General features: G+C 73.2%; 102 protein-coding genes and 2 riboswitches (2 of these 104 only partly in view). Of the genes, 43 read left to right on the top strand and 59 right to left on the bottom strand.

Annotation, left to right across the window (positions count from 1 at the left end; all coding sequences use genetic code 11):
• A protein-coding gene (locus tag IF651_RS05290) for a hypothetical protein (RefSeq protein ID WP_191828056.1) crosses the window boundary here: on the top strand, nucleotides 1-679 show its 3' portion. Its footprint begins 209 nt before the window's first position; only the last 679 of its 888 coding nucleotides appear in the window; its start codon lies beyond the left edge, outside the window; the stop codon is at nucleotides 677-679.
• 92 nt (nucleotides 680-771) lie between these two features.
• Here the strand turns inward: IF651_RS05290 and IF651_RS05285 are convergent, their stop codons facing one another.
• From IF651_RS05285 to IF651_RS05270, 4 genes are all read right to left on the bottom strand, one after another.
• Nucleotides 772-1,935, bottom strand: coding sequence for a hypothetical protein (locus IF651_RS05285; RefSeq protein WP_191828055.1), 1,164 nt, complete (start codon nucleotides 1,933-1,935; stop codon nucleotides 772-774).
• 75 nt (nucleotides 1,936-2,010) lie between these two features.
• Entirely contained in the window at nucleotides 2,011-2,454 is a 444-nt protein-coding gene (locus IF651_RS05280) for a DoxX family protein (RefSeq protein WP_191828054.1), read from the bottom strand.
• 53 nt (nucleotides 2,455-2,507) lie between these two features.
• The gene (locus IF651_RS05275) at nucleotides 2,508-3,161 is read right to left on the bottom strand and encodes a response regulator (protein ID WP_191828053.1); all 654 of its coding nucleotides are present in this window, start codon (nucleotides 3,159-3,161) and stop codon (nucleotides 2,508-2,510) included.
• Nucleotides 3,158-4,525: a histidine kinase gene (locus IF651_RS05270; RefSeq protein WP_191828052.1), complete on the bottom strand. Its 1,368-nt coding sequence runs from the start codon at nucleotides 4,523-4,525 to the stop codon at nucleotides 3,158-3,160. Before IF651_RS05270 ends, IF651_RS05275 begins: the two co-directional genes overlap by 4 nt.
• 119 nt (nucleotides 4,526-4,644) lie before the next feature.
• Between IF651_RS05270 and IF651_RS05265 the strand changes: the two genes are divergently transcribed.
• Entirely contained in the window at nucleotides 4,645-5,370 is a 726-nt protein-coding gene (locus IF651_RS05265) for a ZIP family metal transporter (protein ID WP_191828051.1), read from the top strand.
• A 94-nt stretch (nucleotides 5,371-5,464) separates the two neighbouring features.
• On the opposite strand, the gene IF651_RS05260 is transcribed toward IF651_RS05265, so the two are convergent.
• The 3 genes from IF651_RS05260 to IF651_RS05250 all read right to left on the bottom strand — a co-directional run bounded on the left by IF651_RS05260 (nucleotide 5,465) and on the right by IF651_RS05250 (nucleotide 9,318).
• Nucleotides 5,465-6,109: a lysophospholipid acyltransferase family protein gene (locus IF651_RS05260; protein ID WP_191828050.1), complete on the bottom strand. Its 645-nt coding sequence runs from the start codon at nucleotides 6,107-6,109 to the stop codon at nucleotides 5,465-5,467.
• A gap of 145 nt (nucleotides 6,110-6,254) precedes the next feature.
• The gene (locus IF651_RS05255) at nucleotides 6,255-7,748 is read right to left on the bottom strand and encodes a nucleobase:cation symporter-2 family protein (RefSeq protein ID WP_191828049.1); all 1,494 of its coding nucleotides are present in this window, start codon (nucleotides 7,746-7,748) and stop codon (nucleotides 6,255-6,257) included.
• Between the two features lie 211 nt (nucleotides 7,749-7,959).
• Entirely contained in the window at nucleotides 7,960-9,318 is a 1,359-nt protein-coding gene (locus tag IF651_RS05250; RefSeq protein WP_191828048.1) for an 8-oxoguanine deaminase, read from the bottom strand.
• Nucleotides 9,319-9,550: 232 nt separating this feature from the next.
• On the opposite strand from IF651_RS05250, the gene IF651_RS05245 reads away from it, so the two are divergent.
• Nucleotides 9,551-10,795, top strand: coding sequence for a cation:proton antiporter (locus tag IF651_RS05245; protein WP_191828047.1), 1,245 nt, complete (start codon nucleotides 9,551-9,553; stop codon nucleotides 10,793-10,795).
• 110 nt (nucleotides 10,796-10,905) lie between these two features.
• Here IF651_RS05245 and IF651_RS05240 read toward each other — a convergent pair whose 3' ends face one another.
• From IF651_RS05240 to IF651_RS05230, 3 genes are all read right to left on the bottom strand, one after another.
• Nucleotides 10,906-12,186: a PIN domain-containing protein gene (locus IF651_RS05240; RefSeq protein ID WP_191828046.1), complete on the bottom strand. Its 1,281-nt coding sequence runs from the start codon at nucleotides 12,184-12,186 to the stop codon at nucleotides 10,906-10,908.
• 9 nt (nucleotides 12,187-12,195) lie between these two features.
• Nucleotides 12,196-13,257 (bottom strand): AI-2E family transporter, encoded by a 1,062-nt coding sequence (locus tag IF651_RS05235; protein ID WP_191828045.1) that lies wholly within the window; start codon nucleotides 13,255-13,257, stop codon nucleotides 12,196-12,198.
• Nucleotides 13,258-13,363: 106 nt separating this feature from the next.
• A complete protein-coding gene (locus IF651_RS05230) occupies nucleotides 13,364-14,182 on the bottom strand; it encodes an S-methyl-5'-thioadenosine phosphorylase (RefSeq protein ID WP_338403784.1) in 819 nt (272 codons plus the stop codon).
• 197 nt (nucleotides 14,183-14,379) lie between these two features.
• Here IF651_RS05230 and IF651_RS05225 point away from each other — a divergent pair, with 197 nt between their 5' ends.
• From IF651_RS05225 to IF651_RS05200, 6 genes are all read left to right on the top strand, one after another.
• Complete coding sequence (locus tag IF651_RS05225; RefSeq protein ID WP_338403783.1) at nucleotides 14,380-15,270, top strand: alpha/beta fold hydrolase; 891 nt, start codon at nucleotides 14,380-14,382, stop codon at nucleotides 15,268-15,270.
• A gap of 46 nt (nucleotides 15,271-15,316) precedes the next feature.
• A complete protein-coding gene (locus IF651_RS05220) occupies nucleotides 15,317-15,868 on the top strand; it encodes a histidine kinase (RefSeq protein ID WP_191828042.1) in 552 nt (183 codons plus the stop codon).
• 94 nt (nucleotides 15,869-15,962) lie between these two features.
• A complete protein-coding gene (locus tag IF651_RS05215; protein ID WP_191828041.1) occupies nucleotides 15,963-16,805 on the top strand; it encodes a DUF4097 family beta strand repeat-containing protein in 843 nt (280 codons plus the stop codon).
• A gap of 27 nt (nucleotides 16,806-16,832) precedes the next feature.
• On the top strand, nucleotides 16,833-17,639 hold the full coding sequence (locus IF651_RS05210) for an ABC transporter ATP-binding protein (RefSeq protein ID WP_191828040.1): 807 nt from the start codon (nucleotides 16,833-16,835) through the stop codon (nucleotides 17,637-17,639).
• Complete coding sequence (locus IF651_RS05205) at nucleotides 17,636-18,478, top strand: ABC transporter permease (RefSeq protein WP_191828039.1); 843 nt, start codon at nucleotides 17,636-17,638, stop codon at nucleotides 18,476-18,478. Before IF651_RS05210 ends, IF651_RS05205 begins: the two co-directional genes overlap by 4 nt.
• Nucleotides 18,479-18,578: 100 nt before the next feature.
• Nucleotides 18,579-19,619, top strand: a complete 1,041-nt coding sequence (locus tag IF651_RS05200) for an NAD-dependent epimerase/dehydratase family protein (protein ID WP_191828038.1) — start codon at nucleotides 18,579-18,581, stop codon at nucleotides 19,617-19,619.
• A 72-nt stretch (nucleotides 19,620-19,691) separates the two neighbouring features.
• On the opposite strand, the gene IF651_RS05195 is transcribed toward IF651_RS05200, so the two are convergent.
• From IF651_RS05195 to IF651_RS05185, 3 genes are all read right to left on the bottom strand, one after another.
• Nucleotides 19,692-20,429 carry a VOC family protein gene (locus tag IF651_RS05195; protein ID WP_191828037.1) on the bottom strand — a complete coding sequence of 246 codons (738 nt, stop codon included), beginning with the start codon at nucleotides 20,427-20,429 and terminating at the stop codon, nucleotides 19,692-19,694.
• 90 nt (nucleotides 20,430-20,519) lie between these two features.
• Nucleotides 20,520-21,710 carry a sensor histidine kinase gene (locus IF651_RS05190; protein ID WP_191828036.1) on the bottom strand — a complete coding sequence of 397 codons (1,191 nt, stop codon included), beginning with the start codon at nucleotides 21,708-21,710 and terminating at the stop codon, nucleotides 20,520-20,522.
• Nucleotides 21,707-22,447: a response regulator transcription factor gene (locus IF651_RS05185; protein ID WP_191828035.1), complete on the bottom strand. Its 741-nt coding sequence runs from the start codon at nucleotides 22,445-22,447 to the stop codon at nucleotides 21,707-21,709. The genes IF651_RS05190 and IF651_RS05185 overlap by 4 nt, the downstream gene beginning before the upstream one ends.
• A 133-nt stretch (nucleotides 22,448-22,580) precedes the next feature.
• On the opposite strand from IF651_RS05185, the gene IF651_RS05180 reads away from it, so the two are divergent.
• From IF651_RS05180 to IF651_RS05170, 3 genes are read left to right on the top strand one after another with little or no spacing between them, the layout of a single operon-like run.
• Nucleotides 22,581-23,228, top strand: coding sequence for a glycosyltransferase (locus tag IF651_RS05180; RefSeq protein ID WP_191828034.1), 648 nt, complete (start codon nucleotides 22,581-22,583; stop codon nucleotides 23,226-23,228).
• Nucleotides 23,225-23,902 carry a TIGR04282 family arsenosugar biosynthesis glycosyltransferase gene (locus IF651_RS05175; protein WP_191828033.1) on the top strand — a complete coding sequence of 226 codons (678 nt, stop codon included), beginning with the start codon at nucleotides 23,225-23,227 and terminating at the stop codon, nucleotides 23,900-23,902. The genes IF651_RS05180 and IF651_RS05175 overlap by 4 nt, the downstream gene beginning before the upstream one ends.
• Nucleotides 23,899-24,564 carry a class I SAM-dependent methyltransferase gene (locus IF651_RS05170; protein WP_191828032.1) on the top strand — a complete coding sequence of 222 codons (666 nt, stop codon included), beginning with the start codon at nucleotides 23,899-23,901 and terminating at the stop codon, nucleotides 24,562-24,564. The genes IF651_RS05175 and IF651_RS05170 overlap by 4 nt, the downstream gene beginning before the upstream one ends.
• Before the next feature lie 26 nt (nucleotides 24,565-24,590).
• On the opposite strand, the gene IF651_RS17965 is transcribed toward IF651_RS05170, so the two are convergent.
• The 3 genes from IF651_RS17965 to IF651_RS18165 form a co-directional block, all read right to left on the bottom strand.
• Complete coding sequence (locus tag IF651_RS17965; RefSeq protein WP_277818480.1) at nucleotides 24,591-24,719, bottom strand: hypothetical protein; 129 nt, start codon at nucleotides 24,717-24,719, stop codon at nucleotides 24,591-24,593.
• Nucleotides 24,720-24,870: 151 nt separating this feature from the next.
• Entirely contained in the window at nucleotides 24,871-25,356 is a 486-nt protein-coding gene (locus IF651_RS05160; protein ID WP_191828031.1) for a hypothetical protein, read from the bottom strand.
• Entirely contained in the window at nucleotides 25,353-26,627 is a 1,275-nt protein-coding gene (locus IF651_RS18165) for a molybdopterin-dependent oxidoreductase (protein WP_338403782.1), read from the bottom strand. The genes IF651_RS05160 and IF651_RS18165 overlap by 4 nt, the downstream gene beginning before the upstream one ends.
• Nucleotides 26,628-26,734: 107 nt before the next feature.
• Here IF651_RS18165 and IF651_RS05150 point away from each other — a divergent pair, with 107 nt between their 5' ends.
• Together IF651_RS05150 and IF651_RS05145 are read left to right on the top strand one after the other, a co-directional pair.
• Nucleotides 26,735-28,033 (top strand): MFS transporter, encoded by a 1,299-nt coding sequence (locus IF651_RS05150; RefSeq protein ID WP_191828030.1) that lies wholly within the window; start codon nucleotides 26,735-26,737, stop codon nucleotides 28,031-28,033.
• 112 nt (nucleotides 28,034-28,145) lie between these two features.
• Nucleotides 28,146-28,718: a TetR family transcriptional regulator gene (locus IF651_RS05145; RefSeq protein ID WP_191828029.1), complete on the top strand. Its 573-nt coding sequence runs from the start codon at nucleotides 28,146-28,148 to the stop codon at nucleotides 28,716-28,718.
• Between the two features lie 79 nt (nucleotides 28,719-28,797).
• On the opposite strand, the gene IF651_RS05140 is transcribed toward IF651_RS05145, so the two are convergent.
• The 3 genes from IF651_RS05140 to IF651_RS05130 all read right to left on the bottom strand — a co-directional run bounded on the left by IF651_RS05140 (nucleotide 28,798) and on the right by IF651_RS05130 (nucleotide 33,709).
• Nucleotides 28,798-30,141, bottom strand: a complete 1,344-nt coding sequence (locus IF651_RS05140) for a hypothetical protein (RefSeq protein ID WP_191828028.1) — start codon at nucleotides 30,139-30,141, stop codon at nucleotides 28,798-28,800.
• A 97-nt stretch (nucleotides 30,142-30,238) separates the two neighbouring features.
• Entirely contained in the window at nucleotides 30,239-30,898 is a 660-nt protein-coding gene (locus IF651_RS05135) for a hypothetical protein (protein WP_191828027.1), read from the bottom strand.
• A 45-nt stretch (nucleotides 30,899-30,943) separates the two neighbouring features.
• Nucleotides 30,944-33,709: a prealbumin-like fold domain-containing protein gene (locus IF651_RS05130; protein ID WP_191828026.1), complete on the bottom strand. Its 2,766-nt coding sequence runs from the start codon at nucleotides 33,707-33,709 to the stop codon at nucleotides 30,944-30,946.
• Between the two features lie 123 nt (nucleotides 33,710-33,832).
• On the opposite strand from IF651_RS05130, the gene IF651_RS18160 reads away from it, so the two are divergent.
• The 3 genes from IF651_RS18160 to metE all read left to right on the top strand — a co-directional run bounded on the left by IF651_RS18160 (nucleotide 33,833) and on the right by metE (nucleotide 38,252).
• Nucleotides 33,833-34,456, top strand: coding sequence for a hypothetical protein (locus IF651_RS18160; protein ID WP_191828025.1), 624 nt, complete (start codon nucleotides 33,833-33,835; stop codon nucleotides 34,454-34,456).
• Between the two features lie 111 nt (nucleotides 34,457-34,567).
• Nucleotides 34,568-34,670: riboswitch (SAM riboswitch) on the top strand.
• An 85-nt stretch (nucleotides 34,671-34,755) separates the two neighbouring features.
• Nucleotides 34,756-35,769 carry a methylenetetrahydrofolate reductase gene (locus IF651_RS05120; protein ID WP_338403781.1) on the top strand — a complete coding sequence of 338 codons (1,014 nt, stop codon included), beginning with the start codon at nucleotides 34,756-34,758 and terminating at the stop codon, nucleotides 35,767-35,769.
• A gap of 20 nt (nucleotides 35,770-35,789) precedes the next feature.
• Entirely contained in the window at nucleotides 35,790-38,252 is a 2,463-nt protein-coding gene (gene metE / locus IF651_RS05115; protein WP_191828024.1) for a 5-methyltetrahydropteroyltriglutamate--homocysteine S-methyltransferase, read from the top strand.
• Between the two features lie 96 nt (nucleotides 38,253-38,348).
• On the opposite strand, the gene IF651_RS05110 is transcribed toward metE, so the two are convergent.
• On the bottom strand, nucleotides 38,349-38,594 hold the full coding sequence (locus IF651_RS05110; protein ID WP_194719918.1) for a hypothetical protein: 246 nt from the start codon (nucleotides 38,592-38,594) through the stop codon (nucleotides 38,349-38,351).
• Nucleotides 38,595-38,712: 118 nt separating this feature from the next.
• Between IF651_RS05110 and IF651_RS05105 the strand changes: the two genes are divergently transcribed.
• Nucleotides 38,713-39,108, top strand: a complete 396-nt coding sequence (locus IF651_RS05105; RefSeq protein ID WP_191828023.1) for a VOC family protein — start codon at nucleotides 38,713-38,715, stop codon at nucleotides 39,106-39,108.
• A gap of 433 nt (nucleotides 39,109-39,541) precedes the next feature.
• Nucleotides 39,542-40,048 carry an FBP domain-containing protein gene (locus tag IF651_RS05100; RefSeq protein WP_191828022.1) on the top strand — a complete coding sequence of 169 codons (507 nt, stop codon included), beginning with the start codon at nucleotides 39,542-39,544 and terminating at the stop codon, nucleotides 40,046-40,048.
• 27 nt (nucleotides 40,049-40,075) lie between these two features.
• On the opposite strand, the gene IF651_RS05095 is transcribed toward IF651_RS05100, so the two are convergent.
• Together IF651_RS05095 and IF651_RS05090 are read right to left on the bottom strand one after the other, a co-directional pair.
• Nucleotides 40,076-42,247, bottom strand: a complete 2,172-nt coding sequence (locus IF651_RS05095) for an MMPL family transporter (RefSeq protein WP_191828021.1) — start codon at nucleotides 42,245-42,247, stop codon at nucleotides 40,076-40,078.
• 155 nt (nucleotides 42,248-42,402) lie between these two features.
• Nucleotides 42,403-45,726 (bottom strand): 3-keto-alpha-glucoside-1,2-lyase-like domain-containing protein, encoded by a 3,324-nt coding sequence (locus tag IF651_RS05090; protein WP_191828020.1) that lies wholly within the window; start codon nucleotides 45,724-45,726, stop codon nucleotides 42,403-42,405.
• Between the two features lie 201 nt (nucleotides 45,727-45,927).
• Between IF651_RS05090 and IF651_RS05085 the strand changes: the two genes are divergently transcribed.
• Nucleotides 45,928-46,869 carry a PhzF family phenazine biosynthesis protein gene (locus IF651_RS05085; RefSeq protein WP_191828019.1) on the top strand — a complete coding sequence of 314 codons (942 nt, stop codon included), beginning with the start codon at nucleotides 45,928-45,930 and terminating at the stop codon, nucleotides 46,867-46,869.
• A gap of 36 nt (nucleotides 46,870-46,905) precedes the next feature.
• Here IF651_RS05085 and IF651_RS05080 read toward each other — a convergent pair whose 3' ends face one another.
• Entirely contained in the window at nucleotides 46,906-47,904 is a 999-nt protein-coding gene (locus tag IF651_RS05080) for a hypothetical protein (protein WP_191828018.1), read from the bottom strand.
• Nucleotides 47,905-47,999: 95 nt separating this feature from the next.
• Complete coding sequence (locus IF651_RS05075) at nucleotides 48,000-48,842, bottom strand: SDR family NAD(P)-dependent oxidoreductase (RefSeq protein WP_191828017.1); 843 nt, start codon at nucleotides 48,840-48,842, stop codon at nucleotides 48,000-48,002.
• Nucleotides 48,843-48,907: 65 nt separating this feature from the next.
• Here IF651_RS05075 and IF651_RS05070 point away from each other — a divergent pair, with 65 nt between their 5' ends.
• Nucleotides 48,908-49,390, top strand: a complete 483-nt coding sequence (locus IF651_RS05070; protein ID WP_191828016.1) for a glutathione peroxidase — start codon at nucleotides 48,908-48,910, stop codon at nucleotides 49,388-49,390.
• Nucleotides 49,391-49,431: 41 nt separating this feature from the next.
• On the opposite strand, the gene IF651_RS05065 is transcribed toward IF651_RS05070, so the two are convergent.
• Nucleotides 49,432-50,082, bottom strand: a complete 651-nt coding sequence (locus IF651_RS05065) for a nucleoside/nucleotide kinase family protein (RefSeq protein ID WP_191828015.1) — start codon at nucleotides 50,080-50,082, stop codon at nucleotides 49,432-49,434.
• 117 nt (nucleotides 50,083-50,199) lie between these two features.
• Between IF651_RS05065 and IF651_RS05060 the strand changes: the two genes are divergently transcribed.
• The 3 genes from IF651_RS05060 to IF651_RS05050 all read left to right on the top strand — a co-directional run bounded on the left by IF651_RS05060 (nucleotide 50,200) and on the right by IF651_RS05050 (nucleotide 54,011).
• A complete protein-coding gene (locus IF651_RS05060) occupies nucleotides 50,200-51,717 on the top strand; it encodes a catalase (protein ID WP_191828014.1) in 1,518 nt (505 codons plus the stop codon).
• A 126-nt stretch (nucleotides 51,718-51,843) separates the two neighbouring features.
• The gene (locus tag IF651_RS05055; RefSeq protein WP_191828013.1) at nucleotides 51,844-52,725 is read left to right on the top strand and encodes an alpha/beta fold hydrolase; all 882 of its coding nucleotides are present in this window, start codon (nucleotides 51,844-51,846) and stop codon (nucleotides 52,723-52,725) included.
• The gene (locus tag IF651_RS05050) at nucleotides 52,722-54,011 is read left to right on the top strand and encodes an MFS transporter (protein ID WP_338403780.1); all 1,290 of its coding nucleotides are present in this window, start codon (nucleotides 52,722-52,724) and stop codon (nucleotides 54,009-54,011) included. Before IF651_RS05055 ends, IF651_RS05050 begins: the two co-directional genes overlap by 4 nt.
• Nucleotides 54,012-54,063: 52 nt before the next feature.
• Here IF651_RS05050 and IF651_RS05045 read toward each other — a convergent pair whose 3' ends face one another.
• The 3 genes from IF651_RS05045 to IF651_RS05035 form a co-directional block, all read right to left on the bottom strand.
• A complete protein-coding gene (locus IF651_RS05045) occupies nucleotides 54,064-57,492 on the bottom strand; it encodes a CARDB domain-containing protein (protein ID WP_191828012.1) in 3,429 nt (1,142 codons plus the stop codon).
• 279 nt (nucleotides 57,493-57,771) lie between these two features.
• Nucleotides 57,772-58,842, bottom strand: coding sequence for an FUSC family protein (locus tag IF651_RS05040; protein WP_191828011.1), 1,071 nt, complete (start codon nucleotides 58,840-58,842; stop codon nucleotides 57,772-57,774).
• A gap of 68 nt (nucleotides 58,843-58,910) precedes the next feature.
• A complete protein-coding gene (locus IF651_RS05035) occupies nucleotides 58,911-60,131 on the bottom strand; it encodes an SLC13 family permease (RefSeq protein WP_338403779.1) in 1,221 nt (406 codons plus the stop codon).
• Nucleotides 60,132-60,279: 148 nt separating this feature from the next.
• On the opposite strand from IF651_RS05035, the gene IF651_RS05030 reads away from it, so the two are divergent.
• The gene (locus IF651_RS05030; RefSeq protein WP_191828010.1) at nucleotides 60,280-61,485 is read left to right on the top strand and encodes a zinc-dependent alcohol dehydrogenase; all 1,206 of its coding nucleotides are present in this window, start codon (nucleotides 60,280-60,282) and stop codon (nucleotides 61,483-61,485) included.
• The gene (locus tag IF651_RS05025; protein WP_191828009.1) at nucleotides 61,482-61,988 is read left to right on the top strand and encodes a hypothetical protein; all 507 of its coding nucleotides are present in this window, start codon (nucleotides 61,482-61,484) and stop codon (nucleotides 61,986-61,988) included. Before IF651_RS05030 ends, IF651_RS05025 begins: the two co-directional genes overlap by 4 nt.
• Here IF651_RS05025 and IF651_RS05020 read toward each other — a convergent pair.
• Nucleotides 61,985-62,776 carry an SDR family NAD(P)-dependent oxidoreductase gene (locus IF651_RS05020; protein ID WP_191828008.1) on the bottom strand — a complete coding sequence of 264 codons (792 nt, stop codon included), beginning with the start codon at nucleotides 62,774-62,776 and terminating at the stop codon, nucleotides 61,985-61,987. The two genes, IF651_RS05025 and IF651_RS05020, sit on opposite strands and share 4 nt — an antisense overlap.
• A 112-nt stretch (nucleotides 62,777-62,888) precedes the next feature.
• Here IF651_RS05020 and IF651_RS05015 point away from each other — a divergent pair, with 112 nt between their 5' ends.
• Nucleotides 62,889-63,494: a MarR family winged helix-turn-helix transcriptional regulator gene (locus IF651_RS05015; RefSeq protein WP_191828007.1), complete on the top strand. Its 606-nt coding sequence runs from the start codon at nucleotides 62,889-62,891 to the stop codon at nucleotides 63,492-63,494.
• Here the strand turns inward: IF651_RS05015 and IF651_RS05010 are convergent.
• Genes IF651_RS05010 through IF651_RS05000 form a run of 3 tightly spaced genes read right to left on the bottom strand, consistent with a single transcriptional unit; the run spans nucleotide 63,406 to nucleotide 66,667 of the window.
• On the bottom strand, nucleotides 63,406-64,146 hold the full coding sequence (locus IF651_RS05010) for a glycosyltransferase family 2 protein (RefSeq protein ID WP_191828006.1): 741 nt from the start codon (nucleotides 64,144-64,146) through the stop codon (nucleotides 63,406-63,408). The genes IF651_RS05015 and IF651_RS05010 overlap by 89 nt on opposite strands.
• The gene (locus IF651_RS18155; RefSeq protein ID WP_338403778.1) at nucleotides 64,143-65,585 is read right to left on the bottom strand and encodes a PIG-L family deacetylase; all 1,443 of its coding nucleotides are present in this window, start codon (nucleotides 65,583-65,585) and stop codon (nucleotides 64,143-64,145) included. Before IF651_RS18155 ends, IF651_RS05010 begins: the two co-directional genes overlap by 4 nt.
• Entirely contained in the window at nucleotides 65,582-66,667 is a 1,086-nt protein-coding gene (locus IF651_RS05000) for an acyl-CoA/acyl-ACP dehydrogenase (protein ID WP_191828004.1), read from the bottom strand. Before IF651_RS05000 ends, IF651_RS18155 begins: the two co-directional genes overlap by 4 nt.
• Before the next feature lie 149 nt (nucleotides 66,668-66,816).
• Between IF651_RS05000 and IF651_RS04995 the strand changes: the two genes are divergently transcribed.
• On the top strand, nucleotides 66,817-68,412 hold the full coding sequence (locus IF651_RS04995; protein ID WP_191828003.1) for an ATP-dependent DNA ligase: 1,596 nt from the start codon (nucleotides 66,817-66,819) through the stop codon (nucleotides 68,410-68,412).
• Between the two features lie 42 nt (nucleotides 68,413-68,454).
• Here the strand turns inward: IF651_RS04995 and IF651_RS04990 are convergent, their stop codons facing one another.
• Both IF651_RS04990 and IF651_RS04985 read right to left on the bottom strand, forming a co-directional pair.
• Entirely contained in the window at nucleotides 68,455-68,862 is a 408-nt protein-coding gene (locus IF651_RS04990; RefSeq protein ID WP_191828002.1) for an ATP-binding protein, read from the bottom strand.
• Between the two features lie 112 nt (nucleotides 68,863-68,974).
• Nucleotides 68,975-70,162: a winged helix DNA-binding domain-containing protein gene (locus IF651_RS04985; RefSeq protein WP_338403777.1), complete on the bottom strand. Its 1,188-nt coding sequence runs from the start codon at nucleotides 70,160-70,162 to the stop codon at nucleotides 68,975-68,977.
• A gap of 112 nt (nucleotides 70,163-70,274) precedes the next feature.
• Between IF651_RS04985 and IF651_RS04980 the strand changes: the two genes are divergently transcribed.
• Nucleotides 70,275-70,448 carry a hypothetical protein gene (locus IF651_RS04980; RefSeq protein WP_191828001.1) on the top strand — a complete coding sequence of 58 codons (174 nt, stop codon included), beginning with the start codon at nucleotides 70,275-70,277 and terminating at the stop codon, nucleotides 70,446-70,448.
• Nucleotides 70,449-70,510: 62 nt separating this feature from the next.
• Here IF651_RS04980 and IF651_RS04975 read toward each other — a convergent pair whose 3' ends face one another.
• The gene (locus IF651_RS04975) at nucleotides 70,511-71,143 is read right to left on the bottom strand and encodes a VOC family protein (protein WP_191828000.1); all 633 of its coding nucleotides are present in this window, start codon (nucleotides 71,141-71,143) and stop codon (nucleotides 70,511-70,513) included.
• Between the two features lie 117 nt (nucleotides 71,144-71,260).
• On the bottom strand, nucleotides 71,261-72,586 hold the full coding sequence (locus IF651_RS04970; RefSeq protein WP_338403776.1) for an APC family permease: 1,326 nt from the start codon (nucleotides 72,584-72,586) through the stop codon (nucleotides 71,261-71,263).
• 98 nt (nucleotides 72,587-72,684) lie between these two features.
• On the opposite strand from IF651_RS04970, the gene IF651_RS04965 reads away from it, so the two are divergent.
• Together IF651_RS04965 and gap are read left to right on the top strand one after the other, a co-directional pair.
• The gene (locus IF651_RS04965; protein WP_191827998.1) at nucleotides 72,685-73,641 is read left to right on the top strand and encodes a DJ-1/PfpI family protein; all 957 of its coding nucleotides are present in this window, start codon (nucleotides 72,685-72,687) and stop codon (nucleotides 73,639-73,641) included.
• Between the two features lie 171 nt (nucleotides 73,642-73,812).
• Nucleotides 73,813-74,811 carry a type I glyceraldehyde-3-phosphate dehydrogenase gene (gap, locus tag IF651_RS04960; RefSeq protein WP_191827997.1) on the top strand — a complete coding sequence of 333 codons (999 nt, stop codon included), beginning with the start codon at nucleotides 73,813-73,815 and terminating at the stop codon, nucleotides 74,809-74,811.
• Between the two features lie 21 nt (nucleotides 74,812-74,832).
• On the opposite strand, the gene IF651_RS04955 is transcribed toward gap, so the two are convergent.
• Both IF651_RS04955 and IF651_RS04950 read right to left on the bottom strand, forming a co-directional pair.
• Nucleotides 74,833-75,162, bottom strand: a complete 330-nt coding sequence (locus IF651_RS04955) for an ArsR/SmtB family transcription factor (protein ID WP_191827996.1) — start codon at nucleotides 75,160-75,162, stop codon at nucleotides 74,833-74,835.
• An 8-nt stretch (nucleotides 75,163-75,170) separates the two neighbouring features.
• On the bottom strand, nucleotides 75,171-75,644 hold the full coding sequence (locus tag IF651_RS04950; RefSeq protein WP_191827995.1) for an SRPBCC domain-containing protein: 474 nt from the start codon (nucleotides 75,642-75,644) through the stop codon (nucleotides 75,171-75,173).
• Between the two features lie 176 nt (nucleotides 75,645-75,820).
• On the opposite strand from IF651_RS04950, the gene IF651_RS04945 reads away from it, so the two are divergent.
• Together IF651_RS04945 and IF651_RS04940 are read left to right on the top strand one after the other, a co-directional pair.
• Nucleotides 75,821-76,528, top strand: coding sequence for a nucleotidyl transferase AbiEii/AbiGii toxin family protein (locus IF651_RS04945; protein ID WP_191827994.1), 708 nt, complete (start codon nucleotides 75,821-75,823; stop codon nucleotides 76,526-76,528).
• Nucleotide 76,529: 1 nt separating this feature from the next.
• A complete protein-coding gene (locus tag IF651_RS04940) occupies nucleotides 76,530-77,003 on the top strand; it encodes a helix-turn-helix domain-containing protein (protein WP_191827993.1) in 474 nt (157 codons plus the stop codon).
• Between the two features lie 33 nt (nucleotides 77,004-77,036).
• Here the strand turns inward: IF651_RS04940 and IF651_RS04935 are convergent, their stop codons facing one another.
• The 3 genes from IF651_RS04935 to IF651_RS04925 are packed head-to-tail and all read right to left on the bottom strand — an operon-like array spanning nucleotide 77,037 to nucleotide 78,426.
• Nucleotides 77,037-77,411: a fluoride efflux transporter FluC gene (locus IF651_RS04935; protein WP_338403775.1), complete on the bottom strand. Its 375-nt coding sequence runs from the start codon at nucleotides 77,409-77,411 to the stop codon at nucleotides 77,037-77,039.
• The gene (locus IF651_RS04930) at nucleotides 77,408-77,875 is read right to left on the bottom strand and encodes a CrcB family protein (protein ID WP_191827992.1); all 468 of its coding nucleotides are present in this window, start codon (nucleotides 77,873-77,875) and stop codon (nucleotides 77,408-77,410) included. Before IF651_RS04930 ends, IF651_RS04935 begins: the two co-directional genes overlap by 4 nt.
• The gene (locus IF651_RS04925; RefSeq protein WP_191827991.1) at nucleotides 77,863-78,426 is read right to left on the bottom strand and encodes a universal stress protein; all 564 of its coding nucleotides are present in this window, start codon (nucleotides 78,424-78,426) and stop codon (nucleotides 77,863-77,865) included. Before IF651_RS04925 ends, IF651_RS04930 begins: the two co-directional genes overlap by 13 nt.
• A gap of 43 nt (nucleotides 78,427-78,469) precedes the next feature.
• Nucleotides 78,470-78,549: riboswitch (Fluoride riboswitch) on the bottom strand.
• Between the two features lie 78 nt (nucleotides 78,550-78,627).
• On the opposite strand from IF651_RS04925, the gene IF651_RS04920 reads away from it, so the two are divergent.
• The 4 genes from IF651_RS04920 (at nucleotide 78,628) to IF651_RS04905 (ending at nucleotide 81,910) form a co-directional block, all read left to right on the top strand.
• The gene (locus tag IF651_RS04920; RefSeq protein WP_191827990.1) at nucleotides 78,628-79,563 is read left to right on the top strand and encodes a hypothetical protein; all 936 of its coding nucleotides are present in this window, start codon (nucleotides 78,628-78,630) and stop codon (nucleotides 79,561-79,563) included.
• Nucleotides 79,560-79,946: a GntR family transcriptional regulator gene (locus IF651_RS04915; RefSeq protein WP_191827989.1), complete on the top strand. Its 387-nt coding sequence runs from the start codon at nucleotides 79,560-79,562 to the stop codon at nucleotides 79,944-79,946. Before IF651_RS04920 ends, IF651_RS04915 begins: the two co-directional genes overlap by 4 nt.
• Before the next feature lie 176 nt (nucleotides 79,947-80,122).
• Nucleotides 80,123-81,079 carry a DUF1254 domain-containing protein gene (locus tag IF651_RS04910; protein ID WP_191827988.1) on the top strand — a complete coding sequence of 319 codons (957 nt, stop codon included), beginning with the start codon at nucleotides 80,123-80,125 and terminating at the stop codon, nucleotides 81,077-81,079.
• Between the two features lie 171 nt (nucleotides 81,080-81,250).
• On the top strand, nucleotides 81,251-81,910 hold the full coding sequence (locus IF651_RS04905) for a fasciclin domain-containing protein (RefSeq protein WP_191827987.1): 660 nt from the start codon (nucleotides 81,251-81,253) through the stop codon (nucleotides 81,908-81,910).
• Between the two features lie 96 nt (nucleotides 81,911-82,006).
• Here the strand turns inward: IF651_RS04905 and IF651_RS04900 are convergent, their stop codons facing one another.
• The 5 genes from IF651_RS04900 to IF651_RS04880 form a co-directional block, all read right to left on the bottom strand.
• Nucleotides 82,007-83,494 (bottom strand): MFS transporter, encoded by a 1,488-nt coding sequence (locus tag IF651_RS04900; RefSeq protein ID WP_191827986.1) that lies wholly within the window; start codon nucleotides 83,492-83,494, stop codon nucleotides 82,007-82,009.
• The gene (locus IF651_RS04895; protein WP_191827985.1) at nucleotides 83,491-84,060 is read right to left on the bottom strand and encodes a helix-turn-helix transcriptional regulator; all 570 of its coding nucleotides are present in this window, start codon (nucleotides 84,058-84,060) and stop codon (nucleotides 83,491-83,493) included. The genes IF651_RS04900 and IF651_RS04895 overlap by 4 nt, the downstream gene beginning before the upstream one ends.
• Nucleotides 84,061-84,188: 128 nt before the next feature.
• Nucleotides 84,189-84,524, bottom strand: a complete 336-nt coding sequence (locus IF651_RS04890; RefSeq protein ID WP_191827984.1) for an SdpI family protein — start codon at nucleotides 84,522-84,524, stop codon at nucleotides 84,189-84,191.
• On the bottom strand, nucleotides 84,524-84,772 hold the full coding sequence (locus tag IF651_RS04885) for a helix-turn-helix domain-containing protein (RefSeq protein ID WP_191827983.1): 249 nt from the start codon (nucleotides 84,770-84,772) through the stop codon (nucleotides 84,524-84,526). The genes IF651_RS04890 and IF651_RS04885 overlap by 1 nt, the downstream gene beginning before the upstream one ends.
• Nucleotides 84,765-85,193 carry a hypothetical protein gene (locus IF651_RS04880; protein WP_191827982.1) on the bottom strand — a complete coding sequence of 143 codons (429 nt, stop codon included), beginning with the start codon at nucleotides 85,191-85,193 and terminating at the stop codon, nucleotides 84,765-84,767. The genes IF651_RS04885 and IF651_RS04880 overlap by 8 nt, the downstream gene beginning before the upstream one ends.
• 361 nt (nucleotides 85,194-85,554) lie before the next feature.
• Between IF651_RS04880 and IF651_RS04875 the strand changes: the two genes are divergently transcribed.
• The gene (locus IF651_RS04875; RefSeq protein ID WP_191827981.1) at nucleotides 85,555-87,129 is read left to right on the top strand and encodes a CotH kinase family protein; all 1,575 of its coding nucleotides are present in this window, start codon (nucleotides 85,555-85,557) and stop codon (nucleotides 87,127-87,129) included.
• 61 nt (nucleotides 87,130-87,190) lie between these two features.
• On the opposite strand, the gene IF651_RS04870 is transcribed toward IF651_RS04875, so the two are convergent.
• From IF651_RS04870 to IF651_RS04825, 10 genes are all read right to left on the bottom strand, one after another.
• Complete coding sequence (locus tag IF651_RS04870) at nucleotides 87,191-89,977, bottom strand: discoidin domain-containing protein (protein WP_191827980.1); 2,787 nt, start codon at nucleotides 89,975-89,977, stop codon at nucleotides 87,191-87,193.
• A gap of 81 nt (nucleotides 89,978-90,058) precedes the next feature.
• Entirely contained in the window at nucleotides 90,059-93,505 is a 3,447-nt protein-coding gene (locus tag IF651_RS04865) for a hypothetical protein (protein WP_191827979.1), read from the bottom strand.
• Between the two features lie 61 nt (nucleotides 93,506-93,566).
• Nucleotides 93,567-96,878 (bottom strand): hypothetical protein, encoded by a 3,312-nt coding sequence (locus tag IF651_RS04860; protein WP_191827978.1) that lies wholly within the window; start codon nucleotides 96,876-96,878, stop codon nucleotides 93,567-93,569.
• Between the two features lie 235 nt (nucleotides 96,879-97,113).
• Nucleotides 97,114-101,208 (bottom strand): galactose-binding domain-containing protein, encoded by a 4,095-nt coding sequence (locus IF651_RS04855; protein WP_191827977.1) that lies wholly within the window; start codon nucleotides 101,206-101,208, stop codon nucleotides 97,114-97,116.
• A gap of 94 nt (nucleotides 101,209-101,302) precedes the next feature.
• Nucleotides 101,303-102,475: a mannose-6-phosphate isomerase, class I gene (gene manA, locus IF651_RS04850; protein ID WP_191827976.1), complete on the bottom strand. Its 1,173-nt coding sequence runs from the start codon at nucleotides 102,473-102,475 to the stop codon at nucleotides 101,303-101,305.
• Nucleotide 102,476: 1 nt separating this feature from the next.
• Nucleotides 102,477-103,988, bottom strand: a complete 1,512-nt coding sequence (locus IF651_RS04845) for a phosphomannomutase/phosphoglucomutase (RefSeq protein ID WP_191827975.1) — start codon at nucleotides 103,986-103,988, stop codon at nucleotides 102,477-102,479.
• Complete coding sequence (locus IF651_RS04840; protein WP_191827974.1) at nucleotides 103,981-105,069, bottom strand: glycoside hydrolase family 130 protein; 1,089 nt, start codon at nucleotides 105,067-105,069, stop codon at nucleotides 103,981-103,983. Before IF651_RS04840 ends, IF651_RS04845 begins: the two co-directional genes overlap by 8 nt.
• 34 nt (nucleotides 105,070-105,103) lie before the next feature.
• Nucleotides 105,104-106,018, bottom strand: coding sequence for an ABC transporter permease subunit (locus tag IF651_RS04835; RefSeq protein WP_191827973.1), 915 nt, complete (start codon nucleotides 106,016-106,018; stop codon nucleotides 105,104-105,106).
• A gap of 1 nt (nucleotide 106,019) precedes the next feature.
• The gene (locus IF651_RS04830) at nucleotides 106,020-107,003 is read right to left on the bottom strand and encodes a carbohydrate ABC transporter permease (RefSeq protein ID WP_191827972.1); all 984 of its coding nucleotides are present in this window, start codon (nucleotides 107,001-107,003) and stop codon (nucleotides 106,020-106,022) included.
• Between the two features lie 23 nt (nucleotides 107,004-107,026).
• Nucleotides 107,027-108,322, bottom strand: a complete 1,296-nt coding sequence (locus IF651_RS04825; RefSeq protein WP_191827971.1) for an ABC transporter substrate-binding protein — start codon at nucleotides 108,320-108,322, stop codon at nucleotides 107,027-107,029.
• A 317-nt stretch (nucleotides 108,323-108,639) separates the two neighbouring features.
• Here IF651_RS04825 and IF651_RS04820 point away from each other — a divergent pair, with 317 nt between their 5' ends.
• Nucleotides 108,640-109,686, top strand: a complete 1,047-nt coding sequence (locus tag IF651_RS04820) for a substrate-binding domain-containing protein (RefSeq protein ID WP_206715150.1) — start codon at nucleotides 108,640-108,642, stop codon at nucleotides 109,684-109,686.
• A gap of 27 nt (nucleotides 109,687-109,713) precedes the next feature.
• Here the strand turns inward: IF651_RS04820 and IF651_RS17570 are convergent, their stop codons facing one another.
• A complete protein-coding gene (locus IF651_RS17570; RefSeq protein ID WP_191827970.1) occupies nucleotides 109,714-110,025 on the bottom strand; it encodes a sulfurtransferase TusA family protein in 312 nt (103 codons plus the stop codon).
• 124 nt (nucleotides 110,026-110,149) lie between these two features.
• Complete coding sequence (locus IF651_RS04810) at nucleotides 110,150-110,491, bottom strand: hypothetical protein (protein WP_191827969.1); 342 nt, start codon at nucleotides 110,489-110,491, stop codon at nucleotides 110,150-110,152.
• A 360-nt stretch (nucleotides 110,492-110,851) separates the two neighbouring features.
• On the opposite strand from IF651_RS04810, the gene IF651_RS04805 reads away from it, so the two are divergent.
• From IF651_RS04805 to IF651_RS04795, 3 genes are all read left to right on the top strand, one after another.
• Nucleotides 110,852-111,157, top strand: coding sequence for a hypothetical protein (locus IF651_RS04805; RefSeq protein ID WP_191827968.1), 306 nt, complete (start codon nucleotides 110,852-110,854; stop codon nucleotides 111,155-111,157).
• A gap of 78 nt (nucleotides 111,158-111,235) precedes the next feature.
• Nucleotides 111,236-111,592 (top strand): extracellular solute-binding protein, encoded by a 357-nt coding sequence (locus IF651_RS04800; protein ID WP_191827967.1) that lies wholly within the window; start codon nucleotides 111,236-111,238, stop codon nucleotides 111,590-111,592.
• Nucleotides 111,589-112,338 carry a glycerophosphodiester phosphodiesterase family protein gene (locus tag IF651_RS04795; protein WP_191827966.1) on the top strand — a complete coding sequence of 250 codons (750 nt, stop codon included), beginning with the start codon at nucleotides 111,589-111,591 and terminating at the stop codon, nucleotides 112,336-112,338. The genes IF651_RS04800 and IF651_RS04795 overlap by 4 nt, the downstream gene beginning before the upstream one ends.
• Here IF651_RS04795 and IF651_RS04790 read toward each other — a convergent pair.
• A complete protein-coding gene (locus IF651_RS04790) occupies nucleotides 112,319-112,927 on the bottom strand; it encodes a dihydrofolate reductase family protein (RefSeq protein ID WP_191827965.1) in 609 nt (202 codons plus the stop codon). The genes IF651_RS04795 and IF651_RS04790 overlap by 20 nt on opposite strands.
• 194 nt (nucleotides 112,928-113,121) lie before the next feature.
• Here IF651_RS04790 and IF651_RS04785 point away from each other — a divergent pair, with 194 nt between their 5' ends.
• A protein-coding gene (locus IF651_RS04785) for a PKD domain-containing protein (protein WP_191827964.1) crosses the window boundary here: on the top strand, nucleotides 113,122-113,449 show its 5' portion. Its footprint extends 5,759 nt past the window's final position; the window shows 328 of its 6,087 coding nt (coding positions 1-328); the start codon lies at nucleotides 113,122-113,124; its stop codon lies beyond the right edge, outside the window.

The following is a 113,449-nucleotide window of genomic DNA, read 5'->3' as shown; positions in this document are numbered from 1 at the left end:
GGAGACCGCGTCTCCCTCCGGCGAGCCCACGGACGAGGAGACGACGTCCGAGCCTGCTGCCGAGGGCTGCGCGGCGACCGGCGACGGCGTGCCCGACGGCGCGGGGTCGCACGAGATCGTCGACGTGGACGGCGACGGCCAGGCGGACACGGCGTGGATCACACCGGGCGCGGACCGCGCGTTCGGCATCACGACGGCGTCGGGCGCGACGTTCTCCACCCCGATCGACTCCGCGAGCCCGCAGGTCGCGAGCGCCGTCGTGAACGTCGTCGCGGCCGGGGACGGGACGGCGCCCGTCGCGCTGGTCGACACGGGACGCGAGGTGCTGCTGCTCTCAGCGGCCGGCTGCGCGCTGACTCCGACCCAGAACGAGCAGGGCGACCCCTACACGTTCGACAAGGGCTTCACGGGCTTCGGCACCGGGGTGGGCTGCACGGAGGTGTCGGGCGAGCTGCGCCTGGCCGGGCTGAACGCGGTACCCGGCGACGACGGCGACACGTTCACCGTGTCGCGGACCTTCGTCGACCTGGACACGGACGCGCAGACCGCGACCAACGGGGACGAGGAGACCGTCGCCGAGGGTGCCGCCGCGGACGACGCGGTCGTCACGACCGCCCAGGAGACGAGCTGCGGCGACCTGACCGCAGGCAAGGACGGCCCACAGGAGCCGCAGTCGTAACCCCCCCCCCGCCGTCGAACACGACCTGAGGGTCGCTACCCGACCGATAGCGACCCTCAGGTCGTGGTCGGCGACGGGATCAGACGACGGGTTCAGGCGTCGGGGCGTGTCGTGCATGGTTCGCGGCGGCGTAGCCAGTAGGCGTAGGTGGCCGCGGCCAGGGTCAGCGACCAGAGGGGCCACAGCAGCGTCGGGCCGACGGCGCCCCACTGGTCGGCGGTGAGCTCGATGGGGCTGTCGCCGCTGAGGCCGACCAGGATCATGGACAGCCCGGCCGGCAGGACGGCGATCGCGACCACCGTCGCGGGCACGACGGCCAGCTTCACGGGGACGCGGCGCCCGGCGAGCCCGACGATCCACCGCGGGAAGACCTCACCCCAGCGCTGGAACAGCCCGAGCGTGAGGACGGCGCCGACGACGGCGAAGGTGCCGAGTCCGAGCGCGGCCACCAGACCGTCGCTCCCCGCCAGCTCCTCGACGTTCTCCGGCGAGAAGCCGAGCGGGATGCCCAGCGCCCACGCGATGCGGGTGACGGCGTAGAAGGCCGGGATCGCGGCGGCCACGAGCGCGGCGGCACGCCCCCACCGGGCGGCCGCGACCGGCGTCGTCCAGGTCGGGTCGGCCCCGGCGAGCCGACGCCCGCACGACTCGCACGCCCCGACGCCGCGCCGCGCGAACCGGACCGCCGACGCCGCGAGCAGACCGGCCCCGCCGAGGCTCGCGAGCTGCAGCACGACGGCCGGGTTCACGAAGTCGACGAACGCCGCCCGCATGACCGGGTCGAACGGCGCCATGATCAGCGTGACCGGCAGGTAGCCGAGCCGGGCGAGGATCGCGGCGTCGGCGAGGGCGGAGGCGCCGACCGCGACCACGGCGACGGCCGCGACGGTCGCGGTGCGCACCGCCCTCGGGACCGGCCGTGCACGCCCGCCGCGCCAGGTCCACACCGCCAGGGCCGCCCCGACGAGCGCGAGGACGGCGATCCATGGGGAGAGGGCGCTCGCAGGAACGACGGTGAGGGCGCCGAAGCCGGAGTCGCTCGCGTCACCGACGGGCAGCACGCCGCCGGACAGGGTGACGACGAGCGCGATCGCGGCGCCGGCTCCCCACCACAGCGCGGCGACCGGTCCGATCCATCGACCGCGGGGGCGTCGGGCGTGCTGGTGCCCGGCCGTGCTCCCGACGGTCACCACCCGGGCTGCGGGGGGAGGAACGGACGGAGGAGCGGACGGGGGTGCGGGGTGTCGTGTGCTCATACCTCGACGCTCGTCCTGCAGGACGCCGCACGGATCACCCGCCCCGGTGACGCTCCTCCCCCGGGCGGGTGAACGTCAGTCGCGCGTGAGGGACTCGCGCACGGCCCGGAACGCGCCCGTCGACCACAGCGCCAGCGCCACGAGCACGGGCTGGAAGAACAGCCGCCCGAACCGCTTCGCGTCCGTGTCGAGGCCGAACCCGTCGGTGCCCTCCAACCACTGCCCGACGTTGCCGGGGAAGATGACGACGAAGAATGCGGCGGCGACCAGACCCACGGCCACCTTCCACCGCGAGAGCACGACGAGGGAGCTGCCGAGCGCGATCTCGACCGCCCCGGACGCCAGGACCGTCACGTCCTCGTCGATCGGGAACCAGCCCGGCACCTGCGCCTGGAACTCCTCCCGCGCGACGGTGAGGTGGCTGATCCCTGCACCGACGAGCGCGAGGCCCAGCGCGACGCGCGTGATCGTGGCGGGGACGGACGTGCGGGTGGGACGCGTGAGCACGGAGAAGTCCATCCGTCGATCCTCGCACCGGTCGGCGATGCGCGAACGTCGGGGCCGACCACGAGTCAGCCGGTGCGGACGAATCCCGACTCGTAGGCGTGGACCACGGCCTGCGTGCGGTCCCGCACCCCCAGCTTGGCGAGCACGTTGCCCACGTGCGTGCGGACTGTCTCGACGCCCAGGTACAACCGGCCGGCGATCTCCGCGTTCGACAGACCGGTCGCCATGAGCCGCAGCACCTCGCCCTCGCGCTCGGTGAGCCGCGCGGCGCGCAGCTCGTCCCCCGCGGGCGGGCGCGCGGTCGCGAGGCGGCGCACCGCGTCGGGGAAGAGCAGCGACTCGCCACGTGCGACGACGCGGACCGCCTGCACGAACTCCTCGGGGCGAGCGCGCTTGAGGAGGAACCCGTGCGCTCCGGCGCGCAGGGCGTCGAGCACGTGGTCGTCGTTCTCGAACGTCGTGACGACCAGGACGCGCGGCGCGGGGTCGCGCGCGAGGAGCGCCGAGGTCGCCGCGATCCCGTCGACGCGCGGCATGCGCACGTCCATGAGCACGACGTCGGGCCGCGCGGCCTCGACGAGGCCCGGGACCTCGACGCCGTCGCCGGCCTCGCCGACCACGTCGAGGTCCGGCTCGGCCTCCAGGATCGCGCGCAGTCCCGTCCGGACCAAGGGCTCGTCGTCGACGAGCACGATACGGATCCGCTCGGTGCGGGTCATCGGCCGGCACCTCCCCCACCGGTCCCGCTGGCCGCTCCGAGGGGGAACGTCGCGCGCACGACCCAGGTACCGGCGTCGGGCTCCGATCCCGGCCCGGCGACCTCGACAGGCACGACGGGCCCGGCGGAGAAGTCACCGCGCAGCAGGCGCACCCGCTCGGCCATGCCGGCGATCCCTCTCCCACCTCCCACCGGGCGAGCAGCCTCCGACCCGACGGGGTTGCGGATCTCGACCCGCAGCGCTCCCCGCGGGTCGACCGCCGTCCCCACCTCGACGTCCACCGGGGCGCCGGGGGCGTGGCGCAGCGCGTTCGTCAGCGCCTCCTGGACGACGCGGTAGGCCTCGAGCGACGTCGCCCGGGGCAGGTCCTGGCCCGCGCCGGGACCCGTGCGCCGCACCACGGCCCCGGCGAGGCGAGCGTCGTCGAGCAGCGCGTCCACGTCGGCGAGGGTGCGGGCGGGACGACGGTCCGGGCCGGCCGAACCCGTCCGCAGCAGCCCGAGGACGTGGTCGAGGTCCGCCATCGCGGTGCGCCCGGTCTCCTCGATCGCGGTGAGCGCGCGCCGGGCCGCGTCCGGGTCGGTCGCAAGGAGGCGCGACGCCGCGGCCGCCTGGAGCGTGGTGACCGTCAGGGCGTGCCCGACGGAGTCGTGCAGGTCGCGTGCGAGCCGGCCCTGCTCCGCCGCCCGGTCGGCGGCGGCCTCGAGCTCGGCGATCCGCTCGGACTGGTCGGGCCCGAGCAGCGGCCACGCCGCCTGGCGCAGCAGCGCCCGAGCCCCCGCCGCGACGTACGGGAGGACGAGCAGCAGCGCGACGGCGACGAGCGCCAGGGCCCACACCCCGGCCCAGGCGGGCACGAGGTCCCACGGTCGCCAGTCCGTGAGCAGGATCGGCTCCAGGCCCAGCGCCGACAGCGCGAGCTGTATCGCCACGGGCACCGCGAGCAGCACGACGAGCAGCACCAGTGCGCCGAGCACCAGGTGCAGGCCGTACCAGGCCGCGGACCGCCAGCGGGTCGCAGAGCTCGGTGGCGTCGCTCCGTCGGGAGTCGGGAGGTCGAGGTCGAGGAACGTGCGGACCGCGGCGATCTCGAGCGCGCGGACCGGGGCGAGGAACGGGGGCGTGCACGCGATCGCCGCGGACACCCCGGCGAGCACCGCGGTCGCCACCCGCGGGGTCTGCGGCGAGGCGAACATCTGCGCGAACCCCGCGACGAGGACGAGGTACGCGCCCGCGACGACTCCCCCGATCACGAGGAAGACGCCCGCCCGCACGGTCGACGCGCTGCGCAGCGGCTCGATGACGCGGCGCGTGCGCGGACCGATCACGGGCCGGTCGTCGACGGGTCCCTCCCTGCGCGCCACGCCCCCATCCTGCCCATCCGGGGCGGCGAGCGCCTCCCCCGCCAGGGGGAGGGACGGCGTCGGGCACCGGGTCGTGGCCCCGGCGCGCACGCCACGCGAGACCCTGGTCAACTGGGGCCATGGCCGGGTTCTGGTGGGGGCTCCTCGCGAGCTCGTCGTTGCTGCTCGGGGCGGCGGTCGTGCTGTGGCGCCCGCCGGGGAAGCGCGCGATCGGGCTGATCATGGCGTTCGGCGCAGGCGTGCTGATCAGTGCGGTCGCGTACGACCTCGTGGAGGACGCGTCGCGCAGCGCGAGCGGCTGGGTCCTGCTCGCGGGGCTCGCGGGCGGCGCGCTGACGTTCTTCGTCGGGGACCTGCTGATCGACCGGATGGGCGGCAACGGGCGCAAACGGTCGACGGGCGAGCAGTCGAACGGGTCCGGCGGCGCGATCGCGCTCGGGACGGTGCTCGACGGGATCCCCGAGTCGGTCGTGCTCGGCTCGACGCTCGTCGGCGGGAACGGCGTGAGCGTCGCGATGCTCGCCGCGGTGTTCCTGTCGAACCTGCCGGAGGCGATGTCCGCGACGTCGGGCCTGGTGAAGTCCGGGACGTCGCGCGGCCGGCTCTGGCTCCTGTGGGGCGGCACGACGGCGGTCTCCGCCGTCGCGGCGGGCGTGGGCTACCTCGCGCTGGGCTCGGCGTCGGGTGCAACGGTCGCGGTGGTGCAGGCGTTCGCCGCGGGGGCGCTGCTCACGATGCTTGTCGACACGATGATCCCGGAGGCGACGGAGTTCGGCGGCCCGGTGACCGGTCTGGTGACGGTCCTGGGCTTCGCGACGGCGTTCGGCCTGAGCGCGCTGAACTGACGACCACGACGTCACCCGCCGTCGAACACGATCCGAAGGTCGTCACCGACGCCAGAACGACCCTCATGTCGTGTTCGACCGGGGCTTGGGGCGGTTAGGCCGCGAGGTCTTGGCCGCTGAGGCGGTGGATGGACTCCATGACCTCGTTCGTGAGCTCGCGGCGCGCCTGGGCTGGCTTGGCGCCCGACGTGATCTGGCGCGTCGGCTGGATGGCGACGCCGAAGTGCACCTGGACGCGGTGGATGCGCGGCATCCGCGCGCCCACCGGCTGCACCTTGTCCGTGCCGCGGACCGCGACGGGGACGACGGGCGCGTGCCCGGCGAGCGCGAGCCACGCGACCCCGGTGTGCCCCTTGTGGAGCCTCCCGTCGCGCGAGCGCGTGCCCTCCGGGTAGATGCCGAACACCCCGCCCTGATTGAGCACCGCGAGCGCGTCCTCGAGCGAGCGCTGGCCGGCGCGTGGGTCGTCGCGCTGCACGGGGATGTGCCCCATCTTGGTGAAGAACCAGCGGGACAGGCCCCCCTTGATCCCGCGGCCGGTGAAGTACTCGGACTTCGCCAGGAACGTGACGTGGCGCGGAGCGACGATCGGGATGAGGAGGGAGTCGATGAACGACAGGTGGTTGCTCGCCAGGATCACCGGTCCGCTGCGCGGCACGTTGTTCCGGCCGGTCACCTGCGGCCGCAGCAGCGCGTACGCCAGCAGCGACAGGATGAGCTTCAGCACCCGGTAGGTCATCGGCTCATTGTGCACCGTCTGTGTTGCACGGGTGCGCAACCTGATCGAGGCGCGACGGAGCCCCGCCCCCGGCGAGGGTCGCTCGCCAGGGCGCGGGGCGTCGTCGGGCACGGCGCTGGGCCGCGCGGTCCGCCCGGCGCGGGCCCTACGGGGCCGCCGGGTCCGTCGGCGGGGTCGCCTCGGTCGACGAGGGCGGACGGCGCCGGTTGGACTTGTTGAGGACGCCGTCGTCCTCGAGGTCCTCGAGGTCGTCGTCCTCGACCGCACTGGTCCCCCGGTCGGTGCCGGCGGCGAACACCGACGGATTCTTCGGCGTGCCGACCTTGATGTGGTTGAACAGGATGTTCAGCAGGATGGCCATGAGCGCGGCCGAGCTGATGCCGGAGTGGAAGATGACGCCGAACCACTCGGGGAACTGGTCGTAGAAGTCGGGCTTGGCGATGGGGATCATGCCGAACGAGATCGACGCCGCGACGATGATGAGGTTCATCGAGTTCGAGTAGTCGACCTTCGCGAGCGTCCGGATCCCGGATGCGGCGACCGAGCCGAAGAGCACCACGCCGGCGCCACCGAGGACGGGCGTGGGGACGGCGGCGACGACGCGCCCGAGCACCGGCAGCAGGCCCAGGACGACGAGGATCGCTCCGCCGGCCGAGACGACGAACCGGGACTTGATGCCGGTGATCGCGACGAGGCCGACGTTCTGCGCGAACGCGGACTGCGTGAACGACCCGAAGAACGGCGAGACCACGGAGGACGCCATGTCGGCGCGCAGGCCGTCGGCGATGCGCTTGCGGTCCACCTTGGTGTCGACGATCTCGCCGACGGCGATGATGTCGGCGGTGGTCTCGGTGAGCGTGACCAGGATGACGATGAGCATGGAGATGATCGCGGCGACCTGGAACGTCGGGGCACCGAAGCCGAGGAAGTCCGGGAACGCGGCGATCGGACCCTCGCCGACGCCCGCGAAGTCGGCCTGGCCGGTCAGGAGAGCGACCAGCGTGCCGATGACGATGGCGAGCAGGATCGACAGGCGTGAGACCGTGCCGGACCCGACCTTCGACAGCAGGATCACGATGAGGAACGTCAGTCCGGCGAGGCCGATGTTGCTGACCGAGCCGTAGCCCGGTGCCTCGGCGTTGCCGCCCATCGCCCAGTTCGCGGCGACGGGCATCAGCGTCAGGCCGATCGTGGTGATGACGACGCCGGTGACCACGGGCGGGAAGAACCGGATGATCTGCGCGAAGAACGGGGTGATCAGCAGCCCCACCGCGGAGGCGACGATGACGGCGCCGAAGACGCTCTGGATGCCGCCGCCACCACCGACGATCGCGATCATCGTCGACACGCCCGCGAACGACACACCCTGCACCAGGGGCAGCTGCGAGCCGAAGAACGGGATGCCGAGGGTCTGCAGGATCGTCGCGAGCCCGCCCATGAACAGCGACGCGGCGACCAGCGTGCCGATCTCGGCGGGGGTGAGCCCTGCGGCCGAGCCCACGATGAGGGGCGGGGCGATGATGCCCCCGTACATCGTCAGGACGTGCTGGAACCCGTACCCGAACGTGGGGCCGATCCGGAGACGTTCGTCCTCCGGTCGGCCCGGCACGGGACCGGCCGTGGCAACTGGTTCGTTCATAGCGGACCTCCTCGTCGCTGTTTTCCGCTGAGCGGAAGAACACTTCCACTATTCGAACTCTCAGTGTGACGTGTGTCAAGTCCCTGGGCGAAACTCGCTCCCCGCCAGCAGGAACGCGAACCGCCCGGAGCGAGCTGTCAGCACCTGGTGAGCCCCGAGAGTCACCCGGTGCTGACAGACGTGGGGGGCGAGGGGTCGTCTGCGAGGAGGGTCAGCCCGCGACGAGGCGGTGGGCTGCCGTCGAGTGCTCCGCGATCAGGGCGTGCAGGTCCAGGTCCGGGATCGCGCCGTCGACCACGCGCCACTGCCCGCCCACCATGACGCGGTCCGCGCGGTCCGCACCGCACAGCAGCAGCGCTGCGACCGGGTCGTGCGTCCCGGAGAACCGCAGCTCGTCGAGCCGCCACAGCGCGAGGTCCGCCTGCTTGCCGACGGCGAGCACTCCGACGTCGTCGCGCCCCAGGACGCGCGCGGAGCCGCGCGTGCCCCACCCGAGCGCACGCGTGACCGGGATGTCCGCGCCGTACTTGAGCCGCTGCAGGTAGAGGGCCTGTCGGGCCTCCAGGATCATCGTGGACGCGTCGTTCGACGCCGACCCGTCCACCCCCAGCCCGACGGGCGCGCCCGCGTCCTCGAGCTCCACGGCCCGGGCGATCCCGGACGCGAGGCGCATGTTCGACGTCGGGCAGTGCGCCACGCCGGTCCCCGCGGCCCCGAGGCGGCGGATCTCCTCGTCGTCGAAGTGGATGCCGTGGCCCAGCCACGCGCGGTCCGTGAGCCAGCCGACGGACTCGAGGTAGTCGACGGTGCGCATCCCGAAGCGCTCGCGGCAGAAGTCCTCCTCGTCGATCGTCTCGGCGAGGTGGGTGTGCAGGCGCACGTCGAGCTCCTCGGCGAGCGCCGCGCTCTCGCGCATCGCGTCGGTCGTCACCGAGAACGGCGAGCACGGCGCGAACGCGATCTGCACCTGCGCCCCGGGTCCGCGCTCGTGGAACGTGTCCACGAGCCGGCGCGAGTCCTCGAGGATCACGTCGAGACTCTGCACGACGGACTGGGGCGGCAGGCCGCCGTCGTCCTGGCCGAGCGTCATGGACCCGCGCGTGAGCGTCGCGCGCATCCCGAGCCGGCGCACGGCCTCGACCTGGATGTCGATCGCGTCGTCGAGCCCGGCGGGGAAGACGTAGTGGTGGTCGGCGGCCGTGGTGCACCCCGAGAGCAGGAGCTCGGCGAGCGCCACCGTCGTCGCGAGCTCGTGGTCCCGCGGGGTCAGGCGCGCCCACACCGGGTACAGGTTCTGCAGCCACGGGAACAGCGGGGCGTCCGCGACGGGCCCCCAGGCGCGCGTGAGGGTCTGGTAGAAGTGGTGGTGGGTGTTGATCAGCCCGGGCGTGAGCACGTGCTGCGACGCGTCGAACGACTCGTCGGTCGGCGCCGCGGGCGAACCGCCCGCGCCGACGAGCTCGACGACCACGCCGTCCTCGACGACGACGCCGCCGCGGGCGTCGGGTGCGTCCGGCGAGTCGTCCGCGGTGAAGACGCCGAGCGGGTTGCGGATCCAGGTCCGGGTCATGAGTGCCTCCTGGTAGACGGCGGCACCCCCCGGCGTCGTCGCGCCGGCTCAGTGGTCCTGTCTGCCGATCCAGGGGCCGACGGCGGCGTGCCGCGGCTCCGACGACGGTATTCACCCGCCCGGCCCCGCGTCAACAGGACCGGGCCGCCGGGTCCTTCGCCCCGCGAGGTGGGATGCTTGTGCTCGCTCTCAGCAGGACGTGCCCCACAGGGCCCCGACCCAGGAAGCATCGATGAACCCCTACGCGGCTCTGGTGCCCGTCTTCGTCGTCGCGCTCGTCGCACCGCTCCTCGCGAGGCTCATGCCCGTGAACGCCCGCGTGCCGCAGGTCGTGCTGCTGCTCCTGGGCGGCGTCCTGATCGGTCCGCAGCTCATGGAGCTGTCGGACCCCGCCTCGGTCACCCTGCTGTCCGACCTCGGCATGGGCTTCCTGTTCCTCCTGGCGGGCTACGAGCTCGAGCCGAACCTCCTGCGCCAGAAGGTCGGGCGGCGCGCGGGCGGGGCGTGGGTGACGTCGTTCGCCCTGGCCGGGGCGGCCCTGCTGCTGCTCCCCGGCCACCAGCCGTCCGAGCTGCTGGCCGCCGGCGCGATCGCGCTGACGACGACCGCTCTCGGCGTGGTCCTGCCCATCCTCAAGGACGACGGCGTGCTCGACTCGCGGCTCGGCCGGTCCGTCCTCGTGCTGGGCGCGATCGGCGAGCTGGGACCGATCGTCGCGATGGCTGTCCTGCTCGGGACGCGGAACTCGGGGACGGCGACGGTCCTGCTGGGGGTCTTCGCCGTGCTCACGCTGGCGATCGCCGCCATCCCCGAGCGCTTCACGAGCCTGCGGGGCCGCTTCCTCATGTCGCTGTCCGAGCACGGCACCGGGCAGAGCACGCTGCGACTGACCGTCCTCCTGCTGGTCGGGCTGCTCGCTCTCGCGCAGTCCCTCGGCTTCGACGCGGTGCTGGGCGCGTTCGTCGGCGGGATGGTGCTGCGCCGCTGGGCGCCGGGCGACGTCGTCGCGCTCGAGAAGAAGCTCGACGCCGTCGCGTGGGGAGTGTTCATCCCGGTGTTCTTCGTCAGCTCGGGCATGGGGCTGGACGTCGACTCGATCGTCTCCAACCCTGTGCTGCCGCTCGCGTTCCTGGTCGCGATGCTCGTGGTCCGCGGCGGCCCCGTGCTGCTGTGGTTCCGGCGCGAGCTGCCCGGCGGCGAGCGCGTCCAGGCAGCGCTCTACTCCACGACGACCCTCCCCCTGCTCGTCGCGCTCACCGAGATCGCCGTCGACGACGGTTCCATGCCGACCGACATCGGCGCGGCCCTCGTCGGGGCTGGCGTGCTGTCCGTGATCGTCCTGCCGATGATCGCGAGCCGGCTCCGTCGGCGCGGAGACGACGGAGCGGCCGGTCGCGACGGCCGGGGCGGGGAGTCGCGACGCCCGGACGACGAGCGTCGCGACCTCCCGAACGACGGGATCGTCGACACGGTCTGAGCCGCGTCGGTCACGGCCGGGCCAGGACGACCATCACCGGTCCGCTGCGAGGCGGCGGCCCCGGACGACGAACCTCTTGCCCGCCGTGGACCGGCTGACCGCCCCCGGTGTCAGGCCGCGGTGACGAGGTAGTCGTCGGCGTCGTCGTCCCACGCGAGGTCGACCGCGCCGGAGGCCTGGGCGGCCTTGCAGAACTGGAGGAACCCGCGGTAGCCGAGCGCCTTCTCGCTGAAGTCGGGCCGGTTCTTGCGGATCGCGTTCTTCAGGCCCGAGAGCGGCGCGGACCCGCCCTCGTCCTGGACCACGGTGCGCAGGAGCGCGAACGCGGACGTGGTGTCACCCTGAGCGGGCAGCGACACCTCGGGGTCCCCGGTCGAGGGGCCCTGGGCCAGCTCGACGAAGCCGCGGTCCGCGAGGAAGCGGACGAACTCGCCGAACGTCCGGAACCCGTAGTCGGCCTCGCTGAAGGTCGGGTCCTTGCGCAGCAGCGTCCGCTTGAGCACGGACGCGGTGACTGCACCGCCGGTGGACTTCGCGAGGTCGGCCAGGGTCTGGGCGACCCGGACCTCCATCGGCAGGTCGTCGGCCGACGGCGCGTCGTCGCTCTCGTCGTGACTGCCGTCCTGCTCGGGCGACGCGCCCGCGGGCACGGTCGTCGGCACCGCTCCGCCGATGACCGCCTCGGCGGCCTCGTCGGCGACGGGCGACGACTCCTCGCTCGGCACGCCCTCGCCGGCGCCGACGAGCGCCGACGCGGCGGCGCGCGCCGAGTCCTCGCGCGACCCCGACGACTTGGCTGCCCTCGCCGGCCTCTCGCTCGCGCTGCCCGCGGACGAGCCACCGCGTCGTCGGCCCTTCGACTGGGGGATGCTCACACCGGGGCGGACGGACCGGGGCGCCGGCTCGTCGGGGATGTCGACGCCCTCGAGGCGGTCGTAGAAGAGGAACTCGTCGCACGCGGGCGGCAGCAGGCGGGACGTCGACTTCTCGACCCCGACCCCGATGACGCGCTTGTTGAGCTCGCGCAGCTTGTGCACCAGCGGGGAGAAGTCGGAGTCGCCCGTACACATGACGAAGGTCGAAATGTACTCGCGCTCGAACGACATCTCGATCGCGTCGACGACCATCTTGATGTCGGCCGCGTTCTTGCGCGAGGCGCCCATGCGCTGCGGCATCTCGATGAGCTCGACCTGGTGGCGCGTCAGGGAGCGGCGGTCCTCGTCGAAGTACGACCAGTCCGCGTACGCGCGGCGGACGACGACCCGGCCCCGCGCTGCGAGCGCGTCGGCGATCGGCCCGAAGTCGAACGCCATCCCGCCCAGGTGCTCACGCGCACCGAGCGCGAGGTTCTCGTAGTCGATGAAGACGGCAAGGCGTTCTTCCAGTTCCATGCCCCGAGCCTAGGCCCCGTCGTCGTCTTGCGCGTTCGCCGCGTCCTGCTCGGACCCGGGCGCGCTGTGGGCGGCGGCGTCACGGACCATCACCGTCACCGGTGCGGACAGCATGGCCCCGAGCAGCCCGGCGAGCGCGGCGCCGACGATGGTCGACGCGAGGTTCACGATGGGATGCAGCCGCAGGCGGTCGCTCGAGAGCTTGGTGAGCACGAGGGTCTGCACCACGCTCTGGACGAGCAGGATGACCGCCAGGAGCCAGAGCGCCGCACCGGGCCCCTCCGCGCCGAGCGCGATGAGCACCGCGAACGCGCCGGAGAAGATCGCGCCGATGTACGGGACGTAGGACGTGACGAACGTGACGAGCGCGATCGAGGCGGCGAGCGGCACGTCGAGCAGGACCGCCGCCGCACCGATGACGACGGCCGTGAGCGCGCTCGAGAGGGTCAGCGCGCCGAAGTACCGGCCGAGCGTCGTCGCGGCCTCGTCGAGGACGACCGCCCCCGCCGTCCGGCCGATGCGCGTGTACCGCGCCGTCGCGGTCTCGATCGCCGTCCAGTCCGCGAGGACGTAGTACAGGAAGAAGACGGCGATGCCCGTCCCCACGAGGAACGCGGCCAGGCTCGAGAACACGCTGCCGAACAGCCCGGCGATCCCGCCGATCGCTCTCGACGTGCCGTCCGCGAGCGCGTCGGGAGAGACGTGGATCGCGGACAGGTCGACGTCGACGCGCGCGTCGACCTCCGCGAGACCGGTCGAGACGCGCTCGGCGATCTCCTCCGACTGGTCGAGCACGCCGACGACCGTGAGCCACACGGCAGCCACCAGGATCGCGCCGAGGCCGACGAGCACCGCGAACGCCCCGACACCGCGCGGGACGCCGGCCCGCTGCATCCGGTCGACGATCGGGTGGAGCAGCACCCCGAGGACGGCGGCGAGCACGAGCGGGACGACGAGGCCGGAGAGGGCGGCGAACGCCGCGTACGCGATGCAGGACAGCACGACGATCCCGACGACCGCCCAGGCTCGCGCTCCCGCGCGGACGATCCGGTCGGCGTCGGGCACGGGCACGGGAGCTCCTCAACGGTCGGTTCGCCTCGATCATCGCGTCTCCGGCGCACGAGCGCCTGCCGACACCCGTCCGTGCATCTCGTGAGACAGAACCCCCGGTTCTGTCTCACGGGCCGGCGACGGACGCCGGCAGGTCCAGGCCGTCCAGGACGTGGCGGCAGGGGCAGTCGTCGTCGGCGGGCAGGGCCGCGACGACGTCGTGCAGCACCGCCGTCAGCGCGACGACGTTGCGCGCGAACGCCTCGAGCACGGCCGCGTGCGTCACCGACGACTCGACGTCGACCCCTGCGTCGGCGTCCGTGACGAGCGCGAGCGACGTGTAGCAGAGGGCGAGCTCGCGCGCGATCGCCGCCTCGGGCATCCCCGTCATCCCGACGACGCTCCCGCCCTCCGCCGCGTTGCGCCGCGACTCGGCGCGGCTGGAGAACCGCGGCCCCTGGATGACGACCATCGTGCCGCCGTCGACGGCGGGCAGCGTCCCCGCCCGCGCGGCACGGACCGCGACGGGGCGCCCTCGTGGGCAGTACGGGTCGGCGAACGGCACGTGCACGACCGGCCCCTCGCCGTCGTACACCGTGTGCTCGCGGCCCCACGTGCGGTCCACCACCTGGTCCGGCACGACGACGGTCCCCGCCGTCAGCTCCGGCCTCAGCCCGCCCACGGCCGACGCCGCGACGACCTGCCGCACCCCCAGGGACCGCAGCGCCCACAGGTTCGCGCGGTAGTTGACGCGATGCGGCGGGAATCGGTGGTCGGCTCCGTGGCGGGGCAGGAACACCACCGGCCGACCGGCGAAGGTGCCGCGGCTGGGCGGGTCGGACGGGTCGCCGAACGGCGTCGCCACCGCCACGGGCTCCGGGGCGTCGAGGAGTCGGTACAGGCCGGATCCGCCGAGGATCCCCACGGGCTCAGTCGTGTCGGTCACGACCGTCACGCTAGCCGTTCCGGGCCCGACGTCGCCCGGCCGGGATGCGTGGCGGCCGGACCGTCAGGCGACCGTCAGCCGCCGGCGGTCGGGTGCACGTGCCGCGATGAGTTCCCGCGGCGGGGATCGTCAACGGTGTCGAAGGCTGTCCCGAACCCGGGCGGCCTGCTGCCCACGACGGACGGAGCCTCATGGACGTGACGACGACGGTCGAGGTCGGCGGGGTGACGCTCGGGGTCGAGCACTTCGGCGACGACACAGCACCGCTCGTGCTGCTCGCAGGCGGGACGACCATGCTCTCCTGGCCCGACGCGCTGTGCGCCGCGCTCGCCGGCGGCGGTCGCCACGTCGTGCGGTACGACCTGCGCGACGCCGGCGCCTCCACCACCCTCGATCCCGCCGCTCCGCAGTACACGCTGCGAGACCTTGCCGCCGATGCAGCGGCGCTCGCCCGCGCGCTCGACGACCGGCCGGCGCACCTGGCCGGGATCGGCGTCGGCGGGATGGTCGCCCAGGTCGCGGCCCTCGACCACCCGGCAGCGTTCTCCGCCCTGACTCTCGTCGGGACGCGACCCGTCGCTCCGGGGCCGGCCGACGACGACCTGCCCGATCATGACGCCGCGACCATGCGTCGGCTGTTCTCCCGCTCGAAGCCCGACTGGTCCGACCGCGCCGCGGTGGCGGAGTTCGCCGCCGCAGGAGCGGAGATCCTCGGCAACGACCCTGCCGCCGCGCAGGAGCGTGCCGGGCGCACGTGGGACCGCACCCCCGGCACGGGGCCCGCGGTGCAGATGGCCAACCAGCTGGGCACGATCTTCGCCGCGCTCGACTGCACGCCGCGCTGGCGCGAGCGGCTCACCGACCTCGCGGTCCCCACGCTGGTGGTGCACGGCGCCCGCGACCCGTTCTTCCCGGTCGGCAACGGCCGAGCCCTCGCACGCGAGATCCCCGGTGCGACGCTGCTCGTGCTCGAGGCCGCGACGGCGATCCCCGACGCAGCCGCCGGCGAGGTCGCGGTCGCGATGCTCGGGCTCGGCGAGCCCCGGGCAGGTCTGCTCCCCGCGCGTGCGTGCCGAAACACGAGGTGACACCAACCCTCTTGCCATGACGTCATAGTGGTGTCATAGTGGCGTCATGGAGATCACCCGATACGTCGACGAGCTGCACCGGCAGCTCGCCACCGCTGCCGCCGCGGGCGGCGACGAGGCACGCGACCTCGCCGGCCGCCTGACCGCACCCCTGGACGCCGCCGCGCGGCTCGTCCTCCTCGACGCCCTCTCGGACGCGGCCGGGGAGATCTCGGCCGAGCTCGCGCCCGGCTCCGTGGACGTCCGCCTGCGCGGCGGGTCGCCGGAGTTCGTCGTCACCGCACCCGCGGTGCCCGCCGACCAAGGGGACCTGCCCGCGCCGAGAGCAGGCTCCGTGCCGTCCCCGGAAACCGCGCCGTCGCAGGTCGCGGACGCGGACGCCGACGCGGTCTCGGCGGCCACGACCCGCACCACCCTGCGCCTGCCCGACCACCTCAAGTCGCAGGTCGAGGTGGCCGCCGCCCGCGACGGCGTCTCCGTCAACACCTGGCTCGTGCGCAGCGTCTCCGCCGCGCTCGAGCAGGCCACCGGTCGGCCCGCGGCACAGGACCGGCCCGCACAGCGCTCAGGGAACCGCATCACCGGCTGGGTGCGCTGACCAGCCCTCCGCCCTCCGCCGGCACCGCCGGCTGACACCACCGCGACTCACAGCGACACCACCCGATCGAACCCGCCATCGAGGGAGCCTTGCCATGCCCACCTTCCCCACCACCCACCCCGTCCCGGTCGTCGTCGAGGTGCCGTTCGCGAACGTGCACGTCGTCGCCGGGGAGCGCGAGGACGTCGTGGTCACCGTCCTGCCCACCGACCCCACGAAGTCCGGCAGCGTCCGGGCCGCCCAGGACGTCCGCGTCGAGCGCGACGGCGACGCCGTCACGATCACCTACCCGGGCTCCTGGAAGCAGTTCGTCCTCCCGTTCGCCGCCGGCACCGCGAACGTCACCGTCGAGCTGCCCGCGGGCTCGGACGTCCGGGGCAAGGCCGGCGCGCTCCTCGCCGAGGGCGCGCTCGGCGTCGTCGACATGACGCTGTCCGCGGGCGACGCCCGGCTCGACGACGTGGACCGGCTCACCCTCAAGGTCTCGGCCGGCTCCGCGGTCGTCGGCCGGGCGCTCGGGACCACGGACATCAAGGTCGGCGCGGGCAGCGTGCGGGTCGGCGAGATCGCCGGCGACGGCACGATCCGGGCGAGCAACGGCACCACCACCGTCGGCTCGGTCACCGGTTCCCTCGAGGTCGTCGGGGCGCACGGGGACATCGCGCTCGGTCGGGTCCGCGGTGCCGTCGTCGCCCGCTCCGCCCACGCGGGGATCCAGGTGAACGACCTCGAGTCCGGCAGCGTGTCGCTCACCACGTCGTTCGGGAGCATCGAGATCGGCGTGCCCGAGGGGGTCGCCGCCCATCTGGACGTCGCGTCGGAGCACGGCTCCGTCCGCAACCGCCTGACCCCCACGGCGGGCCCCGTCGAGGACGAGGCCACCGCCGAGGTGCGTGCCACCACCGGCTACGGCGACATCGTCGTCCGTCGCCCCTGAGACCCACCACACCCAGGAGAAGAGACCATGGACGAGAACCTCGCCATCGACGTCCGGGGGCTGCGCAAGTCCTACCGCTCGAAGGCCGGCACCCAGCTCGTGCTCGACGGGATCGACCTCGCCGTCCCCGCGGGCACCGTGACCGCACTGCTCGGCCCCAACGGGGCCGGCAAGACCACCGCCGTCGGCGTGCTGTCGACCCTGCTGCGGGCGGACGCCGGCACCGTCCGCGTCGCCGGCCACGACATCGCCCGCGAGCCCGGTGCCGTCCGTGCCTCGATCGGCGTCACGGGTCAGATCACCGCCGTCGACGACCTGCTCACCGGCCTCGAGAACATGCACCTCATGGCCGACCTGCACCACCTCGGCCGGGCCCGCGGCCGACGCCGCTGCGCCGAGCTGCTGGAACGCTTCGGCCTCACCGAGGCCGCCGGCAGGACCGTGGCGACGTACTCGGGCGGCATGCGGCGCAAGCTCGACCTCGCGATGACGCTCGTCGGCGCCCCGTCCGTCGTCTTCCTCGACGAGCCCACGACGGGGCTCGACCCCCGCAGCCGTCGCACCCTGTGGGACGAGGTCCGGTCGCTCGTGACCGCGGGCACCACGATCCTGCTCACCACCCAGTACCTCGAGGAGGCCGACCAGCTCGCCGACTCGGTCGCCGTGCTGAACGACGGCCGCATCGTGGCCGAGGGCACCCCGGCCGAGCTCAAGGCGGTGCACGACACCGGCTCGCTCGACGACGTGTTCCTGGCCCTGACCGAGCCGTCCACCGAGCTCGAGCCCACCGACCCCGCGCCCTCGTCCGTGAACGACAAGGAGAACGTCCGATGACCACCGTCGCCACCGCCCCCGTCGCTCCGCCGACCGCGCGTCCACGCCCGGTCGCCGACGTCCTGATCATGCTGCGGCGCAGCCTGCTGCGCGCCGTGCGCTACCCGGGCCTGACCGTGTTCCTCGTCGCCGGGCCGCTGGTCATGCTCGTGCTGTTCGTCTACGTCTTCGGCGGAGCCTTCGGCGCCGGTGTCGCCCCCGGCGTCACAACCGGCGCGGAGGGACGCGCCGCCTACCTCGACTACATCACGCCGACGCTGCTCGTGATCACCATGGTCGGCGGCGCGACGTCGGTCGCGACCAGCGCCGCGATGGACGCCACGACCGGGATCATGGCCCGGTTCAAGACCATGGCGATCGCGCCAGGCTCCGTGCTGTCCGGGCAGGTGCTCGGGTTCGTGGTGCAGGCGCTCGCCGCCCTCGTCCTCGTGCTCGGTGCCGCGGTCGCGATGGGCTACCGGCCCGACGCCGACGCGCTCGACTGGCTCGCCCTCGTCGGCCTGTTCGTCCTGCTCGGGCTCGCTCTCAACTGGCTGTGCGTCGCGATGGGCCTGAGCTCGCGCAGCGTCGAGACGGCGAGCAACGCACCCATGCTGCTGCTCCTGCTGCCGTTCCTCGGCAGCGGCTTCGTCCCCGTCGAGACCATGCCCGGCGCGGTGCGCTGGTTCGCCGAGCACCAGCCCTTCACCCCGATCATCGAGACGACCCGGGGCCTGCTCGCCGGCGGCGCCGGCCTCGAGGGCAGCGTCGCGGCACAGGCGGTCGCCTGGTGCGTGGCGATCGGGGTCGCGGGCTACGTCTGGTCCCGCAGGCTCTACCGCCGCGAGCGCCGCGCCTGACGCACCTGACGGGCGGGTCCGGTGTCGTGGTCCCGGCCGTCAGGCGACCGTCAGCCGGTGCGAGGCTGCACGGTCCGGCGCGGGCGGGGATGCTGGCACGATGCGCATCCTCGTCACGGGCGGGGCGGGCTTCATCGGGTCCGCCGCCGTCCGCACCCTCGCCGCCGCCGGCCACGACGTCCGCGTCCTCGACTCGCTGCGGGCGGACGTCCACGGGGACCGGCCGCCACCCACGCTGCCGGACGGCGTCCCGGTCGTCCGCGGCGACGTGCGGGACCCGGACGTGGTCGGCGAGGCGCTGGACGGGCGGGACGTCGTCGTGCACCTGGCCGCGAAGGTCGGTCTCGGCGTCGGGATCGACGACGTGGACGACTACGTGTCGTCGAACGACCTGGGGACCGCGGTCCTGCTGCGGGCAGCGGCCACGCAGGAGGCGGTCCCCCACGTCGTGTTCGCGAGCTCGATGGTCGTCTACGGCGAGGGCGCCTACTCCTGCGCGGAGCACGGGACCCAGCCGGCGCCGCCGCGGGACGAGGCCGACCTCGCGGCCGGCGTGTTCGACCCGCGCTGCCCGGTGTGCGGCAGCGTCCTGACGCCCGGCCTGGTCGCCGAGGACGCGCCGTTCGACCCGCGCAACGTCTACGCCGCGACGAAGGTGCACGGCGAGCACGTCCTCGCCGCGTGGACCCGCGCGACGGGGGCGACCGCGACCGCGCTGCGGTTCCACAACGTCTACGGCCCGGGCATGCCGCGCGACACCCCGTACGCGGGAGTCGTCTCGATCTTCCGCTCCGAGGCCGAGCACGGCCGCGCGCCGCGCGTGTTCGAGGACGGCGGCCAGCGCCGCGACCTCGTGCACGTGGACGACGTCGCGCGCGCCGTCCTCGCCGCCGCCGAGCAGCCGCAGGGCCCCGGCCGGGTCGAGCCCTTCAACGTCGGCTCCGGCGAGGTGACGACGATCGGGGACGTCGCGCGCCGCGTCGCCGCGCTCCTCGACGCCCCGGAGCCGGTGGTCACGGGCGAGTGGCGCGGAGGCGACGTCCGCCACGTCACGGCGTCGAGCGCCAGGGCCGCAAGCGTCCTGAGCTGGCACGCCCACATCCGGGCGCCCGAAGGCCTGGCAAACCTGGTCACGCGCTAACCCCCCGTCGAGCACGACCTGGGGGTCGCGAAGAGCGTCAGAACGACCTTCAGGTCGTGTTCGGCGGGGGGGTCAGGGTCTGTGGAGGACGCAGAAGTCGTTGTTCTCCGGGTCGGCGAGGCAGATCCAGGGCACGTCGCCCTGGCCGACGTCGGTGTCCGTGGCCCCCATGGCCCGCAGGCGCGCGACCTCCGCCGCCTGGTCGTCGCCCGGGTAGGGCAGCAGGTCGATGTGCATGCGGCTCTGCGCCGTCGTCGGGCCGGGCGTGCGGACGAGCTCCAGGTACGGCCCGACGCCCTCGGCCGACCGCAGCCTCGCGAGGTCGTCGGAGATCTCGTGCACGGTCCAGCCCGCGGCCTCGCCCCAGAACCGGGCCATGGCCCGCGGGTCCGCGCACTGGACGACGACCGCGGCGATCGGACCGGTGTCCTGGTAGACCGCCCGGGGCTCGAGCACGCAGAACACGTTGCCCTCCGGATCCGCCAGGACCTGCCACGGCACGTCGCCCTGACCCACGTCGGCGCGCGTCGCGCCGAGCTCGACCAGCCGCGCGACCAGCTCCGCCTGGTGGGCCGCAGAGGTCGTCGCGAGATCGAGGTGCGTGCGGTACCGCACGGTCTCGGGGTCCGGGACGACGACGAGGTCGACGCACACGGCCGCGGGGTCCGGCCAGTCGAGGCCGGCGGGCACGAGGTTCACCACGCCGGGTCCTTCGCTGGACATGTCCCAGCCGAGCGCGGCGGCCCAGAACCGGCCGAGCGTCGCCTCGTCGCCGGCCTTGATGTTCACCTGGACGAGCTGGAGTGCCATGGAACCCGACGCTATGCCTCGGGCGCACCCCGTCGCCAGTGCGTGCCGGACCGGTCCTCGTTCGTGCTGCGCGCCTCCCGGGCGGACGCGTCACGCACGACCCGTCGCCGGCAGGCGCACCTCGACGCGGCACCCGTCGTCGGAGGACGCGACGTCGAGGCTCCCGCCGTGCTGGTCCACCACACGGTCGACGAACGCGAGCCCGAGCCCGGCGGACCCCGCCGGCCCGTCCGCGACCTGGTAACCGGCCGTCGCCAGGTGCGGCAGCGCGTCGGCCGGGATGCCCCCGCACGTGTCGTGCACGACGACGCGCGCCGCCCCGTCCACGATCCTCGCCTCCACGGTCACGACGCCGGCGGGCCCGCCGTGCCCCGAGACAGCTCCACGGGCGCCCCGCGCCTCGTGCCCGCTCGCCCGCACGGCGTTCGCGACCAGGTTGTCCAGGACCCGCTCGATCTCCCCGGGATCCCCGGGCACGCGGACGTCCGCGCCCACCTCGACCCGCAGCTCGACGCCCACCGAGCCCGCGAGCGGGCGGGCGTGCGCGGCGACGCGCTCGAGCACCACGGCGACGTCGACCTCCTGGGCGGCGGGACGTGCCCGGGGCCGGTCGTCCCGGGCCAGCTCGGCGAGGTCCTCGATCATGTGAGCCATGCGCTCGGTCGCGGCCACGATGCCGTCGAGCGCCGGGCGCGGGTCGGCGAACACGCCGTCCTGCAGACCCTCGGCGGCGGCGCGGACACCGGCGAGCGGCGAGCGCAGGTCGTGGCTGACGAACGCGACGACCTCGCGCCGCGCCGCCTGCGCGGCGCGCTCGCTCTCGCGGGCCGCGTCCAGGCGTCGCTGCGTCTGCTCGAGCTCGGCGACGACGTAGGCGAGCTCCGCGGTCGCCGGCGCCGCGCTCGGGGTGGACGCCGGCGACCCGTCACCCGACGTCGCTGCCGCCCCGCCGGCGTCGTCCCCGAGCCGGCGGGCGAGCTCGCGGACCTGCCGCGCGTCGTCGGCCACGGTCCGCCCGAGGACGAGCGCGATCACGACCGCGAGCACCGAGGACGCGATCAGGACGAGCCGCACCACCCCGGCGTCGTGCTCGGACAGGAACATCGCGGACACGTTCACCGTCAGCGCGACCACGACGGCGGCGAACGGGACGAGCGCGGCCAGGACGAGCGCGAGCACGAGCGACACCCGCCCGGCCCGACGCACCGCCCACGCTCCGAGGAACCCCACCACCACCGCGCACGCGGCGGTGACCAGCAGCATGAACCCGACGTCGGTCATCGCGCCGCCACCTCCATCAGGGTGTACCCGGCACCGCGGACGTTGACGATCAGCACGGGGTCGGCCGGGTCGTCCTCGAGCTTCGCGCGCAGCCGGCGCACGTGCACCATGACGGTCGAGTCGTCGCCGAAGCTCCAGCCCCACACGCGCCGCAGCAGCTCGGCGCGGCCGAACGAACGGCCCGGGTACCGCGCGAGGAAGTCGAGCAGCGCGAACTCGCGCGGCGTCAGCGCCACGGTCTGACCGCGGTAGGTCGCGGTACGCTCGCCGCCGTCCACGACGAGGTCGCCCACGACGACGCGCGTCGGCGCGTTCTCCACCAGTCCTGGCCCGCGGCGCAGCAGCGCCTCGACGCGCAGCACGAGCTCGCGCGCGTCGAACGGCTTGACCACGTAGTCGTCGGCGCCGACCTCGAGACCGCCGATCCGGTCGTCGACCGACCCGAGGCCGGACAGCAGCAGCACCGGCGTCCCGTCCCCGTCGGCCCGACGCCGCGCGAGCAGGTCCAGCCCGGAGCGCCCCGGCAGCCGCACGTCGAGCACGACGGCGTCCGGCTCCCAGGTGCGCCACAGCCGCTCGCCCTCGGTCGCGTCCGTCGCGGCGCGTGCGGCGTGCCCGGCGGCCGTGACGTGCGCGGAGACGCTGGTGGCCGTCAGCGTGTCGTCGTCGACGACGAGGACGCGCGACGTCACGCCCGGCGCGGGCGCACGGCGCTCGTCGGCCTCGGCAGTGGTCATCTCTGCACAGTAGCGCCGCGGCGGCACCGCGCCCTGCCGGAACGGCGCGGTCCCGGTCCGCCGCGGCCGACCGTCAGGCGATCGTCAGCCCTCATCAGGGGCGCGACACGGGGACCGCCCGTACCGTCGGAGAGTGACCGTCGACGTCGTGCTCCCGTGCCTCGACGAGGCCCCGGGCCTCGCGTGGCTGCTGCCGCGCCTGCCCGCAGGCGTCCGCGCGGTCGTCGTGGACAACGGCTCCACCGACGACTCCGTCGAGGTCGCCCGAGACCACGGCGCCCTGGTCGTCCAGGCTCCCGTCCGGGGCTTCGGGTCCGCGTGCCACGCCGGCCTGGAGGCCGCCACGGCGGACGTCGTCGCCTTCTGCGACGCCGACGCGAGCCTCGACCCCGCGGACCTGCCGCGCGTCGTCGGGCCGGTCGTGGCCGGGGAGGCCGACCTGGTCCTGGGCCGTCGGCTGCCCGACGCCGGCGCCTGGCCCTGGCACCTGCGGCTCGCCAACCGCGAGCTGGCGCGCCGGGCCCGACGCCGCACCGGCCTCGGCGTGCACGACCTCGGACCCATGCGGGCCGCGCGCCGCGAGGCCCTGCTCGGGCTCCGTCTCACCGACCGCCGCTCCGGCTACCCGCTCGAGATGCTCGTCGCCGCCGCGGACGCCGGGTGGCGCGTGCGCGAGGTCGACGTGCCCTACCGGCACCGGCTGGGGCGCTCCAAGGTCACCGGGACGCCGCTCGGCGCGTGGCGCGCCGTGCGCGACATGTCGAAGGTGCTCGCGGCATGACCGGGGCTCCTGCCCGGCCCGCGCGGCCGGTCGAGCCGCCGCGCACCGTCGTCGTGCTCGCCAAGGCGCCCGCGCCCGGGCGGTCCAAGACGCGCCTGACCAGCCTCCTCACGCCGGAGCAGGCGGCCGACGTCGCGGCCGCGGCGCTCGGCGACACGCTCGACGCCGTCGCGGCGCTGCCCGGGGACCACGTGCTCGTGCTGGACGGCGAGCCCGGCTCGTGGGTGCCGCCCGGCTTCGTGGTGTACCCGCAGGTCGCCGGCGGGCTCGACCGGCGGCTCGCGGGAGCGTTCGACGACACGTTCGCGGCCCACCCCGGACCGGTGCTGCTCGTCGGGATGGACACGCCGCAGCTCGCGCCGCAGCTCGCCGCCGTCGACCTGGACGGTCACGACGCGGTGCTCGGGATGGCGGAGGACGGCGGGTTCTGGGCGGTCGGGCTGCGCGCGCCCGACCCGGACCTGTTCGTCGGGGTGCCGATGTCCGAGCCGACGACCGGCGCCGCGCAGCTCGACCGGCTGCGCTCGTGCGGGCTGTCCGTGGGGTTGCTGCCGACGCTGCGCGACGTCGACGAACCGGACGACGCGCGAGCCGTCGCCGCCGCGGCGCCCGGGACACGGTTCGCGCGGAGGTGGCGCGAGGTCACGGAGCGCTCGGAGGTGGCGGCGCGATGACGGAGGCCATCTCCCGGACGCCGCGCCGGGTCCACCCGGTCGTGCTCTTCGACGCCGCCCTCGGCGGCGAGTCCGTCGTCGCGCTGGGCGAGACCGGCGCCCGCCCGCTCGACGTCCGCACCTGGGCCGCGCCGGCCACGCCGTCGGACGAGGTGCTGCTCGCGCGGTGCGAGGCCCCGGTGCTCGACGTCGGCTGCGGCCCCGGCCGGCTGGCCGCAGAGCTGTCGCGGCGCGGCGTCCCGTGCCTCGGCATCGACGTCTCCCGCGCGGCCGTGCGCCAGGCGCGCGACCGCGGGGCCGTCGCCCTGCGGCGCGCGGTCGAGGCGGCGCTGCCCGGCGAGGGCCGCTGGGGCACGGTCCTCCTCGCGGACGGCAACATCGGGATCGGCGGCGACCCGGTCGCGCTCCTGACCCGCTGCCGCGAGCTCGTGCGGCCCCACGGCGCCGTGCTCGTCGAGACCGACCCGGACCCCGACGCGCACGACGTCACGCCCGTCGTGCTGCGTGCGGCCGACGGCCGCCTGAGCCGACCGATGCCCTGGGCGCGGCTGGGCGCGCACGCGCTGCGCGTCGTCGCCGCCGAGGCCGGGCTCGACGCGACCGAGGAGTGGGCCGCGAGCGGGCGGACCGTCGTCGTGCTCAGGCGTGCGGCGCGAGGCTGAGAGGCACCAGCCCTGCCGACGGCACCTCAGAGCGCGTCGATGAGGTCACGCACGAGCTGTGAGGGAGTGGTGTGCCGCTCCCGCGCGACCTCGTCCAGCTTCGCGCGGCGCGCGCCGTCGAGCCTCAACGTGAACGGGCGGGCCTTCGCCCCCACACTGACGGGCCTCCGCTGCCGGCCTGCATCGGCACCCCACGGGAGTTCACCGTCACCGGATGTATCAAACGCGCCATGACTCATACGTTCGACGAGGGTCTGGTCCGGCAGGACGCGGCCATGCCGCTCCCTTCCGGCGCAGACCTCGCCTTCAGCGCCGAGGACCTGCTGACCGCCTGGCGCGACTGACCGACGTCGCGCGGTCCGCGTCGGGGTCTCCCCCGCGGGGCCTCGCGCCCGCGAGGAACGCCCCGACGACGGCGCCGATCACCACCGCGATCGCCGCAGCAGCGATCGCGGCGAGCGGGTCCTGCGGGACGACGGACGGGTTGCGACGATCCGCCGCGCCCGCGACCAGGGCGATCGCGAGCACCCCCAGCGTTCCCGCGGCCAGCAGGCCACCCCGCAGCGGGCCCCGCCACACGGGCGGGACGCGGGGCAGCACCCACGCGCCGACGGCGACCGCGAGAGGGGCGAGCACGGCGTCGTGCACGACGACTCCTCCCGCCAGCCACACCAGCGCGGACGGCCACTGGCTGCTCGGGACCGTCGACCACGCGGTCCACAGGCCGAACCCGATCAGGGCCGCACCGCCGACGAGGAGCACGCGGCGCGACCAGCGCACGCCGGCGCTCACGCGGCACCCCCCGGGCGCAGCACCGTCATCCTCGCGACCCACTTGGTCTGGAGCACGCCCGGGCGGTTCGGCGCGACGAGACGCGCCGGGTAGCCGTGGTCGAGGTCGAGGTCCTCGCCCGCGAGACGCAGCGCGAGCAGCGTGTCCTCCGCCGCGACGTACGCGCCGGGCAGCAGCGAGCTCGCGTACGAGCCACCCTGCTGGAGGCTGTCGACCTGCACGTCGTCGTCGGCCGTCCCGCCGACGAGGGCGACGAGGTCGCGCACCCGCACGCCGTCCCACGTCGCGGTGGCGCTCCAGCCCTCGACGCACGCGATGGGGACGACCGCGGTGACGGCGTCCATCGCGAGCAGGTCGTCGCGCGAGAGCTCGCGCGTCCCGCCGGGCCCGGTGAGGACGAGCCGCCACGCGGGGTCGGTCGCGGTGTCGGCGACCCCGGCCGAGCGGGCGGTCTTGTTGACGGGCAGGCCCTGCGGCCCGACGCGCGGGTCACGGGGCGCGAGGACCGCGAACGGGGCGAGCGGACGCACGGTCTGGCCGACGGTGAGCGCGACGACGCCGAGCGTCGTCACCGCCACCGCGGCGAGGAACCCGCGCCGCGACGTCGCCGCCTGCGCCGGGTCTTCCTCCTGACCCTGGTCGGCCGCGACACCGGCGGGCGGGACGACGGCGGGTGGGACGACGGAAGGTGGCCGGGGGCCGCCGCCGGACTCCTCCGCGCGCAGTTCGGCGACCGACGACCGCAGCGCGGGGACGATGACCGGGAGCTTCACCCCGACGTGGACCACGACCGACCCGACGACCACCCACGCCGCCGCGTAGTGCACCCACAGGAAGCTGAACTTCCACGGGTACACCTGGAACACGTTGAGCACGCCGGTGACGATCTGGAACGTCGTCGCGGCGACGAGCACGGCCACCGACCCGCGCTCGAGGGCGTGGAGCGGACCGCGCAGCGCGGGCCGCTCGAACAGCCGCGGGTAGGCCGCGTAGAGCTTCGCGAGCAGGAGCGGCACGCAGGCGAACCCGACGGTGACATGAACACCCTGGCTCAGCCGGTACCCCCACGACGGCGACGGCCCGAACGGCAGCCAGGGCACGGGGTTCTGGCTCAGGTGCGAGAGCAGGCCGGTGACGAACAGGACGACGATCGCGCCACCGAGCAGCGCCCCGACCCGCGCGACGACCCGTGGGTCGTGCACCGGGGAGCGGAAGTCCTCAGCGCGCGGCACGCCCGGCAGGCGGCGCGGTGGCGTGCGGGCGGCGGTCACCCCTCGAGCCTAGGTTCGCGCCCGCGCCGCGCGCCTGACGTGTGCCTGACGACCTCGCGACGGAGGACCGTTCTCGCAGCGGGCGGTCGTTGTGTACGATCGTACGCATGATCCTCCCGACCGCGGCGCGTCCCGCGCTCGTCGACCGCCGCGCGCGTGCCGCGGTCGCGCTGCTGTTCCTCACCAACGGGGCGTTGTTCGCCAACCTCATCCCGCGCTACCCGGAGATCAAGGCCGCGCTCGACCTGAGCAACGCGACGTACGGCCTCGCGGTCGCCGCGTTCCCCGCGGGCGCGATCACCGCGGGCCTGGCCGCCGCTCCCCTGCTGCGCCGGTTCGGGTCCGGGCCCGTGGCGGTCGCCGGGACGATCCTCACGAGCGCGAGCTTCCTCCTCGCCGGCCTGTCGCCCTCCCTCGGGCTCCTGGTCGGCGCGCTGTTCCTCGCCGGCGCGATGGACTCGTTCACCGACGTCGCGCAGAACGCCCACGGCCTGCGCGTCCAGCGCCGCTACGGCCGTTCGATCATCAACTCGTTCCACGCCGTGTGGTCCATCGGCATGGTCACGGGCGGTCTGCTCGCGACCGCGGCCATCGCGCTCGACCTCCCGCTCGGCGTCCACCTGGCGATCAGCGGCGTCGTCTTCTCCGGCGTCGCGCTGTTCGCCGGGCGCTGGTGCCTGCGCGGCCCGGACGCCGTGCCCGACGACGTCGCCCCCGCCGGTCCGGAGGGCGTCACCACGGCTGGTGGTCGCGACGCCACCGTCCGCCCTGCCCGACCCTCCGCGCCTCGCGTCTCGGGCCGGACCGTCGCCACGCTCGTCGCGCTCGTGGTCATCGCGATCGGCGGCACGCTCGTCGAGGACGCGGGCAACACGTGGGCGGCGGTGTACCTGTCGGGCGAGTCGCTCGGGGCGTCCGCCGAGCTCGCCGCGTTCGGGTTCGTCGCGTTCATGCTGGCCCAGTTCGCCGGACGCCTGGTCGGGGACCGCATGGTCGACGCGCTGGGGCAGCGCACCGTCGCACGGATCGGCGGCCTGCTGATCGCGGGCGGCATGGGGCTGGCGCTCGCGTTCCCCTCCGTTCCGGGCACGATCGCCGGGTTCGCCGTCGCCGGCTTCGGCACCGCGACCCTCGTACCCGCCGCGATGCAGCAGGCCGACGAGCTGCCCGGTCTGCGCCCCGGCACCGGGCTGACGCTCGTCTCGTGGCTCATGCGGCTCGGGTTCCTCGCGTCGCCGCCCGTCGTCGGGCTGGTCGCGGACGCGACGAGCCTGCGCGTGGGCCTGCTCGTGCTCCCGCTCGCCGGGATCCTCGTCCTCGCCCTGTCCGGCGTGCTCGCGCCGCGTCGTGCGCCCGTCGCTCCGGCCCCGTCGGACACCCCGCAGCCCGAGGAGGCCCGCGCGTGACCACCGACCACGTTGCCGGCGAGCCCTACCGCGCCGCCGTGACGCGCGACCTGCCGATGGACGTCGTGGCGGTCGACAACCCGGCCCGGGCCGTCCGCGAGAACGTCTGACCGTGCCCCGCCGCCACGATCCCGAACGCCGCGACCGCATCATCGACGCCTGCGTCGAGGTGATCGCGGAGCATGGTGTCGCGGGCACGTCGCACCGCCGCGTCGCGGCCGCGGCGGACGTCCCGCTCGGGTCCATGACCTACCACTTCACCGGCATGGACGAGCTGCTGCTGGCAGCGTTCGAACGCTTCGCCGTCGGCGCGTCGGCGAAGTTCTCGCGCCGGGTGGACCCGGCGACCACCCCGGAGGAGGCGGTGCAGGCCGTCGCGCGACTCATCACGCACGACGTCTTCGAGAACCAGCGCGACCTCGTCCTCACCCACGAGCTGTACACGATCGCCGCGCGCGAGCCCGCCTTCCGCGCCGTGACCCACCCGTGGATGCGCCGCAGCCGCCGCACCCTGGAACGCCACTTCGACCCGACCACGGCGCGCCTGCTCGACGCGTTCATCGAGGGCATGACCATCCACCGAGCCCTCGACACGGAGCCCCACGACGACGCCGACGTCCTCACGGCGCTCCGCCGCCTCACCCACGCCCCCACCCCACCCACCCCCCCGCCGAGCACGATCTGAGGGTCGTTATCCCACCGATAGCGACCCTCAGATCGTGCTCGACGGGGGGTGGTGTTGTTCTCGGCGCGGGCCGGGAGGGTCACCACGGGGAGCGGACGACCACTCCTATGACCAGGGTGGCCAGGCCCTGCGCTGCTATCCACCACCGCCACCCAGCCACTCGTCGCGGGGCGTCGACGAGCGCCGCGGCCGCGGGCGCGACCCAGCAGGCCAGCGGCAGCCAGATCCGCTCGACCTCGCCACGCTCGAACCCGCTCAGCGCACCGAGCAGCGCGGACGCGACCGCCACGAGCACGAGCGCGCGCGAGGTCCGGTCCAGCCGCGCGACCCGCGTCAGTCCGCCCGTCCCGGCCGGGCCGACGAGCACTCCCAGCAGGACGACGTCGGCCACCAGGAAGTAGAGGTACGGCCGCCCCGTGCCCGACCCGTCGCCCCACTCGCCGTGCGTGGCCGCCAGCCCGTCCCACAGCCAGAACCCCGCCGCGCCCCAGGCCAGCACCGTGAGCACGACGACGGCCCCCGCCACGAGCGTCGGCGTCCACCGCCGCGTCGCCCAGGGCACCACGAGCGCCAGCACGCCCATGTGCAGCAGTCCGTAGGACAGGAACGGGCACGCGCCGAGCAGCACCCCCGCGCCCACCGCCGCGACCCACCGCACCCACGCTCGCGACGTCGTCGACGCCACCGCGAGCGCCGCCACCCCCCACGCGAGGACCCCGGCGAAGAACGCGTCGGCGGTGGTCGCGACCCACAGGGCCGCGGGCGCGAGGACGACGGCGGGCAGGGCGCGCCGCGCCGTCGTCTCCCCCGCGTCGCCGCCGAGCCGGCGCAGCGTCACGGCGACGGCCACGACGGCGCTCGTCCCCGCGACGATCATCAGGGCCGCGGCCCAGCCCGCGCCGCCCAGGCCCACCCGGTCCATCCCGGCGAGGAGGACGACGAACCCCGGCGGGTGGCCGCGCACGTGGATGGGGTAGTCCCCCACCTGCGCCGTGAACGCGGCGACGAAACCGGCGGGGTCGGCCGCGGCGTCGGGCACGACGGGCAGGTACTCGTGCCGGCTGCGCACCGGGTCGGTCAGCCCGGCCCAGGACGTCGCGGCGCCGAGCGCGACCGTGAACGCGAGCGCCGTCCCGCCGGCGGCGGCGAGCAGCGCGCCCCAGCGCAGCGTGGTGGCCAGGCGCGGGCCGAACGCCGCGACGACCGCGACGACCCCCGCCGCGACCACGGTGCCCATCCCGACGCGGAGGTCCCAGTGCCCGACGAACGGCTCCGCGCCGGTCAGGAGAACGACGCCGTCGCGGCCCCGGATCTCCTGCGCCCACGAGACCAGGAGCAGCACGCCGGCCCCGACGAGGACGACCGCCCCGACCGGCAGCAACCAGTCGGGCGCGCGCCGGGCGGCGGTCGGGTGGCGTGGCACGGGAGCTCCTCGGGTCGGGCGCTCCCGACGCTACCGGTGCGCCCCGTGCACCGCGGCGCGGACGACCTGACGTCGTGCTGACGGTTGCCGGAGACCGTCAGATGATCTTGGGGAAGCTCAGCAGGAACCCGACGCCGACGACCATGAGCACGGCGGCGCCGCCGACCATCGCCCAGGAGATCCGCTCGGTCCGGAACCGGTTGGCGAACGCCCCGAAGAACAGCACGAGCGCGAACAGCACGGTCAGGATCGTGTAGTTGTCCCCGCGCTGGTTGTTGGCGAGCGCCCGCACGAAGTACGCGTCGGCGCGCTCGTCGGCCTCGGCCGACTCGACCTGCCCCGGGGGGACGTACGACTCGAGCGCGAACGGGCTGGGCGCGGCGTCGGGGTTCTTCAGCGGTTCCGACGCGTACCACTCGTCGAACGCGACCGCGAAGTGCGGCGTGAACCGCTCCTCGGCGAAGTCCGCGAGCAGGTCGTTGTCGTCGGCCACACCCTCCAGGTAGAGGCCGAACACCTGCAGGTCGATCGCGCGCGCAGCCTGCGCGTTCGTCGCCTCGGTGGACGCCACGATGCGCTGCGTCGAGGCGCGCGAGAAGGCGATGGACATCTCGCCGCCCCACTTGCTGGCCTCGAACCCGCTCCACGCCGTCAGGATGGCGGTCAGGCCGAGCAGGATGACGGTGATCGTCTCCCGGAGGGTGCGCCCCTCCTCCTCCGGTTCCTTCCCGGCCTGCCCTGCCTCGTCGTCGGTCACGGCAGGACAGTAGCCCTCGCCGACCCGCGGTGCGCGCGGAACGCGTCAGCCGCGCCGTCGGCGCGTCGCGAGCAGGATCGCGCCTGCCGCCACGGCGAGCGCCGCGAGCGCGAGGAGCACCCCGACGTCGGCCCCCGTGGCGGCCATGTCGCCGGGCTCGTCGCCGCTGCCCGACGTCGGTGCGGCCGTCGGCCCGTCCGGCGCCGGGTCCGTCGTCGGCCCGTCGGTCGGGTCCGTCGTGGGCGTGGGCGTCGGGGTGGGCGTGGGCGTCGGTGTGGGCGGGTCGAGCACGGTGTTGGAGATCGTGCAGCTCACGTCCGCGCCGTCGTCGACCTGGACGGTCTGGGCGTCCACGAGATCGCCGCCGTCGCACACCCACTCGCCCTGCTCGTAGTCCCAGTCGCTGCCGGACTCGGACAGCTCGTAGGTCCCTTCCGCGACCGGGACGGCCGTCACGTCGGTGCTGCCGTCGAAGCCCGAGACCGGCGTCGGCCCCGCGGCGGTGAGCTCCCAGTCGTCGACGGGGGCGACGTCGTCCACGACCTGCTTGTGCAGGGTCAGGCTGCCCGCGAGCCAGTGGTTGGTCACCGTGCACGTCACGTCGTCGCCGGTCTCGACGACGACGCTCGACACCGCGCCGCCCGCGCCGGACTGGACCACGCGCGCGTCGTCGCACGACCACCTCATCGCGGTCCAGCCGTCCGGACCGCCGCTCTCCCCCAGCGCGTACCGCCCGGGGGCGACGGCGACGTGCGAGACGGCCCGGCTACCGGTCGCCCCGGCGAGCGAGACGCCCTGCCCCTGAGCCGTCAGCGTCCAGTCGGTCGGCTCGGCGTCACCCGTGAACCCGCGGTCGTCGAGCTCCTTGACCAGGGTGAGGTGCGGGAGGTCCGCACGGTTCGTCAGGACGCACGTCGCCTCGTCCCCCGCCCCGAGAGAGAGGGTCCTGCCGTCGAGCGTCCCCGCGTCGCAGCTCCACCCCTCGGAGACGAACCCGTCGTACCCGCCGGTCTCCGCGAGCTCGTAGGTGCCCGGCGCCACCTGGGCGGCGGTGACGTCGTCGCTGCCGGCCGCGCCCTCGACGACGACGTCGCCGCCGGCGTCGGTGGCCGACAGCGTCCACCCGGCCGGGTCCGCGGAGCTCCCGACGACGACCTTGACGAGCGTGAGCGACGCGTCGACGTACGTGTTGGTGACCGTGCAGCGGACGTCCTCGTCGGGGCCGACCAGGACGGTCGCGCCCGCCTGCAGCAGGCCTCCCTCGCAGGACCACCCGGCGCTCTCGTACCCGGCGGGCCCGTCGGACTCGGCCAGGACGTGCAGCCCGTCGCCGACGTCGACCTGCGTCACCTCCACGCTGCCGGACGGGCCGGAGATCGTGCCCTCGCTCCCGTCCGGCTGCGGTCCGGTCGCGGACAGGGTCCAGTCCGCGGGAGCGGCGGGGCCGCCGTCGACCTCCTTGACGAGCGTCAGCAGGGACGGGAGCGCGGTGTTCGTGATCGTGCACGAGACGTCCGCGCCCTCGGGAACGGCCACCACGTCGTCGCTCACCGTCGCTCCGGCGCACTCCCACGCGCCCGCCTCGAAGCCGCGCCAGCCGGCCTCGCTCAGCGTGTAGGCGCCGGCGGGGACGAAGGCGCCGGTGACCTCGTCGGATCCCGACGGGCCGCTCACCACGGTGTCCGCCCCGGTCGCCGTGAGCGTCCAGTCGTCCGGCTCGGCGAACCGTTCGCCGACGAGCTCCTTCGTCAGGGTCAGCGTGGCGCCCGCCCACGTGTTGGTCGCGGTGCACACGACGTCCTCGCTCTCCGCGACGACGATCTCCCCGGCCGACCCGTCACCCGCGGCCGCGCCGGTGCAGGACCACGCGGCGTCGTACCCGGGCGGGCCGTCCTCCGTGAGGGCGTACGCGCCGGGCTCGACCTCGACCGCGGTGACGGAGCCGGCGCCGGTGACGCCCGTCAGCGACTGCGGGCCCGACGCCGTGAGCGTCCAGTCCCCGGCGGACGACGGCCCGCCGACGACCTCCTTGACGAGCGTGAGCGTGGGCACGGTCGGCGTCACCGGGGCCACGTTCGTCACCGTGCACGTCACGGTGCTGGCGAGGTCGAGCGCCACGACCCCGTCCACGACGTCGGCACCGTCGCACACCCATCCCTCGTCACGGTAGCCGTCGGGTCCGCCCTCCTCGGACAGCGTGTACTGCCCGATGCGGACCTCCTGGTTCGTCACGGCGTCGGACCCGGACGCGCCGGCGACCGACGACGGCCCCTGCGCCCGCAAGGTCCAGTCCTCGGGCGAGGCCGTGCCGCCCCGGACGTCCTTGACGAGCGTCAGCGTCGGATAGATCGCCTCGTTGTCCACCGTGCAGGTGACCGTGCCGCCCGCCGGGACAACGACCTGCGGCGTCGGGTCCATGATGTCCTCGCCGCCACAGTTCCAGTCCTGGAACCGGTAGCCGCCGACGCCGCCCGTCTCCCAGATCCGGTAGGTCCCGGCCGGGACCGTCATCGACTGGACGCCGTTGAGGCCGTCGCCCTCGATCACGTCACCCGTCGCGACGTTCCGCGCGTGCATCGTCCACAGCTCGCGCCGACCCTCCGAGGAGCCCGTGTCGAGGTTCTCGATGCGCTTGAAGAGCGACAGCGTCCCCGTGTCGACCTGGGCCGACGCCGTCCGCGCTCCCGCGAGACCCAGCACGGTGAGCAGGAGGAGCACGAGCACGGCGGCGCCCGCGCGCGGCGCGGACGAGCGCCGGGGAGCGTGGGACCAGGACTGCAACGGACGGACCTCCACCGGTGGGACGTCCACGACAGTATCGCCCGGCTCGTGGCGGCGCCCGGCGACGAGCGGGGCGTCCCCGCCCGCCGGTTCGCGTCTCGTCGGATCGCGCGACGTGCCATGGATCACCCGCGGTGTGCGAGCATTCCCGGCGTGATCGAGCTCCGGATGACCGAGGACGCCCAGCGCCGAGTCGTCCGCGCCAACATGACGACCGTGGCGACCCTCGTACCCGTGCTGCTGGCCGCTCAGGTCCCGCTGCTGCTCTCGGGGAGGAACGTCGTGCTCACGCTCGCGTTCGTCGCACTCACCCTCGTCCTCGTCGCGGCGTCCTACCCCTGGGTGCGGCACGTGGTCCGCAACGCGCGCGTCGTGCTCGGCGACGGGACGTACACCGTGCGCTGGATGCGCACGCGGCGCTTCACGGTCGCCGACGTGGAGCGCGTCGTGACGATCGACCAGATGTCCCTCGGCGGGATCGCCCTGACGACCTACCATCTCGTCGCGGTGGGGCGGACAGGGCGGCGCCTGGTCCACCTCGTGGGGCAGGCCTGGGACCGGGACCAGCTCACGACGATCGCGCTCGACCTCGCGCACCGTGGCGTGCCGCTGACCCCCGTCCACGTGCCGATCACGCCCGTCCAGCTCCGCGCGTACGACCCCCGCCTCGTGCCCTGGTGGCAGGCCCACCGCGTGGCGTTCGCGCTCCTCGTCGGAGCCGGCACGCTCGTGCTCGGGCTGATCGCCGTCGTGGTGACCGTGATCGTCCTCCTGTAGGTCCGTCCCGGGGCGCGACGGAGGGGTGGCGACGTGGTGCGGCCGCACGTCACATCGTCTCACCAGACGGTCGCTCTCGACCGCGTGACGGATGGCCTCTACGATCGACGGGAACCATCCAGAGCGGTCGAGAGTCCTGGCTCGACGACACCGCAGCAACCCGCCGACGGAAGCCTCCCGAGGACAAAGGTGCTAACGCCAGGGACGATGGAGTGACGCATGGTCGCAGAGGCATTCTTCACACGCGCACACCGGGGCGGGTCAGCTCGGCTGTCCCCGCGCCCGGCCGAGGTCGCGCCGTGAGCGTGGCGGACGCCGTCGGGCAGCAACGGCCCACGGTGTCCTTCGAGGTCATGCCCCCGCGCCGGCCGCAGGCCGCACCGAAGTTCTGGGAGACGGCACGGCAGCTCGTCGCGGTCCAGCCGGACTTCCTGTCCGTCACGTACGGCGCGGCGGGCAACGACCGTGAGACGGCGCTGACCGTCATCGGCAGGCTCCTGCAGGGCACGCCCGTGCACGCGATCGCGCACCTCACGTGCGTGGGCGCGTCGCGGGAGGTCGTGGAGGACGTCGTCGCCGACTTCCTCGACGCCGGGGTCCGCAGCTTCCTCGCGCTCCGGGGGGACCCGCCCAAGGACGATCCCGACTGGTCCCCCGCGGAGGACGGCGTGGGGTCGAGCATCGAGCTCGTCGCGCTGCTCCGCGAGGTCGAGGCGGCGCGCTGCGCGGCCAACCCCTCGCTCGCGCTGCGCGGGGCCGCTCGCCCGTTGACCATCGCGGTCGCGACGTTCCCCGACGGCAACCGCGATGCCGGCACGACCCGCACCCAGGAGGTGCACCGCCTCCTGGAGAAGCAGCGGGCGGGCGCCGACTTCGCGATCACCCAGCTGTTCTACGAGGCGTCGTCGTACGTCGACTTCGTCGCCGAGGCCCGGGCCGCGGGCGTCACGATCCCGATCCTCGCGGGCCTCATCCCCATGACCGACCCGGCGCGCCTCCTGCGCGTCGAGACGCTCACCGGCGTCCCGGCACCCCGCGCGCTCGTCGAGGCGCTCGAGGCCGAGCCCGACCCGGAGCGCCGCCACGCGCTCGGCACCCGGCACGGCGTCGCGCTCGCGCAGCAGGTCCTCGACGCCGGGGCGCCGGGACTGCACATCTACACGTTCAACAAGTACGAAGCCGCGATCGACCTGCTCGAGGGTGTTCACCTCGGCGGTGGGGACTCCGTCCCCGACCTGGCCAGCGGGCCGTGGGTCAGCAGCACCTCCCTGCCCACGACGACCGGGGCCGCCACCGGCGGCGTCCCGGCCTGATCAGACACCAGAGGTCACTCATGTCCGCCACGTCCCTACCCTCCCCTGCCCACCTCCCGGTGCCCTTCCCCGCCGGCACCGTCCTCGGCTACCCGCGCATCGGGCGCCGCCGCGAGCTCAAGAAGGCCGTCGAGTCCTTCTGGGCCGGGCGGTCCACGGCCGACGAGCTGGACACCACGGCGCGCGAGCTGCGGCTCGCGACGCTCCGCCGCCTCGTCTCGCTCGGCCTCGACGCGGACGACGCGTCCGTGCCCGGCTCGTTCTCGTTCTACGACCAGGTGCTCGACGTCGCGACGTCCCTCGGCGCGGTCCCGTCCCGGTTCGCGTCGCTGACGGGAGCCGACGGCCGTCTCGACCTCGCGGGCTACTTCACCGTCGCGCGCGGAGCCGGCGGCCAGGACTCGCGGGCACCGCTCGAGATGACGAAGTGGTTCGACACGAACTACCACTACCTCGTCCCCGAGATCGGCCCCGACACCCCGGTCCGGCTCGTCGACGACCGCGTCGTGCGCGAGTTCGTCGAGGCGAAGGAGGCGGGCGTCGTGACCCGGCCCGTCGTCGTCGGGCCCGTGACGTTCCTGGCGCTGTCCAAGGCCGCGGACGACGCCCCCGCGGGCTACTCGCCGCTCGACCGCCTGGACGACGTGGTCGCCGCCTACGCCGACCTGCTGCGCGCGCTCGCCGCCGCGGGCGCACCGTGGGTCCAGCTCGACGAGCCGGTGCTGGTCACCGACTCGGTCGACGTGCCGTTCGCCGAGCTCGCCGCCGCCGTGACGAGCGCGTACCGCACGCTCGCGACCGACCTGTCCGTGGGTGCGACGGACCCCGCCGCCGCGCGCCCCGCCGTGCTCGTCGCCGCGCCGTTCGGCGGGCTGCAGGCCGCGCCGCTCGACGACGGCGCCGCGCGCGACGGGCTCGCGCTCCTCGCGGGCACCGACGTCGACGCGATCGCCGTCGACCTCGTCAAGGGTGCGGTGCCCACGGGCTCGGCCCCCGACGGGACGGTGCCCGGCCTGGCGACCAAGACGCTCGTCGCCGGTGTGGTCGACGGCCACAACGTGTGGCGTGCGGACCTCGTCGCGAAGCTCGGCACGGTCGAGACCGTCCGTGCCCTCGGCGCCGGCGCGCTGGCGGTCGGGACGTCGACGTCGCTGCTCCACGTGCCGCACGACGTCGAGGACGAGGTGTTCGGCGGCGCCGAGACGCCCGGTACCGTCCTCGACCCGCGGCTGCGCGAGTGGCTCGCGTTCGCCGACCAGAAGGTCGGCGAGGTCGCGACGCTCGCCCGCGCGCTCACGGCGGGTCGGGACACGGTCGCGGACGCCCTGGCGGTGTCGAGCGCTGCCGTCGCGTCGCGCGCGACCGCGGCCGGCGTCGTCGAGCCGACGGTGCGCGAGCGTGCCGCCGCCCTGACCGACGCGGACTTCGCCCGCGGCTCCTCCGCCGAGCGTGCCGCCGCCCAGCAGGCGCGACTGAACCTGCCGCCCCTGCCCACGACGACGATCGGCTCGTTCCCCCAGACCCCCGAGATCCGCCGCGCCCGCGCGCAGTGGACCAGGGGCACGCTGCCCGACGCGGACTACACCACGGCGATGCGCGGGGAGATCGCGCGCGTCGTCGCGCTCCAGGAGGAGATCGGCCTCGACGTGCTGGTGCACGGCGAGCCGGAGCGCAACGACATGGTGCAGTACTTCGCGGAGCACCTCGACGGGTTCGCCGTCACCGCGAACGGGTGGGTGCAGTCGTACGGGTCGCGCTGCGTGCGCCCGCCGATCCTGTGGGGCGACGTCACGCGGCCGGAGCCGATGACCGTCGAGTGGTCCGCCTACACGGCGTCGCTCACCGAGAAGCCCGTCAAGGGCATGCTCACGGGCCCGGTGACGATCCTCGCGTGGTCGTTCGTGCGCGACGACCAGCCGCTCGGCGACACGGCGAACCAGGTCGGTCTCGCGCTGCGCGACGAGATCGCGGACCTCGAGGCGGCCGGGATCGCGATCGTGCAGGTCGACGAGCCGGCGCTGCGCGAGCTGCTGCCGCTGCGCCGTGCCGACCAGCCGGCGTACCTCGACTGGTCGGTCGGGTCGTTCCGCCTCGCGACCTCCGGGGTCGAGGCCGCGACGCAGATCCACACGCACCTGTGCTACTCGGAGTTCGGCGAGGTCATCGGCGCGATCGACGGCCTCGACGCCGACGTGACGTCGGTCGAGGCGGCGCGCTCCCGCATGGAGATCGTGCCGGAGCTGGCGGACGCCGGCTACGCGCGCGGCATCGGACCGGGCGTGTACGACATCCACAGCCCGCGTGTGCCGTCGACCGAGGAGGTCACCGAGCTGCTCGAGCTCGCGGTGAAGGCGATCGACCCCGCGCTCGTGTGGGTCAACCCGGACTGCGGTCTCAAGACGCGTGGGTACGACGAGACGACGCCGTCGCTCGAGCACCTGGTGGCGGCGGCACGGACGGTGCGCGCGACCCTCGCGAGCTAGGACGACAGAGCAGCGCGGGGTGGTCCGGGGTCCGCACCCCGAGCCACCCCGCGCTCCGCGTCTTCGGGCCGCGTTGCCGCGGCTCCGCCGTGACGGTCAGCGCTCGGTCTTGCCCGTGACCGACATGGGGATCGCGAACGCGAGCGTCGCGGCCGCGAGCCCGCCGCAGAACAGCCACACCCCGGCGTCGACACCGGACAGCCCCGCACCCATGAGCACCAGACCGCCGACGAACAGCACGAACGAGACGACGAACCGTGCGAACGCGCCCGCGTGGCCGGGGATGTCGCGCCCCTCGGTCCCGGTCGCGAGACCGGGGGACTGGTCGGTGCTCGTGCTCATGTCAGGCTCCTTCGACGTCTGGACGGTCCAGGCTAGTACAGGCTAGTCCCCGCAACGCTCCAGGGCGTCCGCGTCCCGGCCGGTGGGCGGGGCGTGCGCCGTCGCTAGGCTCGTCGCCATGACGACGACGATCGGACGCACCGTCCTCATGGTGCGCGACCTCGACACGAGCGCGGCGTTCTGGACCCAGGGCCTCGGGTTCCGCACGCTGTTCAGCGGCGAGAGCGACGGGTTCCCCCTCCTGCACGTGGGGCCGGGAGAGGTGACCGACCCGGGTCTGTGGCTCGTCCCGCTCCCCGACGGCGCGGCGTCCGCCCGGCGCCCCGGCTTCCCGTCGCTCGTGCTGTACGTGGACGACCTCGACGCGACGCTCGCGCGGCTCGCCGGCGTGGGCGTGGATCCGGTCGCCGGGCCGGACACCGACCCGGACGACGGGGACCGGTTCGCCCACGTCCTGGACCCGGACGGCCACCGCGTCGTCCTCGTGCGCCTGGCGGCTCGGCAGGAACGGTGAGGGTCCGTCGCAGGTCCGGCGCACGACGTTGACCGAGGCGCTCGTCAGGGCGCATGATCGACGGTGCGCGGCAGTCGGTCCGGCCCGTGCGACGAGGACGACGAGGAGCGAGCGGATGCAGGGCGTCATCGCAGGGTGCGAGGTGGCCGTGGCGGCCTGCTCGGGCGACCTCCCGGCCCGCACCGCTTCACGCTGACCGCGCGGGACCTCGCGTCCCCGGCCGGTCGACCCTGAGGTGCGGGCATCTCGACGCCCTCGCCGCCGCACCGTCGTGCTGGACCGTCCCGGACGGTCCACGACGGCACCTCGCCACCCCGCTCCTCGTCCCGGGAGCGCGTCACCACGCCCGTCTCGTCGGGCGGGCTCGAACGCGCCGGGACCCTGAGCCCCGTGGCGTGCCGGCGGCAGCCCGACCGAACCGGAAGCCTGAACCATGAATCCCCTGACCGAGAAGCAGATCCGCGCGTCCTTCGTGAACGCCTCCAAGCGCGAGGCCGCCCAGGCCGCTCTCCCCGACCTCGACTCCCTCGACTGGGACCGTCTCGACTACCTCGGGTGGCGTGACCGCAAGGCGCCGCTGCTCGCGTACGCGGTCGTCGAGGTCGACGGCGAGCCCCGCGGCGTCCTGCTGCGATCGACCGACGCGAAGACCGGTGGGATGCGCCGCCGGGCCGTGTGCGCGTGGTGCGAGGACCTCGTCGTGACCGAGGACGTCTCGCTCTACGTCGCGCGACGGGCCGGCGCGTCCGGCCGTCGTGGCGACACCGTCGGCACGCTCGTGTGCACGCACTTCCGGTGCTCCGCGAACGTCCGCCGGACCCCGACGCGCACCGAGATGGGCGACGACCCGACCATGCGCGACGTCATCGTCGAGATGCGGGTCGACGGCCTGCGGGAACGCTCCGCGAAGTTCGTCGCCGAGGTGCTCCGCGAGGGCTGATCACACGCCGAGGTAGGGCTCCGGGTCCTACCTCGGCGGGACGAGCTCCGGCTCGACGGCCACGGGGTGCTCGCGGTCCCGCGCTCGGTCCCGCGTGGTCCCGGGCCACCAGTTCCAGCGGCCGAGCAGGGTCATCGTCGACGGCAGGAGCAGGCCCCGCACGACGGTCACGTCGAGGAGGACCGCGACGGCCAGGCCGATGCCCACCTCCTTCATCGCGACGAGCTCGCCCGCCGCGAACCCGAGGAAGACGATACCGATCGCCACGGCCGCCAGCGTGACGACGGGGCCGGAGGAGGTGATCCCGCGCAGGACGGCGCGGTCGTTCGCGACGCGCGCGTCCTCGGCCCGGTCGCGACGCCGCCACTCCTCGGCCATGCGCGAGAGCAGGAACACCTCGTAGTCCATCGACAGCCCGAACACGAGCATGCCCAGGAGCAGTGGCGTCGTGACGTCGAGCGCCCCCCACGGCTCGAACCCGAGCAGGCCCGCACCCGCCCCGTGCTGGAAGACGACGACCAGCACGCCGAGCGTGGCGGCGAGCGTCAGCAGGTTGAGCACGAGCGCCTTGACCGGTACGACGACGGACCCGGTCAGCAGGAACAGCAGCACGAAGGTGGCGAGCACGACGGCGCCGAGCGCGAGCGGAGCACGCTCCACCATGTGCTCCTGGGTGTCGACCAGCTCGGCCGCCGGCCCGCCGACGAGGACGGACAGACCGCGGGTGTCGACGGAGCGCACGTCGCGGACGAGCTGCTGCGCGTCGGCGCCGGTGGCGTCGCCGGGCGGCGTCAGGTCGACGGCCGTCACCTCGGGCGGCAGGTCGACGTCCTGCATCGCGTCCGTGACGCCCGGCAGCGCGGCGACCTCGTCGAGGTAGTCCTGCACGGCCTGGTCCTGCACCGGCGCGTCGACGAGCACGGTCACCGGTTCCACCCCGAGATCCGAGAACCGCGACGTCGCGGCCTCGCTCGCGAGCCGCGCCTCCGACGTCGCGGGCAGCGACCGCACCTCGGAGTCCCCGAGCGTCAACGACCCGAGGGGGACGGCGAGCGCGACGAGCAGCGCGCACGCTCCGAGCGTGACGAGCACCGCTCGCCGTTGCGCGACGCGCGCGAGCCGGCCGAGCAGGCCCGTCCCGGGGCGCCGGGTCCAGCGCCGCACCCAGGTGCGCGCGCCGGGCGCGGGCACATGACGGTGCCCGACGGCGACGAGCGCGGGGACGAGGGTCAGCCCGGCGATCGTCGCGACGAGCACGACGACGACGCCGCCGACCGCCATGCCGGACAGCAGCGGGTCGCCGAGCAGGAAGAGCCCGCCGAGCGAGATCCCGACCGCGAGCCCGGAGGTGAGCACGGCGCGGCCCGCGCCGTCGACCGTGCGACCCATGACGGTCTCGATCGACTCGTCGGGGGTCCGTTCCCGCTCCTCCCGGAACCGCGCGAGCACGAGGAGGCTGTAGTCCACGGCGAGCCCGAGCCCGAGGATCGTCACGACGTTCACGGCGAACTCGTTCACCGGTACCGCGGAGGTGAGGCCGCTCAGGAGGAGGAGTGCCGCCGCGATGGTGGCGAGCGCGGACAGCACCGGGAGCGCACCCGCACGGAGGCCGCCGAGCACGACGACGAGCAGCACGAGCAGCACGACGAGCGCCACGCTCTCGCCCCTGGCGGCGTCGGTCACGGCCTGGTCGACGAACGCCTCCTGGGCGAGGAGCGCGCCCCCGACGAGAACCTCGGGGGTGTCGATCGTGTGCAGGGCGTCGGAGACCTCCTGGGCGACGGCGAGCGCCGCGTCGTCGTCCAGCTCCTGGTCGAGCTCGACGGCCACGAACGAGCCCTGCCCGTCGTCAGCGATGAGTCCGCCGGCGGTGTACGCGTCGGTGACCTCGACGACTCCCGGGATCTCGCGGATCTCGGCCATGACGCCGCTGGCCTGGTCGATGAGCGACGCGGAGAAGTAGTCCCGGCCGCCGAGGACCGCGATGACGACCTCGCCCTCGGGGGAGAGCTCGTCCAGGCGCTCGGCGGCGAGCGCGGACGCGGTGCCGGCGGGTGCGCCGTCGACGTCCTGGGTCCGGTCGAAGACCGCCCCGCCGAGGACGACCCCGAGCGCGACGAGCAGCGCCCACGCCACGAGGACGACGACGCGACGTCGGGCGGTGAGACGGCCGAGGCGGTCGAGCGCACGGGCGAGCATCGAAGGTCCTCCACGGCGAGATCCGGCGCCCCCCGAGTGTTCGGGGGACGCCGGAAGGATACGTCCCGGCCGGAGCGCCGTCGGACCACGCTCCGGCCGGGCCGCCCCGGGGACGGCCGCACGCGGCGGCCGCCCCCGAGGCGTGATGTGCTGCGTCAGCCGCAGGACACCGCGTCGTACGCGACGTCGGCCTCGAAGGTCCGCTCGTCACCCGACGCCGACACCTGGGCGCTGCCGGCCTCCAGCGACGCCGCGCGAACCGCGAACGACTGGTAGGCCGACTTGCCCGGCTGGACGTCCGCCACGGTCTTCTCGCCGAACGGCGTGGAGAGCGTGATGTCGGCGGGCACGGTGTCGTCGTTCGTCGCGCGGACCGCGACGTACGCCTTGCCTGCCAGGCAGCGGGCCTGGACCGTGGTGCTCACGGCCAGCTCCGCCGGCTCGTCGGTGAGGGCCTTGGCGCGGATGTTGCGGTACGAGACCGCCTCGCCGCCGCCGTGGTTCTGGATCCCCACGAAGCTGTTCACCAGACGTGCCGGGTCGGTGCTCGTGAAGTCGTTGACGAGCGTGTCGTTGAGGTAGATGCGGATGCGGTCTCCCTCGACACGGATGTCGTACGCGTTCCACTGCCCGACGGGGTTGAGCGCCTCGTCCACGGCGTCGAGGTCGGCGCCCTGGAAGGTGTAGACCGCACCGGTCGTGCGGTCGTCGGCGTCCGTGGCGTCGACCTGGATCTCGTAGCCCTCGTTGACCGCGACCCACGGGTCGTTCCCCGGGTCCGGGAACCCGACGAACACGCCGCCGTTGTCGTCCTTCACGAGCTTCCAGTCGAGCTTGAGGCTGTAGCTGTCGCCGAGCTCCTCCTGGTACCAGAGCAGGCCCATGCCGCCCTCACCGCGGATCGAGCAGTCGTCCTGGCGACCGAAGCCACCCGGACCGGCCATGCGCCACCCGTCGTCGAGGCTCGCGAGCGTGCCGTCGAACAGGCCGGTGTAGCCCTCCTCGACGTCGGCCGGCGTGCAGATGTCCGGGTTCTCGCCGATGGAGAGGACGTCCATGTTGATGTTGCCCTGGTCGCCTTCCTCGTAGGCGATCGTGATGGTGTTCACGCCGGCCTGGAGCTCGAGGTCACGGGTGGCGGTGCCCCAGTTCTTCCAGTCACCGGTCGTCGGGAACTCCCACTGGCCGAGGTCCTCGTCGTTCACGTGGAGCGACACGTTCTTGGCACGCAGCTCGTTGTACGGGTGGATGCCGTTGGCGTACCGCACGTTGACGGGGTAGGTCCCCGCCTCGTCGACCGTGACCGAGAACGTGCGGCCGGAGCCGACGTTCTGCATCCCGGCGGCGAAGCCGGAACCGGAGTAGTTGCTGTGGTCGCTGCCGAGGTTGGAGCCTCCGAGCGGCCGAGCCTCCTCCGCCTCGTACCAGCCGCGGTCGGCGGGTGCGACGTAGCCCGGGACCGAGTTCGCCGTGTACCACGCCTCGGTGCTGATCAGCTCGGCGCCGTCGGCGGACGCGAACGGCCGCGGGGAGCGCAGGTGCACGACGTAGCCCGGCTTGACGCCGTCGACCTGCAGCGTGACGGTCGTGCGGTCGTCCGACAGCTGGGCGTCGGAGACGAAGAGCGGCTGCTCGTCGACCTTGGGGCCGCCGTACTGCTGCGTCGGGACGTAGGTCCACTGCTTGAGCTGGTAGGCGTCGGCCAGGTTCGCCGCCACCTCGTCGGAGACGGGGTCCGTGTACTCGATCTCGAAGCCGCCCTCGACGATCCGCATCTCCTTCATGTCGAAGGAGTCCTCGTTCACCGGGACCATCTTCTGCAGCCCGTAGCGCAGCTTGCCGGACTCGCCCCAGTTGCCGCCCTCGCCGGTGCCGCCGACGTACAGCGAGCCGTCCGGGCCGTAGAGGATGCGGTTGCTGCCGACCTCGATGCCCGCCGAGTGACGGAAGGCCGCGCCCTGGTACTCGCCGTCGACCTTCTCGAGGAACCCGCGCTGGATCCCGCCGTAGGTGACGTCGCCGAAGAGCATCTGCCCGGCGAACTCGCCGTCCTCGACGAGGATCGGGTTGCCCGGGGAGTTGGCGATCTCGTTGTGCGGGAGCCACAGCGCCGGCTGGCTCACGGGGTTGTCGTCGAACATCCCCGCCGGGTTCGTGTAGTGGTTGAAGAACTTGTCCTGCTCGATGTGCACGAGCTTGTTCGCGGGGAGCCAGGCGCCCTGGTTGTCCGTGCCGAACAGGTCGCCGTCGGGGCCGAAGCCGATACCGTTCGGCGTGCGCAGGCCACCCGCGACGTACGTGACCTCGCCGGTCTCGCGGTCGATCTTGATCGACGTGCCGCGGTTCTCGCCGGGCTGCGGGCTGGTCGTCGCGCCACCGTTGTCGATCGCGACGGACAGGTTCACGTAGAAGTAGTCCTCGTCGTGGACGAGGCCGAACGCGAACTCGTGGAAGTTGCCGCCGTCGGGCCACTCCGCGATCTTCGTGTGGACGTCGTAGAAGCCGTCGCCGTCGGGGTCGGTGAGCTGCGTGAGCTGGTACCGCTCCGAGACGAAGATCGAGTCCTCGATGACCTCGATGCCCATGGGGTTGAGGAGCTCGTCCGCGACCTTGGTCGCGGTGACGTCCTCGGGGCCGGTGGCGTCGACGACACCGTCGAGGAAGAAGACCTCACCGGACGTCGGGTCGGGCTGCCATCCACCGGAGCTGACCTCGCCCGTGGTCACGACGGCGAGCTGCTCGTCCGGGGTGAACGCCAGGCCGGACACCTTGGGCTCGAAGCCCTCGGGACGCAGGTCGACGAGCTCGTAGTTCGGGTTCACCGTGTCGAGACGGAGGCCGTCGCCGGCGGTGTCGGTCGCGCCCTCGCAGTACTTGTAGCCGGGCGCGGTCACGCGCACGACGCCCGCCTCGGTGCTCAGCACGGACTCGGGGACCACCTCGAACGCCGAGCTCCCCGGCGCCTTCCACTCGAGCGTCAGCCGCTCCGAGTACGCGCCCTCGTAGTAGTCGATGCGCAGCGGGTGCACGCCGGCGGTGAGCGTCGCGCTCCCCTCGACCGACGTCGAGTCGTTGGGACCGTCGTTCTCGATGACGAGCTGCTCGTCGATGTAGACCAGCGCGCCGTCGTCGTTGGTCACACGGAACGTGTACTGACCCTCGGTCTCGACATGGAGGTTCGCGGTGACCTGGGAGATGAAGGTGTCCGACGCACCGAAGTCGTCGGGTGAGTTCCAGTCGATCGTCGGCATGAGCTTGTCGACGTTCGGGGTCTGCCCGGACCTCAGGGTGCAGACGGCACCCGGGTCCTGGGCGAGCTGGAACGTCCGCAGCGTGACGCCGGGCTCCTGCTCGGGGAGGTCGGCCGCCGTCGCGGGGACGACCCACGCGGCAGCGAGCAACGCACCTCCGGTCAGGGCCGCGACACCGCGGCGGGTTCGTGACCGGCGCGCGGTCGGGGGGGTCGTGCGAACGAGCATCGTCGCTCCTCTTGCTGGATGGGCCATCCAGTCCACGAGATACGACGCGGGCTCGTCATCGGACCACCCGCAACAGTCCCCGTCGACTGACAACGCTGGCAGCGTACAGGCCCCTTCGGCTCGTTGTCGACATCTTTTGATCACGATTCGGCATAAGTTGAATGCTCGGCGACTGATCGGGCCGCTCTCTACGCTGTCCCCATGACCAGGGACACCCGAGCGCGACACGGCCTGCCCGGAGCGCAGGAGGAGTCGCGACCCTTCGCGCAGGTGGACGTCTTCACGACCACCCCCACCTGCGGCAACGCGGTCGCCGTCGTCCTGGCGGCCGAAGGCCTCGACGACGCGCAGATGGCCGCGTTCGCCCGCTGGACGAACCTCTCCGAGACCACCTTCGTCCTGCCCCCGACACGGCAGGGCGCTGCCGACGGCGCCGACTACCGCCTCCGAATTTTCACCCCCACCGGTGAGCTGCCGTTCGCCGGGCACCCGACCCTCGGCTCGTGCCACGCCTGGCTCGAGTCCGGCGGTCGACCCGCGGCTCACGACGTCGTCGTGCAGGAGTGCGGCGTCGGGCCCGTGACGGTCCGCCGCGACGCCGACGGCGGCCCACGCCTCGCGTTCGCGGCGCCGGCGCTGCGGAGCGACGAGCCGCTGGACGACGGCGAGCTCGCCGCGATCGTCTCCGCGCTGCGCGTCCCGGGCAGCGCCGTCCTCGACCACCGGTTCCTCGACAACGGACCGGGCTGGCGCGTCCTGCTGCTCGACTCGGCCGAGCGGGTCGCCGGGCTCGCGCCCGACTTCGCGACGCTGCGCGCCACGCACCCCGACCTGTCCGTCGGGGTCGCCGGGCTCTACCCCGCCGGCACAGGTCCCGACGGTACCGGTCCCGACGGCGCGGCCGTCGAGGTGCGCGGGTTCGCCCTCGGGATGGGCATCCCGGAGGACCCCGTCACGGGCAGCCTGCAGGCCGTCGTCGGGCAGTGGCTCACCGCCGACGGGCGCCTGCCCGGTCGGTACCTGGCCGCCCAGGGTGCTGCGCTGGGCCGCGCCGGCCGGGTGCACGTCGAGCGCGACGGCACCGGGACGGTCTGGGTCGGCGGTGACAGCGTGACCGTCGTCGCGGGCAGCGTCGTGCTCTGACCGTCAGGGCTCCGACGCCCTCGCACGGGCGGACCGCTAGAACAGCTTGGCCACCTCGTGGTCGGTCACGACCAGCGCGGCGGCACGCACGAGGTCGGAGAACTCCGGCGACTTCGTCGCGACGAGGTCGGCCGGGCGGATCAGGACGACGACCTCGCCCGTGCTGATGAGGTTGCCCCCCGCGTACCCCTTGTCGAGACCCGCGTAGGCGTCCTCGTAGCCGGGGGGCGCAGGCGCCCGGAGCTCCTCGTCGGCGGCACCGGACGTGTCTGCGAGCGGGCCGTCGGACGCGACGTCAGCCTCGAAGGCGGCGGCGATCTCGTCGGCCTCGTCCTCGGAGCCCACGTCCACGACGACCAGGTCGATCGCGTTCGCCTGCCCCTCGCCGGAGACGATGCGCACCTCGAAGCCCTGCTCGCACGCGTCACCGACGCCCTCGGTCAGCGCGGGGATCGCGGGCATGTCGGCGCAGTCGAAGTCGTGCCGCGCCGTCAGGCTCAGGTCGTAGTCGTTGACCACCCAGTCGTTGTCGCCGTAGTAGTCCCACGACATCGGCGCGAGGTCCGGGCCCTTCTCGGCGTCCATCTCGTCGCTCGCGCGGTACGTGTCGTCCAGCGGCGCGTTGACGGTGTCCGAGCCGAGCGTGGGCTCGTCCTCCGGGCCCGCCTCACCCTCCGCCGGGTCCTCGCTCGGCTCCGTGGACTCGACCGGCGCGGGTGCCGCGACCACGGGGTCCGGGTACGACGGCGGACCCCAGATCGAGTACGTGAGCACGAGTCCCAGCGCGGCGAAGACCAGAGACCCTCCGGCCACGGCCCCGACGACGAGGCCGTCCCGGTTGCGCGGGCGGCCCGTGCCGCCCGGCGTGCCCTCCGTCGGCACCGGCGCGCCGTAGCTCGGCTGCCCGGTGCCGTACGTCGGCTGCTGCGTGTACTGGCCCTGCGGACCCTGCGGCCCCCCGTACGGGGCCGGGACGTACGTGTCGTCGACGGGTGGGGGCGGCGGAGCCTGCGAGGGGTCGTACGGGGCGGTCATGGGCTCTCGGTCGTCCTCTTCGTGCGTGGCGGGGCCTCCATGGTGCCAGGCTCCGCGCCGCGACCCGGACGTGCCTCGGATGGTGGACCACCCGATCAGCGTGGCGCCATGCGCACGGCGCCGTCGAGACGGATCACCTCGCCGTTGAGCATCGGGTTCTCGACGATCGCGCGCACGAGCCGCGCGTACTCGTCCGGGCGACCGAGGCGGCTCGGGTGCGGCACCTGGGCGGCGAGGGACTCCTGTGCCGCCGCGGGCAGGGACGCCATCATCGGGGTACGGAAGATCCCCGGCGCGATGGTCATGACGCGGATGCGGTGCTGGGCGAGGTCGCGCGCGAGCGGCAGCGTCAGTGCGGCGACACCGCCCTTCGACGCCGCGTACGCCGCCTGGCCGACCTGCCCGTCGTACGCCGCGACCGACGCGGTCTGGACCACGACGCCCCGCTCCTCCCCCGGCCCGTCCGGCGCGTCCGGCGCGTCCGGCGCGCCGGGGCCGGCGGAGTCGGCGGAGTCGTCGGCGTCGTCGGCGTCGGGCAGCGGGTCGAGCGCGAGCATGCGTTCGACGGCGCGGCTCACGACGTCGAACGTCCCGACGAGGTTGACGTCGACGACGCGCCGGAACGCGTCGAGCGGGTGCACACCGCGCTTGCCGACCACCCGTTGCGCGAGCACGATCCCGGCGCAGCTCACCACGACCCGCGCCCCACCCAGGTCGTCGGCGACGTCGAGGGCGCGAGCGACGTCGTCGGGCACCGTGACGTCCGTGGGGACGAACCGCGCCGAGTCCCCCAGCGCGTCCGCGACCGCTGCGCCGTCGGAGGACGCCAGGTCGGCGACCACGACGCGCGCACCGGCCGCGACGAGGTCCTGCGCCGTCGCACGGCCCAGCCCGGACGCCCCACCCGTCACCAGCGCCACCGTGCCGTCGATCCGCATGCTCGCACCGTAACCCCCCGCCGCCGCCGAGAAGTGAGGTCAGGAGGGCGTGGCAGGATGCGCAGATGGGTCTCTACGACATCCCGTTCCAGGCGATGGACGGTTCCACGCACACGCTCGGGGAGCACCGCGACGACGTCGTGATGGTCGTCAACGTCGCGTCCCGGTGCGGCCTCGCACCCCAGTACGCGACGCTCGAGTCGATGCAGAAGCTGTACGGCGAGCGCGGGTTCCAGGTCGTCGGGTTCCCGAGCAACCAGTTCCTGCAGGAGCTGGGCAGCAACGAGGCGGTCCAGGAGTTCTGCTCCACGACCTACGGCGTGACGTTCCCCGTCGTGGACCGTGTGCGCGTCAACGGCCGGCACGCCCACCCGCTGTACACCGAGCTGAAGAAGACGCCCGACGCGGACGGCAAGGCCGGTCGTGTCACGTGGAACTTCGAGAAGTTCCTCGTGCTGCCCGGTGGCGAGGTGCACCGGTTCCGGCCCCGCACGCTGCCCGACGACCCGGCCGTCGTCGAGCTCGTGGAGCAGCACCTGCCCCGCTGAGCCGCCGCCCGCCCCGGGGCCGCGTCCGTGTCAGCAGCCCGTCAGCGCACCACCATCGCGGGGCGGCGGGCGTCGTCGACCCGCACGACGACGTCCGCCACCTCCTGCGGGCGCGTCTCCTGCTCGTAGCGCGCGTACGCGGCGAGGGACCACGCGTCGTCGGGCGCGGTGCGGCGCTCGAGCGTCGCGGGCCGGACGGCGAGGTGCACGGCCAGGTCGGTCGCGAGCCCTCGGCCCAGGGCGAGCGACCCGGCGAGCACGACGACCAGACCCGGCTCCGCCTCGACGTAGCCGGCGCGGGTGGCGCGGTCGGTGACGGGGTCGCGCAGGCTCGGCAGGTAGCGCCCGGACCCGCCCGGCCCGACGGCGTCGAGCACCTCACGGTTCAGGCCCGAGACGTCGATCCGGTCGTCGAGGAGGGCGTCCGGGTCCTCGCGCCCACGCTCCAGCCGGAGCGACGCAGGGCGCCAGAAGTCCGCGACGCGGATTCGCGCGGCCGGCCGTCCGGCCGCGCGCAGGGGTGCGACCAGCGCGTCCGCGAGCGCCTCGGGGTGCGTCGTCGGGTGGCCGTCGACGAGCACGCGGACGACGCCGCGGGCAGGGTCCCGGGCGGACCGGGAGGCGCGCGATCCGAGCACGAGGTCGACGACCCGTTCGACGAGGACGGCCTCGGTCACCGGTTCCGCACGCACCCGCCCAGCCTCCCACGGCCGCCCTGCTGCTCGACCGCGCTCCCGTCTCGCGAGCTCCCGGGCACGCTCCTACGTTGGACGGGTCCGCACGTCTCTTCGAGCGAGGGGTCACCACCCATGAGCAGCGACCCACGGTCCACCTCCACCAACGGCGCTCCTGCCGCCAGCGACGAGCACTCCCTCACCGTCTCCCCGAGCGGCCCGATCGTGCTGCACGACCATCACCTGATCGAGCAGATGGCCGGGTTCAACCGGGAGAAGGTGCCGGAACGCCAGCCGCACGCGAAGGGCGGCGGCGCGTTCGGCCGCTTCGAGGTCACCCACGACGTCAGCGCCTACACCCGGGCCGACATGTTCCAGCCGGGCCGCACGACCGAGATGCTCGCCCGGTTCTCCACGGTCGCCGGTGAGCTCGGCAGCCCCGACACGTGGCGCGACCCGCGCGGCTTCGCCCTGCGCTTCTACACCGACGAGGGCAACTACGACATGGTCGGCAACAACACCCCCGTCTTCTTCGTCCGGGACCCGATGAAGTTCCAGGCCTTCATCCGGTCCCAGAAGCGCCGTGCCGACAACAACCTGCGCGACCACGACATGCAGTGGGACTTCTGGACCCTCTCCCCCGAGTCCGCCCACCAGGTGACCTGGCTGATGGGTGACCGCGGCATCCCGCGCTCGTGGCGGCACATGAACGGCTACTCCAGCCACGCCTACCAGTGGGTCAACGCGTCGGGCGAACGGTTCTGGGTGAAGTACCACTTCCACACCGACCAGGGCATCGAGTTCTTCACGCAGGACGAGGGTGACCAGATGACCTCGATGGACACGGACTACCACGTCCGCGATCTGTGGGAGCACATCGCGGCGGGCGACCCTCCCAGCTGGACGCTCTACATGCAGGTGATGCCGTACGAGGACGCGAAGACCTACCGGTTCAACGCGTTCGACCTCACGAAGGTGTGGCCGCACGGCGACTACCCGCTGATCGAGGTCGGCCGCATGACGCTCGACCGCAACCCGAGCAACTACTTCACCCAGATCGAGGAGGCGGCGTTCTCCCCGAGCAACCTCGTCCCGGGGATCGGCGTCAGCCCGGACAAGATGCTGCTCGGGCGCATGTTCTCCTACGCCGACGCCCACCGCGCACGGCTCGGCGTCAACTACACCGAGGTGCCGGTCAACCGCCCGCACGTCCCGGTCCGGTCCTATCTCAAGGACGGCGCGGGTCGGCACGAGAACCCGGGCGACCCGGTCTACGCGCCGAACTCGTACGGCGGTCCGTACGCCGACGGCGGCGCGCTCGACGCCGAGCGTGGCTGGGAGTCCGACGGCGAGATGGTGCGCGCCGCGTACGTGCCGCACGAGCAGGACGACGACTTCGTGCAGGCCGGGACGCTGGTGCGCGACGTGATGGACGACGCGGCGCGGGCGCGGCTGGTGGAGAACATCGTCGGCCACCTGCTCAACGGGGTCAGCCGGCCGGTGCTCGAGCGTGCGTTCGCGTACTGGCGCTCGGTGGACGACGCGCTGGGTCGGGCCGTCGAGGAGGGTGTGCACGCGAAGGCGGACGAGCTCGATCCGAAGGCGGCGCACCAGGCGAACGAGGCGCGCTCCACCGCTCAGCGCAAGGCGTGAGCCGCCGGGTGCGCGGCCGGCGCGGACCCAGGGTCCGGCGGTCGCCACCCGGTCCACGCTCGGACTGCGGCACGATGAGTGCGGCCGGTCCGTCCGGTCCACCCTGCCACCGGACGAGGAGAGGCCATGACCGACGTGACCGAGCGCGACGTGACGACCGCGGACGGGCGCGTGCTGCACGCGTACGACCGGCCCCCGCAGGGCCGGTCGCCGGGGACCGAGGCGGTGACCGTCGTCTGGCACCACGGGACGCCGAACATCGGCCTGCCGCCCGCCCCGCTGTTCGACGTCGCGGACAGGCTCGGGATCCGGTGGGTCGCCTACGACCGGCCGGGGTACGGCGGGTCGACGCCCCACCCGGACCGCTCCGTCGGGTCCGCCGCGGACGACGTCGCCGCGGTCCTCGACGCGCTGGCCGTCGATCAGGTCGCGGTCATGGGGCACTCCGGCGGCGGGCCGCACGCGCTCGCGTGCGCGGCGCTGCTGGGCGAGCGGGTGACGGGCGCGATCGTCGGCGGGTGCCTCGCGCCGTACGTCACGGCCACCGCCGAGGGCTTCGACTGGTTCGCCGGCATGGCGCCGTCGGGCGTGACGTCCCTGCGCGCGGCCGTGGCAGGTCGCGCGGAGAAGGAGGCGCTCGCGGCGTCGGACTGGCAGGACGACATGGAGTTCACCCCCGGCGACCTGGACGCCCTGCACGGGGAGTGGTCGTGGTTCGACGCGGTCGTCGGGCCCGCGGTCGCGGCCGGTCCCGCCCCGGCGACGGACGACGACCTCGCCTACGTCCGCCCGTGGGGGTTCGCCGTGCCCGACGTCGGTGTCCCCACCCTGGTCCTGCACGGCGGCCGCGACACCGTGGTGCCGGCGACGCACGGGCGCTGGGTCGCCGCGCACGTACCGGGCGCCGAGCTGTGGCTCGACCCGCAGGGCGGGCACATCTCCGTGCTGCGCGAGGCGCCGCGGGCGTTGGACCGGCTCGTCGAGCTGCTCGACCGGCACGCCGCGTGACGGCCGACCGGGCGGACCCGGCGGATGCGGGGGGCGCGGTCGGCGCGGGCCGTGCTGCCGATGCACGGGCCGCCACGATCCGCGGGGCCGCGGGTGGGATCGGGGCGCTCGTCGTCGCGACGTTCGTCGCCATCACCACCGAGATGGTGCCCGTCGGGCTCCTCCCGCTGATCAGCGACGACCTCGGTGTCACCGAGTCCGTCGCGGGCCTGCTCGTCACCGCCTACGCGTTCATGGTGGCGGTGCTCGCCGTGCCGCTGACGCTCGGGACGCGTCGGCTGCCGCGCAAGGGGCTGCTCCTGACCACGCTCGTGATCTACACGGCGAGCAACGTGCTCGTCGCGTTCGCGCCGACGTTCGCGGTCGTCGCGGCGGCGCGGTCCCTGGGCGGGGTGGCGCACGCGGTGTTCTTCTCGGTGAGCATCGGGTACGCGTCGCGCCTGGTGCGCCCCTACCTGACCGGACGGGCGCTCGCGCTGGTCACCGCGGGCGGGACCGCGGGGTTCGTGCTGGGCGTGCCGTTGTCGACGGCGCTCGGGACCGCCACCGACTGGCGCACGGCGTTCCTCGTGCTCGCGGGTGTGTGCGCCCTCGCGACGGCGATGATCGCGGTCGTGCTCCCACCGGTCCCCGGGGGCGGGGCGCCGCCCGCGGACGCCGCCCGGTCGACCCGGCGCACGGCGCTCGCCCTCGCGGTCACCGTGAACGGGCTGACGTTCCTGGGTCAGTACACGGTGTACACGTACGTGTCGGTGCTGCTGCTCGCGGCCGGGCTGGGGGCGTCGACGCTCGGACCGGTGCTGCTCGTGCTCGGCGCGCTCGGGCTCGTCGGGACGGCGTACGCAGCCGCCCGGCTGGACTCGCACCAGCGCCGCACCGCCGTCGTCGCGCTCGCGACGATCGGCGCCGGCATGCTCGTCGTCGGGCTGACGTTCCCCGGCATCGTCGGGGTGCTGGTCGCCGCGGCCGTGTGGAGCACCGGGTTCGGCGCGGCGCCCTCGGTCCTGCAGACCTCGGCGATCCGCACCCACGGCGCCTCGCCGGACATGACCGGCGCGCTCGTCAACACCACGGCGAACATCGGCATCGGGGGCGGTGCCGCGCTGGGCGGGGCGGTCCTCGCCGGGGTAGGGCTCGGCGTCGTGCCGTTCGTCGGGGCGGCGCTCGTCGCCGGCGCGCTGGGCGTGGTCCTCCTCGCGCGCCGCACGTTCCCGAACCCGAACCCGACAACAAGCCCGGAATCGCTCAGCGACGACGGAGGCGCTCCGCCCGCGAGAACGACCTGAGGGTCGCCAACGGGTGGTTGGCGACCCTCAGGTCGTGCTCGGCGGGTGGGTGCTACTCGGACGAGAACGTGAACTGGGAGCCTGGCTCCTTTTCTACGTCGCCCTCGGCCGAGTTCGTGATCGTCACGTTCGTCAGGATCGCGTTGCCGCGGGCGCCGCCCATCGCGAGGATGCCGGAGCCGTTGTTGGACTTCTCGATCCGGACGTTCGTGATCTTGACGTCGGGCATGTTGCCGCCGCCGTTCTTGAACTGGATGCCGTCGTAGGTCGAGTCGACGATGTCCGTGTCGCGGATGGTGACGCCGACGATGTCGTGCGTCTGCGGGAAGATCGTGATCGCGCCGAACTCCTGGTCCTCGTTCCAGAACGCCCCGCCGGTCCGGTACAGACCGTTGTTGGCGATGAGCGTCGTCCCCGAGAACGGCAGGGGGTCGTGGTCGGTCGCCAGCATGATGCCGGGGTAGTTCATGGTGTCGGAGATCAGGTTGTTCTCGATCGAGTTGTCGTAGCCGCCGTAGATCGCGATGCCGTTGGCACGCCACGGGAGCTGGACCGTGTTGTTGCGGAACGCGTTGCTGTGCCCGATGTCGACGTTCCGGTCCTTGACGTACGGGTTCGCCCAGACGGCGAGCGCGTCGTCGCCCGTGTTGCGGAACGACGAGTTGAAGACGAGCGAGTTGCGGGTCCCGTTGCTGAAGTTGATGCCGTCCGCGTAGGTGTTGCGGATGCGCATGCCGGAGAACTCGACGCCGTCACCGGGCCCCCAGAGCTCGGGGATGTTGGTGTAGTCGCGCCCGACCCACACGCCGACGTTCGCGTGCTCGATCCACACGTTGGTGATCTTCGTGTCCTTGCCGAAACGCCCGTTGAGCCCGACGCCGCCCTCCTGCTGGCCGTTGTCACCGCGGATCCGGCCGGAGCCGAAGATCGCGATGTCGGAGATCTGGACGTTGTCGTCGATGTCGAACCCGAAGTTGCCCTCGTGCGGGTGGTTGATCATGCCCGGGGCGTCCTGGGGCTGGATGAGGCTGTAGAGCTGCGAGTGCCACATGCCCGCGCCGCGGATCGTGACATGGCTGATGCCCACCTGGTTGTGCATGCCGCGGTTCAGCGGGTCGTCGGTGAGGATCTTCTTCTCCTGGCGCCACTGCCCCGCCGGGATCCACACGCAGTCGATGTCGCCCTCCTGGTTCGCGGTCACCGCGGCCTGGATGGCGGCGGTGTCCTCGAGCCCGTCGTTCGGCACCGCGCCGTACTCGGTGATCGACGTGCAGCCGGCCGGCTTCGACGTGGGCGGCGCGACCTGCTCGAGCTCGACCAGGTCGATGACGTAGTACGCGGCGTCGTCACCGGCGTCGCGCTGGAGCGTGAAGACGGTGCCCGCGGGGAACGACCTCGGCAGGAGCGCGTGCGACTCGTCGAACACGCGACGCGCGTCGCCGCTCGGCGTGTTGCTCAGCGCCTCGGGCCCGTCGACGTTCCCGTACAGCCACGAGTGCTTCGAGGAGAGCGTGAGCTTCTGCACGAACTGGCCGTCCGCGTAGAGGCTGATCGTCTTCTCCTGGCCGCCGCCGCCGGGGGCGTCGGGGATCGCGTTGCGCACGACGATCGAGTTGGTCGCCACGGTCGAGGTGAGCTCGACGTGCTGGCCGGTCGAGTCGAGGCGCACGGACTTGCGGCCCGACGACTCGGTGCCGAAGTTCGTGTGCCCGAACGTCCGCACCGCGTCCGTCTGGAGCAGCGTGCCGGTGTACCGGCCGTCCTCCGCCTCATACGTCGTGTACGGCGAGGCCGCGCCGCGCCCGACGACGATCGACTGCGTCGTGGTGTTGTTGCCCTCGTTCGTCTCGGCGACGACGCCGGTCGCGTCCGCCATCGCCGTGACCGTGGCCCCGCCGTTGGTCGCGGTCCACGTCCCGCTCGGCGTGACGGTGACGGTCGCACCGGCCGCCACGGCCGGCGTCGTGCCGTTCAGCGTGGTGGAGCCCACGACGACGCGCGTGACCGACCCTGCCGGCACCGCCTCGGAGCCGCGGTTCTTCACCTGCACCGAGAACGAGACCTTCGCACCGACGGCCGGGTTGCCGGGCGTCGGTGCGACGCCGAGGACCTGGAGGTCGGGGCCGGCGGCCTCGCTCACGACGAGCTTCGTCGCGCTGACGTGCGCGTTGTCGGACTCGTCCTGCTCGACGACGGTGTTCGCCGGGTCGACGACGGCGCCGACCGTGTACTCGCCGGCTCCGCGCGTCCCCGCCGCGACCTGGACCTGGGCGCTCGCGCCAGGCTGGATCGCCGGCACCGCTGCCGAGCCGACCTTCGTCCCACCGAGCGTCGCGTCCAGCGTCGTGGCGGACGACGCCCGGTCGCCCGTGTTCCGCACCGTGGCCGTGAGGGTCACGGGGGTCTTCTCCGTGGGCGCAGCCGGGCTCGCGGTCACGGCACCGACCGTGAGGTTCGGGTTGGGCGCGGGCGCGCCGTAGACCTCGAGCTCGGCGACCTGGCCGTTGCCCGCGCCGGTGTTGCCCGTGAACCGCAGGCGGACGTCGGTGACGCTGCCCGTGACGTCGACGCTGCGCGTGTTGCCGCTCGACGGCGCGAACGCGTAGGCCGCGGACGCCTTGAGCTCCTGCCACGCGCCCGTGCCCGACCGTCCCCACACGGAGAACGTCTGGGTGCGCGCACCCCACGCGGCGTCGGGGTTGACGCGCACGGTGACGCGGCTGAGCTGGGTCTGCGAGGCGAGCAACACGTCGAGCGTCGACGGGTACTGCCCGCCCGCGCCCTCCCAGTACGTGCCGGTCTGCCCGTCCACCGCGTTCGCGGCGGCGTACGTCCACTCGGTCGACGACGCGACGGCGGGCCGGTTCTTCGCGTAGTTGGTGCCGGTGGGGTCGGTCGGGTCGGTCGGGTCGGTGGGGTCGGTGGGGTCGTCGCCCGGGGTCCCCCACACCTCGAGCTCGGACACCTGCCCGTTGGCGGCGCCCGAGTTGGCCGTGAAGACGACGCGCACGTCGGAGGCCTCGGCGGTCACGGGGATCTCGACCACGTTGCCCGTCGACGGGTTGAACGTGTACGTCGCCGACGCCTTGAGCGTGCTGAACGTGCTCGCGCCGTCGATCCGGCCGAGCACCGAGAAGGTCTGGGTCCGGGTCGACCAGACGGCAGGCGGCGGCAGCTTGACCACGACCTTGGTCAGGTCGGCGTCGCCGTCGAGGTCGACGGTCAGGTCGGACGGGTACTGCCCGCCCGCGCCCTCCCAGTACGAGCTCGCGTCGCCGTCGTTCGCGTTGCCCGCCACGTAGGTCTGGGTGACGGACGACGCCGCGATCGGCCGGTGCAGCGCGAGGTTGGCCGGTGCCGCCGCCGCGGCGACGACCGCGGTGGGGGCGGGTGCGGCGTGGGCGGTGGCCACCGCGCCGAGGGGTACGACGAGCGCGAGCGTGGCCCCGGCCACGGTCGCGTGCTTCCACGGGGTTCTCATGAACGTCCTCGTTCTCCCGCCGGACGGCGGGGTCGTCCACCCGCGGGCGTCGATGCCCGACGACGGGCCGCGGCCGTGCTGGTGGCGCGGAACGTCTCAGGTGGGTCGGGTAGGTGCGAGAGTTGCAGCAGAGGCACTGCTTTGTGCTGCGAGACTGTCAACTTCTTGCGCTACAACAGTGCAGACGTTACGAGAGGGATCTCCCGGGCGTCAAGGGGTGGACGGGATCGACGCGCTCGACGTCGTGCATCGCAGCACGCCGAGCAGGTCCCGGGGGGCTCAGCTCGCGGCGAGGGTCGCCGCTCCGCGGCGGAGCGCGAGCACGAGCGCGCCCGCGACGAAGTAGTCCTCGTCCCCGTTCCGGCGAGCGTCCCGCAGCTCACGGCGCAGGTCCCCGACGGACCGGTCCAGGTCCGCGAGCGCGTCGCCGTCGGCAGGCTCGATGTCGACGGTGCTCAGCGCCGCACCGTAGCTCTCCAGCGCCCGGGCAGCAGCGGGACGCAGACGGGGTCCGAGCGCGAGGCCGTCGCGGCCGTCCCCCTCCCACTCGACGAGGAGCCGGACGAGGATGCCGACGACGTCGGCGGACGTCTCCAGCTCGCCGGCGCGGCGCACCTGCGACGTCGCCCAGTCGCGGTGCCGTCGCAGCCTGAGGTTCCCGCGAGCCGCCTCCCGCATCCGCGCGACGGACTCCCGCGCCTGCCCGAGCGTGGGCTCGAGCGCACGACGCCGCTCGTCCCACTCGTCCTGCGAGGCCGGCCGCTCCCCGGACAGCCCGACCGCGAGCGCCCCGACCTGGTCGACGAGCGTGTCCCGCAGCCGGTCGAGCGCGTCCTCGGACGGGGTGAGCGGCAGCGGCGGCGCGAGGAGGTTGATGCCGACACCGATGAGCGCCCCGAGCACGATGAGTCCTGCGTAGGCCCCGACGAAGCCGAACTTGTCGGTGTTCCCGATGATGAGCACGAACAGCGCCGAGGTGACCGCCCACGTCCCCATGTCGCCGAGCCGGCTCCAGCCGGCGCACAGCAGCGCGAGGCCGACGGCGAGCGCGACGGACAGCGCGCTCGGCGCCAGCAGGAGGTCGACCCCTCGGGCGATCACCGCCCCGACGAGGAGCGCTGCGAGCGCCTGGAACGACTCCCGCACCGAGCGGGCGAGCGTGCTGGTCGTCGCGACGACCGCGCCGAGCGGGGCGTAGTACGGGTAGTCGGAGAACGGCTCGGGCGCGAGCACGCCGGCGAACCAGGCGAGGGCCGCGGCGACCGCGCCCTTGACGGCGAGGGACCACCTCGGGTGCCGCACCCACTGCGACTGCGTCGCCCCGATCACCCGCCGTGCGCGTGCCCGCACCGGTCCTCCTCGCCGTCCCACCGTCCGATCGTCGGCCCGAGACGCGATCCTCGCACCGTCCCGCGCTATCAGCGCAGCATGATCATCGCGACCCCCGCCGCGACGACGAGCGGCGCGAGCAGCAGACCCTGTCGCAGGACCGGCCACACGGGCGGCGCTCCGCTGCCGAACGTGTGCCGGCGGTACTGCTGCCACCACAGCACGGTCGCGAGCGACGCCCACGGTGTGACGAGCGGTCCGGCGTTCACGGCGACGAGCAGGGTCGCGAGCCGGTCGACGTCCTCCCCCGCCGTCGGGGCGAGCGCGAGGTACGCGGGCAGGTTGTTCACCGCGTTGGCGGCGAGGACTCCCGTGGCGGCGAGCTGAGCCAGGTCTCCGCCGCCCGTCCCGTCCCCGGCGACCGCGTCGAGGATGCCGCCCAGGCCGTGCGCGTGCCACGTCTCCACGACGACGAACAGCGCCGCGACGACGAGCGCGGAGCGCCACGGGACCATCTCGCGCACCGGCACCAGGAGCGGCACCTTGCGCCACCACGTGGCGAGACCGAGCACGAGGACCCCGGCGAGCGCGGCGAGGGCGACGGGCAGCTCCGCCGCGAACGCGATCGCGAGCAGCGCCACCACGACTCCCGTCACGACGAGCAGCACGCGGTCGGGCGGCGTCGGGCCGTGTGCCGTGGGCTCGAAGCGACCGACGAACGACCGCCCGTGCAGGACCAGCAGCACGACGACCGTCACGACGAGCACCGCGAGCGCCGGCAGCCACATGACGCCGACGTACCCGGTGCCGAACCGCGACGCGGCGAGCAGGTTCGTGAGGTTGGAGACGGGCAGCAGCAGCGAGGCCGTGTTCGCGAGCGCGAGGACCGTCAGGGCGAGCGGCAGCGGACGTGACTCCGTCCGCCGCGCGAGGGCGAGCACCACGGGCGTGACGAGGACGGCGGTCGAGTCGAGCGACAGGACCACCGTGCTCGCCGTCGCCATGACCACCACGAGCGCCCACAGCACCAGCCGCCGGCCCCGGGCCGCGCTCGCGGCCCGCCCCGCCACGACGTCGAACAGCCCGGCGCCCGCGCACAGCTCCGCCACGACCGTGATCGCGAGGAGGAACACGAGGACCGGGCCGGTGCGGGAGACGAGGTCCCGCGCGTCGCCCGCCGGGAGGAGGCCGGTCGCGGGCAGCGCCACGACGACGAGCGCCGCGACCGCCCAGAGGGGGAACCGGCGTCGACGGCGCGACCCCGCGGCTCCCACGTCCCGGCCCGCGGCGTCCGGACCAGGAGACGTCACGCCGGAAGGTTACGGCACGGGCAGTCCACCCGCCCCGGCAGGGCCGGGACCGCACCCGGGGTGTGAGCGCTGGGGGCTGATGCTTCACTGACGACGTCGGTGCAGAGACTCGCCGGCGTGCGAGGCACCGGCGACGAGGAGTGGAGCAATGCGAGCACTGACCTGGCAGGGACGCGAGGACGTGAGCGTCGAGGACGTCCCCGACCCCCGGATCGAGGAACCGACCGACGCCGTCGTGCGCGTGACGTCGACGGCGATCTGCGGCTCCGACCTGCACCTGTACGGGGTGCTGGGCATGTTCATCGACGCCGGCGACGTCCTGGGCCACGAGGCCATGGGCGTCGTCGAGGAGGTCGGGTCGGCGACGGGCGACCTGAGGGTCGGTGACCGCGTCGTCGTGCCGTTCAACATCTCGTGCGGGCGGTGCTGGACGTGCACGCGCGGACTGCAGTCGCAGTGCGAGACCACGCAGGTGCACGCGCAGGACAAGGGCGCCGCGCTCTTCGGGTACACCAAGCTCTACGGCCAGGTGCCGGGCGGCCAGGCCCAGTACCTGCGCGTGCCGCAGGCCCAGTACGGACCGCTGGTCGTGCCCGACGACGGCACCCCCGACGAGCGGTACCTCTACCTCTCCGACGTGCTCCCCACCGCGTGGCAGGCCGTCGAGTACGCGCACGTGCCCGAGGGCGGGAGCGTCGTCGTGCTCGGGCTCGGCCCGGTCGGGCAGATGGCCGCCCGGGTCGCCCGCCACCGCGGGGCAGGGCTCGTCGTCGGCGTCGACCCCGTGACCGAGCGTCGCGCGATGGCGCAGCGGCACGGCGTGCAGACCGTCGACCCGGCGACGGTCGACGACCTCGCATCCGCCCTGCGCGACCTGACCGACGGCCGTGGCCCGGACTCCGTGATCGACGCCGTCGGGATGGAGGCGCACGGGTCGCCCGTCGCGGAGGCGACGCAGAAGGTCGTGGGCATGCTGCCCGACGCCGTCGCCGCGCCGCTCACCGAGAAGGCCGGCGCGGACCGCCTCGCCGCCCTGTACACGGCGTTCGACGTCGTGCGGCGCGGCGGCACGGTGTCGATCTCCGGCGTCTACGGCGGCGCGAAGGACCCGCTGCCGATGATGCAGCTCTTCGACAAGCAGCTGACGCTGCGCATGGGGCAGGCCAACGTGCGGCGCTGGACCGACGACCTCCTGCCGCTCGTCCAGGACGCCGCCGACCCGCTGGGCGCGCTCGACCTGCGCACGCACCGCGTCCCGCTCGAGGAGGCGCCCGAGGCCTACCGCACCTTCCAGCGCAAGGAGGACGGCTGCATCAAGGTCGTGCTCGACCCGTGGTCCGGGGCGGCGCGATGACCGCGACGCGGCAGACCGACCGCAAGCTCCTCGCGACCTACCTCGACGACCACGTCGCAGGCGCGACGGTCGGCCTGAGCCGGGTCCGGCGCATGGCGCGGGCGTACGAGGGAACGCCGGTCGGCGACGTCGTCGGCCCGATGGTCGACCAGCTGGACACGGAGCGCGAGTTCCTGATCACCACGACGAAGGACCTGGGGTTCCACGTGAGCCGGTACAAGGTGGTGCTCGCGGCGGTCGCCGAACGGGTCGGGCGGCTCACGCCGAACGGTCGGGTCGTCCGGCAGTCGCCCTTGTCGGCGCTCCTCGAGGTCGAGCTCGTGCGCGGGGCGGTGACGGGCAAGCTGAGCGGCTGGCGCACGCTCCAGCAGCTGCCCGGGGACGCCGTCGTCGACCGCGCCCGCGCCGCGGAGCTCGAGGAGCAGGCGCGGCGGCAGGTGGACGACCTCACGGCGCTGCTCGAGCGCCTGCGCCCGGCCGCGCTCACGCGTCCTCGTGACTAGACCGTCGCCGTCAGCACACCTCCGTCCGCGCGGACCGCAGCCCCGTTGGTCGCGGCCGAGAGCGGGCTGGCCAGGTAGAGCGCGAGGTTCGCGATCTCGGACGGTTCGATGAACCGTTGGAGCAGAGTGGTCCGGTTGGCGCCGATGACGGCGGCCTTCATCTCGTTGGTCGTCACGTCCTGAGCCTGGGCGATCTGCGCGACGGTCTCCGCGACGCCGTCGGAGTACGTGGGTCCGCCGAGGATCGTGTTCACGGTGACGTCGGTGCCGCGCGTCAGCTTGGCGAGGCCGTTGCCGAGAGCGAGCATCGCGGCCTTCGTCAGCCCGTAGTGGACCATGTCGGCCGGGATGTTCACGCCCGACTCGCTGCTGACGAAGATGATCCGGCCCCACCCCCTGGCGAGCATCCCGCCGAGCACGTGGCGCGAGAGCCGCACGCCGCTCATGACGTTGACGTCCAGGTAGCGCTGCCACTCGCTGTCGGAGATCTCCTCGAAGCGGGCGAGGCCGAAGAGGCCGACGTTGTTCACGAGGATGTCGAGGTCGGGCAGGGACCCCAGGAGCTCCTCGACCTGGGCGGGATCGGAGAAGTCGGCGACGAGCCCGGTGACGCTCGCGCCGGGGACCTCGGCCCGGAGCCGGAGGAGTGCCTGCTGGACGCCGGCGTCGCTCCGCCCGTTGATGACGACGGTCGCACCCTCGTCGACCAGTGCGCGCGCGATGGCGAAGCCGATGCCTCGTGTGGAGCCGCTGACGAAGGCGGTCTTGTCGTTCAAGCGCAGATCCATGCTTCCCTCTCGTCCCGGACGTGTCGTGACGACCGGTGGATGACTTGCCTGAGCAAGTGACCGTAAGGCCGGATGACTTTCCCCGTCAAGTCAATCGGGATAGCCTGCTGTCATGTCACGCCTCAGCGACGACGACCTGGAGACCTGGTCGGCCCTGGCCACGGTCCTCGAGTGGCTCCCGGCCGCTCTCGACGCCCAGCTGCTGCGCGACGCCGGACTGACGCACTTCGAGTACGGCGTGATGTTCGCGCTCGCCGACGCCCAGGACCGCACGCTGCGGATGAGCACCCTGGCCGGCTACTCGAACAGCTCCCTGTCCCGCCTCTCGCGCGCGGTGGCGCGCCTCGAGGCGCGGGGATGGGTCCGGCGCGCACCGGACCCGACCGACGGGCGCTACACCCTCGCCACGCTGACCGAGGCCGGCGAGCGGAAGATCGACGAGGCCGCCCCGGGCCACGAGGACACCGTCAACCGGCTCGTCCTCGACGCGTTGAGCCGAGCCCAGGTCCGACAGCTTCGCGAGATCAGCCGGCGCATCACGACGGCGATACGAGCCGACGACGGGTGGAGACCGTCGTCTCCCACGTCGGCACCTCCATCAGCGGAACCCCGGGATCCACGGTCCGGCGTCAGGCGGAGCGGTCGAGCGGTACGAGGTCCTCGCGCAGGTGCCGGGCATACCCGCCCGGTGTCCGGCCCTGCAGACGGCCCGACGTGAGCACCTCGGCGCGCGCGTCGGCGACGACCCGCGCCCCGTGCCGCCGCGCGGCGTGCACGAGGCCGACGTCCTCGTGCTCGACCACGGCCGCGAAGCCTCCCGCCGCCTCGTAGGTGGCGAGGCGGACACCGAGGTTGGCGCCGTGCACGTGCCCGTTCGCACTGCCTGGGACGTGACGTTCGCGCCAGGCCGCGGCGCGGTCGGGCGAGAGCTCGTCGAGCCGTGGCCGGACGGTGCCGACGACGACGTCCGCACCCGCGTCGGCCAGGTCGAGCTGTCGGGTGAGCCAGTGGTCGGGCACGACCGAGTCGGCGTCGGTGCACGCGAGCCAGGTACGGTCCGCGCCGGTCCCCGCACCACCGAGCAGGTCGACCGCGGCCTCGACGCCGGCGCGTCGCGCGGGACCGACGCCGGCACGGTCGGTGACGAGACCCGCCATGCCCGCGGCCGCGACCACGTCGGCGCTCCCGTCGGTGCAGCCGTCGAGCACGACGAGCGCGACGACGGCAGCCCCCGGTCGCGCGGCCTGCAACGCACCGACGGCGCGCTGCACGGAGTCGAGGCACGCAGGAAGCAGCTGCTCCTCGTCGTGCGCGGGAACCACGACGAGGATCGCGTCGACCGGCGGGACGACGGCGCGCCCGCGCCTCATACCAGCCCCGCCTCGCGCGCGACCGAGCGTGCCGGGCGGCGGGCCAGGACGTCGAGGACGAAGTCTTCCTCCTCGTGGTGCACGACGACCTCGAGCTCGGGCCGCGCGACCACGCGACCCTGGGCCTCGTCGCCACCGAGCGGGTACTCGGGGACCTCGTGGCGCCAGTGGCACGCGACGAGGACCCCGTCGTCCGTGAGGGACCCGACCGCCCGGTCGAGCGCGCGGTCCAGGTCCTCGCGCCCGTAGTAGTACAGGACCTCGGAGAGCACGACGAGGTCGAACCTGCCTTCCGGCCACTGGTCCGGCGTGTCGAGCCGCAGCAGCTTGACGCCGGACCCCACCCTTCTCCGGGCGATCTCGAGGGGAGCGTCGGCGATGTCCACACCGACGACCCGGTCGGCGCGCGTCTCGATCGCCACCGTGAGGACGCCTGTGGAGCACCCGATCTCGAGCGCGGCACGGAAGCGGGGCCTGGGCAGCGTGGCGAGGAGCACCTCGCGCTTGCGTTCCTCGTACCAGCGCGACTCGAAGCCCCAGGGGTCTGCGCGCCCCGTGTAGAAGCGGTCGAAGAAGTCCCGCCCCAGGGAGCGGTCGGCGTCGGCGCGACCGTCGTGGGTCTCGTCGACCTCCTCGGTCCCACCGGTCTCGACGAGCACCTCCACCGGTCGCGCCGCGTGGCGCAGCATCTCGGGCCCGACGACGGCCTCGTCCCCGGGGCGCGGGGAGAGCGGCCCGACCTGCGACGCGTACGCGGCCACCGCCGTCGCCTTCGCCGCGGCCTCGCCGGCGGTCAGGCGCAGGGCGCGCAGCGCCTCCCACGGCACGTCGGGTCCGGTGGGGTCGCCCCAGTGCCAGAGCCACACCGGGTACTCGACGAGCCGAGCGCCGCGCGACGCCGCGACCTCGGCGACGACCTCCCCGGCGATGCGGTGGTCGCGGTGCCCGTCGCCGCGCCACGGCGCGCACAGCATGGTGCGACCCGCGCCCCGGCCGGTCGGGGCGGCAGGGGGGCCGCCGGCACCCCCCGTGGGACGGGACATGTCGACGGCGGCCCCGACGGCGACCCGCAGCGCCTCCCGGTGCTCGCGCAGCCCGCCGTCGGGCAGCCCGAGCAGGAACACGCGCGAGCCCTCGGCCAGCGCGTCGACGGCCTCGAGGAGCTCGCGCCGCCGCGTCACGCGCAGCTCGTCGCACGACGTCGCCGACCCGGGGTGGGAGCCCTCGCCGTCGGTCGCGACGACGAGCGTGACGGGCACGCCCCGCGCCGCGAGCCGGTGGACGAGGCCGCCCGCACCGAGGGACTCGTCGTCGGGGTGCGCGGCGACCACGACGAGCGCGGCCACGTCGTCGAGGTCGAGGTCCCGCGGCCGGTCGAGGACGCCGGCCCGCACCCAGGCGTCCTCGGACGTCCCCGGATCCCGGTGGTCGAAGCTCACCACGGCCGCTCCCCCGCCGCGAGCAGGTCCCGCCCGAGCGCGGCCTGGTCCCGCTCGGCGTGGTGCTGACGCACGTACAGACCGAGGTCGGCCACCCGGCGGGCGAACTCCTCGTCGGTGCTCAGCGGACCCGGCCCGAGCGCGTGGGCGCACCGGCGCTGCACCTCCTCGACGGCGTCGGCCACCACCGACCTGGCGCGCCGCGCGACGAGCGCGGCGACCGCGCCGTCACGACCGGCGTCGACCGCGTCGGCCGCCTCCGCGAGCACGGCCCGGGCCGCGCAGAGGGCGGCGTCGACCGTCCCGAGGTGCGCCAGCGCGAGCTGGTCCGGTTCGCGCCGACCCAGCGCGTCCCAGAGCGTGCGCGCGAGCCCGACGGCGCCGCCCCACCAGCACGCGGCGACACCGATCCCGCCCCACGCGAAGCCGGGGCGCTCGAGATACCAGCCCGCCGCTCCCACGGGCACGGCCGGGGCGGCGTCGAACCGGACGGACGCGCTGACGACCTGCGCGAGGCCTCGGGCCACCCACGGCCCCTCGGCCGGGACCACCGACGACGGGCGCAGGTCCACGGCGAAGAGGCGCCGTCCGGCGTCGGTCCACGCCGTGACGAGGGCATGGCTGAGGTCCGCGGCGAGCGAGCACCAGGGCTTGGTGCCCGTCAGCGACCAGTCCCCGTCCGTCGAGATCGCCTCGAGACGGGCGCCGGGCCCCTCGGCGGCGAAGACTCCCCACGTCGCAGCCTCCCCGGCGTCGACGACGTCCAGCCCGACCGGCCCGGGCGCCTGGGCGAGGATCGCGAGCGCGTCGAGGTGCGGCTCGAGCGTGCGTGCGACACCCACGTCGACGGCGGCCACCGCCGCGAGCGCGGACCACAGGTCGGCGGTGTGCCCGGAACCGGGGAGCGGGAGGCGCGGGGCGACGTCGGCGACCCACGCGATCGTCGCCGGGACGTCCGTGCCGAGCCGGCGCGCGGCGTCCAGGTCGTCGACGGTGAACGGTCCGCCCGGGGTGGCACCGCCCGGGGCCGCCAAGGACGCCCCGACGGCAGGAGACTGATGGGCGTGCGGGAGCGCGGGCATACGTTCCTCCGGGGGCGCCGGTCGAGCGGCCCACCTCCGGACCGAGACCCAGCGTCGGCGCGGACGCGTGGGCCCGCAACCGCTGCGCGGCGTCGGCCCCATGGCCGCCTCCGCGAGCGCGCCCGCGGTGGTCGGCGTCAGGATGGAGCATGCTGCTCGCCGAGGTCGCCGCCACGTCCGACGCCGTCGCCGCCACCCGCTCGCGGCTCGCCAAGCGCGCGGCGATCGCCGACCTGCTCCGCCGCGCCGCTCGTGCGGTCGGCGAGGACGTCGAGATCGCCGTCGCGTACCTCGCCGGAGAGCTGCGACAGCGCCGCACGGGGCTCGGGTGGCGCTCGCTGCGCGAGCTGCCGCCTCCGGCGGCGGAGCCGTCGCTCACGCTCGTCGCGGTCGACGCGGCGTTCGCGCGCATGGCCGACCTCTCGGGTCCCGGCTCGGGGACGGCGCGCCAGGAAGCTGCCACCACGCTGTTCGGTGCGGCGACCGCGCCCGAGCAGAAGCTCCTGGCGGGCCTCGTCTCGGGCGAGCTGCGGCAGGGCGCTCTGGACTCGGTCGTGGTCGACGCCGTCGCGGAGGCCGCGGGGGTACCCGCGGAGGCGGTGCGTCGCGCCGTGATGCTGCGGGGCGCGACGGGTCCGGTGGCGAGTGCCGCGCTCGCGGCGGACCGTCGCGACGAGGCGCTCGCCTCGCTCGCGGGCTTCACGCTCGAGGTCGGCCGCCCCGTGCGGCCGATGCTCGCCGCCTCGGCACCGGACGTCGCCGGGGCCTTCGAGAAGCTCCGCTCGCCGGGCGGTGACGGCGGACGCGCGGACGAGGTCGCGGTCGACGTCAAGCTCGACGGCATCAGGATCCAGGTGCACCGGGCCGAGGACGAGGTGCACGTCTTCACGCGCTCGCTCGACGACATCACCCCGCGCGTGCCCGGGATCGTCGCCGCGGTGCGTGCCCTGCCGGCCCGGATGCTCGTGCTCGACGGGGAGGCGCTCGTCGTCGGCGCGGACGGCGTCCCGCGGCCCTTCCAGGAGACGGCGGCACGCTCTGCGACGCGCGAGACCGAGCGCGCCGCCACGGGCGACGAGCAGCTCGCGCTCACCCCGTTCTTCTTCGACGTCCTGCACGTCGACGGCCGCGACCTGCTCGACGAGCCGTTGCGGGAGCGCCTCGCCGTGCTCGACGACCTGCTCGACGCCGCGGGCTCGGGCTCGGTCCTGGCCGTGCCACGTCTGGTGACCGAGGACACGGCGCAGGCGACGACCTTCTTCGAGGACGCCGTCGAGCAGGGGCAGGAAGGCGTCGTCGTGAAGTCGCTGGACGCGCCGTACGCGGCCGGGCGGCGCGGTGCCGGCTGGGTCAAGGTCAAGCCGCGCCACACGCTGGACCTCGTCGTGCTCGCCGTCGAGCACGGGTCGGGCCGGCGCAGCGGGTGGCTGTCGAACATCTGGCTCGGCGCGCGGGACCCGGACGGCGGGTTCGTCATGCTCGGCAAGACGTTCAAGGGGATGACGGACGAGACGCTCGAGTGGCAGACGCGGAGATTCCGCGAGCTGGAGACCTCGAGCGACGGGTACGTCGTGCACGTGCGCCCCGAGCAGGTGGTCGAGATCGCGTTCGACGGGCTGCAGCGCTCCACCCGGTACCCCGGCGGTCTCGCGCTGCGGTTCGCGCGCGTCGTGCGCTACCGCGACGACAAGTCCGCGGTCGAGGCGGACACCATCGCCACCGTGCGCGCCCTCGCGCAGCGGTGAGGGGGACGCTCCGGCGATGCCGTCACCGCGCGACGGCGTCGGTCACGTCGCGAAGGTGGCCCACACCGTCTTGACGTCGCCGTCCGTGTACCACCCGACGTCCAGGGACAGCTTGCGAGCGAGCCGGAGCCCCATCCCACCGGCCCCCGGCGCCCGCTCTCCGGCGATCAGCGGGACGGCGTCGGGCTCGCGGTCCGAGACCTCCAGGAGCCAGTAGCCCTCGTCCTTCGCGAGCCGTGCCCGGGTCGGCGGGCGCCCGTGCCGCAACGCGTTGGTCGCGAGCTCCGACGCGATCAGGACGAGCTTGTCCGGCGTCTCGCTGAGCCGGCCGTCGGGAGAGCTCTCGCCGCCCAGCACCGCACCGAGCTCCTCGCGCAGGCTCGACAGATGGTCGACCGACGACAGCTCCCACACCTTGACCGTCTCGCTCGACGCAGACGGCCGGGACATGGGAAGGCTGGGTTCAGTGATCGCGGTGTCCACGGTGGTCCTCAGGTGTCGGGTGTCGTCCGGGGCCCTCCCACCTTGGACCTCTTCTGCCGATCGCGCACGTCGCCGCTCGTCACGGCAGCGTCGACCCCTGGCGCGGCAGGCCGAGCATCCGCACCGAGCCGGGCGGGAGCTTCGCCCACCAGTGCCCGTACCGGGAGAACACCTCGGGGTCCCGGTCCGCGAGGAACCCCACGAGCGACCGCGCCTCGGCCTCGAGGGCGGGCCACGCGTCGTCGGGCACGGGGCGGTAGGTCGTGACCTCGATGCCCGCGCCGGCCGGTCGCCACACCCCGACGACGTACCCGTCGACGAGGACGCTCGGCAGGACGTCGCCGTTGGAGCGCGTGACCAGCGGTCGGACGTCCGGCGGGAGGACGCGGGAGCGGTCCGCGTAGGCGAGCAGCGTCTCGTCCCACATGCCCAGGAGCCGGGGCGGCGCCGGGACGTCCTCGTCGGGCCGTGGCGCGCCCGGGACGTCGAGCAGCTCGGCCCCGTCCGGTCCGGGGAAGCGGTCGAGCGCATCGCCGAGGGCCGCGACCGCGGCGCGGGCCCGGGCGCGCGGGACCAGCATGAACTGGGCGACGTCCGCGACCGACGCCGGTCCGAACCCCTCCAGATACCGCACGACGAGCGCGGGGAGGGCGGCGTCGAACGCCGGGTCGTCGCGCGGGAGCGCAGGGGTCCCGGCCGCGCGGTAGGTGGTCCGGGTCCCGAACGACCACGGGCCGCCCGTGGGGACGTGGTGCAGCGGCGCGAACGTGCGCAGCGCCCACCACGCGCCCCGCGGGATCTCCGGCACCCGCGCGTCGACCCACTGCTCCAGCTCGGCAGCCGTGCGCGGGGTCCCGGCGAACGCGAGGAGCTCGGGCACGAGCGCGTGCGCCTCGTCGATCGAGATGCCGCTGACCGCGAAGCGCGGGTCGTGCAGGCGCGAGCCCCGCAACGACGGCTGCATCGCCGTGTGCACGGTCTCGTAGTCGCCGGCGTGCACGAGGTGCAGGGCGATGCGCAGCAGCGACCCCTTCACGACGGTGCGGTCCGCGAGCGACGCGTCGAGGTCGGCCGGGTCGAAGCCCCCCACCCGGTTCCACAGCGCGACGTACGGCGACCGCGCGTGCTGGGCCTGCAGCGCGACGACGCGCCGTACGGCCTCGGGCACGGTGACGTCCTCGCGCGCGAGCAGGAGCTGGCGCGCGAGCGTCGCGCGGTTGAGCGCGCGGGCGGAGGGCGCTGACGGCACGGACCGTGCGGACGTCACGGGACGACTCTGCCGCGTCCGGGCCGCCCGCGCACGCTCTTGCCGGACCGTCGCCGCCGGAGGACGCTGGACCGGGCACAGCACGCCGGGACCTCACCGCGGAGAAGGCACCATGACGACCGGGCGAGAGCTGCTCGCCCGCCCGGGCGCTGCCGCGGCCGAGATGGGCACCGGCCGGGACATGGGGCCCGGCTGGCTCCCCGTGCGCCGGGACGCGATCGCCGACGACGCGCAGCTCGCGTCCTGGATCGCCGTCGCCCTGTCCGGGAGCGGCGGACCCGGGTGACCGTCGGACGCTTGCCCGACGTGACGCCAGGCCTGCGCGGCGCGCCCGTCGCGTCGGTCGGGTCAGCGCGGCGAGGCCCTCCACTCGAACCCGTCGGGGTCGACGAGGCTGCCGACGACGTCGCCGTGGACGACCAGCCGGTGCGAGCCGGAGCCGTCCGGGTCCACGCCCGCGTCCTTCGCGGCCGCGCGGCGCGTGTAGAGCGCGAGCCGGAGGGCCGAGCCGGGGGTGTCGAGCTCGACGTACCTGCTCCCGAAGCTCTTGCCCACCGCGAGACCGTGGTCGGCGTAGAACTGCTTGGACGCCCGGACGTCCTGCACGCCGAGCAGCAGCACGACGTCGTCGACCTCGCGCGTGGCGGGGCCGCTGTCCTTCTTCGCCGACGACGCGACCTTCCAGATCGCGCCGTCCGGCGCGCGGACGACGCCGCCGTACCCCCAGAAGCTCTTCGCGACCGGCTTGAGCACGGTCGCGCCGGCGTCGAGCGCCGTGCCGACCAGGCTGTCGACGGTGCTCGGCTGCGCGACCACGAGCGACAGCGTGAAACCGCGGAAGCCCGACGTCGGCGCATCCGCCTCCCGGACGCGGACGGTGTCGCCGAGCCCGAAGGCTTCGGCGTAGAAGGCCTCCGCGGAGGCGGCGTCGGCCACCTCGAGGGTGACGTGGTCGATGGCGGTGCGGTGCGTGGTGTCCATGCGAGGAACAGTAGGAGCGACCAGGCGGCGCGTGCTTCTCGATTCCTGACCGGTCACCGGGAGCGCCGACACGGCGGAGGAACTCAGCAGGAATGACGGACCGAGCTCGTCCTGGCGTCAGTCGCCGTCCTCGCCGGTGCGAGCACCGGCCCGGCGGCCGACGAGGCGTGTGACCAGGTAGAGCACGACTCCGACGAGCACCAGCGCCCCCGCTCGGAGCCAGGTCTGCTGGGCCTGCTGGGTCAGCAGCAGGACGCAGCTCGCCGCCCCGAGCACCGGGACGACGGTCGCGACGCGGAAGTGGCCCTCGTCGACGGTGTCCCGCCGCAGGACCAGGACCGCGATGTTCGTGCTGAGGAAGACGAAGAGGAGCAGGAGGACGACCGTCTCGGCGAGCGCACCGAGGTCACCCGTGAAGACCAGGGCCATCGCGACGACGGTCGTCGCGATGATGGCGACCCACGGGGTCCTGCGGCCGGGCAGCACGCGCGCCAGGCCGGCGGGGAGCAACCCCTGCCGGGCCATGCCGTACGTGAGGCGGCTCGCCATGATCATCGTCAGGAGGGCTCCGTTGGCCACCGCGACGAGGGCCACCACGGCGAAGACCTCCTCCGGCACGACGTCGGCCACCCTGACCACCTCGAGGAGCGGGCCGGTCGAGCCGGCGAGCTGTTCCGGGGTCGTCACGGCGACGGCAGCGACGCCCACCGCGACGTAGACGATCCCGGCAGTGGTCAGAGCCCCGAACAGCGCGCGCGGATACACACGGCGGACGTCCTTGACCTCCTCGGCCAGGTTGGCGGAGGTCTCGAAGCCGACGAACGAGTAGTACGCGATGAGCGAGGCGGAGAGGACGGCGACCGCGGGCGCGGTGCCCTCGGTGAGCTCGAGCGCTCTCCCGGGCTCGGCCTCCCCGCGCGTGAAGACCATGATCGCGAGCACGACGATCAGCACGAGGCCAGACAGCTCGATCGCGGTCATCGCCACGTTGGCCCGCAAGGACTCCTGGATGCCCCGGGCGTTGAGCGCGGCGACGAGCAGCAGGAAGGTCAGCGCCACCGGGATGACCGGGAGGTCGACGAACGACCCGAAGTAGTCACCGGCGAAGGCGAGCGACAGCCCGGCGGCGCTCGTCACCCCTGCGGCGAGCATGCAGAAGCCCACGAGGAAGGACACGACGGGCACCTTGAAGGCACGCTCCGCGAACACCGCGGCGCCGCCGGCGGCCGGGTACTTCGTGACGAGCTCCGCGTACGAGCCCGCGGTGAGCAACGAGAGCCCGAGGGCGACGAGCAGCGGGAGCCAGACCGCGCCTCCCACCTTCCCGGCCATCTCCCCGACGAGAGCGTAGACACCCGCCCCCAGCACGTCGCCGAGGATGAAGACGTAGAGCAGGCGGCCACCGACCGAGCGGGAGAGGGGCGTCGTCGTCTCGGTCGTCACCACGGCACGCTCGCACTGCTCCGGCCCGCTCGCGACCCCGAGCGACCGCGGAGTCGGCGAGCCCGAGCAGCGACGTGGCCGGCGCCTAGGATCCTGGTGTGACCGGGGCGAGCAGGACGAACCACCAGATCGCCGTGCTCGTGCTCGAGGGGGCCAAGCCGCTCGACGTCGGGATCCCCGCGCAGGTGTTCTCCCGCCGGCCGAGCATGCCGTACGAGGTGCGGGTCTGCGGTGCCGCGCCCGGGCTCGTGACGGGCGGCGACGGCCTGTCGTACCACGTGGCCGAGGGGCTGGACGCGCTCGAGCGCGCGGACACCGTGTTCGTCCCGGGGTACCGGAACCCGGCGGACGCCGACCCGCCCGCCGTCGTCGTCGACGCGCTCCGGGACGCCCACGCGCGCGGGGCCCGGCTCGCGGCCATCTCGACCGGGGCCTTCGCGCTCGCGGCGACAGGCCTGCTCGACGGCCGGCGCGCGACGACCCACTGGCACTACACCCGGGCGCTGCGCGAGAAGCACCCGCTCGTGCGGGTGGACGAGAACGTGCTGTTCGTCGACGAGGGCGGCGTGCTGACGTCGGCGGGCGCGGCGTCGGGCATCGACCTCTGCCTGCACCTGGTGCGGCGCGACCACGGCGTCGGGCTCTCGAACCACGTGGCCCGGCGGCTGGTCGCCGCGCCGTACCGCAGCGGCGGTCAGGCGCAGTACGTGCCGCGCAGCGTCCCGGAACCGCTCGGCGACCTGTTCGCCGAGACGCGAGCGTGGGCGCTGGAGCACCTGGCCGAGCGACTGACCCTGGAGGTGCTCGCCGGCAACGCCCGCGTCTCCCCACGGACGTTCTCGCGGCGGTTCGTCGAGGAGACCGGGTACACGCCGATGCAGTGGGTGCTCCGGGCGCGGGTCGACCTCGCGCGCGAGCTGCTGGAGCGCAGCGACCTGGGCGTGGAGCACATCGCCCACCGGGTGGGGCTCGGCACCGCGGCGAACCTCCGCCTGCACTTCCACCGGATCCTCGGGACGTCCCCCACGGAGTATCGGCACACCTTCTCGGCCTGACTGTGGTGGGTCGCCCGACCGCCCTCATCGCACGAGCGAGAGCAGGGCGGGGCGAGATCCTTGCGACCGGTGGCGTCATGTCTGGCGACTTCCTTGCGCAGAGTGGCTCTCGAGCCACTGTCGACCGGTCGTGCCGCCGTCGAGCATGGATGACGACGAAAGGAACCCTCCATGACACGCATCGCCATCAACGGATTCGGCCGCATCGGCCGCAACACCCTGCGCGCCCTGCTCGAGCGCGACAGCGACCTCGACGTCGTCGCGATCAACGACCTCACCGCCCCCGATGCTCTCGCCCACCTGCTGCGCTACGACAGCGCGCTCGGCCGCCTCGGCCGGCCCGTCGAGGTCGACGGAAGCGACCTCGTGGTCGACGGGCGACGCATCACGGTCCTGGGCGAGCGCGAGCCCGCCGGCCTGCCGTGGGCGGACCTCGGCGTCGACATCGTGCTCGAGTCCACCGGCCGGTTCACCTCGGCCGACGCCGCCCGTGGCCATCTCGACGCCGGCGCCCGACGCGTGCTGGTCAGCGCGCCGTCCGCGGGCGCCGACGTCACGCTCGCCTACGGCGTGAACACGGACGCCTACGACCCGGCGCGGCACGTGATCGTCTCCGACGCGTCGTGCACCACCAACGCGCTCGCCCCGCTCGCGGCCGTGCTCGACGACCTCGCGGGCATCGAGCACGGCTTCATGACGACCGTGCACGCGTACACCCAGGAGCAGAACTTGCAGGACGGCCCGCACCGGGACCTGCGCCGGGCCCGGGCAGCCGCCGTCAACATCGCCCCGACCACGACCGGCGCCGCGAAGGCCATCGGTCTGGTGCTCCCGAGCCTCGCGGGCAGGCTGTCCGGCGACTCGATCCGCGTGCCCGTACCCGTGGGCTCGCTCGTGGAGCTCAACACCACCGTGGCCCGCGAGGTCTCGCGCGACGACGTGCTCGCGGCCTACCGCGCCGCGGCCGACGGCGGGCTGCGCGGGATCCTCGACTACTCCGACGAGCCGCTGGTCTCCAGCGACATCGCGGGCCAGCCGGCGTCGGCGATCTTCGACGCCGAGCTGACCCGCGTGGACGGCCGGCACGTCAAGGTCGTCGCCTGGTACGACAACGAGTGGGGCTTCTCGAACCGCGTCGTCGACACGCTCGAGCTGCTCGCACGCGAGTGAGCGCTGGGCACCGGCGCGCGGCTACGGCGTCTCGGCGAGTCGCTTGATCGCCGCCAGGCGACGGTCCCACTGCGCACCGATCGTCTCGAGCGCCCTCGCGGTCTCGGCCAGCCGGGCGCCGAGCGCGCGGTAGCGCACCTCGCGACCGACCCGGACGGGTTCGACGAGGCCGACCTCCGCCAGCACCGCGAGGTGCTTGGCGATGGCCTGGCGGCTGACGGGCAGGATCGCCGCCAGGCCGGAGGCCGAGAGCTCGGCGCGGCCGAGCTCGGCGAGGATCTGCCAGCGTGTGTCGTCCGCGAGCGCCGAGAACACGGGCGTGAGCGTCGCCGCGGGCGGTGTCCCTGTCATGGCGACGGTCACGCGACCGTCGCCGAGTCGAGGAACGCGACGAGCTCGTCGAGCTCGGCGGTCCAGCCCTGGCGGTTGTCGTCCATGGCGGCGCGCGGGTCGGCGAGGTGCTCGAACCCGGTCTCGACGACGCTCAGGACGGTGGCGGCGCCGTCGGGCACGAGCGTGAACCGGGCGACGGTGGAGTTGTCGACCCGCAGCTCCTCGCCCACGGATGCGCCCCACCGGAACGCGAGGACGGCCGGCTCGTCGTACTCCTCGATCCGGACGCCGACGTCGCCGTACCCGTCGAACCCGAAGACGCCCTCTCCGCCCACGCGCAGGTCGGGCAGCGTGGTCCGCTGCCCGAACCACTGGCTGATGAGGTCCTCCTGCGTGAGCGCCGCCCACACGCGCGCGGGCGGGGCCTCGATGCGGAGCGTGCGCGTGACCTGGAACTGCTCGGCGTCGATGACGGCGCCGCTCTGGTCGGTGTCGGTCATGGTCGTTCCTCTCACGGGTTGCCAAGGGCTTGAGTGCAACTCGCTAGTTGCACCCGTACCGCTGCATCGCAACCGCTAGGTTGCACTCATCGCTCGGTCGCGAAACAGATCCTCGAGTATGGTTATCTCATCAGATAAGGAACATCGGTACGGTTGGTTGGCGAGGGGAGCGTGAGATGCAGGAGGAGCCCGGCGACGCCCGCACGGACGTCCCGCCGTTCGACGACCTGCTCGAGTCGGCGGCGAGGCTTCAGGAACTCGTCCCCGACGCAGTGCTCGTCGGCGGAACCGCCGCTGCTCTGCACGCCGGACACCGCGTCTCGGTCGACCACGACCATGTGCTCGGGGATCTCCGCGACCGCTTCGACATCGTCCTCGAAGCACTGGAGCGCGAGGGCGAGTGGGTCACCAACCGGGTCAGGGCCGGCAAGATCATCCTCGGAGAGCTCGGGGACATCGAGGCGGGAGTGCGCCAGCTCATCCGGACCCGACCGCTGGAGACGGAACGCCACCGACTCCCGTCCGGGCGCGTGCTGACCGTCCCGACGTTCGACGAGACGTTGCGTGTGAAGGCCTTCCTGATCGTCAAGCGCAACCAGACCCGTGACTATCTCGACGTCGCCGCGCTGTCGGTCCACTCCGGCGTCGAGCATGCCGCGCGCGTCCTGGCCCGGATCGACGACTACTACAGCGACCAGGTCCACGACGAGGGGCCGGTCTCGACCCAGGTCGCGATCCAGCTCGCGGCCCCCCGACCGAAGGACGCCTCCGTGACCCGCCGCCTCTCGACCTACAAGGCGTTGGACCGGCGCTGGTGGTCGTGGCAGAGCACGGTGGAGGTCTGCCACGACGTCGCACGTGAGATGACGAGGGCGGTGCGCTGACATGGCACTCCGATTCCGCAACATCGACGTGAGCCCCGACGACCCTGTCGAGACCTGGGGGGTCGACGGGCTCGCGACCGCGATCGAGCGCGGCTACCTCGTGCACTGGCGACGCATCGCCCGAGCCGTCGAGACCGCGCCGGACGGCCCGGTGTCCCGGGACCTCGAGGAGGCGCTCGCCATCGTCGAGCCGGACAGCGCGGCAGCGAGTCTCTTGCGCGACGTCCTGCACGACGCGGGGTCCGGGGAGCGGTTGCGCGTCGCTCGGCTCGTCCGCCGTGCCGTGCGCCGCTCCGGTGTGACTGCCGCGCAGTTCGCCGACGAGGCCGGGACGTCCGCGTCGAGGCTGTCCACGTACGCCAGCGGGAAGGTCGTGCCGTCCGCGACGACCCTCCTGCGCATCGAGGACACGGGTGAGCGTCTGGCGGCTCGCACCCCGCTCGCCGCAGGCGCCTGGGCCGTCGGCGAGACGTAGCCCGGAGCCGGCCCCCGGCGTCTCGGTAGACCGTCAGGACGCCAGCGCGATCCCAGCGAGCGCCGCGAGGAGCCCGGCGACGAGCATGCCCGCCGGGTGCAGCACCGCCGCGAGGCCGCGCCCCGCGAGCAGCAGGCGCGCCGCCTCGACGCTCGCGGTGCTGAACGTCGAGTAGCCGCCGAGGAACCCGGTACCGAGCACCGCGGCGAGCCCGTCGCCACCCGGGTGGCTCGATCCCCACCCCGTCACCAGCCCGAGCAGCAGGCACGCGCTGACGTTGACGACGATCGTGCCGAGCGGCGTCGACAGCCGGTTGTGCCGCGCGACGAGCGTGTCGACGAGGAAGCGCGACGCCGCCCCGAGGCCCCCTGCCACCGCGACCAGGACCCAGTCCAGCGCCCCGCTCACGCGCCCGCTCCCTCGGGCCGCACGCCCGCCCGGCGGCGTCGGGCCCGTGCGGCGGCGAGCGCGATGCCCGCGCACGCCGCGCCGATCCCCACGACGACGCTCACCAGCGCGTACGCGACGCCGAGCGGCGCGTGCCCGCCCGTGAGCAGGCGCTCGGCCTCGACGACGAACGTGCTGTACGTCGTGAACCCGCCGAGAACGCCCGTGCCGCACCCGAGGCGCACGCCCCGCCGCCACCCGGAGTCCGGGCCCGACCGCACGAGCGTCTCGAGCAGGGCGCCGAGTGCGAACGACCCGACGACGTTGATCGCGAACGTCGTCCACGGCCAGGATCCCGGGACCGGCGCGAGCACGTGCTCGAGCAGGGCGCGCACCGTCGCACCGACCGCGCCACCGAGCGCGACGAGACCCGCGAGCGCGACCAACGACGGCCGACGGCGCGTGGCCGGGTTCAGCGCTCCCACGGCGTCCGCAGCTCCTTCCAGTCCACGACCGACAGCGGCACGGTGAGCACCGGCCGGTGCTGGTGGTGGGCGAGGTGGACCGCGACCGAGCCCTCCACCACCTCGCGCAGCCGGGCACCCGCGCCCGGCGCGCGCGTCCCGACGACGATCACCGCGGCGTCGACCGCCCGCGCGAGATGGGTCAGCGCCCGGTCGGGACGGCCGGCGAGGTAGTGCAGCGTCCAGGGTGGGCCACCGCCATCGCCACCGGCCTCACCGAGAGCCCGGCCGAGCGCCGCCCGGAGCGCGGCGTGGGCGTCCTGCCACGCGTCGCCGGCGGCGTCCGGGTCGATCGACGCATGCACCACCGACCCGTCTGCCCGCTCCTCGACGACGTACCGGGACGTGTCCGCGAACGCGAGGTGCAGCGTCGCGCCGACCGCACCGGCCAGCGACGCGGCCGTGCGGACGACGAGCGGGTCCTGGTCGGGGTGGACACCGACGACGACGGGGTGCGCCGCGAACGGCACCATCCGGTCGAGGGCCGGCTGCGGGACGGGCCTGGAGCCCATGGCGGACCACCTTCCGCGGGCAGCGGCCTGCCCGCCGACGTGCGACGAGACAGGAACCATCAGCCGGACGGCGGTTCGAGCAGGACGAGCCCTGCTCAGGCGGGATCCATCGCCGTCCGCCGAGTCTAGGCCCAGTGTTGACGAAGGACGCCCGGATGGCCCATAGTGCATAGATCATGTTCAATACTCAAAGGAGATGACGTGAGCTCGATACTCCGGACGACGTCTCTCGCGACCGCTGTCGCGGTACTCGTCGTCGTCTCGCTGATCGGGGCGGTCGCGCTGTGGCGGGACGGCCGTCGCGCCGTCGAGACGTCCGCGGCCGCACGACGGGCGGTCCGGCACTCAGCCCTCACGGCCGGTGTCGCTGCGGTCCCGCTCGCCTTCGGGATCTGCTTCGTCCCGGTGTACTACGCCGCCGGTACCTCCGCGCTCACGGGGCACCTCGCGGCGGCGCTCCCGACCGTGTCACTGCTCGGCCTGCTGGCCGTCCACGCCGTGGGCGAGCTGACGTGGCCGCGGCCCCGTGGCGCCGAGCGTCGTGCACGGCTCGTCGCGCGGACCCCGGCGGACGTCGCGCCCGGCCGACTGCGGCAGACGACCCTCGCGTGGTGGGTCGCGCTCGTCGTCACCTCCCTGGCCCTCGGCCTGCTGGCCTCCGGTCCGCGGTGGCTCTCCGGAGCGGTCGACCTCGACCTCGTCCGCCCCACCACCCCGTTCCCGGGCTGGTCCTGGACCGTCCCGATCATGGTCACCACCACGCTCGCGGTCGTCGCCACCGCCCTGGTGCTCCGGCTGGTCGCCTCTCGGCCCGCCGTCGAGGACGTCTCCGACGAGTGGGACATGTGGCTGCGCCGCCGCGTCGCCCGCCGCATGCTGCGGTCGGTGCAGCTCGTGCTCGGGCTGACTCTCGCCGGACTCGTCGGCATGGCAGGAATCGCGCTGCGCTGGATCGGCCTCGCGAACGGCCTCTACGCCGGCCCGCCCGTGAGCCCGGGTCACGTCGCCGCGGGGAACGTCCTGCTCGTCGTCGGGCTCGCGACGGCCGTGGTCGCGCTCGCTCTCGCGTTCTGGCCGGCGCACGACCCCGCGCCGCAGCCCATCGAGCAGCCCGCAACACCGGCGGCTCGCGCATGAGCATCGCCGTCCGGATCGACCTCGACTCGTCGACCCCGCACTACGAGCAGCTGCGCGCCCAGATCGCCGCGCTGGTCACAGCGGGAGAACTCGCCGACGGGCAGCGCCTCCCCACGGTCCGCGCCCTGGCGAACGACCTCGGCATCGCGCCCGGCACCGTCGCGCGCACGTACCGCGACCTCGAGGCCGCCGGCCTGGTCACCAGCCGGCGGCGCGTCGGCACCCTGGTGACGGCGCCGGCGCCGACGCTCGACCGTGCCGCCGTCGCCGAGGCAGCGCAGCGGTTCGTCACGCTCGCGCACGACCACGCCCTCACCGACACCGAGATCCAGGACCTCGTCACCGCGACGCTGCTCAGATCACCGCGACCCATCACGCCGTGACGCCCGCAGGCCGCGCTCAGCCGACTCGTCCGACCGGTGGCGGCGTCCAGGTGCCGTCGAGGACGGGCCGCTACGGCGGCCAGTGCGCGACACTCCGGCTGCGTTGAGGGGCACCGCGGTCTAGCGTCCAGAGGGCGCCCGCGATCGCGGGACGACGTTCGTCGAGAGGAGACACCGTGCCCGCGCCCGTAAAGGTCACGTTCGACAGCTTCCCGCAGGCCGAGACGGCCGGGTACTTCCGCAAGCAGCTGCAGAAGGCGCCGGTCAACACCTACTTCCACAACCGGGTACCTGTGAACGTGGAGAACCAGGTGATCATCAGGTCCAACGTCGACCTCATCTACTCGTACGCCGTCGTGGACGTGTCGGAGGAGGCGACGTTCCATGTCGCGCGGTCGGAGGAGTACCAGATCGACCAGATCATCGACGAGAACCACTACACGGTCGGGGTCGTCTACCCGGGCGAGACGCTCACGCTGCGCCGGAGCGACCTGTCGAGCGGCACGCACGTGTACATCCTGGGCCGGACCGCGACCACGGGTGGCGTCGAGCGGGCGCACGAGCTGCAGGACGCGCGGCGGATCACGGCGGCGACCGCGAACCCGTACGTCGGCGTGGACTACGACCAGGAGAGCCTGGAGACGGTGCGCGCGGAGATCGAGTCGCGAGCCGCGGAAGCAGACTTCTCCAAGGGATTCGGGACGCCGCAGACCACCGAGCCGTTCCACCACGTGATGGCGTCCGAGCTCGGCTGGGGTGGTCTGCCTCCGCAGCACGCGCAGTACTACCAGGGCCGCACGACGGCGTCCGGGCACGATGCGTGGACGTTCCCCGTCCCGTCGCTGGACGACGACCACAACGGCTACTTCTCGGTCATCAAGTACGACGAGAAGGGCTGGCTCGACGTCGAGCGACCCTGCCTGTCCGGGCCCGAGCTCGCGCGCAACGACGACGGCACCATCACGGTCTGGTTCGGGGACGAGCGGGTGACGGGCAAGCCGAACGTCATCGAGACCACGGAGGGCCAGGAGTACTTCTTCGCCATCCGGCTCTACCGGCCGAAGGACGTCGACCAGACCCGAGCGTACGTCGCCGCGCTCGTCGACAACCCGGCAGCACCCGCGCAACCGTGACCCGGCCCACCTGAGAGATCCGACGCCCGGGCAACGCGATCGGCGCTCGGGGGCCGGCAGCGTGTCCGGTGCATCCGCGGAGGTGGCTCGCACGGAAGAGAGGGTGGACGCCGCCCGGTGTCCGACGGCGCTCGCGCCGTCCGCACGTGTGCACCACGAAGGGACTCGACGATGAACCTCCGACGCACTCTCCGGCGCTCCGCCGCCACCATGGGGGTCGCCCTGCTCGGCGCGACCGGCGCCCTGGTCGCCGCGCCGACTGCCGGCGCCGCCGACGCCGAGCCGGGCACCACCAGCCTGGCAGCCGTCCTCGCCGCCGACGGCGACACGTTCGACCGCAGCTGGTACGACTACGACATCCTGGACCAGGCGATCGCCACCGTCCTCGCGGCGAAGCCGGACAGCCCGGTCGCCGTCCTCGCCGACGGCACCGTCCCGCTCACGGCGTTCCTGCCGAACGACCGCGCGTTCCAGCTGCTCGCGTACGACCTGACGCACCGATGGCAGCGCACCGAGGAGGGCGTCCTGACGTCGCTCGCGGACGCGGTGGGGGTCGACGCCGTCGAGCAGGTCCTGCTCTACCACGTGGCCCCCGGAGCCACCATCGACTCGGCCACCGCGCTGCGGTCCGACGACGCGGTGCTGACCACCGCGCAGGGCGGCACGTTCCGCGTGGACTTGCTCTCGAAGAAGTACGCGCTGGTGCGCCTCGTCGACCAGGACCGCAACGACTGGAACCCGCTCCTCGTCCAGAGCAAGCTCGACCTCAACAAGGGCAACGTGCAGATCGCGCACGGCATCTCGCTGGTCCTGCGCCCGCTGGATCTCTGACGCCGCTCCGCCGAGATCGACCCGTGGGTTCCGAGATCGACCTTCTGCGGGTCGATCTCGGAGCGTGCGGGTCGATCTCGCGGGCGTGGCGATCGCTCAGCCGCGGGTGGGGGCGACCTTCTTCGGCAGGGTGAAGACCAGGAGGAAGGCGACGACGGCGAGCGCGGCGCTGACGCTCATCGCGACCGCCGCGCTGTGGGTGAAGCCCGCGGCCACGGCGTCGGGCGTGCGGCCCGTGAACGACAGCGTGCCGAACAGCACCGAGCCAATCACGGCGATGCCGACGGCGCTGCCGACGCGCTGCGAGACGTTGATGACGCCGCTCGCGGCGCCGGCCTCGGTCCGGTCGACCGTCGCGACGATGAACCCGGCGTTGGGCGCGATGAACAGGCCGTTGCCGACGCCCGCGAGGAACAGCGGCACGAGCAGCTGCCATCCCGTCAGGCCCGACCCGTCGCTGTTCGCCAGCACGAGCCACACCCAGGCGAGGCCGATCGCGACGAGCGCCGTGCCGATGACCAGGACGTTCCGACCGAGGCGCTGGGCCAGCCGACCGGACTGCGAGGAGCCGAGGATCGAGCCGATCGCGAACGGGACGGACACCAGGCCCGTCGCGAGCGCGGTGTGACCCAGCCCGGCCTGCCACAGGAGCGAGATCGAGAAGAAGATCGAGGTGAACGAGGCGAAGTAGACCAGCGCGAGGACGACGCCGCCCGTGAACTGCGGGTGCGAGAACAGGTGCGGCGGCACCAGCGGCGTGCGCTCGGCTCGTGCCTCGCGGACCTCCCACGCGCCGAACACGACGAGCAGCAGCACGCCGATCCCGAGGGTGAGGTACGTCCACAGCGGCCAGCCCAGGTCCTGGCCCTCGATGAGCGGCACGAGGAGGGCAACCAGACCGGCTGCGAGGAGGAGGAGCCCGACCCAGTCGTTGCCGGCGCGCTGCCCGCTCTCCTTGGCACGGGGCAGCAGACGTGCCGCGGCCACGAGCGTCACGACGCCGATGGGCACGTTGACCAGGAACACCAGCCGCCAGCCGTTCTCGTCGCCGAACGCCTCGATGATCAGGCCGCCGATGATCGGTCCGAGCGCCGTCGAGACCCCGATGACCGACCCCATGATCGCGAACGCCTTGCCACGCACCGGCCCGGTGAACAGGAGCTGGATCATGGCGTACACGGCCGGGACGAAGATGCCGCCAGCGAGCCCCTGGACCACGCGGGCTACGACGAGCTGGAGGTCGTTCTGCGCGAGCCCGCACGCGACGCTCGCGACCGTGAACAGGGCGAGGCCGGTGAAGAACACCCACTTGTGCCCGACCCGGTCGCCGACGCGACCGGCCGGGATGAGGGCGAGCGCGAACGCGAGCGCGTACCCGGAGATGATCCACGACAGCGTCGCCTCGGACGAGCCCAGGCTCGTGCGGATCGTGGGGAGCGCGACGTTGACGATCGTCGTGTCGAGCAGCGCCATGAACATCCCGGCGAGCAGCACGACGAGCGCGAGCCAGGCGCTGCGTGGTGGTGCCTGGCCGGGGCGCGCGCCCGGGGTGCTGTCCGGGCGTGCGGCGGGGGCGTCGGTCATGGTCGGTGGTCCTTTCGGGCGAGCTCGTCGGCGACGATCTCGGGGAGGTTCTCGAGGAGTGCGGTGTGCCAGTCGATCTCGGCCTGCAGGCGCTCCGGCCGATGGGTCAGGACGAACTTCTCGCCCACCGTCAGGTACGGGAGCGCGTCCGCGCGGTACGCCTCGGCGGCCGCTCGCGCGGCCTCTAGCTCGGCGATCCGCTCCCGGAGCAGGGCAGGGATCTCGTCGAGCCGGTCGGCGTCGAGGCGCGCCATCGCCAGGTCGAACGGGTCGGGCCGTACGACGACGGCGCTGAAGGCGTCCGACCACTCGGCCCGGAGGGCGTTGCGACCGGCAGCGGTGATCTGCCAGACCTGCCGGGTCGGGTAGCCACCCTCCTGCTCGTGGCGCAGCTGGACGATCAGGTCGTCGTGGGCAAGGCGCTTGAGCGCGCCGTACAGGCTCCCGACGGTGATGTCGGTCCAGGAGGTGGCGTGCTCCTTCTCGGCGAGCAGGCGGAGCTGGTGCCCGTGCATGGGCCCGTGCTCGGCGAGCGCACCGAGGATGTACAGGCGGATCGACGACACGGAACTACTCTCGCACGAGTAGTCGTGCGCAAACGACCATCCGCCACGTGGCCTCCGTCACGCGGCCGACGGCCGTGCCCGGGCTACGGACGAGCGGCGACCGGGCTGCCGACTGCCGACTGCCGGCGCTAGGCGCGCCGTGCCGCGCGGTCGGCGACGACAGCCGCCACGACGACCGCTACGGCCTGCGCGCCGAGCAGCGTCAGTCCGGCGGCCTCCGGCGTGACGCCGTCGGGCATGCCCGCCAGCAGCACCACGACCCCCGCTGCCACCACGAGCACGGCGGCGACGCTCACCACCGGGAGCGCGGCCCGGTGCGCCGCCTCCCACGCGGCCTCGCTCCGCTGCGTCGCGGGCGTGCGGATCCCCGCGAGCCCGTTCGCCGGCAGCACGCCGCGCGCCGCCGCGAGGGTCATCGCCCACACGAGCACCGCGAGCCCCGTCGCCACCCACACCACTGCCATCAGTCCGTTCCTCCACGCGTCTCGTCGTCGCTCGTCTTGTCGTCGCCCGGTTCGTCGTCGCCCGGGTCGAACAGCGCGTCCACCGTGGTGCCGAAGGCCCGCGCCAGGCGGAACGCCAGCGGCAGGCTGGGATCGAACCGCCCTTGCTCGATCGAGATGATCGTGCGCCGCGACACCCCCACCCGTGCCGCTAGATCCGCCTGCGTGAGCCCGCCCCCCCGCCGCAGCTCCTGCACGTGGCTACGCACCGGCCCCGACCTCCGCGCGCCACGCGAGGCGCAAACGCACGGCCAGGTCCACCAGCACGACGACGAGCGCCGCCACGGGCAGCCAGCGCACGGTCGCGCCGTCGGACAGCGCGCACAGCAGGGCCAGGAGCGCCAGCACGCCCACCGCGTCCGCGCAGGTGCGCGACGCCGCGACCTGCCACGCGCGCTGCTCGACGGAGTCCGCGTCGGCCTCGGGCGACCCCGCCTCCGCGCCGAGCCCACCGAACGACCGGACGACCAGGTGGACCCCCGCCGCCACCGCGACGGCCAGGCCGAAGCCCACACCCCGCAAGGCGCCCGACCACGGGCTGCCGGGGTCGCCGGCAGCACCGAGCGCTCCCCCGGCCACGATCAGCACCGGCAGCACCCAGACGAGTGCACGCACAACTCTCTGCCTCATGACCGAAGTGAAACATACTTCACCCGCGACGTGAAATCACCTTCGCATGGGCAAACTGCCCGTACCGATCGACCTCATTCTGGCGAAGTGTGACACCGCTGTCACCGACAGGATCGGACAGAATTGATCACGATTCGAACACGGCGACGCGGAACCGCACCCGGGAGTGTGCCGCCACGCCGCCCGCGGAGCCAGGTGATCCACGCCGTCCGCACAGCGCCCGCACAGCGCCCGTTGGTCTGTTGTCCTCATGACGCCAGCGCCCCTTCCCTGCCGACCTGCGTGCGGGTTCTCCGCGACCGGCCGTCCGACCCGCCGCAGAGGGCTGGTCGCGACGTCGGCGGTCCTCAGCCTCGCACTGGTGACCGCGCTCGGGGCCTGTTCTCCGGGCGGTCAGGAGGGCACGTCGACCGGGGCGTCTGCCGGGAGCGCGTTCTTCGACACGTCGGCGGTCCACTCGATCGACGTCGAGTACTCCGAGGACGACTACCAGGCGATGCTCGACACGTACGCGGACTCCGGCGACAAGGACTGGATCCACGCCACGGTGACGATCGACGGGTCGACCTACAAGGGTGTCGGCCTGCGGCTCAAGGGCAACTCCAGCCTGCGCGGCCTCGGCGGCGAGGGCGGCGGACCCGGTGCGCAAGGCGCGCCGGGCACCGACGGCGGCGACGACGACGCGGCAGCCGACGACGACAGCACGGCCGGTGACGACGGTGCGGCCGGTAACGACGGCGCGACTGGCGACGGTGATGCAGCAGGCGACGGCGCTGCGCGCGGGACGATGCGCGACGAGCGTGACGGGACGGCGTCGGCCGACTCCCCTGAGGGGCTGCCGTGGCTGATCCGGCTCGACAAGTACGTGGACGATCAGCAGCACGACGGCCGGGCCGACTTCGTGGTGCGCGGCAACAACACCGAGTCGTCGCTGAACGAGGCCGTCGCGCTGCAGGTCCTGGCGCTCGCCGACGTGGAGGCCGAGCAGGCGTCGTACGCGCGGTTCAGCGTCAACGGCAGCGACGAGCAGCTCCGCCTGGTGCTCGACCTGCCCGACGACGACCTCTGGAACGAGGACGTCTACGACGGCACCGGGATCACGTACAAGGCCGACAGCGAGGGCGACTGGAGCTACCGGGGCGACGACCTCGCCGAGTACGCGGACGCGTTCGAGGCGAAGTACGACGGCACGGGCGCCTCGGATGACGAGGTGTACGCGCCGGTCGAGAAGCTTCTCGACTTCGTCAACAACTCCTCGGACGAGGACTTCGCCGCGAAGCTCGGCGACTATCTGGACGTCGACGAGCTCGCGCGCTACCTGGCGGTGCAGGACCTCGTGCAGAACTCCGACGACATCGACGGACCGGGCAACAACTCCTACCTCCACTACGACCCGGAGTCCGGTCTCTTCTCCGTCGTGGCCTGGGACCAGAACCTGTCCTACGGCGGGATGGGCGGCATGGGCGGAGGTATGGGCGGGCCAGGCGGCGGCATGGGCAGGCCCGGCGGCGGTCAGGGCGACGGCGGCGCGCGCGGCACCCCGCCCGAGGGCTACGAGCCCCCGGTCGGCCAGGGTCCGCCCGACGGGTTCGAGCCGCCCGACGGGGCCCAGATGCCGCAGGGCGGCGAGATGCCCGAGGGCTTCGAACCCCCGGACGGCGCCGGCGGCGCGGGTGGCGGGTTCGGCGGCAAGGAGAACGCGCTCGTGACGCGCTTCCTCGCGGACGACGACTTCTCCTCCCTGTACGACTCCGCCGTCGAGGACCTGTCCGCGTCCGTCTACGACAGCGGCGACGCGCAGAAGTACCTCGACGGCCTCGTCACGACCCTGACCGAGCAGGCGACCGACCTCGTTCCGGCCGAGACCGTCCAGGACGAGGCCGATTCGGTCGCCGGCTTCTTCTCCGACGACACGTCCCCGTCCACCGAGAAGTGAGCGACCGCCCCTGATCCGGCCGGATCAGGGGCGGAGGCTCACGTCTCGAGGGGTCTGTCTCTCATCCGCAGGAGATCGCCTCGTAGGCGACGCCCCAGGAGCGTTCGGTGCCGTCCCGCCCCGTGCCGACGACCCGCACTGTCCCGGCGTCGACCGACGACGCACGCACGGCGAACGACTGGTACGCGTTCGCGCCCGGTGCGACGCCGTCCACCGTGCGTGACCCGGACGCCGCCTCGAGGCGCACGTCCGCAGGGGTCTCGCCGGTGTTCTGCGCGCGCACCGCGACGTAGGCCTTGCCCGCCAGGCACCGGGCCTGCGCCTCCACGGTCAGGTCGACGGCCGGTCCCGCGGCGACCGCGCCGCGCGGCCCGTAGACCTCGAGCGCGTGCATCGAGTACGCCCACTTCGTGAGTCGCTGCGTCCCGAGCACGCGGACGTACCGGCCGCTCGCGCCGTCCGGCAGGTCGAGCACCTGCGTCCCGCCCGCGCCGTCGGTCACGGTCGCCACGGTGGACCAGTCCTGCGCGTCGTCGGACACCTGCACCTCGAACGCCCTGGCCGCGGCGGCCTCCCAGCGCAGCACGACGGACCCCAGGTCCTGCGGCCGCCCCAGGTCGACCTGCGCCGACTGCGGGTCGCTCGCCTTCGACTCCCAGCGCGTCCAGCGCGAGTCGTCGGTGAGGTAGCCGGCGAGGTTCACGTCGTTCGCCTCGCTGCTCACCTCGACAGGTGCACCGAGCGCCAGGTCGCGCGAGCGCACCTGCACGGACGCGAGCGCCTGCTCGCTGGCGTCACCGGCCGCGACGCGCACCCGGACGTACCGCGCGTCCCGGGGCGTGACGGTGGCCGTGCCCGACGTCGCGGCCTCCCCCCCGTCGACCGCCGCCTCCCACGTGGTCCCGTCGACGGACGTCTCGACGACCACCTCGCCGTGCGGTGCGACCGACCACGACAGCCCGAGCTCGTTCACGGTGCCCACCGCACCGAGGTCGACGTCGAGCTCCTGGTCCGCGGAACCGTCCGTGGTCCAGGCGGTCGAGGGGTCGCCGTCGACGGCGAGCGCGGCGTCACCGTCACCGGAGACCGCGTCGGCGCCGGTCGCGAGGTCGCGCTGCGGTTCGGTGTCGTAGCGCACGGGCACGCCGTCGAGCGTCGTCGTCCCGTCGCGGGTGCTCTGCTCCGCGCCGGCCGGGGCCTCGACGAGCACGACGGACGAGCCGGCCGGCACCGTGACCTGCGCGGTCCCCGTCGCGCCGGCGACGACCACACGGCCCGTCACGGAGTCGTACAGGTCGCGCGGGCCGTCGCCCTCGACCGTCACGTCGATCGTGGCGTCGTCGGTCAGCGGGTTGTAGTAGAGCGCCGTCGGGTAGGGGCTCGGCGCGTTCATGTCCAGCGCGTCGAGGTCGGTGCGCAGGACGTGATCGACGTTCGTCGGGCTTACCGTCGCGCCGAGGAACCCAACCCAGCTCGACCCGTACATGCCGAGCTGCGTCGTCTCCGGGTTGATGCCCCAGCTGCCTGCGCGGTCGTACGTGTCCGACGTCGCGATGATCCCCTCGGGGCCCTGGTGCCGGATCCCCTCGTACGCGATGACGTGCGCAGGGTCGTCGACGAACCGGTCACCGTGCTGCTGGGCGGCCGTCGGCATCTGGTCGGCGTAGAAGAACCGGCTCGCGTTCGAGACCTGCAGCATCCAGCGTCCGACGGCGTCCGCGTAGCGCGCGTCGTACCGCGCCGTCGCGGCGACCCACGGCGTCGAGAAGCTGTTCATCGCGAACGCGTAACCGTCGAGGTCGGTGCGCGACCCGCTCAGCCCGGACACGTCGTAGCCGCCCCACGTTCCTTCCATCGTCCCCCAGCCCTTACGGACGTCGGAGCCCGCGCGCAGCGTGGCGAACAACTTGCTCACGTCGAAGTCGGTCCCGGCCTCGGCGTTGAGCCGCGCGGCGACGTAGGGCGCGAGCATGGGCAGCATCTCGTAGTAAAGGTTCTTGCTGCGCTCCAGGTAGCTCATCGCCCACGTCGCGCCGTCGAGGTACTTCTCGTCCCCGAACGCGTCATAGGCCCACAGCAGTATCGCGGCCGTGCCTGCTGCGGCGTCGCCGCCCTCGTTGCGCCCGGTGACCTTGGTCATCGTCGCGAAGTCGAAGTCCTGCATCGTGAGGTCCGCGTCCGCGCCGCCCAGGGCGACGAGCATGTCATAGTAGCGGTCCGCGATGGAGCGCTGCATCTGCGTCATGTCCGTCGCGTCCGGGTACTGGGTCGCGAGCATCGAGTACAGGACATTTGCCGTCGTCGCGTACCAGATGCTGTTGCCACCGGGCGCCTTCGCGTCAGAGCCGGGAGTGTTCTTCGCGACCCCGAGGTCCGGGTGGTAGAAGGTCCGCAGCATGTCGACGTAGTCGCGGCCGTCCTGGTCGGACTTGTCCACGCCGACGAGCGTCGCACCCACGACGGACGAGATGAGCGTGACCGCCTCCTGGTGACCCACCCCGTCGACCGTACGCGTGTCTCCGTAGTACGCCGGCATAGAGTAGGTCGTCGACCCCTCGGGCATGTTGAGCGCGTCGGTGTCCTCGCGGATCGTCGTGAAGACACCGCGGTCGGTCCAGTCGTAGGCGTACGCGTCGTAGTCGAGCGCCCGCTGCCGCCAGTCCAGCTCGCCCCACGGTTCGGGAGCCGCCGGGAAGTCGTCGAACCCGACGACGGACGCCGGGCTCGCACCGGTCGGCGTCGGCCCGGGACCGGCATCGTCCGCGGCGGCCGGCAGGACGAAGATGCTGACGCCGAGCGTGACGAGCGACGTCGCCGCCACGCCGCGGTAGAGCTTGCTGTTCCTCATGGTTCCTCCTCGTCGAGGTGGCCCGGGGCGCCGCAGCGCCCCGGGCCGGTGGTGGTCAGCCGTACGTCGGCCGGTGGTGGGTCAGCCGCACGTGGTCGCGTCGAACGCGACGTCCCACGACCGCTCGGTGCCGTCCGGGCCGGTACCGACGACCGTGGCCGTCCCGGCGTCGGCCGACGCCGCCCGCGCCGCGAACGACTGGTAGGCGTTCGCCCCCGGCGCCACGCCGGTCAGCGTCCTCGAGCCGAACGGCGTCTCGAGCCGCACGTCCACCGGCTCCTCCCCGACGTTCTGTGCGCGCACCGCGACGTACGCCGTGCCCGCGAGGCAGCGGACCTGGGCCTGCCCCTCGAGCTCGACCGTGGGTGCGGTCGCTCCGCAGTCGTCCGCCCAGGTCACGGTCTCGCCCTCGGCGACGTCGATCGCGTCGCAGACGCCGTCCGCCGCCGGGCCGGAGAAGCGGACCTGGCCGCCGTCGAGGTCGACGTCGAGGTGCTGCCCGCCGTAGGTCAGTCCGCTGACCCCGCCGGTCGCGCCGGCGAGCCGGACGAACGTCGGGTCGCCCTCATCTGTCCGGACCCCGTTCGCCATCAGCACGAAGTCGATGTAATTCGAGATGCCGAACAGCGAGGGACGCACGCCGCGCGCGCCGACGGAGTCGCCCGGCTCCCCCTGCGCGTAGTACACCTCGGCGAACCACCCGGAGCGCACCATGTCCCGGTTGATCGCATTGACCAGCACCGAGGCACGATCGCGCAGCGCCGCCTCGTCGGAGCCCGCGATCGGGTCCATGCCGAGCAACCCGTAGGCGATAAGCTGCAGGTCCGGTGCCTTGACCGCGAAGTCGCCGAGCCCGGCGAGCTGAGCGTCCTCGTCGTAGTCGTCGAGGAACCGGTCCATCACCTTGACCTTCGACGCGTCGTCGAGCTCGTCCATGACGAACGCGGTCGACGTGTAGAACGACCAGCCGGGCCGGACCCACTGCCCGTCCTCGTTGCGGAACGGCTGCCCCTCCGTGTCGTCACCGAACGGGACGTCGTCGCGCGACGCGTCGAGGTAGACCTTCTGCACCGTGTCCCAGACCTTGCCGTCCTGGTCCGCGGCCGCCGGGAAGAACCACTCGGAGTACTTCTCGCTGATCTCGCTGCGCACGGCCCGGTAGTGCTCGGCGTCCTCGTCGTTCCCGAGCTCGTCGGCGATCTTGATCGCGAACTCGAGGTCGTAGGCGAGCGACGTGACGAACTCGCTGTCGCGCTCGTCGAAGTGGTTGTTCGCGCCGAGCACCCAGCGCATGTTGTAGCGCTCCCAGTTCAGGTGCAGCGCGAGCTTGTCGTAGACGCCCTCGAGCCTGTCGCGGTCGCCGGTGACGGAGTAGAGGATCCACGCGGTCTGCGCCTTGCGGGACGGCAGCGACTCGCCGCCCAGCTCGCCGCGCGTCCCGTACTCCTCGTCGCTCGGCTCGGTCGCGTCGGGCCCGTCCTCGACGAGCGCCATCATGCCCTCGAACGAGGCCCAGGCGCTCTCCGGGTCCGTGTAGACGAGCTGCTGCATGCCCAGCAGCGAGTCCCAGCTCGCGACGTTCCTGGTGCCCGGCGTCCCGTTCATCCACAGCGACGGCTTGCCCGTCCCGAGCTGGGCGTACGCGTTGCCCGTCTCGGGCGTCGCAGGAAGCACGTTCATCTCCAGGCTCACCCACGCCCGGTACCAGAACCGGCGCATCTCGTCGGCGGTGACGCCGCCGTCGGCCACGCGCTGCACCGAGAAGTCCTGCACGACGGGAACCTTCGCGAGGTACTCGTCCCAGAACGCCCCCCACGTCTCACGGTCCGCCGCGGGGTCCGCCGCAGCCGACCGGGCTCGGTCCCGCGAGGCCGCGGCGGCGTCGTCGGTCACCGACGGGTCGTTCACGGCAAAGCCCACGCCGACGACGGACGTGGCCTCCCCGCCGGGCAGCGACGCCGTCCAGGCACCGTTGCCCGCGAGCGGCTCCGCCGAGCCGCCGCTCGTGCCGAGTTCGGCGACGGAGCCGCCGAACCGCACGTCGGCGCCGGGGGGCAGCGCCACCGAGTAGGTGTCGTGCTCTCCCTCGACCGTCAGCAGGCTCGCGGCGGCGTCCCAGGACGCGCTGCCCTCGTACGCCCCGGCGACGGCGGCGCCGTCCGTGCTCGCCTTGACGGTCCGGGAGAACGAGTCGACGTCGTGGAACGCGTCGACCGTCTCGATCGACCCGTCCGCGTACTGTCCCGACGACTCCAGCGCCTGCGGCTGCCACCTGTTGCCGGACTCGTCGGCTGGGCGCAGCCACACGTCACCGGAGTGGAACGCGAGGTCGTCGAACGTCGACGCACCGTTCTTCCCGATGTGGAAGAGTTTGACGCGGAAGGTCCGCTCCCCCGTCCATCCGGTCGTCCCCGGGATGTCGTACGTCATCACCCCGGTCGTCGACGTGTCGGGCTGGACGGTCAGGTCGTCGCCGGAACCGGTCGAGAGCTTCAGCGCCCACTCTCCGGTCGTCGCGGCCGTCCGCACGCTCAGCAGCGGGGTCGCATCGAGATCGACCGTGACCTCGCGCTCGACGGCACCGTAGTCGCTGTCGCCCATGTGCACGGTGCCCTGGGTGCCGTCGGTCGTGATGCTGGCCGAGCCGCCCGCGTGCGCAGAGCGCGCCCAGCCCGTGAGGTCCGCGAAGTCGTCCACCACACCGGTGGTCTCGTCCGCCCACGGCAGGTCGGCCCCGTTGTCGAGGGACATCGAGCGGAACGTCGCCATCCCGCCGGGCTGACCCGTCTTGTTCACCGCGTACAGCTTCACCCGGAAGGTCTTCGGGCCCGGCGTCCAGTCGTAGGCCTCCGCGAGGTCGAACGTCACCGATCCGGTGGCGGACGAGTCGGCCTGCAGCTCCGGCAGATCGTCCCCGCTCCCTGTGTTCACCTTGATGTTCCACGTGGAACCAGGGCTGAGGGCCGCGACGTCGACCGTGAGGTAACGGGTGTCGGTGACGTCCTGGACGGTCACGTCGCGCGAGATGCTGCCCCACTGCTTCCCGTCGTCGAGCCGTAGCGTGGTCAGGCCGTCGGCCGAGGTCGTCGTGACGCTCGATGTGCTCCAGCCCTCGGTGCCGTCGAACGGTTCCGACAACGCGGCCCGGAACGCGCTGCCGTCGGGCCGCTCGCCCGACGTCGCGTAGGTGCTGAGCAGGTCCGTCCGGTGGATCGCCTTGTCGTCCGCGTAGTAGCCCACGTCGAGCGGCAGGCTCGGCCCGGCCGTCTGCTCGAGCTCGTTCCCCGACCCGCCGGAGTCGAACGGGTTGAGGACGATCCGTGAGTCCGGCACCGACAGCCAACGCTGCTGGGCGTCGCTGTCGTCCGCCAGGTACGAGGTGGTCACGCCGCCGTCGGTCGGCTCGTCCGCTGCGGCGGACGACGCGGTCGCCGCCATCAGCGCCGGGGCCGCCAGCAGCGTCGCGGCGACCAGGCCTGCGGTGGTCCGTCTGGCCGGCGACCCGGTGGTCGATCGGTTCCTGCTCATGTCGCTCCTCACGTCGTCGTGCGCGGTGGTGGATCGGCCGGCCGCAGCCGGGGTGGACCGATCAGCTGCAGTCGGTCCCCGCGAAGGCCGTGGTGACGGTCACCGAGGGTGCCCCCGCACGCGTCACGACTACGTCCGCCTCGCCCGCGTCGAGGTGGTCCGCACGCGCGGAGAAGGACTGGTAGACCGACGAGCCCGGAGCTGCGACGCCGCTGCGCTCGCCGTACGGCGTGACGAGCCGCACGGTCGCGTCGTCGGCGCCCACGTTCTCGGCCCGGACGGCGACGTAGGCCGTCCCCGCCAGGCACCGCGCCTCGGCCCGGACCTCGACCTGCGGGTCGCCGTCGCACGCGGCGTCGGCCCACCGGACCGTCTCCCCCTCGGCGACGTCGACCTGCGTGCACAAACCCCGCGAGCCGGCCCCGGACAGCGTCACGCCCTGCGCGGTGAGGTCGACGTCGAACGACTCGCCGCCGTGGGTGAGGCCGGTGATGCCACCCTCACGGCCGGGCATCCGCAGGAACGACGGCCGGCCCTGGTCGAGCCGGTAGCCGTTCGCCATCCACACGTTGTCGATGAGTTGCGAGATCCCGAACAGCGACGGCCGCACGCCCCGCGCGATCGGGGTGCTGTCCAGACCCTCCCCGGTCTCCTGGTACACCTCGGCGAACCAGCCGCTGCGCACCATGTCCCGCGTGATGGAGTTCGCCAGCACCTCGGCACGCTCCACGTCGCCCTGGTCGAGCAGGCCGTAGATCATGAGCTGGGCGTCGGGCGCCTTGATCGCCTCGGCCGCGAGACCGGCGAACTGCTCGTCCGGGTCGTACTCGGAGTCGAACCGGGCCGTAAGTCGGTCGACCGTGACGTCGTCCAGCCCGGGCACGTGCAGCCCGGTCGCGACGTACTGGGTCAGACCGACATCGGGCTGCTTGCTGTCGTCGAGCCAGACCTTCTGGTAGGTCGTGCCGTCGTCCTCGAAGAACCAGTCCTGGTACTGCGGGAGCAGGTCGTCGATGATTCCCTGCCACTCCGCGACGTCCTCGGGCCGGTCGACGATCGTCGAGACCTCCTGGGCGTACTGGAGGTCCACGAGCAGGGAGACGACGAACTCCGCGTCACGCTCGTGCTCGCTCGGGGTGGTGCCCGGGTTCTTCCATGCGAGGTTCTGCGACTCCCAGCGCAGGTGCCGCGCGAGGTCGTCGTAGACGCCCTCGAGCCGGTCCGTCTCCCCGGTCACCTGCTGCAGGACGAGCGCGGTCTGCGCCTTGCGCGACGGCAACGACTCACCGCCGAGCCCGCCCTCGTCGTCGACGAGCGCCATCATGCCTTCGAACGCACCCCACGCCGTGTCCGGGTCGACGTGCACGAGGTCCTGCATCCCGAGCAGCGAGTCCCAGCTCGCGACGTTCTTGGTGCCCGGCGTGCCCTTCATCCACATGGACGGCTTTCCCGTGCCGATCTGGACGTACGCGTTCCCGGTCTCCGGGGTCGCCGGCAGGACGTTCTGCTCGATGTTGACCCAGCCCTGGTAGTAGAAGCGCTCGACGTCCGCCGGCTCGACGCCGACCGCGTCGACGCCCTGCAGCGAGAAGTCCTCCGGCACGGGGACCGTCGCCAGGTACTCGTCCCAGTAGGCGGTCCAGGTCTCGCGGTCACCCTCGGGATCCTGCGTCGCCGCGGCCGCGCGCTCACCCGCCGCCGCGACCGGGTCGGGGTCGACCAGGTCATCGTCGACGGCGAACCCGAGCCCGAGGACCGTTCGGCCCGACGGCACCGTCGCGATCCACGCACCCGACGTCCCCGTCGGGGTGCTCGACGTCGCACCCAGCCCGGCGAGGCTCGCCGCGTACCGGACGTCGGTGCCCTCGGGCAGGTCGACTGCGTAGACCTCGTGCTCGCTCCGGACGGTCAGCACCGACGCGTCCGCGTCGTAGGAGACATCGCCGTCGTAGGCGCCGACCACTCCGACGCCGTCCGTGCCGTCCGCGTCGATCGTGCGCGAGAACGACGTCTCGTCGTGGAAGACGTCCGCCGTGTGCAGGGTAGCGCCCGACGAGTAGGACGCGTCCGCGTCCAGCGCCGCCGCGTGCCACGTGGACCCGACGTCGCTCGCGCTCTCCAGCCAACCCGGGGTCCCGTGGATCGCGAGCCGGTCGAACGCGGTCCAGCCCGACCGCCCGACGTGGAACAGCTTGACCGTGAACGTCTTCTCGCCGCTCCATCCGGTCAGGCCCGCGAGGTCGTACGTGAGAACGCCCGTCCGGTCGGTGTCCCACTGGACGTCGACGTCCTTGCCCCCGTCGGAGACCTTGAGCGCCCACTTGGCCGACGTCTGCGGCACGTCGACGGTGAGCAGCGGGTCGCGGTCGAGGTCGACGGTGACCGTACGCTCGACGGCTCCGTGCGTCACGTCGCCCGTGCCGACCGTGCCCTGGCTGCCGTCGGAGCGGAGGGTCGCGCCGTTGCGGGAGGTGGTCCACGGACTCGCGTCGTCGAAGTCGTCGACAAACCCTGCGTCGGCCTCGTCGGCGTCATCCGGGCTCGTTCCTCCGTTGTCGAGCGTCAGGGAACGCAGCGCCACGGACCCGGCCGCAGCCCCCGACGCGTTGGTCGCGTACACCTTCACCGTGAGGTCGAGCGGCTCGTGGCCCCACCCGTACGCCGCCGCGAGGTCGAACGTGGCCGTGCCGGTCTCCGTGCTGTCCGGCCGGACCTGCGGCAGGTCGGCCCCGCCGTCGACGGCGACCTTCGCGTTCCAGCCCGCACCGCCCGTGAGCGCGGCGACGTCAACCGTGAGATACCGCGCGTCCGCGGTGTCGTCCACCGTGATCCGCTTGGCGATGTGACCCCACGCCTTGCCCTGGTCGAGCGTCAGGACCGCCTGACCGTTCGTCAGGCTCGTCGACACGTCCTTGGTCGTCCAGCCGGAGAGGGTGTCAAACGACGCGGCGAGCGCGCGGGCATACCCCTCGTCCGTCGGCGTCTCCCCTGCCACCGGCATGACCTGGAGCAGGTCGCGGCTGAGCAGCGCCTCGTCGGCGGCGTAGTAGCCGACGTGGAGCGGCAGGTTCGGTCCGGCGTTCTGGTCGAGCTGGGTGCCGGCCCCGTCGCGGTCGAACGGGTTGAGCACGATCCGCGACCCGGGGACCGAGGACCAGTGCTGCTGGTACTCGCCCGAGTCGGCCAGGTCGTCGCTCGTGACGTGCTCCGCCGGTGCCGTCTGCGCCGACGGTGCTCCCCCGGCAGGCGTGTCCTGCGCGTGGGCGGCACCCGGCAAGGCCAGTGCGAGGGGCAGGGACAGCGCGAGCGCCAGCGCGCCGGCAGAACGGGTGGGGCGGCCCTGGTGGGCGGCGGCGGACAGTGCTCTCGACATCGAAGGCCTCTCCTCGGTGTGGGCGCACGAGGCCGGTCACCTGTGCGCGGCGCCGCGACCGCATCGTCACGACGGCGACCGTCAGCGCTGTCAGTCTCGACAGGTTCAGTAAACCGGTTCGCACGCGGAGCGTCAAGAGCGCATTTTTGTGAACTAAACGCTCGCCTAAACTTCGTGCAGACGACGCTCGGGCGATACGCCCACCGGCGCATCACCCGAGCGTCGTCGACAGCGGTCAGCAGGTCCGCGCCGGGACGGCGACCTCCTGGGTGCTAGTCGCGCCGCCGTCGGTCAGGGTCACGCTGACGGAGGCCGTGCCCGCGTCGATGCTCGCTGCACGCGACGAGAACGACTGGTACGCGCTCTTCCCCGGCTGCACGCCGGCGACCGTCCGCTCACCGAAGTCCGTCGTCAGCGTGACATCGACCGGCGCATCGCCGGCGTTCGTCGCGCGCACCGCGACGTAGACCCGGCCCGCAAGGCACCGGCTCTCAGCCTCGACCGCGACCTCCGGACCGCCCTGCTCGACCAGGCCGTCGAGCGCGGTGGTCAGTGCCTCGACCCGGTCGTCCACGACTGTCTGGGTGGCGTCGTTCGAACGGAGCGCGTCCTTCGCCGCCTCGAGTGCGGCGATCAGCGGACGCCAGCTCTCGGGCGAGTAGCGCGTGCTGTCGAGACCGTCAGCGCGTTCCACCACCTGTGCCAGGTCCTGCTTGTCGACACTGAGGACCACGAGGCACCGCACGAACTCGTTCCCGTCCGCGTGGGTGAGGAGGAGCCATGTGGCTCCCGACTCGCCCGTCGACAGGTCCACCTCGATCTGCCCGTCGTCGGTGACCCGCGGATCACCGGCGACGCTCGCGACACCGTCGTCCAGGCTCGTGGCCACGACCTCGTCGGAGGCGGCCCACGGCGTGATCGACGCGCTCAGCACCCCGGTGGCGTTCCGCTCGAGCGGCGCCTGGTCGGCGTCGCATCGCAGGTTCGACCCTCCGAAGAGCTCGAGCTCGAAGATCGAGATGCCGTACTTGGTGGCCGGGAGACCGATGACACGGACGTACCGGACCTGCGCCTCGTCGAAGTCGACGGTGTTCGTGAGCTCACCCGACGACTTCTGCACGTGCGCGAGCTCCGTCCAGTCCTGCCCGTCCACCGAACCTTCGACGCGGTAGTCGTTCGACGTCGCGGACTCCCACGTCACGACCGCCTGGTTGACCGAACGGACGTCCTCGAGGTCGACCTGGAGCCAGCGCTCGGTCGTGTACGGGGCGTTCTCACGCGCCGACGACCACCTCGTGGTCGGGTTCCCGTCGTTCGCGTTCTTCGGGGCGGCCGTCTGGTTGTAGGTCGAGTCCGCCGTGATCGGACGGTCGAGGGCAAGGTTTTCCCGCCCTGCCGGCACCGGCGGTACCTGTGCGATGCCGTCGTCCCCGAACACCTCCAGCTCCCACAGAGAGACGCCGTACTGCGTCGTGCTCCGCTTGACGGTCTGCACCCGCACGTACCGGGCGGTCTCGTCGAGGTCGATCAGATCCGTCCCACCGTCCGACCCCGCATCCGTCGTCGCGTAGGCGTCGCGCCAGGTGGCGCCGTCGTCGGACACCTGGACCCGGTACTGGAGCGCGTACGAGGCCTCCCACCACAGCCGCACCGTCTTGATCGGCTGCGACGCTCCGAGGTCGACCTGCACCCAGGAGCTGTCGGAGTTGTTCGCGCTCCATCGGGTGCCCATGCTGCCGTCGGTCACGTTCCCCGCAGCGTTGTCCACGGACCCGGAAGCGGTCACGGCCTTGCCCAGGGCCACGTTCACGCTCGTTCTCGTGGTCAGCTCACGGACGGAGTAACCATTGCCGTCCGAGCTGTCCAGCATGAGCAGACGAACATACGTCGCCTGCGTCGGCGCAAGCGCGATCTCCTCCGTCCCGCCGCCGCCGTCCTGCACGAGCCGCTGGTCGGTCCACTCCTCACCGTCCACCGACGTCTGCAACAGGTAGCGGGCGGCGTGATCGTCACCCCACGCGACGGTGACCCCCGTCAGGAACGAGCCCGCAGCGAGCTCTTTGCGCAGCCAGGAGGTGCCGTCGTCCGCGGAATGCCACGCAGTCTCGTCGTCGCCGTCTCCCGCCAGGGCCGCCTCGCTCCCCTCGCCGGACCCGCTCGCGCTCAGGGTCGAGTGCTCGTTGCCCGGGACCAGCTCCGCGGTCACGGTCCGGCCGAGGTTGGCGCCCGAGCCCAGCGCGAAGACACCGCCTGCGGAACCGTCAAGCCCGTCGAGCGTCACGTGCACGACGGCGCCCGGCCGACTCGGGTTGGCGAGGCTCACCACGGGCACGTCGCCGGACTCGTCCAGCATCACGATGCTCGGCTGGCTCACCTCCAGGGTGCGCCCCTCGCCCAGGTCGAGGGTCCCGGCCTGGTAGAAGGTCGCCATGGTGCGGCCGAGACCCGCGTGCCGGACGGCCTGGACCGTCGCGTCGTTGCGCAGCACCTCGACCGCCGGGTCGCCCGCGTAGGCCTTGACCTCGTCGGCGGACTTCCCGGGCAGCACGACGTACTCGTAGCCCGCGTCGTCGGGGTCCACCCCGTGGTCGAAGTACAGCGTGAACGCGTCGTGCGTCACCGGGTCCTCGTCGAGCCAGCTACCCGTCTGGGCCTTGTTCGACACGCGCACCGGCTGGTCGGACGGGAATACGTAGCCGACCTCGTCGTTGTACGCCCACGACGGGGAGTCGACGACCTCGGAGTCCGTTCCGGCGGGCACCGGCTCGCCGTCCACGGAGGCGTTGTCCTTCGCGACCGCCTGGTTCACGGTCGTGTGGATCGCCGCGTCCGAGCCGGACGTGATGCCCGCGCCGAGCGCGACCATCTCGTCGTCGAAGTAGTAGTAGCTCTTGCTGCCCTTCGTCGCGGCCCGGTCGAGGGAGTAGACGCTCGCGCCGTACGTGCCGTCCGACACGCCGCCCGTGAAGCTGCCGCCGTTACCCGTCGAGCCACGCGTCTGCTCCTTGACGTACGGAGCGGTCACGCCGGGGTAGTGGAACCAGTCGAACGCCGGATACAGGTCGAGGTACTCGCAGTTGTTGACCTGGATCGCGGTCGCGCCCGCCGAGCCCCACACGATTTCGTTCCCGACCTCCGGACGGAACGTCGAGCGGTACTCGCTGCCGACGGTCCGGCTGGAGTTCAGCCGGGTGAAGATCCCGTAGTCGTCCCGGACCTGGGACGAGAACTCAGAACGCCAGAAGTACTTGTTCCCCGTCACCCCGTTGGTCCGGGTCTTGCCGTAGATGCTGTCGAGAAGGCCCTGGTAGGCGCTCGCGTAGAGCGGGTCCGTGCGCACCATCTTGGTCAAGGGCTCGATGAACTCCGAACTCTGGCTCGTCACACCCGCGATCGTCTTGGCGGGCCGATAGCCGAGGTAGAGCATCCCGACCTCACCGCGGATCATCCAGCGCGTGCCGTTGACGATGTAGAACGCGATCGTGTCCAGGTTGTCGCGGCTGAAGGCGAGCCCCGTGCCGCGGGCGGCGTCCGCCCAGAGCGCCACGTTCGTGAACAGGATCATGCCGTAGCCCTCGCTGTAGAGCTGAGCGCCGTGCGCCCAGAAGCTCGCGTCGGGCTGGACCGCCTCGTTGACCTCGCCGGAGTCGTCGACCCTGACCGTCTGGACCATCGTGTCGAAACCGGCCTGGATGTTCTCGATGTTCTTCGTGGCGAGCGCCTCGAACAGGTAGTTCGTGGTCCGCCACGCGCCGTTCGCCCCGACCGGGTCCTGCTTGCCCGTGTTGTGCTCCAGCGTCACGTCGAGCGCGTCGTCGCTGAGCTCGTCGCCGACGAAGATGGAGATCCGGCCCATCGCGATGGACTCGCCGATCTCCGTCTCCCACCAGTTCGTGTTCCCAGGGTCGGCCTCGTCCCAGTAGGCGAGCGCACTGTCCAGCGCGCTGATGAGCTCAGGGTCCTCGTACCCGGCCGCCGACGGGTCGCGGTAGGCCTGAGCCATCGCCAGCATCCGGTAGAGCGCCTTGTACGCGTCCCACACGGCGCCGTTGGCCGAGCTCGTCCGGTCCGTGTAGTCGACGTCCGGCCACGAACCGTCCGCGTCCAGCGTCGCGGCGTACTCGAGCGCCTCGGACTCCCGCCCGAGGTAGATGCCGTTGGCGATCTTCACCTCGTCGCCCTGGTCGAGGTAGTACTCCTGCAGGCGCGAGACGATCGTGGCGACGTCCTGCTCCCCGGGCGCCGCCGACGCCGGTGGCGCGGCCCCGAGGCCGATGCCGCCGAGCACGAGGCTCAGTGCGGCCGCGGTCAGTACCTTGATGCTTCTCATGTGCAGCTCCTTCGCTGTTCGAGTTCGATAGGCCGGCGCGTGGGCACTGGACGCGCAGCCCATGCGTGCGCCGTCGGACTGCGCACGCACGGGTTCACGCGGTGGCTACGACCGCGGTGCCGTTGCCGGACACGAGGAGGGGACCCTCGACGTCGGGCACGAAGACCGCCTCCCCCGGCTGGAGCCGACGCGCGTCGTGTGCGGAGACCTGCGCCTCGCCCTCGGTGCAGACGACGACGCGTGGCCCGTCGGCCGGGCCGGCGAGCTCCTCGCCCGCACGCACGGTGACCACGCGCAGGGCGAAGTCCGCGACGGGCGGGCGGAAGTCCACGACCCCGGGACCGACGCGTTCCGGACGCAGGAACCCGGTGAGCCGGGGCGAGAAGTCGGTGATCGTGAGCACCTGGTCGACGTCGACGTGCTTGCTGGTCAGGCCCGCGCGCAGGACGTTGTCGGACGCCGCCATGACCTCGACCGCCATGCCGCGCAGGTACGCGTGCAGTGTGCCCGGGGCCGTGTACAGCGCCTGCCCGGGCTCGAGCCGCTCGTGGTTGAGCAGGAGCGGCGCCAGCAGGCCCGGGTCGCCGGGGAACCGCGCCGCGAGGTCGTGCACGACGGCGAGCTCGGGCCGTGCGCCGACCCCGTCACGCGCGCTCTCGGCGACCGCGTCGACCCAGGTCGCCGAGTTCGCGCGCTGGCCGAGCAGCCACGTGAGGGCCCCGCGGTGCGCGACCTCCGCGGGCTCGCCGCGCAGGACCGCGACGAGCGGGTCGAGCGCCGGGACCTCGAGCTCGGCGACGAGCTTGGCGGACTGCTCGGGCTCGCGCAGCCCGCTGAGCAGCTCGAACGGGGTGAGGGCGTAGACAACCTCCGGCTTGTGCGACCGGTCGCGGTAGGAGCGCGCGGCGTCGCCCTGCCCGACGCCGCGCGCCTGCTCCGCGGCGAAGCCCGCCTCGGCCTGCGCCGACGTGGGGTGGACCTGGATCGACAGCGCGTGCGCGGCCGCGAGGATCTTCGCGAGGTAGGGCAACCGAGGTCCGAACGCGTCCAGCACCCGGCGTCCGAGCATCGCCTCCGGCTGGGCCGCGACGAGCACGTCGAGCGGGACACGGCGACCGCCGCCGTCGGCCGTCGACGGGTCGTCCGGGTGGGCGCCCATCCACACCTCGGCCACCGGCCGGCCGTCGACCGGCCGGCCGAGGAGCTGCTGGACGAGGGTCGCCGAGCCCCACGAGTAGCGGCGCACAGGGTTGTCGAGCAGGTACACGTCAGGCGCTCCTCTCAGGTGCCACTGCGTCCAGGACGCTGTCACGCACGCGCCGCATCGTCTCGGCGTCGGTCGCCTCGACGTTGAGCCGCAGCAGGGGCTCCGTGTTCGAGGACCGCAGGTTGAGCCACCAGGAGCCGGCCGTCGGCGACGTGCCCTGCGTGTCCCAGCGGGACACGGTGAGTCCGTCGAGCCGGTCGACCTCGAGGCCCGGCCCTGTCTCCCCGGTCGGCGCCGTCAGCGTCGCCACCGCCGCCAGTGCCCGCTCCTGCGCGGCCGGGACGTCGTCGACGCGCACGTTCACCTCGCCGGACCGCACGTACGGGTCGAGGTCGGCGACGAGCGCGGACAGCGGGCCGTCCTGCTCCCCGAGCGCCGCGAGGACGTGCATCGCCGCGAGCATCCCCGAGTCCGCTCCGTAGAAGTCACGGAAGTAGAAGTGCCCGCTGTGCTCCCCGCCGAACACCGCGTCCTCAGTGGCCATCACGGCCTTGACGAACGAGTGGCCCACCCGCGTCCGCACCGTCCGGACGCCCTGTGCCGCGAGGAGCTCAGGGACGGCCCGCGACGTGATGACGTTGTGCAGCACGACCGGTGCACGCCCGGCGGCGCGCTCGCGCACCGCCTCGCGCAGCCCGACGAGGGCGGTCACCGTGGAGGGGTCGACGCGCTGCCCGCGCTCGTCGACGACGAAGCAGCGGTCGGCGTCCCCGTCGAACGCGAGCCCCAGGTCGGCACGGTGGCGCACCACGGCCTCCTGCAGGTCGATCGTGTTCGCGGGGTCGAGCGGGTTCGCCTCGTGGTGCGGGAACGATCCGTCAAGCTCGAAGTACAGCGGGACGATCCCGAGCGGCAGCGCACCGAGCCCGACGCCCATGCCGAGCACCGCGGGGACCGTCAGTCCCGCCATGCCGTTCCCGGCGTCGATGACGACGCGCAGGTGTCGTCCGCCCGAGAGGTCCACGAGCGAGCGCAGGCGGGCCGCGTAGTCGCGCAGGACGTCGACCCGTGCGACCGTCCCGGTGCGCGGTCCGGGGACCGCGGCGCCGTCGAGCAGCTCCGCGGCCCGGTCACGCACGGCACGCAGACCCGAGCCCTGGCCGACCGGGCGAGCCCCCGGCAGGCACATCTTCACGCCGTTGTAGCGCGCCGGGTTGTGGCTCGCGGTGAACATGGCGCCCGCGGCGTCGTGCAGGGCCGTCGCGAGGTACAGCTCGTCGGTCGAGCAGAGCCCGGCGTCGAGCACGTCAGCACCTGCAGACGTCGCACCGGCGACGAACGCGCCCACGATCTCGGGGCCGCTGTCGCGCATGTCGCGGGCGACGGCGACCCGCGGCACACGTCCGGCGGCGTCGGGCCGCACGACCTCCTCGACGAACGCCGCGCCGAGAGCCCGCGCCACGTCGGGACTGAGCTCGTCGGGCACGACGCCGCGCACGTCGTACGCCTTAACGACACGGTCGAGCACCGCGCTGGCATCGATGACGTCCGTGCTCCGTGCGAGGTCAGTCATCGCGGCGCTCGAGCTCCGCGACGCCGATCTTCGAGTCCGCCATGCCGTAGAACACGAAGCGGCGCCCGTCGATCTCCTCGATCGCCGTCGGGAAGACGACGTTTCCGAGCGTGCCCTGGAGCTCGTCGTCGGTCTCGGGGACGAGCAGCGGCTCGGCCGTCCTCGCGATCACCCGGCGCGGGTCCGCCGCGTCGAGGATCATCGCCCCGGCCGTGTAGCGCGCGCCGTAGGAGAGCTCGAATCCCGAGGCGTTCGCCCCGGTGACGCCGTGGTGCAGGATCAGCCAGCCCTCGGACACCCGCAGCGGCGGCGGGCCACCACCGATCTTCGACTCCTCGAACGGCATCTCGGGCTCCGCCACCATCTCCGACCCCTGCACATGGGTGAGCGCGGACAGGTCGCGCGACGCCGCTTCGAGGTCGACGTACCCGATCCAGATCGACGGACGTGGGTCGTCGATGCCGGCGGGCGTACGCGCGCCCTCACCCGGACGCAGCCAGTCGAGGTCCCACATGGGCCGGTGCAGCAGCGCGAGCGCGGGACGCCCGTCGGGCCCCGGGACCGCCTCGGGGAAGAAGACGATGTCCTTGTTGGGGAAGAGGTTGAGGTCGGTGTCCAGCTCCGGCTGGTACGCGAAGCGGATCGGCCCGAGGCGTCGCCACGCGACCGTGTCGCGAGAGACCGCGAGCGCCGGCTTCGGGCCCAGCGGCCCGTACGCGACGTACGTCATGACGTACAGACCGAGCGGCTCGACGAACGTGATCCGAGGGTCCTCGACCCCCGCGTTCTGGCGTCCGCGCTCCCAGCCCTCGTCCGGGGCGAGCACGACGCCGAGCCGCTCGACTCCGACGGGGACGCCGTCCTCGACGACGATGCGGGCGCGGCCGACGCGCGAGACGTTCCCTGCGGCGACGAGGCGCGGGTAGAGGTAGAGCTCGCCGTCGGGGCCCCGGGCGGTGCCGGGGTTGAGCACGCCCTCGACCTCGAGCGGGTTGCCCGCCTCGGGGGTCATGATCGTGCCGAGCCTGCGCAGTGCGTAGGGGACGGTCGAGACGTGGGAGATCTGGTTCACCTGGGTCATTACCTTGCCTTGCGGTGGTTCGGAGGGGCGGGCGTCAGCCCTTGATCGCGGAGCCGAGGTTCGCGGACGTGAAATGCCGCTGGAACAGCAGGAAGAGCACGACGGCGGGGATCGCGAGGACGCACGCGCCGGCGAGGACGGCACCCATGGGGTTGTCCTGGAACGTGGAGTTCGCCTGCGAGAAGTTCGCGAGGCTCACGGCCAGCGGCTGCATTGTTGCGTCCTTGGTGACGAGGAACGGCCAGAGGAACTCGTTCCACGGCCCGATGAACGTCACGAGCATCGCGGTGAGGATCGCCGGCCGGACGAGCGGCACGGCGACCGAGCGCAGGATGCGGACCTCGCTCGCGCCGTCGATCCGTGCGGCGTCGAAGATGTCGCGCGGGATCTGCAGGAAGTACTGCCGGAAGATCAGCACCGCGACCGAGTTGACGGCGAACGGCAGGATCATGCCGAGGTAGTTGTCCGCGAGGTTGAAGTAGCGCACGACCATGACGTACAGCGGGATCATCAGCAGCTGGAACGGGATCGCCTGGACGAGCAGGACGAGCGCGAACACGAGGCCCTGCCCACGGAACGACAGGACGGCCAGGGCGTAGCCGACGAGGAGCCCGAACACGAGCGTGCACCCGACGACACCGGCCGTCATGATCAGCGAGTTCAGCAGGGAGCGCGCGAGGTCGATCGACTGGTTGACACCCGCGAAGTTCTCGAGCGTGAGGTTGTCGGGGAGCGGCAGGAGGCCGCGGACGCTGGTGTCCCGCTCCTTCTGCAGCGCGCCGATGATCATGTAGTAGAACGGCACAAGCGCGAGGACCGCGCCGAGGAGCAGGACCGCGAACCGCAGCGCGGGGAGCACGCCGCGTCGCGGCCGGTCCGTGGGCCGGGCCGCCGTCGGGCCGGGCGTGGTCGTGCCGTCCGCGGCGGGGCGGTCGGTGGTGGTCGACATGTCAGCCCTTCCTCTCGGTGAGACGGCGGGAGACGAGGGACAGGATCATCACCGCGAGCACGAGGATCAGGCCGATCGCGGCGGCGATGTCTGGCTGTCCCTGCTGGATGCCCTTCTGGTACATGAGCAGCGCCGGGGTCATGGAGGCGCCGTTCGGTCCCCCGCCGGTGAGCAAGTACGGCTCGGTGAAGATCTGGCCGGTCATGATGATGGAGAGCAGGATCACGAGCGACGTGACCGGTCGGACCGCCGGCAGGGTGACGCTGCGGAACCTGCGCCACGCGCCGGCCCCGTCCATCTCGGCGGCCTCGTGCAGCTCCTTGGGGACGGCCTGGAGCGCGGCCAGGTAGAGGAGTACGTAGAACCCGAGGTTCTTCCACGTCACGTACACCGCGATGAGCGGCATGATCAGGCCGCTGTTCGCGAGCCAGGTGGGGTCCGGGGCGAGGTCGCCGAGGAGCCGGTTGACCACGCCGTTGCCGTTGAACATGTAGATCCACACGGCGAGCGTCGCGACGGACGCGGTCACGTAGGGGACGTAGTAGGAGACCCGGAAGAACCCCTTCCAGTGCACGACGCTGTCGAGCCCGACGGCGAGCACCAGCGCCAGCGCGACGGTCAGCGGCACGTTGATCACCAGGAAGATCAGGAGGTTCTTGAATGCCTGGTGCACGGCCGGGTCCGCGAGGACCTGGCGGAAGTTGTCGAGCCCCACGAACGGGTGCGGGACCTGGACCCCGGGCGCCGTGAAGAAGAAGTCGTGGAACGCCATCCACACCCCGAACCCGAACGGGATCAGGAAGACGATGACGACGAACGCGGTGTACGGGGTGCTGAGGAGGAGCCCGAGCGGGTGCTCGCCGAGCAACCGCTGCAGGCGCCGACCTCGCGGGGCGGGCTTGCCGGCGCCCCGGCCCGGGAGCGGGGCGCTGTCCTGCGCGCCCCGCTCCCCTGACCGGGACTCCGTGTCACGGAGGGTGGTCATGGGATCGCCTCGTCGGTCCTGCGTCAGCCCGACAGGCCGTCGACGGTGGTAGCGGCCTGGTCGAACGTCGAGTTCAGGTCGCCCGACCCGGACTGCACGGTGCCGCTCCAGGCGTCGCGGAAGACCTGCATCTTCTCGGCGAGGCCGTCGACGGTCGGCACGTCGACCGCGAGCGGGACTGCCGCCGCGAAGGGCTCGAAGAACGGGTTCTCCGCGAGGAAGTCCGCGGCGAGCTCGGACGCGTCGGTGCGCGTGGGGAACTGGCCGGTGCCCTCGAGCAGTGCGAGGTCGTTGTCGTCGTTCGTCGCGAACTTCGCGAAGTCCCAGGCGGTCTGCTTGTTCTCGCAGGCCGTGTAGAGGCCGATGTTCTTCGAGTCCGCGAACGTCGAGGTCGCGTCGGCCGCCTTGCCGTCGACGGTCGGGAGCGGCACGACGCCGAACTCGACCTTGCCGTCGAACTGCGCCTTGCCCCACGGCCCGGCGACACCCATCGCCGCCACACCGTCGGCGAACGGGCCCGCCCACATGTCACCGCTGTAGGCCTCGGCGGACGAGTATCCCTCGGCGTAGAGGGTCTGCCAGAACTCGAGCGTCTCCATGCCCTCGGGGCTCGTGAACGTGGACTTGCCGTCCTCGATGAGCTGGGTCCCGTCGGAGTTGGCGAGGAAGAACGGGTAGAAGTCAAAGTTGACGTTCGTGTAGTCCGCGGTGGCCGGGGGGTAGATCGCGAAGTCGGCGGAACCGGAGTCCTTGATCGCCTTCGCGGCGGCCAGGACGTCGTCGTAGGTCTCGAGCTTCGGGCTCTCGGGGTCGAGGCCCGCGTTCTCGAAGACGTCCTTGTTGTAGTAGAGCATGAACGGGTTGGTCTTCCAGGGGATCTGGTAGAGGTCGCCGTCCGCGCTGCGGAACCCGTCGGCGGCGTCACCGGAACGACCCGTGACGTACTCCTCGCCGTCCTCGAACGTCGTCGAGAGGTCGACGAGACCGCCCTGCTTCTGGAAGGCAGGGACGGCGGAGGGCGCGGTGTTGAAGACGAGGCACGGCGTGTTGCCGGCGGTGATCGAGGCCGCGATGACGTCCTCGGAGGAGCTCCCCGCCGGGATCGCCTGCGCGGTCACCTCCTCGTCGGGGTGGTCGGTGTTCCAGGCCTCGACGACCTGGTCTCCCCACGCGATCTCCTGCTCGTTCGTGGAGTACCAGATGTCGATCGGGCCGCTGGTCAGCTCTCCCGAACCGTCGCCGGTCCCTTCGTCGCTCCCACCCGACCCGCAGGCGGCGAGCGGCAGGACCGCTACCGAGAGTGCTGCTAGCGCTGTCATCCGTGCTTTACGCATCATTGCGCCCATCTCCTCATCCGAGCGCTCGCCGCCCGTTCGTCGTTCACCGGCGTCGTACCGAGCCGGTCGTGCCGGTCGTGCTGCGACAACCTTGACGCCATCAGTAAACCGGTTTGAGTCCTCAACGTCAAGCCGTCGGCAGACCGGGCGTCCCAGCGCCGCAAACCCGCTGAACTCTGAGGTTCAGCCATTCGCAACAAGGGCTAAACATCTAGTAAACCGTGCGCTACGCTGCACCAGTGAACGCACCGGAGCAATCGATCCCGACCACGGGTACGGGCACGAGAACAGACCCGCCCGTGGGAACGATCCCCCGCAAACGAGTGACGATCGGCGACGTCGCCGCACGAGCAGGCGTCTCCAAGAGCGCGGTGTCGTTCGTGTTCAACGATCGCCCGGGCGTGAGCGCGGCCGCCAAGGAACGGATCCTCGCCGCAGCGGCCGATCTCGGCTGGCAGCCCAGCGCGCGCGCGCGGGCGTTGTCGCGCAGCCGGACCCAGGCCGTCGGCCTCGTGATCCGCCGAGAACCCGAGCTGTTGAGCACGGACCCGTTCTTCCCCCAGTTCATGGCAGGCGTGGAGATCGGTCTGACGGCCCGCGACTACTCGCTCGTCCTGCACGTCGTCCCCGACGAGAAGACCGAGCGCGCCGCCTACGAGCGCTTCGCGCGCGAGTCGCGGGTCGACGGTGTCTTTCTCACCGACGTCCGCGTGGGTGACTCCCGGCCGCGCGAGATCGCGGCGCTCGGCCTGGACCTGGTCGTCATCGCACCCGAGGGAGCCGACGCGGGCGGTGACGTCGTCATCAGCATGGACGACGGCGCCGGCGTACGGCGCGCCGTCCATCACCTGCACTCCCTCGGCCACCACCGGATAGCGCACGTCATGGGGGCACCGGGCTACGTGCACACCGAGGCGCGCCGGCGCGCCTGGCAGGAGACGCTCGCCGAGCTCGGCCTGCCCATCGGCCCCGTGGTCACCGCGGACTTCACCGGGGCAGGCGGCGCACGCGCGACGCACGAGCTCCTCGACCTGCCGCAGCCGCCCAGCGCGATCCTCTACGGCAACGACCTCATGGCCATCGCCGGGATCTCAGCCGCGACCGACCGCGGCATCCGGGTGCCCGAGGACCTGTCCGTCGTCGGGTTCGACGACGTACCCCTCGCCCCCTACGTCGTCCCTCCGCTGACGACGGTGCGGCAGAACGTCGTCTCCTGGGGAACCGCAGCCGCACAGACGCTGGTGGCACTCGTCGAGAGGAAGCAGGCACCGACGGTGCAGCTGCCTCCGGTGGAGTTCGTCGTGCGGGGCAGCACGGGGCCCACCCGGAACCGCCGGCCAGCCTGAGCCGGCGACGAGCCTGCACGGGTGCAGTCAGCCCGCCGTCCGCCATGGTCGGTCGGGGTCCGTCGCCACGGGTGTCGCGGTGACGCGCACGGCGTAGGTCGGTGCGGTGTCGTCGGGTGCGCCCTCCCCCGCGTCGACCACCCCGACGTACTCGTGGCCCGTCATCCGGCACCACACGGGCAGGTCGATCGGCGCGACAGGGTCCGAGGTGACGAGGTGCACGACGGTACCGTCCGCCATCGTCGCCACCCGGCCGCGCAGGAGGACGAGGAGACGCGCGCAGCCCAGGTCGCCGCCGTCGATCGTCACGACGTCGGTCGCGCGGTCCGGTCCGTTCACGGTCCACCCGTCTGTCGGTCCCGTCGGTGCCCCGGCGAGATGCGAGAACCTGTCGTCGGGAAGGCCCGACCGACAGTATCTTCTCGCATCTCGCCGGCGCCCCGTCAGCCCACCGGCCGGCTCCTCAGCACGTGAGGGGGGCGTACGTGATCTCGGCCGTCCGGCCGTCGCTCACCCGCACGTCGACGGTCCCCGCGCCGACCTGCGTCGAGCGCGCCGGGAACGCCACGTATGCCGAGCGTCCCGGTGCGACGTCGGCGAACGTCTTCGACCCGACCACGGTCGCGACGTCGACGTCGGTCGGTCCGGCGGTGTCCGGCAGCACCCGCACCGCGACGTGCGCCCGCCCGGCCATGCACCGGGCCGAGGCCTCGGCGTCGACCGTGCCCGCCGACGCCGGGGTCCCGCGGACTTCGAGGTCGTACAGCGACAGGTACGGGCCGATCGCCTTGGCGGTCGTGGTCACGCGGACGAACCGGGCCGTCGTCGGCTCGGTCTCGAGCGTGTCGGTGCGGGCCTCGGGCGCTCTCCGTGCCCGACGCCGTCACGTCCCCGCCGAGGGCGAGGTCGGGCCGGTCGAGCACGGACAGGCGCCACGCACCGAGCCCGGCGCCGGTCGCCGGGACGATCGCACCGAGGCGGACGTACCGCGCCGCCTGGCCGGGCAGCTCTACCCGGTCGGCACCGGGGCCGCCCACGGAGTGCGCGACGCCGGCCGTCCAGGTCGTGCCGTCCGCGGACGTCTGCACCGTGTACGACGCCGGGTGCGCCGTCGTCCAGTCGACCTCCACGGCGCCGACGTGCTGCGCGATCGCCGAGGTCGACCGTGAGCGTCGCCTCGTCGGTCGAGGAGGTCTCCCAGCGGGTCGTCGTCTGCCCGTCGGTGAGCGCCTCAGGCCCGTGTCCCTCGTCGGACGACGAGGCCGCGACGGCCGCGTCGTGGCTCAGCTCGCCCGCGCGCTCGCCGCCGCGCGTGAACTGGACGACGTCGATCCCCGGGCCGATGCCCAGGGTGCGGGTCAGCGCCGAGAACCCGCTGAACGACAGCTCGGGCGTGCGCGCGGCCCAGGTCTTCTGCGCCATCGCGGGGAACGACAGCTCGACGAGGCCGTGCACGTCCTGCTGCGTGTAGTCCGCGTGCACGAGGTCGTTCCAGACGGCGAACGTCGCGCCCTTCGGCGCACCGGGCTCGACGGTGACGTTGCCCGCCATGTTCGGCAGCCAGGTGGCCGCGGCGATGTTCCTCGCGTTCCTCACGAACACCGAGAGCACGGCGTACTTCTCGCAGAGCACCGGCTACATGCCGGTACGCACCTCGGCGGTCGAGAGCGAGACCATGACCGCGACGTACGAGGAGACACCGCAGTTCCGCACCGCCGTCGACCAGCTCGCGGACAAGGCCCGCATCCAGGACGATGTCCGGGTGTTCGTGCCGGGCGCCGACGCGCTGCTCAACGACGCGATCGAGCAGATCGTCATCGAGGGCACCGACCCGCGCACGGCCTTCGAAGAGATCGCCCCGCAGATCGAGACCGCCTACTCCGAGAACGTGGAGCCGTACCTGTGAACCGTCCGGCCGTCGTCGCGCACCGTGGCAACAGCTCCGTCGCGCCGCAGAACACGCTCGCCGCGTTCGAGGCGGCGTGGCGGGCCGGGGTGGAGTGCGTCGAGCTCGACGTGCGGCTCACCGCCGACGGCGTGGTGGTCGTCATCCACGACGACACCGTCGACGCGACGACGTCCGGCAGCGGTGCCGTCGCGGGGATGGATCTCGCGGCGGTCCGGTCGCTCGACGCCGGGTCGTGGTTCGCCCCGGCGTTCGCCGGGCAGCGCGTCCCGACCTTCGACGAGGTCGTGGCGTTCCTCGAGACCCGGCCCGGCATCGAGCTGCTGGTCGAGCTCAAGGGCGCGTGGACGGTCGAGCAGGCGCGCTCGGTGACCGACCCGTTGCGGTCCGCGGGCCTCACGGAGCGCGTCGTCGGCCAGAGCTTCTGGCCGCAGAGCGTCGCCGCGCTGGGTGCGGCCGACCCGTCCCTGCGGCGCGGCCTGCTCGTCATGGAGTCCGGCGCCGACCTGCCGGACCGGTGCGCCGCGCTCGGCGTCGAGACGTGCAACCCCGTCGGCACGCTCCTGCTCGAGGACCCGGGACTGGTGGACCGCCTGCACGACGCGGGGCTGCGCACCACCGTCTGGACGCTGAACGAGCCGGCGCACTGGGAGGCCGCCGTGCGGCTCGGTGTCGACGGGATCATCACCGACCGGCCCGACCGGCTGGCCGGGTGGCTCGACGGCGTCAGGCAGCCCGCACGCTGAACCGCAGGTGCGTGACCCGCTCGCCCGGCGTGATCTCGGGGCCGTCCAGCAGTCGCGGGGCGGCCCCGAGGTCGTCGAAGAACGGCACGCCGCCGCCGAGGAGGACCGGGACGACGTCGAGCACGACCTCCTCCAGCAGCCCGGCCGCGAGCGCCTGGCTCGCCATGCGGCCGGCGTTCACCGCGACGTCGAGCCCGCCCGCTGCCTCGTGGCCGGCCGCGACGGCGTCCTCGATCCCGGTGGTGACGAACCGGAACGGCGCTGCCGGGTGGGCGGCGACCCAGTCGTGCGGGACGTGGTGCGTGAGCACGACGACGGGCTTGTCGAGCGGGTGCGTGCCGCCCCACCCGTCGGTGATGTCGAACAGGTGCCGTCCGACGACGAGCGCACCGATCCGCGCCATCGCCGCGGTGAGGTAGGCGTGGTCGGCCGCCGACAGGTTGAACGAGACACCGGGGTTGGCGCTGGGGAACACCTCCGTCCCGGCGTCGTACCACTCGAAGAGGTGCTCGATCCCGGTCTCCCCCGGCCCGGCGATGAATCCGTCGAGCGAGACGCTCGCGCTCGTCGTCACGATTCCCGTGCTCATGCCCGTCTCCCGTCCGGCGTCCTCGGTCGAGCCCGCCCGTCTCTCCACCCCGGTTCCGACCGAGGTCGCGGCCCGGACTCATCGGGCACTGACCGATCGGCTCCGGACCGTGGAAGTTCACCCTCGACATCCTCCCAGCGGCCCACCAGGATGAGCGAGCGCGGCGCCCGCCGCCCTGACCTGGGGAGATCTTCATGCGGACGTCCGTACGTGCTGTGGTCGCCGGCGTCCTCGCCGGCGTGCTGGCGACCGGTACCTCGGTGGTGGTGGCCGGACCGGCGGCAGCGAACGCCCAGACCTTCGCGTTCGGGAGGTCGGTGTACGGCGCCAACGAGGTCGTCCTCATCGAGACGGGCGGACTGACCCGGGACTGCGACTTCATCGAGACCACGTCCGACGTCTACGTCGTCCCGACCGGCAGCGTCTCGCCCGGCAGCACGCTCTCCGACGTCAGCGGCACCCCGAACACGATCCAGAGCTTCCTCCTCGGCAGCGCCGTGATCGACGAGCAGGTCGCGATCA

The sequence above is a fragment of the Cellulosimicrobium arenosum genome, from assembly GCF_014837295.1.
In the GTDB taxonomy this organism is placed as follows: Bacteria; Actinomycetota; Actinomycetes; order Actinomycetales; family Cellulomonadaceae; genus Cellulosimicrobium; species Cellulosimicrobium arenosum.
The sequence above is the reverse complement of the archived record's forward strand: the minus strand, read 5'-3'. Positions and strand labels throughout refer to the sequence as shown.

Bases quoted from the DNA above. Each gene is read 5' to 3' on its own strand.
- IF651_RS05285 (WP_191828055.1), bottom strand. From the start codon at position 1,935: ATGAGCACACGACACCCCGCACCCCCGTCCGCTCCTCCGTCCGTTCCT.
- IF651_RS05280 (WP_191828054.1), bottom strand. From the start codon at position 2,454: ATGGACTTCTCCGTGCTCACGCGTCCCACCCGCACGTCCGTCCCCGCC.
- IF651_RS05275 (WP_191828053.1), bottom strand. From the start codon at position 3,161: ATGACCCGCACCGAGCGGATCCGTATCGTGCTCGTCGACGACGAGCCC.
- IF651_RS05265 (WP_191828051.1), top strand. From the start codon at position 4,645: ATGGCCGGGTTCTGGTGGGGGCTCCTCGCGAGCTCGTCGTTGCTGCTC.
- IF651_RS05260 (WP_191828050.1), bottom strand. From the start codon at position 6,109: ATGACCTACCGGGTGCTGAAGCTCATCCTGTCGCTGCTGGCGTACGCG.
- IF651_RS05255 (WP_191828049.1), bottom strand. From the start codon at position 7,748: ATGAACGAACCAGTTGCCACGGCCGGTCCCGTGCCGGGCCGACCGGAG.
- IF651_RS05250 (WP_191828048.1), bottom strand. From the start codon at position 9,318: ATGACCCGGACCTGGATCCGCAACCCGCTCGGCGTCTTCACCGCGGAC.
- IF651_RS05245 (WP_191828047.1), top strand. From the start codon at position 9,551: ATGAACCCCTACGCGGCTCTGGTGCCCGTCTTCGTCGTCGCGCTCGTC.
- IF651_RS05240 (WP_191828046.1), bottom strand. From the start codon at position 12,186: ATGGAACTGGAAGAACGCCTTGCCGTCTTCATCGACTACGAGAACCTC.
- IF651_RS05220 (WP_191828042.1), top strand. From the start codon at position 15,317: ATGGAGATCACCCGATACGTCGACGAGCTGCACCGGCAGCTCGCCACC.
- IF651_RS05215 (WP_191828041.1), top strand. From the start codon at position 15,963: ATGCCCACCTTCCCCACCACCCACCCCGTCCCGGTCGTCGTCGAGGTG.
- IF651_RS05210 (WP_191828040.1), top strand. From the start codon at position 16,833: ATGGACGAGAACCTCGCCATCGACGTCCGGGGGCTGCGCAAGTCCTAC.
- IF651_RS05205 (WP_191828039.1), top strand. From the start codon at position 17,636: ATGACCACCGTCGCCACCGCCCCCGTCGCTCCGCCGACCGCGCGTCCA.
- IF651_RS05200 (WP_191828038.1), top strand. From the start codon at position 18,579: ATGCGCATCCTCGTCACGGGCGGGGCGGGCTTCATCGGGTCCGCCGCC.
- IF651_RS05195 (WP_191828037.1), bottom strand. From the start codon at position 20,429: ATGGCACTCCAGCTCGTCCAGGTGAACATCAAGGCCGGCGACGAGGCG.
- IF651_RS05190 (WP_191828036.1), bottom strand. From the start codon at position 21,710: ATGACCGACGTCGGGTTCATGCTGCTGGTCACCGCCGCGTGCGCGGTG.
- IF651_RS05185 (WP_191828035.1), bottom strand. From the start codon at position 22,447: ATGACCACTGCCGAGGCCGACGAGCGCCGTGCGCCCGCGCCGGGCGTG.
- IF651_RS05175 (WP_191828033.1), top strand. From the start codon at position 23,225: ATGACCGGGGCTCCTGCCCGGCCCGCGCGGCCGGTCGAGCCGCCGCGC.
- IF651_RS05170 (WP_191828032.1), top strand. From the start codon at position 23,899: ATGACGGAGGCCATCTCCCGGACGCCGCGCCGGGTCCACCCGGTCGTG.
- IF651_RS05150 (WP_191828030.1), top strand. From the start codon at position 26,735: ATGATCCTCCCGACCGCGGCGCGTCCCGCGCTCGTCGACCGCCGCGCG.
- metE (WP_191828024.1), top strand. From the start codon at position 35,790: ATGTCCGCCACGTCCCTACCCTCCCCTGCCCACCTCCCGGTGCCCTTC.
- IF651_RS05110 (WP_194719918.1), bottom strand. From the start codon at position 38,594: ATGAGCACGAGCACCGACCAGTCCCCCGGTCTCGCGACCGGGACCGAG.
- IF651_RS05105 (WP_191828023.1), top strand. From the start codon at position 38,713: ATGACGACGACGATCGGACGCACCGTCCTCATGGTGCGCGACCTCGAC.
- IF651_RS05100 (WP_191828022.1), top strand. From the start codon at position 39,542: ATGAATCCCCTGACCGAGAAGCAGATCCGCGCGTCCTTCGTGAACGCC.
- IF651_RS05095 (WP_191828021.1), bottom strand. From the start codon at position 42,247: ATGCTCGCCCGTGCGCTCGACCGCCTCGGCCGTCTCACCGCCCGACGT.
- IF651_RS05090 (WP_191828020.1), bottom strand. From the start codon at position 45,726: ATGCTCGTTCGCACGACCCCCCCGACCGCGCGCCGGTCACGAACCCGC.
- IF651_RS05085 (WP_191828019.1), top strand. From the start codon at position 45,928: ATGACCAGGGACACCCGAGCGCGACACGGCCTGCCCGGAGCGCAGGAG.
- IF651_RS05080 (WP_191828018.1), bottom strand. From the start codon at position 47,904: ATGACCGCCCCGTACGACCCCTCGCAGGCTCCGCCGCCCCCACCCGTC.
- IF651_RS05075 (WP_191828017.1), bottom strand. From the start codon at position 48,842: ATGCGGATCGACGGCACGGTGGCGCTGGTGACGGGTGGGGCGTCCGGG.
- IF651_RS05070 (WP_191828016.1), top strand. From the start codon at position 48,908: ATGGGTCTCTACGACATCCCGTTCCAGGCGATGGACGGTTCCACGCAC.
- IF651_RS05060 (WP_191828014.1), top strand. From the start codon at position 50,200: ATGAGCAGCGACCCACGGTCCACCTCCACCAACGGCGCTCCTGCCGCC.
- IF651_RS05055 (WP_191828013.1), top strand. From the start codon at position 51,844: ATGACCGACGTGACCGAGCGCGACGTGACGACCGCGGACGGGCGCGTG.
- IF651_RS05045 (WP_191828012.1), bottom strand. From the start codon at position 57,492: ATGAGAACCCCGTGGAAGCACGCGACCGTGGCCGGGGCCACGCTCGCG.
- IF651_RS05030 (WP_191828010.1), top strand. From the start codon at position 60,280: ATGCGAGCACTGACCTGGCAGGGACGCGAGGACGTGAGCGTCGAGGAC.
- IF651_RS05025 (WP_191828009.1), top strand. From the start codon at position 61,482: ATGACCGCGACGCGGCAGACCGACCGCAAGCTCCTCGCGACCTACCTC.
- IF651_RS05020 (WP_191828008.1), bottom strand. From the start codon at position 62,776: ATGGATCTGCGCTTGAACGACAAGACCGCCTTCGTCAGCGGCTCCACA.
- IF651_RS05015 (WP_191828007.1), top strand. From the start codon at position 62,889: ATGTCACGCCTCAGCGACGACGACCTGGAGACCTGGTCGGCCCTGGCC.
- IF651_RS05010 (WP_191828006.1), bottom strand. From the start codon at position 64,146: ATGAGGCGCGGGCGCGCCGTCGTCCCGCCGGTCGACGCGATCCTCGTC.
- IF651_RS05000 (WP_191828004.1), bottom strand. From the start codon at position 66,667: ATGCCCGCGCTCCCGCACGCCCATCAGTCTCCTGCCGTCGGGGCGTCC.
- IF651_RS04995 (WP_191828003.1), top strand. From the start codon at position 66,817: ATGCTGCTCGCCGAGGTCGCCGCCACGTCCGACGCCGTCGCCGCCACC.
- IF651_RS04990 (WP_191828002.1), bottom strand. From the start codon at position 68,862: ATGTCCCGGCCGTCTGCGTCGAGCGAGACGGTCAAGGTGTGGGAGCTG.
- IF651_RS04980 (WP_191828001.1), top strand. From the start codon at position 70,275: ATGACGACCGGGCGAGAGCTGCTCGCCCGCCCGGGCGCTGCCGCGGCC.
- IF651_RS04975 (WP_191828000.1), bottom strand. From the start codon at position 71,143: ATGGACACCACGCACCGCACCGCCATCGACCACGTCACCCTCGAGGTG.
- gap (WP_191827997.1), top strand. From the start codon at position 73,813: ATGACACGCATCGCCATCAACGGATTCGGCCGCATCGGCCGCAACACC.
- IF651_RS04955 (WP_191827996.1), bottom strand. From the start codon at position 75,162: ATGACAGGGACACCGCCCGCGGCGACGCTCACGCCCGTGTTCTCGGCG.
- IF651_RS04950 (WP_191827995.1), bottom strand. From the start codon at position 75,644: ATGACCGACACCGACCAGAGCGGCGCCGTCATCGACGCCGAGCAGTTC.
- IF651_RS04945 (WP_191827994.1), top strand. From the start codon at position 75,821: ATGCAGGAGGAGCCCGGCGACGCCCGCACGGACGTCCCGCCGTTCGAC.
- IF651_RS04940 (WP_191827993.1), top strand. From the start codon at position 76,530: ATGGCACTCCGATTCCGCAACATCGACGTGAGCCCCGACGACCCTGTC.
- IF651_RS04925 (WP_191827991.1), bottom strand. From the start codon at position 78,426: ATGGGCTCCAGGCCCGTCCCGCAGCCGGCCCTCGACCGGATGGTGCCG.
- IF651_RS04915 (WP_191827989.1), top strand. From the start codon at position 79,560: ATGAGCATCGCCGTCCGGATCGACCTCGACTCGTCGACCCCGCACTAC.
- IF651_RS04905 (WP_191827987.1), top strand. From the start codon at position 81,251: ATGAACCTCCGACGCACTCTCCGGCGCTCCGCCGCCACCATGGGGGTC.
- IF651_RS04900 (WP_191827986.1), bottom strand. From the start codon at position 83,494: ATGACCGACGCCCCCGCCGCACGCCCGGACAGCACCCCGGGCGCGCGC.
- IF651_RS04890 (WP_191827984.1), bottom strand. From the start codon at position 84,524: ATGGCAGTGGTGTGGGTGGCGACGGGGCTCGCGGTGCTCGTGTGGGCG.
- IF651_RS04880 (WP_191827982.1), bottom strand. From the start codon at position 85,193: ATGAGGCAGAGAGTTGTGCGTGCACTCGTCTGGGTGCTGCCGGTGCTG.
- IF651_RS04870 (WP_191827980.1), bottom strand. From the start codon at position 89,977: ATGAGGAACAGCAAGCTCTACCGCGGCGTGGCGGCGACGTCGCTCGTC.
- IF651_RS04865 (WP_191827979.1), bottom strand. From the start codon at position 93,505: ATGAGCAGGAACCGATCGACCACCGGGTCGCCGGCCAGACGGACCACC.
- IF651_RS04860 (WP_191827978.1), bottom strand. From the start codon at position 96,878: ATGTCGAGAGCACTGTCCGCCGCCGCCCACCAGGGCCGCCCCACCCGT.
- IF651_RS04855 (WP_191827977.1), bottom strand. From the start codon at position 101,208: ATGAGAAGCATCAAGGTACTGACCGCGGCCGCACTGAGCCTCGTGCTC.
- IF651_RS04845 (WP_191827975.1), bottom strand. From the start codon at position 103,988: ATGACTGACCTCGCACGGAGCACGGACGTCATCGATGCCAGCGCGGTG.
- IF651_RS04840 (WP_191827974.1), bottom strand. From the start codon at position 105,069: ATGACCCAGGTGAACCAGATCTCCCACGTCTCGACCGTCCCCTACGCA.
- IF651_RS04835 (WP_191827973.1), bottom strand. From the start codon at position 106,018: ATGTCGACCACCACCGACCGCCCCGCCGCGGACGGCACGACCACGCCC.
- IF651_RS04830 (WP_191827972.1), bottom strand. From the start codon at position 107,003: ATGACCACCCTCCGTGACACGGAGTCCCGGTCAGGGGAGCGGGGCGCG.
- IF651_RS04825 (WP_191827971.1), bottom strand. From the start codon at position 108,322: ATGACAGCGCTAGCAGCACTCTCGGTAGCGGTCCTGCCGCTCGCCGCC.
- IF651_RS04800 (WP_191827967.1), top strand. From the start codon at position 111,236: ATGTTCGGCAGCCAGGTGGCCGCGGCGATGTTCCTCGCGTTCCTCACG.
- IF651_RS04790 (WP_191827965.1), bottom strand. From the start codon at position 112,927: ATGAGCACGGGAATCGTGACGACGAGCGCGAGCGTCTCGCTCGACGGA.